The organism is Streptomyces sp. NPDC050619, assembly GCF_040654815.1.
Classification (GTDB): Bacteria; Actinomycetota; Actinomycetes; order Streptomycetales; family Streptomycetaceae; genus Streptomyces.
Window position 1 is genome coordinate 1 of sequence record NZ_JBFAIR010000045.1, and the last position, 92,316, is coordinate 92,316.

The 92,316-nt window shown below is 70.9% G+C and carries 67 protein-coding genes and 8 pseudogenes; 54 read left to right on the plus strand and 21 right to left on the minus strand.

All coding sequences use genetic code 11. The annotated features are described in order from the left end of the window. Window positions 1-286: 286 nt before the first annotated feature. From AB0I77_RS45490 to AB0I77_RS45505, 4 genes are all read left to right on the plus strand, one after another. Window positions 287-862, plus strand: coding sequence for a sigma-70 family RNA polymerase sigma factor (locus AB0I77_RS45490; RefSeq protein ID WP_363288796.1), 576 nt, complete (start codon window positions 287-289; stop codon window positions 860-862). Further along, entirely contained in the window at window positions 859-2,106 is a 1,248-nt protein-coding gene (locus tag AB0I77_RS45495; RefSeq protein ID WP_363288797.1) for a hypothetical protein, read from the plus strand. The genes AB0I77_RS45490 and AB0I77_RS45495 overlap by 4 nt, the downstream gene beginning before the upstream one ends. 79 nt (window positions 2,107-2,185) lie before the next feature. After that, window positions 2,186-6,793, plus strand: coding sequence for an FtsK/SpoIIIE domain-containing protein (locus tag AB0I77_RS45500; protein WP_363288798.1), 4,608 nt, complete (start codon window positions 2,186-2,188; stop codon window positions 6,791-6,793). 167 nt (window positions 6,794-6,960) lie between these two features. After that, complete coding sequence (locus AB0I77_RS45505; protein WP_363288799.1) at window positions 6,961-7,485, plus strand: hypothetical protein; 525 nt, start codon at window positions 6,961-6,963, stop codon at window positions 7,483-7,485. Between the two features lie 102 nt (window positions 7,486-7,587). Here the strand turns inward: AB0I77_RS45505 and AB0I77_RS45510 are convergent, their stop codons facing one another. The 3 genes and pseudogenes from AB0I77_RS45510 to AB0I77_RS45520 form a co-directional block, all read right to left on the minus strand. Next, a complete protein-coding gene (locus tag AB0I77_RS45510; protein WP_363288857.1) occupies window positions 7,588-8,184 on the minus strand; it encodes a hypothetical protein in 597 nt (198 codons plus the stop codon). Window positions 8,185-8,286: 102 nt separating this feature from the next. Further along, the gene (locus AB0I77_RS45515; protein ID WP_363288858.1) at window positions 8,287-9,090 is read right to left on the minus strand and encodes a pectate lyase; all 804 of its coding nucleotides are present in this window, start codon (window positions 9,088-9,090) and stop codon (window positions 8,287-8,289) included. Between the two features lie 144 nt (window positions 9,091-9,234). Then, window positions 9,235-9,816, minus strand: a pseudogene (locus AB0I77_RS45520) (RICIN domain-containing protein); the annotation flags it as partial. Between the two features lie 172 nt (window positions 9,817-9,988). Between AB0I77_RS45520 and AB0I77_RS45525 the strand changes: the two are divergent. Beyond that, window positions 9,989-10,963 carry an ABC transporter substrate-binding protein gene (locus tag AB0I77_RS45525; RefSeq protein WP_363288800.1) on the plus strand — a complete coding sequence of 325 codons (975 nt, stop codon included), beginning with the start codon at window positions 9,989-9,991 and terminating at the stop codon, window positions 10,961-10,963. Window positions 10,964-11,004: 41 nt separating this feature from the next. Next, window positions 11,005-12,156 (plus strand): sulfite oxidase, encoded by a 1,152-nt coding sequence (locus AB0I77_RS45530; protein ID WP_363288801.1) that lies wholly within the window; start codon window positions 11,005-11,007, stop codon window positions 12,154-12,156. A 25-nt stretch (window positions 12,157-12,181) separates the two neighbouring features. Here AB0I77_RS45530 and AB0I77_RS45535 read toward each other — a convergent pair whose 3' ends face one another. Then, entirely contained in the window at window positions 12,182-12,859 is a 678-nt protein-coding gene (locus AB0I77_RS45535) for a hypothetical protein (RefSeq protein ID WP_363288802.1), read from the minus strand. After that, complete coding sequence (locus AB0I77_RS45540; RefSeq protein WP_363288803.1) at window positions 12,856-13,875, minus strand: DMT family transporter; 1,020 nt, start codon at window positions 13,873-13,875, stop codon at window positions 12,856-12,858. Before AB0I77_RS45540 ends, AB0I77_RS45535 begins: the two co-directional genes overlap by 4 nt. Before the next feature lie 228 nt (window positions 13,876-14,103). Here AB0I77_RS45540 and AB0I77_RS45545 point away from each other — a divergent pair, with 228 nt between their 5' ends. Then, window positions 14,104-15,222 carry a substrate-binding domain-containing protein gene (locus AB0I77_RS45545; RefSeq protein ID WP_363288804.1) on the plus strand — a complete coding sequence of 373 codons (1,119 nt, stop codon included), beginning with the start codon at window positions 14,104-14,106 and terminating at the stop codon, window positions 15,220-15,222. Here the strand turns inward: AB0I77_RS45545 and AB0I77_RS45550 are convergent. Then, a complete protein-coding gene (locus AB0I77_RS45550; protein WP_363288805.1) occupies window positions 15,179-15,649 on the minus strand; it encodes a MarR family transcriptional regulator in 471 nt (156 codons plus the stop codon). The genes AB0I77_RS45545 and AB0I77_RS45550 overlap by 44 nt on opposite strands. A 368-nt stretch (window positions 15,650-16,017) precedes the next feature. Between AB0I77_RS45550 and urtA the strand changes: the two genes are divergently transcribed. The 5 genes from urtA to urtE all read left to right on the plus strand — a co-directional run bounded on the left by urtA (window position 16,018) and on the right by urtE (window position 20,832). Continuing rightward, on the plus strand, window positions 16,018-17,274 hold the full coding sequence (gene urtA / locus AB0I77_RS45555) for an urea ABC transporter substrate-binding protein (protein WP_363288806.1): 1,257 nt from the start codon (window positions 16,018-16,020) through the stop codon (window positions 17,272-17,274). An 87-nt stretch (window positions 17,275-17,361) separates the two neighbouring features. Then, window positions 17,362-18,249: an urea ABC transporter permease subunit UrtB gene (gene urtB, locus AB0I77_RS45560; RefSeq protein ID WP_363288807.1), complete on the plus strand. Its 888-nt coding sequence runs from the start codon at window positions 17,362-17,364 to the stop codon at window positions 18,247-18,249. Then, entirely contained in the window at window positions 18,246-19,358 is a 1,113-nt protein-coding gene (gene urtC / locus AB0I77_RS45565; RefSeq protein ID WP_363288808.1) for an urea ABC transporter permease subunit UrtC, read from the plus strand. Before urtB ends, urtC begins: the two co-directional genes overlap by 4 nt. Next, a complete protein-coding gene (urtD, locus tag AB0I77_RS45570; RefSeq protein WP_363288809.1) occupies window positions 19,355-20,134 on the plus strand; it encodes an urea ABC transporter ATP-binding protein UrtD in 780 nt (259 codons plus the stop codon). The genes urtC and urtD overlap by 4 nt, the downstream gene beginning before the upstream one ends. A gap of 5 nt (window positions 20,135-20,139) precedes the next feature. Next, a complete protein-coding gene (gene urtE / locus AB0I77_RS45575) occupies window positions 20,140-20,832 on the plus strand; it encodes an urea ABC transporter ATP-binding subunit UrtE (RefSeq protein ID WP_363288859.1) in 693 nt (230 codons plus the stop codon). A gap of 12 nt (window positions 20,833-20,844) precedes the next feature. Here the strand turns inward: urtE and AB0I77_RS45580 are convergent, their stop codons facing one another. Beyond that, window positions 20,845-21,291 (minus strand): ATP-binding protein, encoded by a 447-nt coding sequence (locus AB0I77_RS45580; RefSeq protein WP_363288810.1) that lies wholly within the window; start codon window positions 21,289-21,291, stop codon window positions 20,845-20,847. Window positions 21,292-21,529: 238 nt separating this feature from the next. Between AB0I77_RS45580 and AB0I77_RS45585 the strand changes: the two genes are divergently transcribed. From AB0I77_RS45585 to AB0I77_RS45600, 4 genes are all read left to right on the plus strand, one after another. Beyond that, window positions 21,530-22,402 carry a helix-turn-helix transcriptional regulator gene (locus AB0I77_RS45585; RefSeq protein ID WP_363288811.1) on the plus strand — a complete coding sequence of 291 codons (873 nt, stop codon included), beginning with the start codon at window positions 21,530-21,532 and terminating at the stop codon, window positions 22,400-22,402. Further along, a complete protein-coding gene (locus AB0I77_RS45590) occupies window positions 22,399-22,650 on the plus strand; it encodes a DUF397 domain-containing protein (protein WP_363288812.1) in 252 nt (83 codons plus the stop codon). Before AB0I77_RS45585 ends, AB0I77_RS45590 begins: the two co-directional genes overlap by 4 nt. An 82-nt stretch (window positions 22,651-22,732) precedes the next feature. Next, window positions 22,733-23,557 carry an SAM-dependent methyltransferase gene (locus tag AB0I77_RS45595; protein ID WP_363288813.1) on the plus strand — a complete coding sequence of 275 codons (825 nt, stop codon included), beginning with the start codon at window positions 22,733-22,735 and terminating at the stop codon, window positions 23,555-23,557. Window positions 23,558-23,757: 200 nt separating this feature from the next. After that, window positions 23,758-24,744, plus strand: coding sequence for a cytochrome c oxidase assembly protein (locus tag AB0I77_RS45600; RefSeq protein WP_363288814.1), 987 nt, complete (start codon window positions 23,758-23,760; stop codon window positions 24,742-24,744). Between the two features lie 91 nt (window positions 24,745-24,835). On the opposite strand, the gene AB0I77_RS45605 is transcribed toward AB0I77_RS45600, so the two are convergent. Then, window positions 24,836-25,150: a metalloregulator ArsR/SmtB family transcription factor gene (locus AB0I77_RS45605; protein ID WP_363288860.1), complete on the minus strand. Its 315-nt coding sequence runs from the start codon at window positions 25,148-25,150 to the stop codon at window positions 24,836-24,838. Between the two features lie 179 nt (window positions 25,151-25,329). Between AB0I77_RS45605 and AB0I77_RS45610 the strand changes: the two genes are divergently transcribed. The 10 genes from AB0I77_RS45610 to AB0I77_RS45655 are packed head-to-tail and all read left to right on the plus strand — an operon-like array spanning window position 25,330 to window position 46,766. Next, on the plus strand, window positions 25,330-26,025 hold the full coding sequence (locus AB0I77_RS45610) for a class I SAM-dependent methyltransferase (RefSeq protein ID WP_363288815.1): 696 nt from the start codon (window positions 25,330-25,332) through the stop codon (window positions 26,023-26,025). A 59-nt stretch (window positions 26,026-26,084) separates the two neighbouring features. After that, window positions 26,085-30,092: an amino acid adenylation domain-containing protein gene (locus AB0I77_RS45615; RefSeq protein ID WP_363288816.1), complete on the plus strand. Its 4,008-nt coding sequence runs from the start codon at window positions 26,085-26,087 to the stop codon at window positions 30,090-30,092. After that, window positions 30,089-36,934 carry an SDR family NAD(P)-dependent oxidoreductase gene (locus AB0I77_RS45620; protein ID WP_363288817.1) on the plus strand — a complete coding sequence of 2,282 codons (6,846 nt, stop codon included), beginning with the start codon at window positions 30,089-30,091 and terminating at the stop codon, window positions 36,932-36,934. The genes AB0I77_RS45615 and AB0I77_RS45620 overlap by 4 nt, the downstream gene beginning before the upstream one ends. Further along, window positions 36,931-38,475, plus strand: a complete 1,545-nt coding sequence (locus tag AB0I77_RS45625) for an ABC transporter substrate-binding protein (RefSeq protein ID WP_363288818.1) — start codon at window positions 36,931-36,933, stop codon at window positions 38,473-38,475. Before AB0I77_RS45620 ends, AB0I77_RS45625 begins: the two co-directional genes overlap by 4 nt. Continuing rightward, a complete protein-coding gene (locus tag AB0I77_RS45630; RefSeq protein WP_363288819.1) occupies window positions 38,460-39,452 on the plus strand; it encodes an ABC transporter permease in 993 nt (330 codons plus the stop codon). Before AB0I77_RS45625 ends, AB0I77_RS45630 begins: the two co-directional genes overlap by 16 nt. Beyond that, window positions 39,452-40,285, plus strand: a complete 834-nt coding sequence (locus AB0I77_RS45635; protein ID WP_363288820.1) for an ABC transporter permease subunit — start codon at window positions 39,452-39,454, stop codon at window positions 40,283-40,285. Before AB0I77_RS45630 ends, AB0I77_RS45635 begins: the two co-directional genes overlap by 1 nt. Then, on the plus strand, window positions 40,282-41,928 hold the full coding sequence (locus AB0I77_RS45640; RefSeq protein WP_363288821.1) for an ATP-binding cassette domain-containing protein: 1,647 nt from the start codon (window positions 40,282-40,284) through the stop codon (window positions 41,926-41,928). The genes AB0I77_RS45635 and AB0I77_RS45640 overlap by 4 nt, the downstream gene beginning before the upstream one ends. Continuing rightward, window positions 41,918-43,315 (plus strand): class I SAM-dependent methyltransferase, encoded by a 1,398-nt coding sequence (locus tag AB0I77_RS45645; RefSeq protein WP_363288822.1) that lies wholly within the window; start codon window positions 41,918-41,920, stop codon window positions 43,313-43,315. The genes AB0I77_RS45640 and AB0I77_RS45645 overlap by 11 nt, the downstream gene beginning before the upstream one ends. Further along, on the plus strand, window positions 43,312-44,745 hold the full coding sequence (locus AB0I77_RS45650) for a class I SAM-dependent methyltransferase (RefSeq protein WP_363288823.1): 1,434 nt from the start codon (window positions 43,312-43,314) through the stop codon (window positions 44,743-44,745). The genes AB0I77_RS45645 and AB0I77_RS45650 overlap by 4 nt, the downstream gene beginning before the upstream one ends. Continuing rightward, window positions 44,742-46,766 carry a phosphopantetheine-binding protein gene (locus AB0I77_RS45655; protein WP_363288824.1) on the plus strand — a complete coding sequence of 675 codons (2,025 nt, stop codon included), beginning with the start codon at window positions 44,742-44,744 and terminating at the stop codon, window positions 46,764-46,766. The genes AB0I77_RS45650 and AB0I77_RS45655 overlap by 4 nt, the downstream gene beginning before the upstream one ends. 179 nt (window positions 46,767-46,945) lie before the next feature. Here AB0I77_RS45655 and AB0I77_RS45660 read toward each other — a convergent pair whose 3' ends face one another. Next, window positions 46,946-47,872 (minus strand): NAD(P)/FAD-dependent oxidoreductase, encoded by a 927-nt coding sequence (locus tag AB0I77_RS45660; RefSeq protein WP_363288825.1) that lies wholly within the window; start codon window positions 47,870-47,872, stop codon window positions 46,946-46,948. Between the two features lie 142 nt (window positions 47,873-48,014). Here AB0I77_RS45660 and AB0I77_RS45665 point away from each other — a divergent pair, with 142 nt between their 5' ends. From AB0I77_RS45665 to AB0I77_RS45680, 4 genes and pseudogenes are all read left to right on the plus strand, one after another. After that, window positions 48,015-49,103, plus strand: a complete 1,089-nt coding sequence (locus AB0I77_RS45665; RefSeq protein WP_363288826.1) for a saccharopine dehydrogenase NADP-binding domain-containing protein — start codon at window positions 48,015-48,017, stop codon at window positions 49,101-49,103. Window positions 49,104-49,213: 110 nt separating this feature from the next. After that, complete coding sequence (locus tag AB0I77_RS45670; protein ID WP_363288827.1) at window positions 49,214-49,540, plus strand: metalloregulator ArsR/SmtB family transcription factor; 327 nt, start codon at window positions 49,214-49,216, stop codon at window positions 49,538-49,540. A gap of 599 nt (window positions 49,541-50,139) precedes the next feature. Then, window positions 50,140-50,316, plus strand: a complete 177-nt coding sequence (locus AB0I77_RS45675) for a hypothetical protein (RefSeq protein WP_363288861.1) — start codon at window positions 50,140-50,142, stop codon at window positions 50,314-50,316. Then, window positions 50,271-50,482, plus strand: a pseudogene (locus AB0I77_RS45680) (S-(hydroxymethyl)mycothiol dehydrogenase); the annotation flags it as partial. The gene AB0I77_RS45675 and the pseudogene AB0I77_RS45680, both read left to right, overlap by 46 nt. 90 nt (window positions 50,483-50,572) lie before the next feature. Here AB0I77_RS45680 and AB0I77_RS45685 read toward each other — a convergent pair. Continuing rightward, window positions 50,573-50,904, minus strand: a pseudogene (locus AB0I77_RS45685) (short-chain dehydrogenase/reductase); the annotation flags it as partial. Window positions 50,905-50,917: 13 nt separating this feature from the next. Between AB0I77_RS45685 and AB0I77_RS45690 the strand changes: the two are divergent. Further along, window positions 50,918-51,604 (plus strand): hypothetical protein, encoded by a 687-nt coding sequence (locus tag AB0I77_RS45690; protein WP_363288829.1) that lies wholly within the window; start codon window positions 50,918-50,920, stop codon window positions 51,602-51,604. Between the two features lie 77 nt (window positions 51,605-51,681). On the opposite strand, the gene AB0I77_RS45695 is transcribed toward AB0I77_RS45690, so the two are convergent. After that, window positions 51,682-52,092: a MerR family transcriptional regulator gene (locus AB0I77_RS45695; RefSeq protein ID WP_363288830.1), complete on the minus strand. Its 411-nt coding sequence runs from the start codon at window positions 52,090-52,092 to the stop codon at window positions 51,682-51,684. 412 nt (window positions 52,093-52,504) lie between these two features. Between AB0I77_RS45695 and AB0I77_RS45700 the strand changes: the two genes are divergently transcribed. Both AB0I77_RS45700 and AB0I77_RS45705 read left to right on the plus strand, forming a co-directional pair. Then, window positions 52,505-54,010 carry a SulP family inorganic anion transporter gene (locus AB0I77_RS45700; RefSeq protein ID WP_363288832.1) on the plus strand — a complete coding sequence of 502 codons (1,506 nt, stop codon included), beginning with the start codon at window positions 52,505-52,507 and terminating at the stop codon, window positions 54,008-54,010. Window positions 54,011-54,242: 232 nt separating this feature from the next. Beyond that, a pseudogene (locus tag AB0I77_RS45705) lies at window positions 54,243-54,404 on the plus strand (transposase); the annotation flags it as partial. An 83-nt stretch (window positions 54,405-54,487) separates the two neighbouring features. Here AB0I77_RS45705 and AB0I77_RS45710 read toward each other — a convergent pair. Beyond that, on the minus strand, window positions 54,488-54,796 hold the full coding sequence (locus AB0I77_RS45710) for a hypothetical protein (RefSeq protein ID WP_363288833.1): 309 nt from the start codon (window positions 54,794-54,796) through the stop codon (window positions 54,488-54,490). A gap of 487 nt (window positions 54,797-55,283) precedes the next feature. Between AB0I77_RS45710 and AB0I77_RS45715 the strand changes: the two genes are divergently transcribed. The 3 genes from AB0I77_RS45715 (at window position 55,284) to AB0I77_RS45725 (ending at window position 59,352) form a co-directional block, all read left to right on the plus strand. Further along, complete coding sequence (locus AB0I77_RS45715) at window positions 55,284-57,164, plus strand: ABC transporter ATP-binding protein (protein WP_363288834.1); 1,881 nt, start codon at window positions 55,284-55,286, stop codon at window positions 57,162-57,164. Window positions 57,165-57,292: 128 nt separating this feature from the next. After that, on the plus strand, window positions 57,293-59,065 hold the full coding sequence (locus AB0I77_RS45720; protein WP_363288835.1) for an ABC transporter ATP-binding protein: 1,773 nt from the start codon (window positions 57,293-57,295) through the stop codon (window positions 59,063-59,065). Between the two features lie 125 nt (window positions 59,066-59,190). Then, entirely contained in the window at window positions 59,191-59,352 is a 162-nt protein-coding gene (locus AB0I77_RS45725; protein ID WP_363288836.1) for a hypothetical protein, read from the plus strand. Between the two features lie 54 nt (window positions 59,353-59,406). Here the strand turns inward: AB0I77_RS45725 and AB0I77_RS45730 are convergent, their stop codons facing one another. Continuing rightward, entirely contained in the window at window positions 59,407-60,282 is an 876-nt protein-coding gene (locus tag AB0I77_RS45730; RefSeq protein ID WP_363288837.1) for an alpha/beta hydrolase, read from the minus strand. Between the two features lie 815 nt (window positions 60,283-61,097). Here AB0I77_RS45730 and AB0I77_RS45735 point away from each other — a divergent pair. The 3 genes and pseudogenes from AB0I77_RS45735 to AB0I77_RS45745 form a co-directional block, all read left to right on the plus strand. Continuing rightward, complete coding sequence (locus AB0I77_RS45735; protein WP_363288838.1) at window positions 61,098-61,949, plus strand: class I SAM-dependent methyltransferase; 852 nt, start codon at window positions 61,098-61,100, stop codon at window positions 61,947-61,949. A gap of 239 nt (window positions 61,950-62,188) precedes the next feature. Next, complete coding sequence (locus AB0I77_RS45740) at window positions 62,189-62,845, plus strand: ISL3 family transposase (RefSeq protein ID WP_363288862.1); 657 nt, start codon at window positions 62,189-62,191, stop codon at window positions 62,843-62,845. After that, window positions 62,806-63,147, plus strand: a pseudogene (locus AB0I77_RS45745) (hypothetical protein); the annotation flags it as partial. The gene AB0I77_RS45740 and the pseudogene AB0I77_RS45745, both read left to right, overlap by 40 nt. Before the next feature lie 283 nt (window positions 63,148-63,430). On the opposite strand, the gene AB0I77_RS45750 reads toward AB0I77_RS45745, so the two are convergent. Continuing rightward, window positions 63,431-64,216: a helix-turn-helix transcriptional regulator gene (locus AB0I77_RS45750; RefSeq protein WP_363288863.1), complete on the minus strand. Its 786-nt coding sequence runs from the start codon at window positions 64,214-64,216 to the stop codon at window positions 63,431-63,433. A 268-nt stretch (window positions 64,217-64,484) separates the two neighbouring features. On the opposite strand from AB0I77_RS45750, the gene AB0I77_RS45755 reads away from it, so the two are divergent. The 9 genes and pseudogenes from AB0I77_RS45755 (at window position 64,485) to AB0I77_RS45795 (ending at window position 68,852) form a co-directional block, all read left to right on the plus strand. Beyond that, window positions 64,485-64,763 (plus strand): hypothetical protein, encoded by a 279-nt coding sequence (locus AB0I77_RS45755; RefSeq protein ID WP_363288839.1) that lies wholly within the window; start codon window positions 64,485-64,487, stop codon window positions 64,761-64,763. A 137-nt stretch (window positions 64,764-64,900) separates the two neighbouring features. After that, window positions 64,901-65,071: pseudogene (locus AB0I77_RS45760) on the plus strand (Tn3 family transposase); the annotation flags it as partial. 132 nt (window positions 65,072-65,203) lie between these two features. Next, window positions 65,204-65,428, plus strand: a pseudogene (locus AB0I77_RS45765) (IS5/IS1182 family transposase); the annotation flags it as partial. A 363-nt stretch (window positions 65,429-65,791) separates the two neighbouring features. Then, entirely contained in the window at window positions 65,792-65,872 is an 81-nt protein-coding gene (locus AB0I77_RS45770) for a tryptorubin family RiPP precursor (protein ID WP_363288864.1), read from the plus strand. 81 nt (window positions 65,873-65,953) lie between these two features. Next, window positions 65,954-67,003, plus strand: a complete 1,050-nt coding sequence (locus AB0I77_RS45775; protein ID WP_363288840.1) for a cytochrome P450 — start codon at window positions 65,954-65,956, stop codon at window positions 67,001-67,003. Between the two features lie 30 nt (window positions 67,004-67,033). Then, window positions 67,034-67,126, plus strand: a pseudogene (locus AB0I77_RS45780) (IS5/IS1182 family transposase); the annotation flags it as partial. A gap of 41 nt (window positions 67,127-67,167) precedes the next feature. Then, the gene (locus AB0I77_RS45785) at window positions 67,168-67,353 is read left to right on the plus strand and encodes a hypothetical protein (RefSeq protein ID WP_363288841.1); all 186 of its coding nucleotides are present in this window, start codon (window positions 67,168-67,170) and stop codon (window positions 67,351-67,353) included. Window positions 67,354-67,632: 279 nt separating this feature from the next. After that, a complete protein-coding gene (locus tag AB0I77_RS45790; protein WP_363288842.1) occupies window positions 67,633-67,968 on the plus strand; it encodes a hypothetical protein in 336 nt (111 codons plus the stop codon). 404 nt (window positions 67,969-68,372) lie between these two features. Further along, window positions 68,373-68,852, plus strand: a complete 480-nt coding sequence (locus AB0I77_RS45795; RefSeq protein ID WP_363288843.1) for a hypothetical protein — start codon at window positions 68,373-68,375, stop codon at window positions 68,850-68,852. Between the two features lie 159 nt (window positions 68,853-69,011). On the opposite strand, the gene AB0I77_RS45800 is transcribed toward AB0I77_RS45795, so the two are convergent. Then, complete coding sequence (locus AB0I77_RS45800; RefSeq protein WP_363288844.1) at window positions 69,012-69,461, minus strand: spore-associated protein; 450 nt, start codon at window positions 69,459-69,461, stop codon at window positions 69,012-69,014. 369 nt (window positions 69,462-69,830) lie between these two features. Continuing rightward, window positions 69,831-71,951, minus strand: a complete 2,121-nt coding sequence (locus tag AB0I77_RS45805; RefSeq protein WP_363288845.1) for an NACHT domain-containing protein — start codon at window positions 71,949-71,951, stop codon at window positions 69,831-69,833. A gap of 645 nt (window positions 71,952-72,596) precedes the next feature. Between AB0I77_RS45805 and AB0I77_RS45810 the strand changes: the two genes are divergently transcribed. Next, the gene (locus AB0I77_RS45810; RefSeq protein WP_363288846.1) at window positions 72,597-73,331 is read left to right on the plus strand and encodes a dienelactone hydrolase family protein; all 735 of its coding nucleotides are present in this window, start codon (window positions 72,597-72,599) and stop codon (window positions 73,329-73,331) included. 78 nt (window positions 73,332-73,409) lie between these two features. Next, a complete protein-coding gene (locus AB0I77_RS45815; protein ID WP_363288847.1) occupies window positions 73,410-74,708 on the plus strand; it encodes an IS701 family transposase in 1,299 nt (432 codons plus the stop codon). Between the two features lie 99 nt (window positions 74,709-74,807). On the opposite strand, the gene AB0I77_RS45820 is transcribed toward AB0I77_RS45815, so the two are convergent. Next, complete coding sequence (locus tag AB0I77_RS45820; protein WP_363288848.1) at window positions 74,808-79,127, minus strand: FtsK/SpoIIIE domain-containing protein; 4,320 nt, start codon at window positions 79,125-79,127, stop codon at window positions 74,808-74,810. A 195-nt stretch (window positions 79,128-79,322) separates the two neighbouring features. Here AB0I77_RS45820 and AB0I77_RS45825 point away from each other — a divergent pair, with 195 nt between their 5' ends. Together AB0I77_RS45825 and AB0I77_RS45830 are read left to right on the plus strand one after the other, a co-directional pair. After that, on the plus strand, window positions 79,323-80,183 hold the full coding sequence (locus AB0I77_RS45825) for a hypothetical protein (RefSeq protein WP_363288865.1): 861 nt from the start codon (window positions 79,323-79,325) through the stop codon (window positions 80,181-80,183). After that, on the plus strand, window positions 80,180-85,438 hold the full coding sequence (locus AB0I77_RS45830) for a caspase family protein (protein ID WP_363288849.1): 5,259 nt from the start codon (window positions 80,180-80,182) through the stop codon (window positions 85,436-85,438). The genes AB0I77_RS45825 and AB0I77_RS45830 overlap by 4 nt, the downstream gene beginning before the upstream one ends. On the opposite strand, the gene AB0I77_RS45835 is transcribed toward AB0I77_RS45830, so the two are convergent. Both AB0I77_RS45835 and AB0I77_RS45840 read right to left on the minus strand, forming a co-directional pair. Next, window positions 85,414-85,746 carry a P1 family peptidase gene (locus tag AB0I77_RS45835; RefSeq protein ID WP_363288850.1) on the minus strand — a complete coding sequence of 111 codons (333 nt, stop codon included), beginning with the start codon at window positions 85,744-85,746 and terminating at the stop codon, window positions 85,414-85,416. The two genes, AB0I77_RS45830 and AB0I77_RS45835, sit on opposite strands and share 25 nt — an antisense overlap. A gap of 87 nt (window positions 85,747-85,833) precedes the next feature. After that, window positions 85,834-87,285, minus strand: a complete 1,452-nt coding sequence (locus AB0I77_RS45840; protein WP_363288851.1) for an FG-GAP and VCBS repeat-containing protein — start codon at window positions 87,283-87,285, stop codon at window positions 85,834-85,836. Window positions 87,286-87,371: 86 nt separating this feature from the next. On the opposite strand from AB0I77_RS45840, the gene AB0I77_RS45845 reads away from it, so the two are divergent. Then, window positions 87,372-87,506 (plus strand): hypothetical protein, encoded by a 135-nt coding sequence (locus AB0I77_RS45845; RefSeq protein ID WP_363288852.1) that lies wholly within the window; start codon window positions 87,372-87,374, stop codon window positions 87,504-87,506. A gap of 1,187 nt (window positions 87,507-88,693) precedes the next feature. Here AB0I77_RS45845 and AB0I77_RS45850 read toward each other — a convergent pair. Next, on the minus strand, window positions 88,694-88,963 hold the full coding sequence (locus AB0I77_RS45850; RefSeq protein WP_363288853.1) for a hypothetical protein: 270 nt from the start codon (window positions 88,961-88,963) through the stop codon (window positions 88,694-88,696). A 1,146-nt stretch (window positions 88,964-90,109) separates the two neighbouring features. Then, a complete protein-coding gene (locus AB0I77_RS45855) occupies window positions 90,110-91,612 on the minus strand; it encodes a hypothetical protein (RefSeq protein ID WP_363288854.1) in 1,503 nt (500 codons plus the stop codon). 353 nt (window positions 91,613-91,965) lie between these two features. Here AB0I77_RS45855 and AB0I77_RS45860 point away from each other — a divergent pair, with 353 nt between their 5' ends. Next, a complete protein-coding gene (locus AB0I77_RS45860) occupies window positions 91,966-92,247 on the plus strand; it encodes a hypothetical protein (protein WP_363288855.1) in 282 nt (93 codons plus the stop codon). Window positions 92,248-92,316 lie beyond the last annotated feature (69 nt).

Sequence of the window (92,316 nt, forward strand, 5' to 3'; positions counted from 1 at the left end):
CCTGAACGTCGACGACACGGTGCCCGCCGGGGTGCTGACCGAGGTCGAGGCGGAGATCGGGGCGACCTCCGCTCGCGCGGTGAACCTGGTCTGAGTTCACATCACGGCCTCTTGCAAGTCGGAGAAGCCCACATAAACTCACGCCCCAACAGGAATCGCGTGTTCCGATTGTGGACGCGCTGGTCAGCCTGGGAGTACCCGGTCCACTCTGCCCAGCCCACGCCGCACACGCGGCGCCCGACCGGACCGGCTCGCGACAGCGACGCCGGTACTGGGGAGACAATTCATGAGATCCACAACCAGCTCCGCAGAGAGCCCTCACAGACCCGATCAGGGGACGGCTCCCGCTGCTGCCACGTGCGACGGACCCGTCCGCGAGCTCTACGAACGGCACCACGGTCCGCTCCTGCGCTACGTCAGCGGACTGTTGCGCGGCGACCGGCAGCGCGCCGAGGACTTCGTCCAGGAGACGCTGCTGCGTGCCTGGCTGAACTCCGCGGACCAGCCACCGGACTGGTCGCCCTCGCGGGCCTGGCTGTTCCGGGTGGCACACAACCTGGTGGTCGACTGGACGCGACGCGAACAGGCCCGCCCCGAGATCCATCAGGAGCTCCTGGAGACCCACGCCGAACCCGTGGACCCGATCGGCCAGGCGGTGCAGCGCCGCTTCCTCGTGAACGCCCTCTCCTGCCTCTCGGCGCCTCACCGTGAGGTCCTCGTCTACGTCTACCTGCTGGGCTGGACGGGCCAGGACGCCGCGCAGGCCCTGTCCATCCCGCCGGGCACGGTGAAGTCCCGGGCCCACCACGCCCTGCGGGAGCTGCGCCGACGGCACCCCCGGCACATGCTGGTGGCGGCATGACGGCGGCCACCCGGGTCCACGGGCACCTGATCGCGCTGGCGAAGCCCGACAAGTCGTTGTGGACGATGATCCTCGTCGCCGTCGTCGTACTCCTGCTGTTCTTCCTCATGCTGCGGCACTTCGTACGCAAGCACGGCGGCTGGCGGCGGTGCCGGCGACGCGCCGCCAGGGAGCTCGCCCTGACCCGGCAGGCGTTCGGTGAGCCGTTGCGCGCGTACCGGCGCCACCGCCGAGGGGTGCGCACCCTGGCCCGTCAGCTGTGCGACCCCCGGGCCGGCCTGTTGGTACGGCGGTCGCTGGACGCGGCCGGGGCGGCACTCGCCGCCGTGCCCGGCGCCTTCCCCTACGGGCTGCGGACACAGCCGGGGTGGGTCGCCGTCCAGATAGCCGCCCGCCGGCTGCCCGGGCCGCCCGCCCCGTGGGAGACCGAGGACGGACCGGGTCCGCAGTCCTGGTGCCTGGAGGCCGGCCACCTCGACGATGCGGCGGTGCTGCCCGAGGCCCTGCCCCGCACCGGTGCCCGGGTCCGCCCGCTGCCGGTCGCCGTGGGCATGGCGGACGACGCCTGCGTCCACCTCGACCTGGCCGCCGGACCGCGGATGATCACCGTCGAAGGGGACTCCGCCGCCCGGACGCGCCTGTTCCAGGCGCTGGCCGCGCAACTCGACCGGTCCGGCAGCGGAGCCTCGGTGACCGTGACGGACGGTGTCCACCCGCACCACCGCGGGGAGCGGCTCGACACGGTGCTGCGGGAACTGGAGGACTCACCTCCCGTGGAGCCGGAGGAAGCGGTCACCGCCACCACCGAGGTCGTGGTCTGCGCCGCCCCCACGCGGGAACAGGCCCGGAGACTGGGAGCGCTCGCCGCCTCGGGCACCGTCGTCTGTCTCGTGGACGGCCCGGTGCCCGCGCACAGCTGGGCCCTCCGCGTCGACGCCCGTGGCCGGGTCACCGCCCCGGAACTCGGCCTGTACGCGGACTGCGCCCCGCTGAGCAGGGCCGTCGCCGCGGCCGTACGGGCGGACCGGCGCCGCTCGCGCCGCGCACCCGAGCGGCACCGCACGGTCGAGCAGGCCGTCGAACCGCGTGTGCGACCGGAGCAGCGGGCGCCCGAACCATCCGGACTCTCGGAGGAACCCACGCTCCCGGCTCCGGCCCGGACCGTCACCGGTTCCGATCTGCTGTCCGAACCGGCCACCGCCCGGACGCGCCCCGCCCAGGCGTCCTCCCACGGCGACGAATAGCCGTCCTCGCACCGCACGCGCCGCGCCTCGCGCCGCCACCCCACTGCCTTGTTCGCCCCACGACCATCGAAGGGGAGACGTGAAACTCCTCATCACCACCGTCGCCGACGGCGACCCCGCAAGCCGTCAGGACGTCGTGCTGAGCGCCGACGCCTCCACTCCCGTGCGGGAAGTCGCCGAGCATCTGGTCCGCATGCGGGCCGGTGAGGCGGAGTCCGCCGCGACGAAGCCGGCCGCGCCCGTCTGCTACCTGGACGGCGAACCGCTGCCCCTGGGAGCACCGCTGGCCGCCACCCAGATCATGGACGGCAGCGTCATCGGCCTCGGCGCCCCCGTTCCGCCGGCCGCCGCGGAGTACGGACCCGAGCGTTGTGTGATGCCGCAGCCGCAGCGGGTCGACCACTCACCGGTCGTCGAACTCCAGGTGGTGGGGGGAGCCGACGCCGGGCGGGTGTACGCCCTGGGCGTAGGCACCCACGGCATCGGCCCCCTGGAGGGCTCCGCCGTACCGCTGCGGGGACGCGGCGTCCCGTCCGACGGGGTACGGATCACCGTGCGCCCGGACGGATCCGCCATCGCCGAGCTGCCGGCGGACGGCACGGCACGGCTGTCCGTTCCGCAGCCGCCGGAGCACCGGGGCAAGCCCGACCTCCCCCTGCTCCCCCTCGCGGACCAGGACGAAGAAGAGGAAGAACAGGAAGAAGAGGACGAGCAGGACACCGACGCCTCCTGGCGGACAGCCGCCCTCCCCGAGGGCTGGGAACCCTGGCCCCTGGGTGCCGAACTCGCGATCGGTGAATTCCTGCTGCGGTCGGCCGAACCGACGCGCAGGGACGCCGCGGTGGTGCCCTCCGAGGGCGGCGGCGGCCTGGACTACAACCGCCCGCCGCGCATGCTGCCGCATCTCGCACCCGAGCGCTTCCGGCTGCCCGCACCCCCCGAGCCGCCCGGGCGCCGGCCGATTCCCCTCCTCATGGCGTTCGCCCCGATGGTCATGGGCATCGCCATGGTCCTCTTCTGGAACTCGTACTACTACCTGGTCTTCATGCTCATGTCGCCGCTGATCATGGCGGCGAACCACTTCAGCGGGCGACGACAGGCACGCAAGGACTACGAGGAGAAGTGCCGCGTCTACCGTCTGCGCCGCGGCTCCCTGGAGGAGGACGTCCGGTACCGGGTCGCCAAGGAGCAGCGGCTGCGGACCGAGAACGCGCCCGACCCGGCGCTGGCGGGACTGTGGGCGGCCGGCCCCGGCCACCGGCTGTGGGAGCGGCGCCGGGGCGACCCGGACCACCTCGCGCTGCGGATCGGGACCGCCGAGCAGCTGTCCCTGCTGGGCATCGACGACTCGGCGCGCGAGGACAACCACACCTCGGTCCACTGGACCATCCCGGACGCTCCCATCAGCGTCGACCTGGAGCACTGCCAAGTGGTGGGCCTGGCCGGAGAGACCGGTCCGGTCCAGGCGCTGGCACGCTGGATGACGGCCCAGGCCGCCGTGCTGCACACCCCCCGTGACCTGCGGATCGTCGTCCTCACCGACAAGACGTCCCAGGAGTCCTGGGAGTGGGCCCGCTGGCTGCCGCACTCCCGGGACGGCCTGCCCGGATCCCGCGGGGGAGCCGTCACCCTCATCGGCAACGACCCGGAGACGGTCGCCAACCGCGTGGCCGAACTCGTCTCCACCCTGCGCACCCGACAGCGGGCCGCCGAGTCGACCATGAGCAAGGCGCTGCTCAGCGAACCGGACGTGCTGGTCGTGATGGACGGAGCCCGCCGCCTGCGCGATGTCCCCGGGGTCGTCTCCATCCTGAAGGAGGGCCCGGGCGTCCGGATCTTCCCCCTCTGCCTGGATCACGAGGAACGCCTCCTCCCCGAGGAGTGCACCGCCGTCGTCCGGTACGAGAACCAGCGGCTGACCCTGCGCCGCACCGGGCAGCCCGACCTCCCCGACATCCGCCCCGACCTGGTCGAACCCGCCTGGTGCGAGCGCCTCGCCCGGGGCATCGCCCCCATCCACGACGTCACCCCGGACGCCTCGGAAGGGCTGCCGGACCGCATCGGCCTGCTCGACCTGCTGGGACTGCCGGAGCCGAGCGGCCGGCTGATCGCGACGCGCTGGACCGAGCGGCCGTCGTCGACCTCGCTGCTGCTGGGCGCGGGCTACGACGGCCCGGCCGCCTTCGACCTGGTGAAGGACGGCCCGCACGGCCTGGTGGCCGGCACCACCGGAGCCGGCAAGTCGGAACTGCTGCAGACCTTCGTGGCCTCGCTCGCCGCCGTCAACCGGCCCGACGAACTGACCTTCGTCCTCGTCGACTACAAGGGCGGCAGCGCCTTCAAGGACTGCGTCGAGCTGCCCCACACCCTGGGCATGGTCACCGACCTCGACAGTCATCTCGTACAGCGCGCCCTGACCTCGCTGTCGGCCGAACTGCTCCGCCGTGAGCACATGCTGGCCGCCGCCGGGGCCAAGGACCTGCCCGAGTACCAGGGCATGCGCCGCCGCAACCCCGAGTTCGCGCCGTTGCCCCGGCTGGTCATCGTCATCGACGAGTTCGCCACCCTGTACCGGGAGATCCCGGACTTCATCCCCGGCCTGGTCAGCATCGCCCAGCGCGGCCGCTCCCTGGGCATCCATCTGATCCTCGCCACCCAGCGTCCGGCGGGCGTGGTCAGCGCCGACATCCGCGCCAACACCAACCTGCGGATCGCCCTGCGCGTCACCGACGCCGCCGAGAGCCAGGACGTCATCGACACCAAGGACGCGGTCAGCATCTCCGCGAACACCCCCGGCCGGGCCCTGGCACGCCTCGGGCACGGCACGGTCGTCCCCTTCCAGACCGCGTACGCCGGGGCCACCCGGCCAGGGGCCGAACCGGCGCCGGAGCCGCAGCGGGCGACGGGGGCGGACGCCCCTCAGATCTGGGGGACCGAACTGTCCTGGCAGCGTCTGGGCCGCGCCGCCGGAGTGCCGGGCCCGGGCGACGAGCCCGCTCTCGCCGCCCTGGACGACGACCTGCCCACCGACCTCAACGCCCTCGTGGAAGCGGTGCGTGAGGCGGTGGAACTCGTCGGCTGTGCCCCGCAGCCCAGCCCATGGCTGCCCCCGCTCGCCCCCCACGTGCTGATCGACGACCTGCCGCAGCCCGAACCGACCGGGGCCGCCGGTCTGGCCCCGGTCCCATGGGCACTGTCGGACCTGCCCGAGGCGCAGGCGCAACTGCCGGTCCACCTGGACCTCGACACCTTCGGGCACCTGTACGTCATCGGCATCCCCCGCTCCGGCCGCTCGCAGGTGCTGCGGACCATGGCCGGGGCACTGGCCCGCGGCCACTCCGCCGCCGACGTGCACCTGTACGGCATCGACTTCGCGGGCGGCGCGCTGTCCGCCGTGGGCGTCCTGCCGCATTGCGGAGCCGTCGTGGCCCGCGGCGACACCGAACGGCTGGAGCGGCTGTTCGCCCGGCTCGACGCGGAACTGGAGCGCCGCCAGGAACAGCTGACGCAGCATCACGCCGCGAACCTGGCAGAGCTGCGCGCGATGGTTCCCACGGCCGCCCGCCCGGCGCACGTCCTGCTGCTCATCGACGGCTGGGACGCGCTCGTCGACCTCATCGGCGAGCACAACGGCGGCCGGCAGCTCGACCAGCTCAACCGTCTGCTGCGGGAGGGCTCCGCCTCGGGTCTGCACGTCGTCGCCACGTCCGAGCGTGCCCTGCTGGCCGGGCGGGCCGCCGCGCTCAACGACAACAAGCTGCTGCTGCGGCTGAACGAGCGCACCGAATACAACCTCGTGGGCAAACGCCGGCAGGAACTGCCCGACGTCATCAGGTCCGGACAGGGCTGGACCTCCGGCGGCACGGAGATCCAGGTGGCGCTGCTCGGGCCCGGGGCATCCGGTCAGGAGCAGGCGGAGGCGCTGCGCGCGATCGGCGCCGAGGCGGCCCGCCGCGACACGGGGCTGCCCGCCGCCCGCCGGCCCTTCCGCATCGGCTCGCTGCCCGCGAAGGTGGCTTTCACCGAGGCGTACGAGAAGGTGGGTGAGGACTTCCGCCGACCTCTGTGGGGCCTGCTGGGGCTGGGCGGTGACGACGTCGCACCGGTGGGAGTGGACTTCGCGGGCTCCTCACCGACGTTCGTGGTCGGCGGGCCGCCCGGCTCCGGCCGCAGCACCACGCTGGCGAGCCTCGCGGTCTCGCTGCTCTCCTCCGGTACCCGGCTCGTCGTCCTCACGCCCCGGGACTCGCCGCTGCGCGCCCTGGACGGGCATCCGGGAGTACGACTGCTCGCGTCACGGGCGCCCACACAAGAGGAGTTCACCGCCGCCCTGGGTACGGGCAGCGAACCCCGCGTGGTCCTCGTCGACGACGCCGATCTGCTGACCCTGCCGGATATCGACCCGGACCTTCGCGCCCTGGTCGAATCCGGCAAGGAGCGCGGCATCGGAGTGGCCGCCGCTGCCACGGGCGACACCCTGGCGGGTGCGATGGGCTGGCTGAGTGCCCTGAAACGGCAGCGCAGGGGCGTGTTGCTGGACCCTCAGAGCCTGATGGACGGGGACATCCTGGGCACCCGGCTGACCCACGCCCAGCTGCGCAACCGCAAGCTTGGACGGGGCCTGACCGTCGACCCGCGCACGGGGGAGCTGATCAACGTACAGATCCCCGAGACCGTTTTCGACTGAGCGAACTCCCAAGGTGGGCCCAGGACTTGGGCAACCGCTTGCCATGCGCAGGTAAGACTTTGGCGAGGTCGCCGATTCTTCACCTCGTATTTCTACCCGCATAGATGAGCGGGTGCTGTCATGCTCACACCTGCCCGGAATCCCGGGCCCATCGCGGGAGATCCCCCATGCGCGCTGCACGCCGCCTCACCGCCACCACCACGTCCCTCGCCATCGCTGTCGCCGGTCTCATCCTCGGCACGGGCACGGCCGCGCACGCCGCCAGTTGCTCGCAGTCCTACCTGCCGCTTCCGGACCCGGCCTGCCAGCCCGGGGCCTACAACCCGGACGTCACGCAGGGCACGATCGACTCCACGATCTGCGTGTCCGGCTGGACGGCCACCGTGCGCCCGTCCACCTCGTACACCAACGCCCTGAAGGTCCAGCAGATAGCCGAGTACGGCTACTCGGACACCAGCACCGCCGACTACGAAGAGGACCACATGGTCCCGCTCGAACTCGGCGGCGCCCCCAAGGCAGCCGAGAACCTGTGGCCGGAGCCGCGGTACGGGGACGAGACCGCCTCCGGCAAGGACACGGTGGAGAACAAGCTGAAGAAGGCGGTCTGTGCCGGCACCGTCACTCTTGACGACGCCCGCAGCGCCATCCTCACCGACTGGACCACCGCGCTGTCCGATCTCGGCCTCAGCTGACCACCCGCAAGGTGCCATCCGGAGGTCTGCCGACATAGGTAGGTCCGCCGGGGGACGGTCCCGCCCGGAGAGGGGCGGGACCGTCGTTTCCACAAACCCTGGTTACAGACCGTCACGAACCATGGCGGCGACGATCTGGACATGGCGATCGCCCGCCGTGCTCGAGAACTCGTTCTCGTAGTTCAGGCCGTAGGGCCAGAAATGGCCACCGCCGGTGGACAATGCGGCGCCCGAACCGTCGAACCGCTTGACGAGTGCCGTGGCCTCCGCGCCGCGCCAGGTGCCTGTGCCGGCGAGGGAGGACCAGCCCGCGCTGGTGCCCACGCCGATGGTGTGGGCGATCTCGTGCAGCGCGGTCCTCTCGGTCATGTAATCGCGGTTGCCGAAGCGGATGGTTCCGTTGATGTTGCCGTCAGCGGTGGGGACGCCCGGGTCGTAGCGGACCGTGATGCTCTTGCCGAGGTCGCTGAGGTTGTTGTACCGGGCCACCGCTGCGTTCATGGCCGCCGTGATGAGGTTGTAGGCCGTCAGCTGGTCCTGGGTGGGATTGCTCGCCCGTTCGAGGGTCCAGGTGATGTCGGCCGCCGCCACCTGTTCCTGGGCTGCCGGGGCGGGCTGCGGGACGGCCTGCGCGACGCCGGGCCCGGACAGCATGGCGGCTGCCAGCGCCGCTAAGACCGCCTTCTTGCGCCAGGGCATGGTCGTTCGCTCGGCGGGCTCCGGGGTCGGTCGTGGGCTCATGGAGAGGTCCTCCTGTGGGGGGTTGGGGACTGCTGGGAACGGGTTGCCGTGCGATCGCCGTCACTTGTAGGCGATGCCCGACGCGCTGTAGCGGCAGTACGTGCCGTCCGCGCCGCTGCCGACTTTGCTCGGCTCCGCGCCGCTGGTGTTGCCCTGGAAGCGCTCGCAGATCGTGATCTCCCGGCCGCTGTCCCCGACGATCGTGATGCCGGAGATCGTGGCGGTGTCCCCGTAGTTGGCGTTGACACCGGCCAGCACCTTCCCGGGGCTGGTCACCCTGATGTTGTTCATGACGACGTGCCGCTTGTACTGGGTCTCGCAGTTGCCGCACGAGCGGTAGAGCTTGCCGAACTCGGCGACCTGGAAGTTCCTGATCGTCAGCGTTCCGGCACCGTTGTGCTGGAAGACCTTGTCGTCCGCCTTCCGCGCACCGCCGCCGTCGACGACATACGTGGCCGAGGGCGACGTGCCCTTGAAGGTGGCCGCGTCCTCGCCGACGTCCTGCCACCACACGTTGAGCAGGGTGCAACTGCCCAGGCAGTGCACGCCGTCGGCGGCCGGCGCGCCGAGGACGACGTTTTTCAGGACGGCCCCGTCGGCGAGTTCGAAGACCGGGTCCTGGTCCTCGTCCTGGCCGGCGCCGCCCAGGGCGCCCGAGCCGTAGAAGCGCCGCAGGCCGCCGTCGTAGCTGCCGGAGATCTTGATCGTGGAGGTCACCGACTTGCTCCCGGTCGCGATGGGCCAGGAGCCGAGGGCGAAGCCGCGGGGCGGGGGAGTGGCGGAGGTCTTCGGGGACGTGGCGGCGGAAGCGGTCGCGCCCTTGCTCGCCGAAGCCGAAGCCGAAGCCGAAGCCGAAGCCGACACCGACGGGGACGGAGACGGAGAAGGCGACGACGCCGACCGTGAGGACGAAGGCGACGTCGAAGCGGGCGGCGAGGACCAGTCCTTGACGGACTTCAGCGTCCACCCCATGCTGGGCGCCTCGGCGCAGGAGTCCTGCTGCGCCCGACGGGCCTCGATGTTCAGGCACTTGCCGCTCTCGGCGTTGACCAGGTGGTACGCGTCCCCCGCCTGCTTCGCCTTCCACACCTGCGCGGCTGCGCCGTCGCAGGCCTGCTGCTGTACCGCCTGGCCCGCCGACCTCGACGCGTTCCTGACCCCGGCACACAGTCCGCTGTGCGCGGCCTTCACGGTGAACCCGCCGTCGGCCGAGGCCAGCTGCCAGGTCCGATCGGCCGCGCTGTCGCACGCCGCCTGGTTCAGCTGTACGTCGCTCGCCATGTCGGCGTTCGGTACGGCGAGGCACTGGCCGCCGGCGGCGTTCACCAGCCGGTAGGTGCCCGCGCCCGGCCCGGAGTCCGACGCCGACATCAGGATGCCGCCGGTGATCGCGCCCCCGCCCAGAGCGGTGGCCACCACGCCGATCAGAACAGTGCGACGGTTCGTTCTGCCGCGCCGTACCCGGCGGTGCAGGGCTGCTCTTGGACTCACGTGGTGACCTTCGTTCGGCGGTTCGTGGATCTCCTCACCCACCAGTCGCCGCCGCTCCCGCAAAGGTTGCCGCCCACTACGGCCGCGGTGCCGTCGCATCCCGGCGTGTCCGGAGTGCTGACAAGGCCAAAGCGGGTGTGTAGATTTCCGGCCGTCAGGAAAGTGCACAACGTGCTCAGGAAGGTGCACAACGTGCACGCTGCCGAGCGGTGACCAGCCGACTTCGCATTCCCGCGCGATCTACATGCTTGCTTTCCGTCAGGAGGAGCCCATGCGAAGACGCGTCATCGGGATCGGGGCAGTATTGATCATGACTGTCGGCATGGTCGGCTGCGGGTCGTCGGACTCGGGGTCGAGCGGTTCGGCCGCGGGTGGGAACAAGACCACCACGGTCCGGGTCGGCATTATCCCCATCATTGATGTGGCCCCCCTCTATCTGGGTCAGAAGAAGGGGTTCTTCAGCGGTCGCGGGATCAAGCTGGAGATGGTGAGCGCCCAGGGCGGTGCGGCGATCATTCCCGGTGTGGTGAGCGGTCAGTTCCAATTCGGATTCAGCAACACCACCTCGCTGATGATCGCCCAGGTCAAGGGCGTGCCGGTCAAGTCAGTGGTCAATGGCGCGGCTTCCAACGGGAAGGTGGGGGCCGACGTCACCGGGGTGGCGGTCAAGAAGGACAGCCCGGTCAGGACGGCCGCTGATCTCGCCGGGCGCACGGTCGCGGTGAACACCTTGCAGAACATCGGCGACACCACGGTGCGCGAGTCGGTCCGCAGGGCAGACGGCGATCCCTCCGAGGTCAAGTTCGTGGAGATACCGTTCGATCAGATGCCGGCCGCGTTGGACGACGGGCGGGTGGACGCCGCCTGGATGGGCGATCCCGCGATGACGACGGCCACAGCGCAGGGTGCCCGCGTTGTCGCCTCGCCGTTCGCCGAGACGGATCCGAAGCTCACCGTCGCGACGTACTTCACGTCGACCCAGATGGTGAAGACGAACCCCGACCTGGTGAAGAGATTCGTCGCAGCGATGACCGAGTCGCTGCGCTACGCCTCCGACCATCCCGACGAGGCACGCCAGGTACTCACCACGTATACCAAGATCGGCGACGACGTCCTGAAGAAACTCACACTGCCCGGCTGGCCGACAGAGGTCGACATGCCCTCCTTGGAAAAGCTGGCCTCCTTGAGTGAGCGAGACGGCCTCTTCGGCGGCGGCGAACCCGATCTCGACGCGCTTTTCTCCTGAGGTTTCTCCTGAAGCGACATCCCAGGGAGCACCATGGGGTCATGAACAGTCGCAGTCCCGTCGGGAAGGCCGGCTCACTGGCCTATGTCAGCACACCGGGGCGTGTCGCCGATCCCGAGGAGGGCATCAGCCTCGAGGAACTCGCCCTCGCCGCCCGCAACCACGGCCTCCCGCTGGAAGCCCTGCGCTACGACGTGACCCCACCCGGCCTCCACTACGTACTGGTCCACTACGACATCCCCTACGTCCCGCCCGCCGAGGCCGACATGTGGACCCTCACGGTGCGCGGCCGCGTCCGTACGCCCCTGACGCTCGACCTGACCGCCCTGCGTTCCCTCCCGTCCGTCACGCACCGCGTGACCATGGAGTGCGCGGGCAACGGCCGGGCCCGGCTCACCCCGCGCCCGGTGAGCCAGCCCTGGCTCGTCGAGGCGGTGGGCACGGCGGACTGGACCGGCGTACCCCTGCGCAGGCTGCTCGCCGAGGCCGGAGTGGAGCCGGACGCCGTCGAGGCGGTCTTCACGGGAGCCGACCACGGCGTGGAACGCGGCGTCGAACAGGACTACCAGCGCAGCCTCACGCTCGCCGACGCCATGGCCGCCGATCCGGAGGTCCTGGTGGCCTACGAGATGAACGGCGCCCCGCTGCCCCCGCAGCACGGACATCCGCTCCGGCTCGTGGCCCCCGGCTGGTACGGCATGGCCCATGTGAAGTGGCTGCGCGACATCACGCTGACCGACACTCCGTTCGCCGGTTTCCAGCAGGCGGTGGCGTACCGCTACCGCCGGACTCCCGATGAGCCGGGCGACCCGGTCACCCGTATCGAGCCCCGGGCACTGATGATCCCGCCCGGCTTCCCGGACTTCATGTCCCGCACCCGCGTCGTACATCCCGGCCCGCTGCGGCTGTCGGGCCGCGCCTGGTCGGGCCGTGCCCCGGTGACGAAGGTCGAGGTCAGTACGGACGACGGCGACTCGTGGGAGCTTGCCGAGCTCGCCCCCTCGGACGACGGCCATGCCTGGTCGTGGCGCCGCTGGCACGCGTCCTGGACGGCCGCCCCGGGCCACCACACCTTGACCGCCCGCGCGACGGACGCCGAAGGCACGGCCCAGCCCCTCACCCAGCCGTGGAACCGGGGCGGCTTCGGCAACAACCTGGTCCAGCGGATCCCGGTGATCTGCCTGGAGCCGTAGCGCTCACTGCCCGCGACGAGCCCCGTCAGTCACCCAGCCGGTTCTCCGGATGGCGGGTCGTCTCCCGATGACGGGCCGTCTTCGGCTGACGGGTCGCCAGCCATACGCCCGTGCCCGGCGCCACCCGAACTTCGCGCGGCCGGCGAAACCCCAGGGGCCGCAACTGGTCCATGTGGCGGGCGGAGATCGTGATCGCGACGGCGGTGGCGTCCTGGTCGTCGACGACGCGCACTCCCGGGGCCAGCAGTTCGGCGACCACGGCACGCTCCCAGGCTTCCGTGTCGTCCGGCGCGCAGACGGTGACCACTGTCCAGTGCGGCTCGTCGGGCCCCGCCGTCTTCAACGCCGTTGCCAGTACGTGGTGTTGGGGCAGACAGGTGGCGAGTTCACGGGAAAGGAGGCTGCTGAAGCGGGCGTCGGGAGGCCCGGTCCCCGTGCCGGGCGGCAGCCAGATACCCGCCGCGAGGAGCGCGCCGTCCGCGCGCTCGGCGACCCACACCTGGCCCTCCTCGAGAGCGTGGTGGGCCAGCATCAGCCGCATGGCGCGCTGTGTCTGCTCCCAGTCCACCGCCCAGTCGTCGTGGCCCGCGACCGACAGGCGGGGCGAGGGCGAGGGCGGGGCGAACAGACGCACCACGGCGGGTACGTCCACCAGTCCCGCCGCGCGTACGGCGACGGGAGCGCGCAGTTGAAGAGTCGTCATGTTCGTGTTCTGCCTCTCATGGCCCGGCTCGTGCCGGTGAAGTCGACGGTGACCGGGCGTAGCGGCCCGGTGGATGGCGGCCCGGCCCGCAACAGCCGGGTGGGTCGCAGGCCCGGCACGGCGACGGGCGCGTTCCGGTGCGGCACGCGCGGCCGCTCATGGCCGCCGGGCCGGCGGTCACGATCGCCAGGACGGTCGTGACTGGTCTGGGGACGGCTGAGCAGGATCACGCCCTGGACGGCCGCGGCGGCACCGGCGAGCGCGAGCAGGGTGCCCGTCCCGCCGTACTGGAAGCCTTCGCCGAGCAGGGTGATGCCTATGGCGGACGCGGCCACCGGGTTGAGGAGGGTGAGCATGGCGAGGGGACCGCCGAGGCCGCTGCGGTAGGCCTTCTGGGAGAGCAGCAGCCCGGACACGGCGAACGCGACGGTCAGGGCCGCCACCAGCGCCACGCTCCAGGAGAGCGCCGGCCCGACCGCGAGCTTCTGCGCCAGTGTGGAGCCGACCCCGGAGGCGATGCCGGAGGCCGCCGCGAAGGCGAGGCCGCCTCTGGCGGTGCCGCCCGCGGCGAAGAGGACGATCAACGCGATGACGGCGCCGGCGGCGAGCGCGACCACGAGAACCTCGGTGGCGTCCAAGGTGTCGTGCGGCGCGTGGCCCGAGGCGGTGACGGTCAGCAGCGCGGTCAGCCCGGCGAGGGTGAGGCTCATGCCGCGCCACTGGGCGCCCGAGGTGCGGCGGCGGGCGACCAGCGAGCCCAGCGGCACCGCCACCACGAGACTCAGCGCACCGAGCGGCTGCACGAGGGTCAGCGGCCCGTACCGCAGGGCGACCACGTGCAGCAACGCGCCGGTGGCGTTGAGGACCACGGACCACCACCACGAGCCGCGGGTCAGCGCGCCGCGCACACTCGCGGTGTCCGCCGCGGTCCGCTCCTGGACCACGGCGGCCGTGGCGTAACAGATCGCCGAAACCAGCGAGAGGGCGACGGCCAGGACCACCGGAGAGGCCGTCATCGCGAGGCCCGCACGGCGCTCAGGATCACGCGGGCGGTGATCCTGTTCTGCTTGCTGCTGGTGCGGCTGGGCACGACCCGGAGTCCCCTCGATACGAAACGGTTTCGTACCCGAACGCTACGGGGAGCCTGATCGAAACGCAAGCGTTTCTTTATTCGGATGTCTACGAAACGGTCTCGATCCGGGCAGCGGCTTGGGCATCAAGGGCGGTGCGGCAATCATGAGGCCATGCACCGGCCGCCGCTCCCTCTCCACCACCCCGAGTGGTTCACGGCCGACGACTCGGCCCTGAACATCGCGCTCGTGTACCCGATGCAGGGGCCCGCCGGGATCTTCGGCCCCACCTGCGAGGCATGCGCGCGGCTGGCCGCCGAGGAGGTCAACAAGGCGGGCGGCGTGCTCGGCAAGGAGCTGCGGCTGCTGGAGGTCGACGGCGGTGCGGAGCCGTGGCGAGTCGCGCGGGACGTCGAGGCACTGGTGGCCACGGGCGTCGTCCAGGGTGTCACCGGCTGGCACATCTCGTCGGTGCGGCAGGCGGTGGCGCCGCGCATCGCCCACCGGGTGCCCTATGTGTACACGGCCCTGTACGAGGGCGGCGAGCGCACCGAGGGCGTCTTCATGACGAGCGAGACCCCCGACTGGCAGCTGCTGCCGGCGATGCGGCACCTCGCCGAGTCGCGGCGGGTGCGGCGCTGGTTCGTCGTCGGCAACAACTACGTCTGGCCCAGACGGACGGCCAAGGCCGCCCGTCACTACGCCCGCGCCTGCCGGGGCCGGGTCTGCGGCGAGGCGTATCTCCCGCTGGGCACCGAGGACTTCCACGACGTGCTGCGGCGCATCGAGCACGCGGACGCCGACGGCGTGCTGATGCTGCTGGTCGGCAGCGACGCGGTCCGCTTCAACCGGGCCTTCGCCGCGTCCGGGCTCGACCAGCGGTGTCTGCGGCTGAGCACGTTGATGGACGAGAACATGCTGATGGCCAGCGGGTCGGAGGCGACCCGCGACCTGTTCAGCACGGCCGGGTTCTTCGCGTCACTGGTGAACCAGGACTCCCTGGACTTCCACGGCCAGTACGCGGCCCGTTTCGGCATCGAGGCACCCGCCCCGGGCAGCCTCGGCGAGTCCTGCTACGAAGGCGTACTGCTGCTGGCGGCGCTCATCGAGCGGGCTCGCACCCTGGACGTCTCCGCGATCGGAGAGGCCGCCGACGCGGTCTCCTACGAAGGGCCGCGCGGACTGCTGCGTCTGAAGGACCGGCATGTGCGCCAGCGCATCTACCTGGCCGAGGCGGACGGGCTCGACTTCAACGTGCTCGCCCAACTGCGCGCTCCCCACGGCCTGTTGTGACCTCGCCCACCAGGCTCGCGGCCAGCCGGTCCAGCAGGGTGTCCAGTCGCTCCCCGTCGTCGTCCGTCAGCAGCGGTTCCAACTCCGCCCAGTCGGCCCGCACTTCACGGATCAGCAATTGCCAGCGCGCCATCCCGCGCGGGGTGAGATGGGCCAGGATGCGGCGCCGGTCGGCGGGGTCGACGCGGCGGAAGACCAGGTTCTGGTCGACGAGCTGATCGATCAGCTTGGTCAGGCTCGGCGCCGGCAGGAAGGCGTGGTCGGCCAGCGCCGTCATGTTGTGGCCCTGCCCGTCCGAGAGCAGGTCCAGCACCCGCCAGGCCTCGATCGAGCAGTCGAACTCGTCCAGTACCGACTGCACTCGGCGCACGGCAAGGCGCTCGGCCAGGGTGAGCAGGTGGAGGACTTCCTCGGGCCGCCTCGCCATCGCACTCCTCCGCTCGAACCTCGGCTCCCCGCGACGGGGATGCCCGGAGCCTACCGCCGATCACCGTTCCCTTGACAAGCCGGGAAAACAGAAACTTTCCACAGGAAGTAATAATTTTCGTTCCCTGAAGTGCCGTCAAGTCTGAATCCCGGTGAGAACACTCCTCGCTTTCGCTCGTTCATTTACTTCCTCTGGAAACTACCCTTCAATTTCGCCGAAACGCCGTGGAAACAGTGCTCTCGCAAGCTGTGGTCGCACTTCAGCGACCAGGCCGGACCCCGCCCCGGAAGCTCTGAGGAGTTCTCGAAGTCCCCAAAGTCCCGAAGTTCCCCATTCTCGTATCGCCCTTCGGGGCAAGGAGGTTGTGCATGTCCGGGTTCCACATCAGCAGACGCGGTCTGCTGGCCGGCGTATCGGCCGTCGGCGCGTCCGCTGCCCTCAGCGCCTGCGGCGCCAAGACCGGCGACAGCTCCTCCACCGACAGTGCCGGCGCCAAGGCGGACACCTCCGGCGCCACGGTCAAGGTCGGCCTGCTGAACTCGCTCTCGGGCACCATGGCCATCAGCGAGGTCACCGTCCACAACGCGCTGCTGCTCGCCGTCAAGGAGATCAACGCCGCCGGCGGCGTGCTGGGCAAGAAGCTCAAGCCCATCAGCCAGGACGGCGCGTCCGACTGGCCGACCTTCGCGGAGAAGGCGGAGGCCCTGATCACGGACGACAAGGTCGCGGCCACCTTCGGCTGCTGGACCTCCGCCAGCCGCAAGGCCGTCAAGCCCGTCTTCGAGCGCTACAAGTCGCCGCTGTTCTACCCCGTGCAGTACGAGGGCCTGGAGCAGTCGCCGTACATCTTCTACATCGGCGCGACCACCAACCAGCAGATCGTGCCCGCGCTGGACTACCTCAAGAAGCAGGGCCTGACCAAGCTCTACCTGGTCGGCAGCGACTACGTCTTCCCGCGCACCGCCAACAAGATCATCAAGGCGTACGCGAAGGCCAACGGTATGCAGGTGATGGGCGAGGACTACGCGCCCCTGGGCTCCACGGAGTTCAGCACCATCGTCAACAAGGTCAAGGACTCCGGCGCGGACGCCGTGTTCAACACCCTCAACGGCGACAGCAACGTGGCCTTCTTCAAGGAGTACAAGTCCTCCGGGATGACCGCGAAGAGCATGCCGGTGCTGTCGGTCTCCATCGCGGAGGAGGAGGTCAAGAGCATCGGCACCCAGTACCTTCAGGACCAGCTGACCGCGTGGAACTACTACGAGACCACGCCCGGCGCGGCGAACACCAAGTTCGTGGCGGCGTACCAGGCCGCGTACGGCAAGGACAAGCCGACCAGCGACCCGATGGAGGCCGCCTACATCTCGGTCTACCTGTGGAAGGAGATGGTCGAGAAGGCCGGCTCCTTCGACGTCGCCAAGATCAAGGAAGCCGCCGGCGGCATCGCCTTCGACGCCCCGGAAGGCAAGGTCACGGTCGACGGCGCCACCCAGCACGTCTACAAGACGGCCCGGATCGGCAAGGTCGGCGCGGACGGTCTCATCGCCGAGGTCTGGAACTCGGGCAAGCCGATCAAGCCGGACCCGTACCTGAAGGGCTACTCCTGGGCGTCCGGCCTCTCCTGAGCCTTCGGCACCTGGTGGGACCCGGCCTCCGCGCAGGCCGGGTCCGCCCCGCGCCCGCCCTTCCGTCCCCGCACCCGGAGCCGCTTCATGACGGTCATCCTCAACCAGTCGTTCACCGGCATCAGCATCGGTGCCGTCCTTCTGCTCATCGCGCTCGGCCTGACCCTGACCTTCGGTCAGATGGGCGTGATCAACATGGCGCACGGCGAGTTCATCATGGCCGGCGCCTACACGACGTACGTCCTCCAGAAGTCCATCAGCAGCGCCGGCCTCTCGCTGCTCGTCGCCCTGCCCGTGGCCTTCGTCGTCGCCGGAGCCATGGGGGCGCTGCTCGAATGGCTGCTCATCCGGCGCCTGTACACCCGCCCACTGGACACCCTGCTGGTCACCTGGGGCGTCTCGCTGATGCTCCAGCAGCTCGCCCGGGACATCTTCGGCGCCCCGAACGTGCAGACCCATGCCCCGGACCTGCTCACCGGCAACATCTCCATAGGCGGCGGCATCACCCTCGCCAACAGCCGGCTGTTCATCCTCGGCCTCGCCCTGCTGTGCGTCCTCGCCCTCACGCTCATCCTGCGGCTCACCCCGCTCGGCCGCCGCATCCGGGCCGTCGTACAGAACCGCGACCTCGCCGAAGCGTCCGGCATCCCCACCGGCCGGGTCGACCGGATGACCTTCTTCATCGGCTCGGGTCTCGCCGGCGTCGCCGGTGTCGCGCTCACGCTGGTCGGCCCGATCGGCCCGACGATGGGCACCAACTACATCGTCGACGCCTTCCTGGTCGTGGTCGTCGGCGGCATCGGTCAGCTCAAGGGCAGCGTCATCACGGCCTTCGCGCTCGGTGTGCTCCAGTCCGTGCTGGAGTACTCGACGACGGTCAGTGTCGCCAAGGTCGTCGTGCTCGTGGCGATCGTCGCCTTCCTCCAGTGGCGGCCCCAGGGCCTGTACACACTGCGCACCCGGAGCCTGGCATGACGACAACGACGCCCCCCACCGCTGTGACCCCGCCGCCCGCGTCCCTGCTGGAGCGCTTCCGCGTGCCCGGTGGCTTCGCCCTCGGCGCGCTCCTCCTGCTCGGCATCGCCCCGCTCGTCCTGTCCGACTTCCGCCTCTCGCTGCTGGCCAAGTACCTGTGCTACGCGATCGTGGCCGTCGGCGTCAGCCTGGCCTGGGGCCGGGGCGGACTGCTCGTCCTCGGCCAGGGTGTCTTCTTCGGCCTCGGCGGCTACGCCATGGCCATGCACCTCAAGCTCGCCGACGCCGCCGCCACCGGCGAGAAGCTGCCCGACTTCATGCAGCTCTACGGCACCGGCGACGCCCTGCCCTGGTGGTGGCAGCCCTTCGCCAACCCGGCCTTCGCACTCGCCATGACCGTCCTGCTGCCCATGGCGGTCGCCGCGCTGCTCGGCTTCTTCGTCTTCCAACGCCGGGTCAAGGGCGCCTACTTCGCGATCCTCAGCCAGGCCCTGGCCGCCGCCCTCTCCATCTGGCTGATCGGCCAGCAGGCCACCACCGGCGGCACCAACGGCCTCACCGACATCCAGGGCTTCTTCGGCTACGACCTCAACGACCCCGTCAACCAGCGCATGGTGTACTTCGTCATCGCCGTCGTCCTGCTGCTGTTGATGGCCGCCGCCCGCCAGCTGTTCGTCAGCCGCTACGGCGAACTCCTCATCGCCGTACGGGACTCCGAGGAGCGGGTGCGCTTCCTCGGCTACAACCCGGCCAACGTCAAACTCGTCGCGTACGTCGTCGCCGCGGGTATGGCGGGCCTGGCCGGCGCCCTGTTCGTCCCGGCCGTGGGGATCATCTCCCCGGCGCTGATCGGGATCGTGCCGTCCATCGGCTTCGTCATCGGCGCGGCGGTCGGCGGCCGGGCGAGCCTGGTGGGCGCGGTCCTCGGCGCCATCGCGGTGGCCTGGGCGCAGAGCACGCTCTCCGACGCCTTCCCCGCCGCGTGGACCTACCTCCAGGGGCTGCTGTTCGTCGTGGCCGTCGGCTTCCTGCCCGGTGGTCTGGCCTCACTGCTGGCCGTCGCCCGCAACCGCCGTACCCGCACCACCCGTTCAGGAGGGACCGCATGAGCGGCGAGGCACTGACCATCCGCGATCTACGGGTCACCTTCGACGGCTTCACGGCCGTCGGCGGCGTCGACCTGGACGTCGAGCCCGGCGACCTGCGCTTCCTCATCGGACCGAACGGCGCCGGCAAGACCACGCTGGTCGACGCGGTCACCGGCCTGGTGAAGGCCACCGGCTCGGTCCGCTTCGGCGAGAAGGAACTCCTCGGCAAGCCCGTGCACCACATCGCCCGCATGGGCATAGGGCGCACCTTCCAGACGGCCACGGTCTTCGAGGAACTGAACGTCCTGCAGAACCTTGACATCGCGGCGGGCGCCGGGCGCGGGCCGCTCGCCCTGCTCCGCCGCCGCAAGGACATCCCGGAGCCGGTGACGAGAGCACTGGAGACCACCGGCCTGACCGACCTGCGCCACCGGCCCGCGGGCGCGCTGGCCCACGGCCAGAAGCAGTGGCTGGAGATCGGCATGCTGCTCGTCCAGGACGTGAGGCTGCTGCTGCTCGACGAACCCGTCGCGGGCATGAGCCACGACGAACGCGAGGCCACCGGCGAACTGCTGCAACGGGTGAGCGAGGACCACACGGTCGTCGTCATCGAACACGACATGGACTTCATGCGCTCCTTCGCCCGCAGCGTCAGCGTCCTGCACGCCGGCAAGGTCCTCAGCGAGGGCACGGTCGCCGAGGTCCAGGCCGACCCGCGGGTCCAGGAGGTCTATCTCGGCCGCGCCGGCGAACCCGACCCCGCCGCCGCTGCCGTTCCCGTCGCCGAGGAGGCGTGACGTCCATGCTGGAGATCAACACCGTTCGGGCGGGCTACGACCGTACGACCGTGCTGCACGGCGTGAGCGTCGAGGTCCCCGAGGACGGCGTCGCGGCCGTCCTCGGCCACAACGGCGCCGGCAAGAGTACGCTGCTGCGCGCCGCCATGGGCCTGCTCAAGCCGAAGAGCGGGACCGTCCTGCTGGACGGCGAGGACATCACCCGCCTCGCCCCGCACCAGCGGGTGGCCCGCGGCATGGCCTACGTGCCCCAGGGCCAGCAGTCCTTCCCGCACCTGACCACCGCCGAGAACCTGCGGCTCGTCGCCGACGGCCGCCCCGACGGCAAGGAGGCCATCGCCGAGGCACTGGACCTCTTCCCCGCCCTGAGCGAGCTGTCCGGCCGTCGCGCCGGACTGCTCTCCGGCGGCCAGCGCCAGCAACTCGCCATCGCCCGCGCCCTGGTCACCCGCCCAAGGCTGCTCCTGCTCGACGAGCCGACCGAAGGCATCCAGCCGTCGGTCGTCGCCGAGATCGAGGAGACGATCCTGGCCCTGGCCCGCAAGGGCGGACTGTCCGTCCTCCTGGTCGAGCAGCACGTCGGCTTCGCCATGCGCGCCGCGCAGCGCTACTACGTCCTGGAGGCGGGCCGGGTGACCTCCTGGGGCGAAGGCGGAACGGCGGCCGAACAGACGGTGAGGGCCGCGCTCAGCGTGTGAGGAACGACAGGTTCAGGCAGAGGTGATCAAGGTGGCCCACACCGCGTTGCCGCCGGTGAGCCGTGATCGGTCGACTCCCCAGGTGTGCGCGATCTCCTGGACCAGGAACAGCCCCCGGCCGCTCTCGTCGTCCGGCCCCGGCCGGCATCTGGACAGGCTGGCGCCCGCATAGTCGTGGTCGTGCACTTCCAGGCGGAGGCGGTGGTCCGTGACGAGCCCCATGCCGCACAGGATCTGCCGGCTGGGCGTGTGGCACACGGCGTTGGCGGCCAGCTCCGACATGAGGAGCTCCGCGTCCGCGGACACCTCACTGGGCAAGTGCCAGGCGGCCATGCGTGCGTTCATCGAGTGGCGGGCGACTCTGACGCTGGACCGGTGTGCGGGGAGTTCGATCCAGTGCGTTCGCTCCGGCCGCGCGAAGTCCGGGAGCTGGGGGGAGGGAGTCGTGTGGGGGGACACGCTGGTCGCCTTCCATCAGGAGGGGCGCAGTGGGGGAACGACAACTCCGCGTGATGACACGGCTGTTGACAGTGACGCTCACGGCTCGACGTGATCGCTCACGCAAGTAACTATGCTCGAAGCCCAGTTCACACTGCAACCATCTGCCTGATAATTTCAGAACGACGGATTCCGCTTGGCAGCATCAGCAAGTCGCTGCCTCGGTCGTACTGGTGACAGTTCCTCAGGAGGTGGCGCGGTGAACGAAGCTCGTGCAGGCGCGGGCACCAGCGCACCCACCGTTCTCCGCATGATCCTGGGCCGGCGGCTCCAGGAGAGGCGGCTTGGCGCGGGCGTGTCGCTGGACGCCGCGGCAAAGGCCCTGCGGGTGACGTCGCTGACCATCCGCCGCCTGGAGAAGGCGGAGGTCGGTCTCAGGCCCCTCTACGTGGAGAAGCTGCTCCAGACGTACGGGGCCGCCCAAAAGGAGATCGACGAGTTCGTCGCCCTCGCCGAGCGGGCCAACGAGCCAGGCTGGTGGCACGCCTACCGCGATGTGGTCCCGAGCTGGTTCACCGCCTACGTGAGCCTGGAGACCGGGGCCAAGACCCTGCGCACCTACGAGCCCCACTACGTCACGGGACTGCTCCAGACGTACGGGTACGCGCGCGCCGTCCTGAGCGGGGGGTTCCCCAACGACACCGAGGAGGACCTGGAGCGGCGCGTCGACCTGCGGCTGCGCCGCCAGGGCCTGCTGGTCAGACCCGACGCCCCCACGCTGTGGGTGGTGATGGAGGAAGCCGTACTGCACCGGGTGGCGGGCGGCGCCGAGATCATGCGGGAGCAGATCGACCGGCTCCTGGAGGTCTCGGAGCTGGATCACGTCAGCGTCGACATCGTGCCGTTCTCCGCCGGGGCCCACGTCGGGGCGTGCGCGCCCTTCACCTACTTCCGGTTCGAGGAGCCGGAGCTGCCGGACATCGTCTACAGCGAGATCCTGTCCGCCTCCGTGTACCTGGACCAGCGCTCCGATGTCGCGGCCCATCTCGAAGCGCACAACCGGATGTCCCTGCTGACCTCCTCCGCGGACAGCAAGGCCCTCCTGAACCGCATGCGCAAGGAGTATTCATGACCTTCTCCGACGGCAGTGTCTACAACGGGATGCCCGCCTCCGACCTGGGCGAGCAGGGCTGGGAGTGTCCGTGGAGCGGTCCCAACGGGGGGCAGTGCGTGGAAACCAAGCAACTCGCCGACGGCCGGGTGGCGGTGCGCCAGTCGACCGATCCCGCCGGTCCCGCGCTGATCTACTCCCCGCAGGAGATCGCCGCCTTCGTCCAGGGGATCAAACGAGGCCTCGCCGATCACCTGACGGCCGGCTGAACCGAACCAACGCGGGAAGGATCCGAGCCGGCCCCGGCCACGACCTGCCCGGCACACCACGTACACCACCGAAGGGGACAGGATGAGCAACACCCGCGCCGCACGGGGCATCGACACCAGCCGGCCGCACTCCGCCCGCATGTACGACTACTACCTCGGCGGCAAGGACCACTTCGACGTCGACAAGCAGGCCGCCGAGACCGTCGCCGCTGCCTACCCCGGCATCTTCGTGTGCGCCCGCGAGAACCGGGCCTTCATGCACCGCGCCACCCGCGTCCTCGCCCGGGAACACGGCATACGCCAGTGGCTCGACATCGGCACGGGTATCCCCACCGAACCCAACCTCCACCAGGTCGCCCAGAGCGTCGTCCCCGAAGCACGGGTGGTCTACGCCGACAACGACCCCCTCGTCCTCAAGTACGCCGAACGCCTCATGCGCAGCACCCCCCAGGGCCGCACCACCTACATCGAGGCGGACGTCAACGACCCGGGAGCGCTCCTCGCCGCCCCCGAACTGGCCGAGATCCTGGACCTCGACCGGCCCGTGGCCCTGTCCCTGAACGCCCTCATGCACTTCGTCACCGACGCCCAGGACCCCTACGGAATCGTCAGCCGCCTGCTCGACGCCCTCCCGTCGGGCAGCGCCCTGGCCCTCAGCCACTGCACGCCCGACTTCGACCCGCCCACCTGGCAGAAGGTCACCGACATCTACACCAATGCCGGGACCCCGGTCCGGTTCCGCTCGCAGAAGGACGTCGCGCGCTTCTTCGCCGGGCTCGACCTGCTCGACCCCGGCGTCACCGTCGGCCATCGCTGGCGGCCCGACGCGTCATCCGGGGACGAACCCGCGCAGGCTCCCACGGACGCCGAGGTCAGCCTGTGGACCGGGGTGGGCATCAAGCCCTGACCGGCGGGTCGGTGGGTGCGGGCAGCAACGGGGTGAGCCGCCCTTCGGGTATGGGCTCGGTATGAGTCCGGTGTGACGTCGGCATCTCAGGTGCCTGCGCGAACGGGTCCGGGAGCCTGCGGCGTAGGGTGCCTCAGCAGGTCCGGGTTCTCCCTCGGAGGGCAGGCCGGGTGTCCGGTACGCCATGGAGGAAGACCACGATGGGAAGTTTGCCCGAGCTCACCGTCGGACGGCTGTTCTCCTCGTGGCACCTGGATGTGCCCGCGCTGCTGCTCGTCGTCCTGCTCGGCACCTTGTACGGCTGGGGCGTGCGGCGCCTGAGGCAGCGGGGCGAGCCCTGGCCGGTCGCCCGCGTCGCCGCCTTCGCGCTGCTCGGGCTCGGGACACTCGTCGTGGCCACGATGAGCGCACTGGCCGGGTACGACCACGCGCTGTTCTGGCCGGCCGCCGTCCAGAACGTCCTCCTCGACCTGATCGCACCGCTCGGTATGGCCCTGGGCGATCCGCTGCGGCTGGCCGTCCGCGCCCTGCCCGAGCGCGCCGCCGGCCGTGTGCGGCGGGCGCTGACCGGGCGGCTGGTACGCCTGCTGACCTTCCCGCTGGTCAGCACGGCGCTCGTGCTCACGACCGAGCTGACGGTGTACTTCACCCCGTACTTCGAAACCGCCCTCCGCGACGGCTGGCTGCATGAACTCATGTATCTGCACCTGCTGCTCGCCGGCTGCCTGTTCGTCGTCCCGGTGCTCACTGGCGAGGAGACACTGCCGAGTTGGTGCACCCATCCCGTCCGGGCGGCACTGGTCTTCGTCGACGGGATCATCGACGCCGTACCGGGCATCGTGGTGATGACCCACGGCACGCTGATCGCCGGGGCCTGGTACCTGCACCACGCCCCGCCCTGGGCGCCGGACGTGGAGCACGACCAGCAACTCGGCGGCGGAGCGATGATCAGCATCGCCGAACTGGTGGCGCTGCCCTTTCTCCTCGCGATCCTGATGCAGTGGGCCCGAACCGAACGCGCCCAGACCGCCGAGCTGGACAGCCGCTTGGAGGCGGAGCTGGTACCGGCGGCGGGACCGGAACAGGCACCGGAGCAGGCTGCGGAACTCGTACGGCCGTGGTGGGAGACCGAGAACGGGGAAGTCGCCCAGCGCATCCGCCAGCAGCGGCCGGGGCGGGGACGGTAACAGTACGCTCTGAAATGCCGGTTGGCCTTGAACACTGAGCCTTCGCCCCGAAGGCGTAATCGTCCGCGTCGCCGAGGTCGGGGACGGCCGCTCAGTCGGGTCGTGCCGGGCGCGAGTCCGGCTCCGCTGCCTCGGCGACGCGTTTGATGTTCGCCAGCCGCCGGTCCCAGTCGGCCGCGAGCGCGGCCATCCACCGGGCGGTCACGTCCAGCGCCGCGGGCCGTACCGCGTAGCGCACCTCGCGTCCGACCCGGCTGCCGGAAACCAGGCCGGCGGCGTCCAGGACGGCGAGGTGCTTGACCACTGCCTGTCGCGAGACGGGAAGTGGTTCGGCGAGTGTCGTCGCGGTGGCCTCGCCCTGTGCGGCGAGCAGTTCGAGCAGCCGGCGTCGCGTCGGGTCGGCCAGCGCGGCGAGAACGCCGTCGACCGCCTCGTCGGCGTCGCGCTGTTCGTCTCCCGATCGTCTGAGGCGTGGAGCCTTGCGCCCGTGTAAGCTCTAGATGAAAATGACAATCGTATTTAACTAGGGCTGCGAGGGTTGCTGTGCTGGATCCGTATGAACGTTCGGCCGAATACCTCGACCTCTTGATCGCCGGGACATGGCAGTCCCTCGGTCCGGCACTGGCCGAAGCGCTCCAGCAGGTGAAGGCGGAGCGCGGACCGGTAGTCGAGGTCGGGGCCGGTACGGGCCGGGGGATCCGGGCCATCTGCGCCGCGCTTCCGGGCGATGATCCCGTGCTGGCCGTCGAGCCCTCTTCCGCCATGCGCGCCGTGCTGCTGGCGCGCGTCCACGACGCCCCCGAACTGCGCGAGCGGGTCACGGTGCTGGCGGAGGACGCCGTACACGCTCCACTCCCCGACGGCCTGCGCGCGATGGTCGCGGTGAACGTGCTGGGACACCTGCCGCCGGCCGAACGGCGGGCCCTGTGGGGGAGCGCCTCACTCCGACTCGCGCCCGGCGGCGCACTCGTCGTCGGTGTCACTCCGCCTTTCGTGCCCGAGCGGGTTCCGCGCACCCGGATGGCTTCGGCGGCCGTGGGCGCACTCCGCTACGAGGGGTGGGCCACCGCGGAGCCCTCGGGGGAGGACGAGATCACCTGGCACATGGACTACCACGTCCTGCGGGAGGGCCGGCTGCTGTCGGAGGTCACGGTCGACTACCGCTGGTGGGTGGCGAGCGAGAGCCGCCTGGCCGCGGAGGCCGCCGAAGCCGGTCTGGTCATGCGGCCCGCAGGAAAGCCCGACCTCGGGTTGTACCTCCTCACGCGCCCGGGTGAGTAACGCCCGGTGTCCGAAATAACCCATACCACCGTCCACATCTTCCACGGAGCGGAGGCCGGATGAGTCAGCTCGTCCTTGCCGAAGACGTCCTCGCAAGCACCATCGAATGTATCGGCGAAGTCCTCGGCATGCAGAGCGACTTGATCGCACTGGACACACCCTTGTCGGCTCTGGGGCTGGAGTCGTTCACCGCTGTGCGGCTACGGCGCCGGATCCGCGAGCGCACCGATGCCGACCTTCCCCTGACGGCCTTCCTCGACGGCGCCACCGCTCAGGACGTCGCGAACCTGCTCGCCGTCGAAGTACCGGCGGCAAAGAGCGGCACGCAGGCCGCGGCAAAGAGCGGCACGCAGGCCCCCGCCGTCACTGCGAGTCCCCATGACAGTCCCCATGACGACGGGGAACCGTTCCCCCTGACGCCCATTCAGGCGTCCTACTTCGTCGGCAGGCAGGAAGGGCTGCCCCTCGGAGGGGTGGCCACCTTCTACTACTACGAGTACGACCGCCTCGCCGAGGACCCCCTCACGGATCTGGGACGCCTGGAAGCAGCCTGGAACCGGTTGATCGAGCACCACCCGATGCTCCGTATGACCGTGGACGAGCGCGGCCGGCAGCGCATCCTCGCCGATGTCGAGCCCTACCGGATCGGCACCACCGACCTGCAAAACGCCTCCCCGGACGACGCCCACCTCGCGCTGTCCCGCCTGCGCCACGAGCGCTCCCACCAGGTGAGGCCGACCGGCACCTGGCCACTCTTCGACCTCCACGCGGCGCTGCTGCCGGACGGCACGACACGGCTCCACGTCGGCGTGGACGTGCTCATCACCGATCTCGCGGGCTGGATGCTCCTGATGCGCCAGTGGGGCCGGCTCGTCACCGACCCCACCGCACAACTCCCGGTCCCCAAAACGGACTTCGCGCGCATGCAGCGGGCCCGTACGACCGATCCGGACTGGGCCGCGCGGCGCACTCGCGACCGCGCCTACTGGTCCGAGCGCGCTCCCCGACTTCCCGATGCCCCACGACTTCCCGTCCTGCGCACGGCGGAGGACACCACGCCTCCCCGGTTCGTCCGGAGTGCCGCGGTCCTCGACGCGCCGACGTGGGCCGCCGTCCGTGCCCGCAGCGCGGAATTCGGCGTCACCCCGACCGCCACGCTCCTCGCCGCCTTCGCCGCCGTGCTGGGCCGCTGGGGAGCCGGTGACCGGATATGCCTCAACACCACCCTGTTCGACCGGCCCGAGACATCGGGTGAGGCGGCCGACGCGGTGGGCGACTTCACCACCACCGCCCTCGTCGGCACACCTCCCTTCACGCCCGGGAACGGGGAAGGATTCGCGGGCTACGCCGCGGAGGTCAACCGATGTTTCTGGGCAGACCTGGACCACCGCTCCGTCTCCGGGGTGGAGGTACTCAGGGACCTCGTCCCCGGACCGGGCTCCGACACCGCCGCCCCCGCTCCCCGCTATCCGGTCGTGTTCACCAGTGGGGTGGGCCTCGGCGGTGACGACGAGCCGCCCGCCGCCTGGATCGGCGAGGAGGTCTACGGCATCTCCCAGACCCCTCAGGTCCTCCTGGACCACATCGTGTGGGACGAAGGCGGCCGGCTCCGGCTCGCCTGGGACTCGGTCGACGGCGCGTTCCCCGCCGGCTACGTACAGGACCTGCTCGACGCCCATGTCCGGCTGCTGCGCAGGCTGGCGGACAGCGCCGCGTGGCGGGATCCCGCACTGGGCTGGGACCCGACCTTCCGTCCGGAGGAGCCGCTCGACGTCGCGCCCTTCCCCGACGCGGGCCCTCTGCTGCACTCGCCGGTGCGGGAAGCCGCCCGACGGGATCCGCAGCGGCCCGCCCTGCACGGGGCATCCGGTGCCGTGACGCACGGCCGGCTCGCGGAGAACGGCGCCGCCACGGCCGCGCTGCTGACCGCTCATCAGGCCGGGCCCGGCGATCTGGTGGCCGTGGCCTGCGAGAAGGGCGTCGCGCAGATCACCGCCGTCCTCGGGGTCAGCACCGCCGGGGCGGGCTACCTGCCCATCGAGCCCACGTGGCCCGACGCGCGGGTCGCCGCCGTCTGCGAACGGGCCGGTGTCCGGCACGCGTTGGTCGGCCGCGGGGTGAAGATCGCCTGGCCGCCGGGTGTCACCGTGCACCGGCTGACCGCCGCGGGCAGGCCCGCACGCCGTGCCGTCCGCGAAGACCTCGTGGCCTCGAAGACGCCGAGCCCGGACGACCTCGCCTACACGATCTTCACCTCCGGCTCCACGGGCAGCCCGAAGGGCGTCGAGATCCAGCACCGCGCGGCCCGCACCACCATCGACGACATCGTGGACCGGTTCGGCATCGACGCCGACGACCGCGTACTGGCCCTGTCCGCCCTCAGCTTCGACCTCTCCGTCTTCGACATCTACGGCGTCCTGGGCGCGGGCGGCTCCCTGGTCCTGCCCGACCCCGCCCGGCAGCGGGACCCGCAGCACTGGCTGGAGCAGGCGGGACGTCATGGCGTCACCGTGTGGAACACCGCCCCGGCCCTGCTGGAGATGCTGGTCGAGTACGCGGAGCTGGAACCGGAGGCAGCCGCCGAGGGCCTGCGCACCCTGCGCCTGGTGATGCTGTCCGGTGACTGGATCCCCCTGACCCTGCCCGAGCGGCTGCGCGTACTCGCCCCGCAGGCCGAGTTCATGAGCCTGGGCGGCGCCACCGAGGCGTCGATCTGGTCCATCACCTACCCCGTCGAGAACACCGACCCGAGCTGGCGCAGCATCCCCTACGGCCGGGCCCTGCGGGGCCAGTCCTTCCACGTACTGGACGAGCAGGGTGCGCCGTGTCCGGTCGGTGCGGCCGGTGAGCTGTTCATCGGCGGTGACGGGCTGGCTCGCGGCTACGCCGGCGACGCCGTACAGACCGCCGAGCGCTTCGCGATCCACCCCGTCCTCGGGCAGCGTCTCTATCGCACCGGTGACCTGGGCAGGTGGGCGGTGGACGGGACCATCGAATTCCTCGGCCGCGCCGACCGGCAGGTGAAGATCCGGGGGCATCGCATCGAGCTGGGTGAGATCGAGTCGGTGCTGGGCCGCCACCCCGGCGTGCGGCAGTGCGTCGCCTCGTCCGTGCGGGGACCCGATGGGCGGCCACGGCTTGTCGCCCATCTGTCGCCGAAAGCAACCGCCCAGGCCCCGTCTCCGGAGGAACTCGCGACGGCGCTGCGCGAGCGGCTGCCCGACTACATGATCCCCAGCCGGTTCGTCGTCCTGGACCAGTTGCCGGTCACCGCCAACGGGAAGATCGACCACGCGGGCCTGCCGAGCCCGTACGGGGACCAGGCCACCCGCGGCGAGGCCGCGGAAGCGGTGGTCGCCGCCGAGCCGCGGCCCGTGGATGACATGCCATCAGATGAGACCGGTGCCGGCTGGGCCGCCGAAGCGCTCGACGAAGCCGCCGCCCTCGGACTGGAGGCAGCGATCGTCCTCAGGCCGGGCGCGCTTGCGCCCGAGCAGGCACTGGAGGCGGCCGCGCACTGGCTGCGACGGGTACAGCGACTGGCGGGGCCGTCCCGTCTCGAACCACGGCTCGCGGCCGGGGGACTGGCCGAGATCGTCCACCGTCCGGCTTCCTCGAGTACGGCGATCCCCGGGCCCGTTCTGTCTCGGGGCGCCGTCGCCGGTCCCCAGGCCGACCCCGTGCGGGACCGGGCCGTGCTCGACGAGGTCACTGCCGTCCTCGCCGATCTCACGGGCAGCCCGGTGGCGGCCGACAGCACCTTCAGTGCCCTGGGCGCGACCTCACTCACCCTGGTCCTGGCACATCGCAGGCTCCGCCAGGGCATCGCCCCGCGCCTGGCTCTGGCCGACATGTTCGAGCACGCCGGTGTCGGCTCGCTCGCCGCGCGGATCAGTGAACTGCACCCCCGGGAACCTGGCCCACAGCCCGGCACGGACGCGCCCCTGGCCGGGGGCGGCCCGCGTCACCCGGCGCCCTCGGACCTCCGTACCGCCACCGCCATACCCCAGCCACGCCGTGCCTCGCGGGTCGCCGCGCGTGCCCTTGCCCGGGAGACCACCGGATGACCCAGTCCCCTGAACAGAGCTACCCGTCTGAACGGAGCTACCCCTCGCGGGCGGTGGACCGGGGAGACGACGAACTGATCGCCGTCACCGCCCTCGACTGCCGTTTCCCGGGTGCCCCGGACACCGAGTCCTTCTGGGACCTGCTCGCGGCGGGACGCAGTGGGCTGGCCCGGCAGACCGAGCAGGAACTCGCCGAGAGCGGCGTGCCGGCCCGGCTGCGGCGCAATCCGGCGTATGTGCCGGTGAGCGGACTGATCGACGGCCAGGACCTGTTCGACCCGGAGCCGTTCGGGCTCACCGATGCCGAGGCCGCCCTGATGGATCCTCAGCAGAGACTGTTCCTGGAGGCGTGCTGGCGGGTGCTGGAACGGGCCGGGCACGGATCGGGCGTCGGGGCAGGCGCCGTAGGAGTCTTCGCCGGCGCGGCCCACAGCGACTACCTGACCCGGCACCTCGCCCGCCGCTACACCGACTCCGCCACCGACCCGGTCGGCAGTCTCCAGGCGGCGATCTCGGGCGTCGGCGACTATCTGCCGCTGCACGTCGCCCATCGGCTGGCCCTCACCGGACCGGCGATCTCGGTCGGCACCGCCTGCTCCACCTCCCTGGTGGCCGTCCATCTGGCGGCGCAGTCCCTGCTGGCGGGGGAGTGCGACACCGCCCTGGCCGGCGGTTCCTCGCTGATCGTTCCGCAGGGCAGGGGCTACCTCCATGTCCCCGACGGCATCTTCTCGACCGACGGGCGGGTGCGTCCGTTCTCCGCGGAGGGTTCCGGAATCGTGCACAGCCAGGGCGTGGGCGTCGCCGTCCTGCGCCGCCTCGCGGACGCCCTCGCCGACGGCGACCCGGTCCTCGCCGTCCTGCACGGGTCCGCGGTGAACAACGACGGTGGGGACCGCACCGCGTTCACCGCGCCGTCCCCGCGCGGACAGGCGCGCGCGATCTCCGAGGCCCTCGCCCTCGCCGGCGTCACACCGAGGATGATCAGTTACGTCGAGGCCCACGGAACCGCCACCCGACTAGGCGACGTGGTCGAACTGGCGGCCCTGAAGAAGGTCTTCGGTGAGAGGGGCCCCGCGTGGTGCGCCCTTGGTTCCGTCAAGAGCAACATCGGGCACGCCAACTCGGCGGCCGGCATCGCCGGATTCGCCAAGGCCGTACTCGCGCTGCACCACGGAGTGCTTCCCCCTTCCCTCGGCGCCCTGCCCCTGAATCCCGACCTCGAATTCGAGAACTCCCCGTTCACCGTGCCCCTTCGGGCCGACCCATGGGCCGGGCCGCGGTACGCGGGCGTCAGTTCCTTCGGTATCGGCGGGACCAATTGCCACGTGGTGCTGGGCAGTGCGCCGCAGCGCGCCATGGCCCCCGCGGACGGCCGTCCCCAGTTGGTCCTGCTGTCCGCACATCGCGACGACGCCCTGGAACGCCTGGCCGCCGCCACGGCCACCGCCCTGGACCGGCCGGACGTCGACACGGCCGACGCCGCGTACACCCTGCACACCGGCCGCGGCGAACACTCCCACCGGACGGCCGCGGTGCTCGGTGAGACGCCCGGCGCTCTTGTCTCCGCGCCCCGGCGTGCCGTCCCGCCCACCAGGCCGAGGATCGTCTTCGCCTTCCCCGGCGGCGGCGCCCAATACCCGGGCATGGGTCGTGAACTCCTCGACGAGGAGGCGGAGTTCGCCCGCACGATCGAGGAGTGTGCCGCGCTCTTCGACGGGCGTGGCGACGGCACCGGCCCCGGTCTTGTCCCGCTCCTGGCCGCGGACCTGTCGGACGAGGCGGCCGTCAGGCTGCTGCGGGATCCCGTGCACGGACTCCCGGCGCTGTTCACCGTCTCGCTCGCCACGGCACGCACCCTGCGCTCCTGGGGCATCGAGGCGGACGCGCTCATCGGCCACAGCCTCGGCGAGTACGCGGCCGCCGTCGCGGCCGGGGCCCTTCGGCTCGAGGATGCCGTCGCCCTGGTCGAGGTGCGCTCCCGCGGTATGTCCCGCACCGCGGGCGGAGGCGCGATGCTCACCGTGGCGCTGCCCGAGGACCAGGTCGTGAAGGTGCTGGGCGACCATCCGGACCTGGACCTGGCCGCGGTGAACGCGCCACGGTCCTGCGTGGTCTCCGGACCCGTCGAGGCGGTCACCGTCCTCGAGCGCCGGCTGGCCGCCGAAAGCGTCCACACCGCACGGCTCCACCTGGACGCCGCCGCCCACTCGCGGCTGGTCGATCCGGTGCTGCCGGCGCTGCGCGCCGCCGCCGAGGCGACCGTACCCAGCGTCCCGGCCGTACCGCTCGCCACGACGCTCACCGGACAGCTGCTGCTGACCCCGCCCGGGGCCGAGCACTGGGTGCCCCATCTGCGGTCCGTCGTCAGGTTCTCCGACGCCCTGACCACCGCGCTCGGCACGGGAGGGGCGGTCGTGGTCCAAGTCGGCCCCGGCAGCGGCCTGTTGCAGCTCGTCCGCCAGCACGGCGCGGCGAACGTCGTCGCCACCCTGCCCACCGTGCCCGGGCGCGACGAGCGCCGCGGAGCACGGGCCGCCCTGCTCACGGCCGCGGGCGAACTGTGGACCCACGGCGTCCGGCTCGATCCCGACGCCCTCCACCGGCCCGGCCGACGCCGGATCGCCCTGCCGGGTGTCCCCTTCGACCGGCGGCGCCTGTGGATCGACGAGCCCGACGACCTACGGCCCGGTCACTCGCCCGTGCCGTACACGTCCGCTGCCGAGCCCGACGAGGAGGAGCCGTTCCAGGTGCCGGCGTGGCACCGGACACCGCCCGTCGACACACCCCCACGACTGGAGGGACGCTGGCTCCTCGAAGGCCACCAGGAATCCACGCTGCTGAGCAAGGTCCGTGAGGAACTGACGGCCGCCGGGGCCAGTCCCGTCACCCTCGCGCAGGCAGCCGCCGAACCGTCGCTGCCCTGTGCGGGCCTGATCCTGGTCGACACGCACGACGAGGACGCGGACGGCAGTGCGGACCCGGAGGCGTCCGCCGACCGGGTCACCGAGTCCGTCCTGCGGTACGCGCGGCTCGCCCGGGCCGCCGCCCCCTGGGCCGGCAGCGCGTGCCTGCTCCACGTCAGTGTCGGCGCACACCACGTGGAAAGCGGCGACCGTCCGGTACCGGAGGGCGCCGCATCGCTGGCCGTACCCCGCGTCCTCGCCCAGGAGTTCCCAGGACTGCGCTGGCGCACCCTCGACCTCCCCGCCGGACCGGTGCGCGGCGAGGCCGTCCGGAGGGTGTGCACGGAGGCGGGTTCTCTCGCCTCGGGCGAGCCGAGCGGCGTGGAGGCCGCCTACCGCGGCGGACACCGCTGGGTCCGCGGCGTCACCCCCTGGCGCCCCGCGGCACCCGAGGGAGCGCGGGACCGGGGAACCGCCGTCGTGATCGGCGGACTCGGCGACGTCGGCATGGCCCTCTCCGCGCATCTCGTACGCGGCGGCTGGCGGGTCGTGGTCACCGGCCGCGACGGACTGCCGTCCGACCCGACGCCGGGAACCCCGCAGGCCGAGCGGGCCGACGTCCTGCGACGGCTGCGGGAAGAAGGCGTCGAACTGGACGTTCGGGCCGTCGACGCGGCGGACCCCGACGCCACGGCCGCCCTGCTGCGGACCGTGTCACAGCGGTACGGCCGACTCGACCTGGTGGTGCACGCCGCCGGTGTCGTGGCCTCGGCCGCGGTGGCCCCGCTGCGCGCCGTGGAGCCCGAGACCGTGCGGGCGCACGCCCGGGCGAAGGTGTCGGCAGCGATGGCGCTGCGGTCCGCCATCCGCGGACTGCCGGACGACCTGCGCCCCGTCAGCGTTCTGCTGATGTCGTCGGCCACCACCTTCGTCGGCGGCTTGGGGCTGGCCCCGTACGCCGCGGCCAACCGCTTTCTCGACGCCCTGGCCGAACGGGAGGACGCCGAGCGGGAGGACGCCGAGCAGGAGGCAGTCGGCCGGCGGGACGGCACCCGCTGGATCAGTGTGGCCTGGGACGGCTGGCGGATCGGCCCCGGCGGCACCGAACGGGTCGTCGCCTCACGCCACTCCATCGGCCTGCGGGACGGTATGCGCTCCGTGGACCGGCTGCTCCGTCTCGCCGAGGAGGGCCGCGCACCCGCGTCCCTGGCGGTCTCCCCGGCGTCTTTGGCCGGCCGTACCGCCGGCGTCGCGACCGTCGCACCGGGCGGGCGGGCGCCGGGTGGCACCCCGCAGCAGGGAGGGTCCGCGCCCCGGGGCGCCGCCGAGGAACTGCTCGCCGCCCTGTGGTCCGAACTGCTCGGCTTTCCCGTGACCGACCGCGACACCGACTTCTTCGCCCTCGGCGGCCATTCCCTGCTGGCCACCCGCATGCTGGCCAGGCTGCGCGACGAACGGGGAGCCGAACTACGCCTCCAGGACCTTCTTACGCGGCCCACGGTCGCGGCACTCGCCCCCCTGATACCCGCGCCCGGCGCACCGGCGGCAGACCCCGGCGGCGACGACGAGCCGCACGTGCCGGCCGTAGCACCGGAGTCCGAAATCCCCACCGCGCCGAAGCAACCGACCGCTGCCGCGGGCGAGTTCCCGCTCACCCGGGTGCAGCACGCCTACTGGGTCGGCGGCTCGGGAGGCTACCGGCTCGGAGACGTGCCCTGCTCGTTCCACCTGGAGTACGACTGCCCCGGCCTGGACACCGTGCGCTACGAGGAGGCATGGAACCGGGTGATCGCCCGCCACCCGATGCTCCGCGCGGTCATCTCCCCCGAGGGACGCAACCGGGTACTGGACCGGGTGCCCCGCTACCGCATCCGCGTCCAGGACCTGAGCGCGCTGGGCGAGCAGGAGCGCGCGCACAAGCTCGAACAGATCCGTACCCGTCTCGTCCGCCGCGAGCCGCGTCCCGGGCGCTGGCCGCTGGTCGACATCAGGGCGGCCCGCCTGCCCGGCGACGTCGTGCGCCTGTTCGTCAACGTGGACGTCCTCGTGTGCGACACCGCCAGTTACCTGATCTGGGACCGCGAACTGTGCGCCCTGTACCGGGACCCGGAACTCCAACTGCCACCGGTACGCACCACGTTCGCCGAGTGCGTGGCCGTGCTGGAGCAGCGCGCCGAGTCCCCGGAACGCGCCCGCGCCGCGGCCTACTGGCGGGCGCGGATCGACAGCACGCCCGGTGCTCCCGCGCTGCCACTGCGCCCCCCGGCGGCCGATGCGCGCCCCCGCTTCGGGCGCCGCAGCGCACGGCTCGAACCGGACGACTGGGCGTCGCTCAAGGCCGAGGCGGCCCGGCGCGGCCTCACCCCGACCGCCGTCCTGCTCGCCGCGTACGGGGACGCTCTCGCCGACTGGTCGGGTCAGGACAGGTTCGCCCTCACGCTCACGCTGTTCGACCGGCCCTCCGATCTGCCCGGCGCCGACGAGGTCGTCGGCGACTTCACCTCCCTGATGCTCCACACGGTGGACAGGTCGCACGACACCTCCTTCGCCGATGCGGCCGCCCGCGCGCAGCGTGCGCTCTTCGAGGATCTGGACCACCGGGAGTTCTCCGCGCTGGAGTTGCTCGCCGAGAAGTCCACCCGCACCGGGCGCACCGAGTCCGTGCCCGTCGTGTTCACCAGTGCCCTGGGCCTGTCCGGGCCGCTCGGCGGCGGCCACGACCTGGACTGGGCCGGCACCCCGGTGTACGGCGTGAGCAGCACGCCGCAGACCTGGCTGGACCACCAGGTGCTCGAACAGCACGGCGCGCTGCTGCTCCAGTGGGACGTGCTGGAAAGCGAGTTGCCCGCCGACGAGGCGGACCGGGCGTTCGCCTCGTACGTCACCCGCGTACGCCATCTGGCACAGAGCCGGGCCGCGTGGGAAGCCGACGCGCGGCGGCAGCCGACCGGACCCGCTCTCCTGAACAGCCGCGATGACCGCGATGGCCGACATGACCTCGACGACCTCGACACCGCGCTGCTGCTCCGCGACGGCAACACCGACCGCCCGCTGTTCCTCGTCCACCCCTCCGGCGGCGACGTGCTCTGCTACGGCGAACTGGCCGGGCTCCTGACGGACGGGCGACCCGTCGTGGCGCTCGCCGATCCGGCCCTGACCGGAGGGACGGCCGCCGAGGACATCGCCGGTATGGCCGACCGGTATCTGGCCGCCCTGCGCCCGTACCAGGCCAACGGCCCCTACCTCCTGGGCGGTTGGTCCATGGGCGGCACCCTCGCCCATGCCATGGCCTGCGCACTGGAACAACGGGGCGAGCGCACCGATCTCCTCCTGATGATCGACTCGAACGTGCCGGACCGCATCAGGCCACTCGGCGGCGCGGGACCGGACGAGGACGGGACGATCGCGGCCGTACGGTATCTGCGGTCGCTGGAGGCGTTCCTGGACATGGACCTCGGCCTCGGAGCGGACGAGGCTCAGCGGCTGCTCCGTACGCCGTCTGCGGATGCCCGGTCCGTGGTGGCCGCACGACTGCGTGAGGCCGGTCTGATCGGCGCGCGGGAGACCGCCGAGGTACGCCTGGGCGTCTTCGAACGCCACCTCCGCGCCCTGGGCGACCACAAGGCGGGCCGGCTCACCGACCCCGACACGCGGCTGCTCCTGTTCCGCGCCACCCAGCCGTCCCCGAGCAACGCCGGAGTCGGCATGGGGGTCGACGACGCCTTCGACCTGGAGTGCCTGGGCTGGCGGCCCCATGTGTCCGGCTGGGTCGACGACGTGGCCGTCGACGGACACCACTACTCCCTGCTGACCGGACCCGCGGCAGCCCGGATCGCCGCGCTGACCGACCGTGCGCTCGCCGCCGTATCCGCCGGACCGTCGTTCCCCAACCGGTCTGACACATCTGACATGGAAAGCAGCCAGAAACAACGATGAGACTCAACATGCCGGGCCGCGCCCTCCTCACCATGGCCGCGGTCGGATCCCTGCTGCTGACCGGATGCTCGTCGTCCGACAACCCCGCCGACACGGCCGCGCCCACGGGGAAGCCCGTCGACGGCGGAACCCTCCGCTACGCCGTGGCCGGCTCGCCCGCCACGGCGAGCAACGACCCGCACGGCGGACTCGGCAACGAATCCGACGTGCTGCGCTTCGCCCTCGCCTACGACGTGCTGACCGTCCCCGGCAAGGACGGCGACCCCAAGCCACGACTGGCCGTCTCCTGGAAACCGAACAAGGCCATGAACCGCTGGACGTTCACGCTCCGAGGCGACGCGCGGTTCACCGACGGCCGCCCGGTGCGGGCCGCCGACGTGCTGTACTCCCTGCGGCGCATCGCGGACAAGTCGGCCGAGAACTACGGTCGGCTCGCCGACTTCGACATGAAGGCGTCCCGCGCCGACGGCGACCACACCGTGGTCCTGGCCACCCGCTCGCCCATGGCCCAGGCGGCCAAGGCCCTCGAATCCGTCAGCTTCATCGTGCCCGAGGGCACGAAGGACTTCTCGAAGACGGTCCCCGGCTCGGGCCCCTTCAAGGTGCGGGCCTCGGGGGCACAGACGTCCGTGCTGGTCCGCAACGACCGCTGGTGGGGCCCGCGCCCGCATCTGGACCGTATCGAGATCCAGGCCCTCGCCGACCCTCAGGCCCGCGCCAACGCCGTCACCTCGGGACAGGCCGACGTCGCCGGAAGCGTGAGCCCCGCCGCCGTCAAGAGCCTGGGAAACAGCGGCGGCCTGAAGGTCGTACGGCGCAAGGGGGTCACCGAGTATCCGTTCGTCATGCGGATGGACACCGAGCCGTTCGACGATCCGCGGGTGCGGGAGGCGTTCCGTCTGGCCACGGACCGCAAGGCCCTCGTCGACACGGTCTTCCTCGGCTACGGCCAGATCGCCAATGACCTGCCCACTCCGTACGACCCCTCGTACCCCGGCGACCTGCCGCAGCGCGGCCGCGAGGTCGCGAAGGCGAGGAAACTGCTCCAACAGGCGGGCCACGCCGACGGTATCGACATCACCCTGCACACCACGACCGCTTACCCCGGCATGGACACCGCGGCGACCCTCTACGCGCGGCAGCTGTCCGAGATCGGCGTGAAGGCGAAGGTCGAGGTCGAACCGGCCGACACCTACTGGACCGCCGTATACGCCAAGAAGGCGTTCTACACCGGCTACTACGGCGGCATCTCCTTCCCCGACCTGGTACGGGTCGGCCTGCTCTCCACCTCGCCCACCAACGAAATCGCCTGGAAGGACAAGCAGTTCGACGCCGCCTTCACACGGGCCATGGGAACGCTCGACGCCGGCCGGCGCAACACCCTGCTCGCCGGGATCCAGCGGGACCTGTGGAAGGACGGCGGCTACGTCGTGTGGGGCACCGGCGACGGGCTGGACCTCGCGGCCCGCGGAGTGGCCGGACTGCCCGACGGCCCGGGCTTCCAGCGGATGTTCATCGACCAGGTGTGGATGGCGAAGTGATCCTGCGCCCGCTTCTGCGGCCGTTTGTACGGCCGGTCCTGCTGACCGTGGCGGCGACGGCTGTCGTCTTCACCGCCACCGCGCTGCTGCCCGGCGACGCGGGCGACATCCAGCGCGCGGGACGGGCGTCCGAGCGGGAACTCGCGGACGAACGCGACCGGCTCGGCCTCGATCGGCCGGCCCCGGTCCGCTATCTCGACTGGCTCTACGGTGCGGTCCGCGGCGATCTCGGACGGTCCGTGGTGAGCGGCCGCGCGGTGGCCGGCCTGTTCGCCGAGCGGCTGCCCGCCACCGCCGCACTCGTCGCCTTCGCGCTGGCCGTCACCGCGCTGCTGACGGCGGCTGCCCTGACCGTCGCGTTCCTGCGCGGCGGCCGGGGCGGGGCCCTGGTGACCGGGCTCGCCGCCGTACCGCAGTCGGTCCACGCGGCCGTACTCGGTACGGTCTTCGCCGGGATCCTGGGCTGGCTGCCGGCCGTGTCCCTGCTGCCGCCCGGCGGTTCCCCGTTCGACGCGCCCGAGGCGCTGGTGCTGCCCGCGGTCACTCTGGCGCTGCCCTCGGCGGCGTACGCCACCGCGCTGCTGCGCGGAACGCTCGTCGACACCCTGCGCCGACCCCATGTGGGCGACGCCCGGGTACGCGGCCTCCCGCCCGCCCTCGTACTGATCCGGCATGTCCTGCCCTTCCTGCTCGTTCCGGCGATGCAGGTGACCGCGCTGGTGGCCGGCGGACTCATGGCCGGTACGGCTCTGGTGGAGACGATGTTCGGCTATCCCGGCACCGGAAGCCTGCTCGTGTCCGCCGTCGCCGTGCGCGACGTACCCGTCGTGCAGGCCGCCGCGCTGCCCCCGGTCGTCGTCCTGCTGCTGTGCATGCTCGTCGCCGACCGCCTTGCCGCACGCCACTCGGGGCGGACCGGTTCCAGTCGGCTCGGCCGGGGCCCGGTCGTCCCGGCGGCTGTCGGAGGGAGAGCCTGATGCGCTCCTTCATGACCGGCCCGGCCGCCGCTGCCCCGGCCGCCGCTGCCCCGGCCGCCGCTGCCCCGGTCACCGCGGGGGCCATCGCGCTCCTGGTACCGCTGGGGCGATACGCGGCCCCACATGACCCGCAGCAGCAGATCGGCCCGCCCTGGTCGCCGCCGGGCTCGGGCGCTCTCCTGGGGACCGACGGCCTCGGACGCGACGTGCTCTCGCGGGTGCTGCACGGGGGCACCGAGCTGCTGACCGTCTCGCTGCTCGCCGCGGTGGTGGCTGTCAGTTGCGGCACCGTGCTCGGCCTGGCCGCCGGCTGGGCGGGCGGGCGCACCGCCCGTGCGGTGTTCTGGCTGTGCGACCTGCTGCTCGCGGTTCCCGCGCTCGTCCTCGCCCTGGTGCTGGCCGTCGCGCTGCCGGGCGGAACGGCGGTGGTGGCGGCGTCCGTGCTCAGCGGCACGCCCCTCACCGCCCGGGTGGTGGCCGGCGCATCGGCCCGGCTGCGCGCCGGCGGCCATGTGCACGCGGCCCGGGAGCGGGGCGAGACGGTACCGTCCGTCCTCGCCCGCGAGGTGCTGCCCGCACTGCGCGGCCTGGTGACGGCCGACGCCGGGCTCCGGCTGGTGACCGCACTGCAGATCGCCGCGGCGCTCGCCGTGCTCGGGCTCGGGCCCCAGCCGCCGGAACCCGACTGGGCGCTGATGCTCAGCGAGAACCTTCCCGGTGCCGCGCTCAATCCGGTGGCACTCCTGGCGCCCGCCGTGCTGCTGGCCTGCTGCGCCTGGGCGCTGGCCGCCGCGGCCCACCGGGCAGGGCCGGGACGGGAGACGGTCGTATGACCACGGGGCGCACCGCACCGCTGCTCGCGGCCGACGGGCTGACGGTCCGCCGGGCCGGGCGCGGCGGTGCCCTCGTCCTGCCACCGACCGATCTGCGGGCCGAATCCGGACAGGTCGTGGTCGTCACCGGCCCTTCGGGGGCGGGCAAGACCACTTTGCTGCACGCCCTCCTCGACACCCTCCCGGCGGGGTTGCGCCGGACGGCCGGAACCGTGCGCTGGGAGGGCACGCTCCTGGAGCAGGGCCGCACCGCCCGGAAATGGCGCCGTACCCGGTGCGGCCTGCTGGGCCAGGACCCCGGTGCCGCGCTGCATCCGCTGTGGCGCGTCGGACGTCTGGTCGGCGAGGAACTCGGCGGCGACCGTAGTGTCCGAGCGGCACGGGTCGCCGAGCAGCTCGACCTCCTGGGGTTGCCGCCCGAGATCGTCGCGCGCCGCGCAGGTGAACTCTCCGGTGGCCAGGCCCAGCGGGTGGCGCTGGCCCGTGCGCTCGTCGCGGACCCGGCTCTCCTCGTCCTCGACGAGCCGACATCGGCGATGGACCCGGCGACGGCGGCCCTGGTGAGGCGGGTTGTCGCGGCCCGGCGCGGCTCTCCGGGCCGTTGCGTGGTCCTGGTGACCCACGACGAACACCTCTTCGGCGAACTGGCCGACGTCACCGTCCGGGTCGCACCGCGCGAAGTGGCCGCCGGGCGGGGTCCGCTCCGGCCTGCGGCGCGCGCGACCGGCCGGGCGCCGGACGGCGTCAGGGCGGCCGCGCCTGCCATACCCCCACCCCCGTTGGCCATCGAGCGGCCCTCGGCGCCACAAACCACCGCGGCGCCGCGGCAGATCATGTCCCTGTCCGCCCGGCGCCTGCTGCTGACCACCCCCGACGGGGTCGTGCTGCTGGAGGACTGCGACCTCGACCTGCCCGCCGGAAGCGCCACCGCCGTGGTCGGGGCCTCGGGCGCCGGCAAGACGACGTTGCTGCACGCACTCGTCGGCCGCCGTCCCGCATCCGCCGGGACACTGCTGCTGCACGGCGAACCGCTGCCGCCCGCCACCCGGGACCGCAGTCGGGACCAGCTCCGCGCCGTGCAACTCGTCGGGCAGAGCGCCGTCGACGAACTCAACCCCGCCCAGCGCGTGGGCCGGGCGGTGGCCAGACCGCTGTCGGTGCTGCACGGACTGGACCGGGCAGCTGCGCTGGCCGAGGCGCAGGCGCTGCTGGCGGCCGTCGGGCTGCCTCCCGGCAGTGCCGTACGTCGCCCGCACCTGCTCTCCGGCGGTCAGCGGCAGCGGGTCGTTCTCGCCCGGGCCCTGGCCGCGCGCCCCGACGTACTGCTGCTCGACGAACCCACCGCCGCCCTCGACCCCGAAACCGCCCGGTCCGTGCTCGACCTGCTGGACCGGATCCGCGAAACAGGGACCGCGCTCCTGGCCGTCACCCACGACCCGGCCGTGGCGGCCCGCGCGGATGAAGTGCTGGCGCTGCGGGACGGCCGCCTTCTCGCGATGCCCCCGGACTCCCTCGGACCTCCGGTCCCTTCAGCCCACCTGCCCGCCGCGCCCGCGCGACCCCGCGCAGAACGGCCCCGCGCAGAACGACCCCGCACCGAACGCCCCCGCACCGAACGAACGGAGCCTCCCGTTGTCCGATGAAGCGACCGCTGAAGCGACCACCGCTGTCGCAGGGCGGCTCACCGCCCTCGTCGCCAGTCACCCCTGGGTGGCCGACGTACGCCCCACCGTCGACGGAGTCCTGCTGGTCACCCCCCACCCGAGCGCGACAGCCGTCCTCCCCTCCCCGGGCCCGCTGGTCCGCGAGCACCTCGCGCACTGGGCGGAGGTGTACGAGTGGGTGTACGAGACGGGTGCGGACCGGCACGCCGATGACCTGGACCTGTCCGGCTGGCGCTCCTCCGACACCGGACAGCCGCTGCCGGCCGCCCACATGCGTGACTGGGTCGACCGCACGGTCGACCTCGTCCTCGCCCAGCGGCCCCGCCGACTGCTGGAACTCGGCTGCGGCACCGGCCTGTTGGCCCATCGGCTGCACACGCGGCTGGACGGCTATGTCGGCACCGACGTGACCGAGGTCGCGGTCGCCCGGCTGCACGCCGCCTCACTGCCCCGCACGGCCTTCGTGCGCGCGGCCGCCCACGAGGCACAGGCACCCGCCGTCCGGCAGGCGATGGACCAGGCGTTCGGCCCCGGCGTACGTCCCGACTGCGTTCTGCTGAACTCCGTCACCCAGTGCTTCCCCGACCTCGGGTACCTGACGGCGTTCCTGCACCACGCGCTGGCCGCGGTGGCGGACGGCGGCACGGTGATCGTCGGCGACATCCGCCACTCCGGGCTGCTCGAAGACCACTTCGGCCGGGTGGAGCGGGCCCGCGACCCGGAAGCGGCCGACGCGGACATCGCCGCGCGGGTCGCCTCGGCCGTGGCGGGGGACGAGGAACTGTCCTTCGCCCCCGAAGCCGTACGCGAGATCCTGGCCGCCCAGCCCCGGAACGTCCGGATGAGCGTCCACGCCCGCACGATGGCCGAGGACACCGAACTCACCCGGTACCGCTACGACCTCGTCCTGCATGTCGGTCCCGCCGCCGGCCTCCCGGACGCGCCCGAGGTGCGCCGGCTGCCGTGGCAGGGGCTCGCGGGGCAGGAGCTGCCGGCGGCTCTGCGCAGCGCGCTGGCACCCGGACCCGCCATCCTGCACAGCATCCCCAACGCCCTCCTCGTGGCGGCCCCGGACGCTGTCACCCCCTTCGCCCTGCGGCAGGCGCTGACCGGCCTGGACGCCGCTGTGCTGCTCGACTCCGGCGACCCCCGGATGCTCGCCGTGTCCGCGCCCGCCGACCGCGCCACCGCGGCGTCGCACGGCCCGGTCCGGGCGCCGGTCGGCAGCCTGGCCCACGAGCCGTTGCCCGCGTTCGTACGGCGTCGGCTGCCGGAAGTCCTGCGCGACCACGTCCGCCGTAGCGCCCCCGGCGAGCTGCCGCCGAGGATCGTGGTGGACGACGCGTCGGCGGGGGAGACGCGATGAGGGTGGCGGACGTGGCCGACGTCCTGTCCGCACTGCCCGAGGTCGGCGCCTGGCAGCTGGTGCGGGGCAGCGAGGGCGACACCCTGCTGGTCGCCGGTCCGGTCGACGACGAACGGGGAGACGACCGAGCCCCGGGCAGCGACTGGGACGAGCAGGCCGTGGTCGACGCCGCCGCCTCCGGTGACGCAGCCGTCACCGGTACCGACCTCGCGGAACTCCCGTCCCTGATGCGCCTCTTGGACGAGACCGCGCTGCTGACCATGGCCCGCGTGCTGGACCGCACCCGTCTCTTCCGCGACGGGAGGCCGCACACGGCCGCCGAGGTCGTGGCGGCACTGGGTACGGTGCCCCGGCACGCGTGGATCGTACGGCGCTGGCTGCGCACCCTGGCCGCGGAGGGACGGCTCGCCCAAGACCCGGCCACGGGCCGCTACCGGGACCTGACCGCGCCCGGCCGTGCGGAGTACGCCCGTGCCCGTCGCACCCTCGACGAGGCCCGCGACGGCATGGGCTACCCGGAGTCCATGACGCGTTTCTTCTTCGCCGCGGCCGACCGGCTCCCCCTCCTGCTCCAGGACCGCACGAGCCTGCACGAAGTGCTCTTCCCCGAGGGCGAGACGGACACGGCCGAAGGCAACTACCGCGACAACGTGCCGAGCCGCTGGGCCAACCACGCCGCCGCCGACCTGATCGCGGGCGAGGTCCGCCGACGAGAAGGACGGGAAAGCGGCAGCCGGCCGCTGCGTGTTCTGGAGGCGGGGGCCGGCGTGGGCGGCACGACGGAAACGGTGCTGAACGCCCTCGGCTCCACTCCGGTCGACTACCTGTTCACCGATGTGTCCCGGTTCTTCCTACAGACCTCGCGTACCCGCTTCGCCTCCCACCGCGGCCTGCGCTCGGCGCTGCTGGACATCAACCGCGACCCGCAGGCCCAGGGCTTCGCCCCCGCCTCCCACGAGGTGATCCTCGCGGCGAACGTCCTGCACAACGCGCGCCACGCCGGCCGCGCCCTCGCCGCCCTGCGCGAACTGCTGGTGCCCGACGGCCTGTTGGTGCTCGTCGAGTCCTGCCGGGAGCACTATCAGGCACTGACCTCGATGTACCTGCTGATGTCGCCGCAGGCGGACGAGGAGGGCTGGTTCACCGACCAGCGAGCCGGTCAGGACCGGGTCTTCCTCACCGAGGGGGAGTGGGTACGGCAGCTGGACGCGGCCGGATTCCGGCCCCTGCCGGTCCTTCCGCCCGAGGGCCATCCCCTGACCGCCCTCGGCCAGCACGTCGTCGCCGCCCGCACCTGGCCGGGCCAGGGCCGGCCCGACCCCGGCCGCGTCGCACGGGCGCTCGCCCATCTGCCCGAGACGGCCCGTCCCGCACGCGTCCACGCCGTGGACCGTGTCCTGCCCATCACCACGTCTGGAGCCAGCCGTTGACTTCCTCACCCCCGGTTTCCGCAACCGACGCCCTTGACGACCTCGTGCAGGCCGTGCGCGATGTCTGGGCCGACGTCCTGGAAACGGACACCGCCTCCATACCGGCCGACATCAGCTTCCTGAGCCTGGGCGGAGACTCCGTTCTCGCCGTGCGCATGGCGGCGCTGATCCGCAAGCGCCTGGGCGTGAACCTCGCCCTGTCGGACGTACGCGTCGAACACACCGCGGCGGTCCTGGCGGGGCTCCTGCACGAGCGCGGCACCGCGGGCGGCCTGTCCCGCAGCCTGTCCCTGGACCTGGAGCGGCGAAAGGATCCGGACGCGCCCTTCCCGCTTCTGCCGCTCCAGCAGGGCTACTTCGTCGGCCAGCAGGATGCCTGGGAGCTGTCCTACCGCTCCGCCCACCACTATGTGGACATCGGTCTGGAGGACATCGACAGCGACGAGATCGCCGAGGCGCTTCAGGACGCGCTGGAGCGGCTGGCGGAACACCAGTCGGTGCTGCGGGCCCGCATCCTGCCCGACGGCAGGCAGCGGATCCTCCCTCTCGACGACCCCGAGGCCGTGCCGCGGCTGCGCGTGACCGACCTCAGCACTGCTGGGGAGGAGGAGATCGCCACCGCCCTCTCGGCGATCCGGCGGGAGATGAGCACCGAGGGCCCCGATCCGGCCGCGGGCTGCGGACTCGACATGCGGCTCACCCTGCTTCCCGGGCACCGCGCCCGGCTGCACTCCTCCACCAGCCTGCTGATCATCGACGGCTGGTCGTCCGGCGTCTTCTACCGCGATCTGTTCGCCCTCGTCTCCGACTACAACGCCGTACTCGCCCCGCTGGAGGTCGACTTCGGAGACTACGTCGCGAGCCTGCGCGACCTGCCCGACACCGAGGAGTGGCGCCAGGACCGGGACTGGTGGTGGAACCGCCTCGACGACTTCCCGCTGCCCCCCGCGCTGCCTCTGGTGGCCGATCCGGCCGATGTGCGGCCGAGGTTGATGGGCACACGGCAGGCCGTGCTCGACGCCGAGCGGTGGGCCGCGCTGCGCGCTCACTGCGCCGAGCACGGTGTCACCCCCTCCGCCGCCATGTTCGCCGTATTCGCCGCCGCCGTGTCCCGCGCCTGCGGACACCGGCGCTTCCTGCTCAACACCCTTCAGCTGAACCGGCTGCCCCTGCACCCGGACGTGCCGCGGCTGGTGGGAGCCTTCTCGTCCACCATGCTCATGCCGGTCGAGCTGCCCGAGAACCCCGTTTTCGCCGATCTGGCGATCAGCGCCCAGCAGTCCGTCTCGGACGCGCTCGCCCACCACCTGGTCTCCGGGGTCGAAGTCTCCCGGGAGCTGGGCCGCCGCCGGGGCACCCGGCGTCCGGTCGCCCCCGTGGTCTTCCAGAGCACCCTCGGCGTGGATGCGGCGCTGGGCAGCGAGGTCCCCCATGAGGCCGGTCCGCTCGGCCGGATCGACCTGCTCAGCCACCACCAGCAGCTGAGGACCCCCCAGGTCGCCCTGGAACTCAGGCTGTTCGAACTGCGCGGCGAACTCGTCGTCGTCTTCTCGCTGGTGGAGGAGCTCTTCGCCACCGAGGACGTGGACCGCATGTTCCAGGACGTGGTCAGCACCGTCGCATCCCTGGTGGACAAGGAGGGCTGGTCGGCCCCGGTCACACTGCCCACCGAATGGGACACACCGCGGTCGGACGCCGTCGGCACGGCACCCGGCGGACGGCTGTCCGTCCCGTCGGCCCCGGACGGGTCCGGCGAGGAGCACGGGCCTCCCCGCGACGATCTGGAGCGGGCCGTCGCGGCGGACTGGGCCGAGTTGCTCGGGTGCCCGGTGACCGACCGGGCGGCGGACTTCTTCGCACTGGGCGGTGATTCCCTGCTGGCGGTACGGATGCTCGGCGTACTGGCCCGCAAGGGTGTCGGGCGGGTGACACCGCGCCGTTTCCTGGAACGCCCCACGGTGGCGGGTCTCGCCGATGCGGTACGCGAGGGCGGCCTCGGCGGACCGGTCGCCGCGGGGTGAGGGTGTGCGGTGGGGGTGGCTGTGGGGTGAACGTGTGTGGTGGGGGTCGCTGCGGGGTGAGGGTGTGTGGTGGGGGTCGCTGCGGGGTGACCGCTCGCGGTGAGGTCGCTCGCGGTGAGGCCGGCCGCCGGACGACCGCCCGCGGCGGGAGCGGTGTGGCGCTCCCGCCGCGGGGTGGGTCAGCCGCCGAGCCCCGCGTCCTCGCGGAACAGCTCCTGGTCCAGCCAGACCGCGGCGCGCGCTCCGTCCGCGGCCCCCGTGATCACAAAGGTGAGCGCGTCCGGCAGTACCTCCAGGCGGGCGGCGTCACCGGCCGCGTAGACGCCGGGCACGCTCGTACGCTGAAACTCGTCCACGCGGATGCAGCCGTCGGGCAGCATCTCGCAGCCGAGGTGCTCGGCGAGTGCGGAGTGCTGCCTGGTGGGCGCCCGGTGGTAGACGGCCTGGCGTTCCAGCACCCGTCCGTCCGCCAGTACCAGCCGCACCTCGCCCTCCTTGCCCTCGATCCGGGAGACCGGGGTCTCGTCGACGGCGATCCCGGCGGCGGCGAGCCTGCCCGCCGCCTGCTCGGGCACCGGATGCCCGTCGGTGCACACCACCACGTCGTCGCTGAACCGGTCGGCGATGTACAGCGCCTGCATGATCTGCGGCAGCTCGCGGCCCAGAACGGCGATGCTCATGCCCCGGGTCTCCCAGCCGTGGCAGAAGGGACAGTGATAGACGCCCCGGCCGAAGAGTTCGCCGACGCCCTCCACCTGGTCGAGGACATCGACCTGTCCGGTGGCGAGGATCAGTTTGCGGCCCGCCACTTCGCTGCCGTCGGCGAGCGTCAGCGTGAACCCGCCCCGCTCCTCCGCCGCGACCGTGACCACCAACGCCTCCCGGATCTCCACACCCGGGTAGGCCGCGAGCTGCTCACGGCCTATGCGGCGCAGCTCGGCCGGGGACGCACCGTCCCGGCTGAGGAACATGTGCATCTCGGCGGCCGGCGCGTTGCGTGGTTCACCGCTGTCCAGGAGCAGCACCTTCCGGCGCTGACGGCCCGACACCAGCGCCGCGTTGAGACCGGCAGGCCCCCCACCGACCACCACTACGTCGTACGACATCGTTCTCCTCTGCCCAGATCGATCAAGGTCCACTGTCGAGGACCTTAATGATAATAGTTTTCATTTGTATGTGATGGAGCGTAACTTTCCACGAGCACAACGCACGACCCACGACGCACGACGCACGACGAAGGGTGAACTCATGGATTCCACCGGGGCCATCGGCATCCTCGGCGGCTACGGAGCCGTCGGGACCGCGGTAGTACGCCGGCTGCACCACGCGGGCATCGGCCCGCTCCTGGTGGCAGGCCGGGATGCGGCTCGGGCAGAAGCCTGTGTCGAATCGCTGGGCGCGGGCTCAACAGCCCTAAGTGCGCAGGCGGTTGACCTCTGGGACGCGTCACTGGACTCGTTCCTCGCCCGCTGCCGGCTCGTCGTCAACTGCGCGGGCCCGTCCTACCGGGTGCTGGACACGGTGGCGCGGGCCGCACTGCGCCACGGCGTGGACTATGTGGACGCGGCGGGCGACGACCCCCTCCATGCCCGGCTGAGCGCACAGGCCGGCGGCGTCGACGAGTGGGCGACCGCACACCGCACCGCCGTCCTCTCCGCAGGAGCGCTGCCGGGACTGTCCGGGCTCCTTCCGCGCGTCCTGCTGGACCAGGTGGCACGGCCGGTCCGGCTGGAGGGATACCTCGGCGGCGTGGCCGCCCTCACCCCCGCCGCCGCGGGAGACGTGCTGCTCGCCCGAGGGCCCGAACACGGCATCCCCTCCGCGGCCTGGGAAGACGGACAGACCCGCGACCGTGCCCTTGAACCACGGCGCGGCCTGACGCTCCCCGCCTTCCCCCGGCCGGTCACCGCCTTCCCCTTCCTGTCCACCGAGGCCGTCCGCCTCGCGCAGGCCGCCGGGATCCGATGGGTGCGCTGGTACACCGTCTTCGGCGGTGAGCGCCTCGCCGAGGAACTGGCCATGTCATGGGCCCTGGACGACACGGAAACGGCGGGCCTGGTCCGGGCCGCGGACGCGGACGTACGCCGCCACGGCTCCTGGTACGGGCAGCAGTTCCACCTCTGGACCGGAACGGACGACGGCCCGCCCGCCCGCACTCTCACCCTCCGCGCCGAGGACTCCTACGAACTCAGCGGCTTTCTCGCCGCAACCGTCGCCCAGCACGTCCTCGCCGGTCATGTGAAGCCCGGAGTCCACTTCGCTGCGGACGTGCTCGATCCGTCCTCGACTGCCGAGAGCTTGGCGAGGGATCCGGTGGCCGAGCTGGAGATGAACTGATCACCGGTCGGCTTCTCGAGCCGCCGACGCGCCCCTCCGGCGACTGACCATGCCCCCGCCTTCCATCAGCTCCTGGCCCTGCACCGCGAAGACATGGAAATCATTGCCAGTTGCGAATATATGCATGCGACGACGACTTCCCCGCCTCGGCGGACGAGCCACTGCATACTCTGCAGGCCGCCAGTGACCTGCTGCGCGCTCTGGCCTCCCCTGTGCGACTGGGCATCGTGCGGGAACTGGCTGACGGTGGGAAGTACCTGCATGAACGGGTGACCGCACTCGGCGTGAGCCAGCCACTCGTCTCCCAGCACCTGAGAGTCCTGCGCACGTCTCGCATCGTCGCAGCCCGACGCCAGGCTCGCGAGACGCGGTACAGCCTGACCGACGAGCACGTGGCCCACATCGTGCTGGATGCCACTCGGCACGCGCAGGAGTAGGCGTCACAGGCACGACGTTGGTTGGCGCCGCCATTGCCTGCCTGCGCACGGGGCAGCACGTGGCCACCGCGTCGAGGCTGGTGGCCGAGCTGGTCTCGTGCGGGTTCCTGACCCGGGACGCCGACCGCCGGGTCCGCGTCGGCATGCGCATGTGGGCTCTCACATCGATCTGGTCCTGCCGGACGGGCGACGCGGCAGTACTCCCTGTTCGGCGACCGATGGGACGCGCACACCTGCCATGTCTCCGCCCGTAGTTGGTGGTGAGACACCATGACCGAAGTGACCAAGAGCGCCGACATGGTCGGCAGCGTCAGCCGTTACGAGCAGATCGTGGCCGAGCTGCGCAAGGTGGAGAACCATTCCCGGGGCCAGTTCACGATCGGTGACTACGCCCTGGAGATCGAGCCGATGCGCGAGGCCGGCGGACAGGAGCGGGGCGAGGAACTGTTCACCGTCCAGGATTCGATGTTCCGCCTGGCCGAGGACATCGGACTGTCGTCCTCGACGGGTGAAGGAGGCCAGGTGGACGTCCTCGCGCTGGCCGGAGGGACATCGGCAGGCCGGAGGGGCCCTTCACGGCGCACAAGATCCTGGCGTGTATCGCCGACGAACAGGAACGGTTCGCCGCGATCGCCACCCCGCCAGAGGACAGGGCCCGCAGGCCGGCGAACCGAGGCCCGATGCCGGGTCGGCCGACAGGTCGAACATCCGATCACGCCGCAGGAGAAGGTCGGTCGGCGTTGGTGTCACGGACGTGGCGCCCGGCGACTTCGTGATCCTCAACTGGCGTGCCCTGTACGGCCGGCGCCGGGCCTGCCTGCGCGGGCGACCCTCGCACCTGCTTCAACACCACAACGCCCGGCAGAAGATGACCCTGACCGACGGCACCGAGCTGTCCCCGGCTGACCCGGCCGCGTCACCGGCCGCCGCGGCCTGCTGGGCTGAGGTCTGATGGCGGGCATCGGTTCAGCGTGGCCGACCACTCCGCGACCGTCGGCCGAGAGCACGGGCACTGGTGCCCAGGGGACGGCGTCAGCCGGGCAGCCGGTTGAGTTTGCGGATCTGCTTGTCGAAGACGCGGGCGGGGGCCAGGCGGCGCGCCGTGCTGACGCGTGAGGCGAGAGGGCCGGCGGTGTAGCGCAGTTTCGGCTTCTTGTCGGTGGCCCCGTGACGATCACCTCGGCGACGACGGCGGGGTCGTCGCTCTTCTTCATCGCCGCTGCGATGACCTCGTCGAAGACGCGCCGCCGCTCCGCGTACAGAGGCAGCGGGGTGTCGGGCTGCGCGGCGTTGGCATCGAAGCCGGTCTTGGTGTAGGCGGGCTGGACGAGGAGGACCCGGATGCCGTGCTCGCGGACCTCGTACGCGGTGCTGGCGATGACCGACCCCGAACTGGCCGCGCAGCCCTTCGTCGAAGGGCCCGACCGCCTGGAGGGGCAGCTGACGGCCGTACTGGAGCAGGCCCAGCGGGAGGGCGCCTTGGACAGGCGGCGCGATGCGGCGGCCGAGGCCGCTCACCTGCTCTCCCTCAGTCACGGCCTGGGCACCAGCGTCCTGGTCGGCCGGCGCGGTGCGGAGGTCGCCATGGGCCGGCCATCTCGCGGTAGAAGTGCCGGGCCCGGTCTGGGTCATCGCAGGCCAGGACCATGCGGTGCGGGGCGTACGCGGTATGCGGCGGGAATTTTCCCCCCCGCTGAACCGGTGGGGCTGCCACAGCGAGAAGGCCGCACCGACCGGATCGATCAACGTCGCCATGCGGCCCTGATCACCTGCCTCGAAAGGAGGGAGCACGAGGCGCGCGCCGTTTGCTGCCGCAGCTTCGGTGCGGCGGTCGACGTCGTCGACCGAAAGGTAGTAGGCGATGTGCGCGGGAGTACCCGGTGGGTAGACCGGATTCGCGAGGTCGCTCACACCGCCGATCCGGCAACCGTTGACGGCGATTCTTGTCGCCCGGCGCCAGTCGTCTTCATCCACCGCGAAGCGCCAGCCCGGTACCGTCGAGAAGAGGGCCGCGGTGCCCGGTATGTCGCGGGTTTTGAGGTCCATCCAGCAGAACCTGCTTAAGGTGGCTCCTTGTCGTCCGGATATGGGGGTATCGGGAGAGCCGTCCGGATACGGGGTATCGGGAGACCGGACGGCGTTCAGGTCGTGGCGACCTGGTCCCGGGCCAGACGCTCGCGCAGCGTGGCGGCGAACTCCTCGGCCCGCGCCAGCTGGGTGCGGAGCTTCTCCACCTGCTCGGCAGCGCCCTGCTCGTATCCGCGGACGCGCTCCAGCAGCGCCTCCTGTTCGTCCGCCGTCAGCTCCTCGCCGGAGTCGAGGCGGTCGGTGACCTCCAGCAGATCGCGCATCTCGTCCAGGGTGAAGCCGAGCGGCTTCATACGCCGGATGACCATCAGGCGGGCGACGTCGGACTCGGTGTAGAGGCGGAAGCCCCCCTGAGAGCGGGCGGAGGGGATGACCAGGCCGGTCTCCTCATAGTGCCGGATGGTCCGCAGTGACAGCTCCGTCCGTGCGGCGACCTCTCCGATCTGCATGTGCTCGCTGCTCACGCGGGCGCCCTTCCTCATCTGTCGCAAAGCCCACAGGCGGCCGACGTCGATCTCTACCGTAACGTTAGGGTAGAGTAACTGATCGTCGCAGTCGGCTGCGCGCAGTCTCCGCTCCCATGGTGCGGGATTGATCGGTCCCGTGACCGTCAGCCGTGTCGGGGCCGACGATGCCCCCGGCGAAGACCGAAGCCCGCAGGAGAGAGCGTGCGCATGCCCATGACGTCCAGCGCCGCCGTCGGCCCGCCGTGATCCTTCGCCCCTGAGCAGCCCCGCGGATTCCAGCTCGCGCCTCGCTGCCGCCTTCTGACCTCAGCCCGCCGTACGTGGGCTTCGCGGATGGCCGCCCGGCCTTCCTGCGCCTCCCGCACGCCCGGGGTGATGCCGGCGTGCCCGAGTACGACAGGTACCTTTCTTGTCCACGTCCGCACTGTCCCCGGCCGCTCGGTTGCGCGGTCTGCGCCCCGACTGGCTGTCCGACCCGAAGGTCTGGCGCACCGAGGTGCTGGCCGGCCTCGTCGTCGCGCTCGCGCTGATCCCCGAGACGATCTCGTTCTCGATCATCGCCGGAGTCGACCCGGCGATCGGCCTGTTCGCCTCCTTCACCATGGCCGTGACCATCTCCGTCGTCGGCGGACGCCGCGCGATGATCTCCGCCGCCACCGGTGCCGTCGCCCTGGTCATCGCCCCGCTCAACCGCGAGCACGGCCTGGGCTACCTGGTCGCCGCGGTCATCCTGGCCGGTGTCATCCAGATCGTCCTCGGCGCGCTCGGCGTCGCCAGACTGATGCGGTTCGTGCCCCGCAGCGTGATGGTCGGCTTCGTCAACTCCCTCGCCCTCCTGATCTTCATGGCCCAGGTCCCGGAGATGCGCGACGTGCCCTGGGCCGTCTACCCGCTGATCATCGCCGGCCTGGCGCTCATGGTGTTCTTCCCGAAGGTCACCAAGGTGATCCCGGCGCCGCTCGTGTCGATCGTCATCCTCACCGTGATCACGGTCGCCGCCGGCATCGCGGTACCGACCGTGGGGGACAAGGGCGACCTGCCCTCCTCCCTCCCCGTGCCCGGCCTGCCGGACGTGCCGTTCACGATGGACACGCTGACCACCATCGCCCCCTACGCGCTCGCGATGGCACTGGTCGGCCTGATGGAGTCGCTGATGACGGCCAAGCTGGTCGACGACATCACCGACACCCACTCCTCCAAGACCCGCGAGTCCATCGGCCAGGGCATCGCGAACATCGTCACCGGCCTCTTCGGCGGCATGGGCGGCTGCGCGATGATCGGCCAGACGATGATCAACGTGAAGGTGTCCGGAGCCCGGACCCGCCTGTCCACGTTCCTGGCGGGCTCGTTCCTGATGGTGCTGTGCATCGTGTTCGGGCCGGTCGTCTCCGACATCCCCATGGCGGCCCTGGTCGCGGTGATGGTGATGGTGTCGTTCGCGACGTTCGACTGGCACTCCATCGCCCCGAAGACGCTGAAGCGGATGCCCACCGGCGAGATCGCCGTCATGGTCATCACCGTGGCCTGCGTGGTCACCACGCACAACCTCGCCATCGGTGTCGTCGTCGGCTCCGTCACCGCCATGGTCATCTTCGCCAAGCGGGTCGCCCACCTGGCGAACGTCACGGCGGTCACCGACCCGGACGGCAGCAGCGTGGTCTACTCCGTGACCGGCGAACTGTTCTTCGCCTCCTCCAACGACCTCGTCGGCCAGTTCCACTACGCCACCGACCCCGACAGGGTCGTCATCGACCTGTCCGCCGCCCACATCTGGGACGCCTCCTCCGTCGCCGCCCTCGACGCCATCGAGACCAAGTACGCCCAGCGCGGCAAGAGCGTCGAGATCATCGGCCTGAACCAGCCGAGCGCCCGGATCCACGAAAAGCTCAGCGGCGAACTCACCGGCGGCCACTGACATCTGGCACGCCCACGAGGGCCGCCGCTCAGGACCCACCAGCGTCCGCAGCGGCGCTCGTCGTGGCTGCTACGGAGGTGCGAACAGAACGCCCAAGCACCACTCGAAAGGGCAGGTGACATCGGGAGGCCCAGCCGACGGCGAACTTGATCTGCGCGTCCCGCAGGGCACTGTCCACCCGGGAAGGAGCAGGGCTGTCCTCGTGGTGGCCGGGGCAGGCTCGCCTGGGCCGCACTCCCCACTGGAACGGCTGAACCGGCAAATCAAACGCCGGGCCGACGTCGTCCACGTCTTCCCCAACCCCGCGGCCCTCGACCGGCCGGCCGCCGCGGTCCTGGCCGAACTCCCCGACGAACGGCAGGCCTTCGACCGCCGATACCCCTCCGAAAGCTGATGGACGAACTCCTCACGACGCAACCCATCGCGGACGATCGCCGGCTTCCACCAACGCCGAAAACGAATCAGCTCGACCAGTGACTAAACCACTCGACCGGACACCATCTCGTCGGCGGTTCCACGGAGTTGGCATGCGGCCTGGACGGGGTCGAGGACGCAGGCCATCCGGCCACTGCCGGCGCTCGCGTACGAACTCCCCGACCGGCTCGGCCCGCACCGGGCCCGGGCCCGCGCCGTCGCGCCGCGTGCGGAGGAGAGCTGACCGCCGCGGAACTGGCCGCGCACCAGCTCAGCTTCGACCCGGCGGACAAGCAGGCCCCGCCGCGCGGAGGCCGCCCAGACCAGCGTGATGCTGGGCTCGACCAGGCCACCTTCCCGAATGGCCGTCAAAAAACTGATGGGATGATCTCCGTGTTCCGGTGTACGTTGCTCACCGCCGCTGAACGATCGGTCTCACTGGAGTGAAGGGGGTGTTGTCGATGGCCACCGTCCCTGTGCCTCGCATGTACGTGTGCGTGCGGCCAGCCGTCCATTTCACCCCGCTCACCGGTTGATCTGTCTCTTCGCGCACCGGTGGGCGCCCTCCCTCAGGAGACCACCGTGCACGAGCAAGAGGATTTCGTCCCCCTTTGCACCCGCGGAAATCAGACCACGCACCCACGAGTCGGCGCCGACGGTGAGCGCATGCTCGACGCGGCGTTCCGCGCGTACACAGAGCGGAATCGCACCACCGCCGAAGACCGCATCCACCCCGCGCGGCCCCCGCAAGGCGGCCGATGGACGGGCGTAGAGCCGTTCAGTCGCGCTGCCCGGCGACCGGAGCGCATCGCGCCGCGCGACGTCACCCCTCTTCGACCCCATCGGCACGCCACAGCGCATGACTGAGCGGACACGCACGCACGTCCCCCCTGCTGTCGGAAGTTCGACGGCGCGGTCCCTGAAGCGACTACGGCCGTACTTGCGGCCGCACCACTGGAAGCTGCGGACAGCAACGGCGCTGGCTGCGCTGGCCGCCATCCTGGCGCTGGCGATGCCTCAAGTCCTGAAGTGGATCGTCGACGGACCGGTGGCGCAGCGCAAACCGGCAGAGGTGGTCCTCGGAGGTCTGGCACTGCTGCTCCTGGGAGCCGCCGAGGCGTTGATCTTCGGCATCCGGCGGTGGCTGATGGCCGCGCCCCTGGCCGACATCGAAGCGGCGATGCGTGCCGACTTCCATCGGCACGCGCAGCGGCTGCCGATCGCTGCCCACGACGCCTGGACCAGCGGGCAGCTGTTGTCGCGGGGAACTTCGGATCCGCAGGTCATCCGCATGTTCATCGCCGGGCCGCTGACGTTCCTGCCGGTTCACGCGTCCACGCTCGTCATCGGTGCGGCGATTCTGGTCTCCCAGCAGTGGCTGCTCGCCATCATCGTGCTGTCGCCGATTCCCCTGCTGATTGTCTTGTCCTATCGGTTCGAATCCAGGTACGCGGACGCGACCCGCCGGGCACAGGATCTGTCGGGTGACCTGACGACGGCGGTTTTGGAGTCCGTGACGGGCATCCGCGTGATGAAGGGCTTCCGCCGGAGCGAACACCGGACAACCCGGTTCCGTGACCAGGTCCGGGAGGTGCGCGAGGCCGAGTTGGACAAGGCGCGGCTGCTCGGCGGCATCTCGATGGTCATCACCGCGCTGCCGGGACTCGCGACGGCAGGCGCGTTGGTGACGGGTGCGGTCCAGACAGCGCACGGGCAACTGTCTACGGGGACGCTGTTGGCGTTCTTGGCGACGGTGGCCGCACTGCGAGGGGCGATCGAGCAGACAGGGGGGTTGCTGGCCGTATGCCATGACGGGGCAGCGGCCGCGAACAGATACTTCGAGGTGCTCAATCAACCAGCCGTTGCTGACCCAGGGATTGCGGCCGGCCAGGCGGACACGGTGGTCGCCGAGAACGGATCCGGCACTGACAGGACCACCGTCACCAGCCCTGAGGCACCCCGCCATCTGCGGCCTCAGCGCCCGGCCGAACTCGTGTTTGCTGGAGTCGGCTTCCGCTACCCTGACGCCCCCGCCGACGATCCGCCGGCCCTGCATGACGTCAGTGTGCGTATCGCGCCCGGTGAGACGCTGGCAGTGGTCGGGGCTACCGGAAGCGGCAAGACCACGCTCGCTTCCCTGGTCCCACGGCTGTACGACCCCGTCGAAGGCCGCATCACGCTCGACGGCGTCGACATCGCCCGTACCCCCCTTGCCGAGCTGCGGTCCGCGGTGGCCGTCGCCTTCGACGAACCGGTCCTGTTCTCCGGGACCATCATGGACAACGTCCTCATGGGCGCGGAAGCCGACGCCGGTGAACTCGACAGGGCCCTGCGCTCCACCTGCGCCGACGGGTTCGTGCACCGGCTGGCCGAAAGCGGCCGAACTCGCGTCGGGGAGAACGGAATGTCGCTGTCCGGCGGCCAGCGGCAACGGATCGCACTCGCGCGGGTCATGGTCCGCCGCCCCCGGGTCGTCGTACTCGATGATCCGCTGTCGGCTTTGGATACGCACACTGAGGCCCAGATCCAAGACGCACTGCGGGAGGTACTGGCCTCGACGACGGCTCTGGTGCTGGCGCATCGGCCGTCAACCGTGCTGCTGGCCGACCGGGTCGCGGTGATGGCCGGCGGCCGGATTGTCGCCGTCGGCACTCACGAGGAGCTGCTGCGCACCAGCTCGGCGTATGCGGCACTGATGACACCGATCGAGGCGGCGGTCAACCCGGAGGAAGGGGCCTGATGCGCCGATCGACACGCACATCGACACCCGAGGCGGCGCGGCCCGGGCCCGACGACGCCGCAGCCGGCGCCGACGGTCTCCACGGCCGCGCGGCGGCCGCCGACACCGCCGACCGGACGGTCGACCTGATGGAGGCGACGCCGTCGAAGGGAGCAGCGGGGCGCCTGCTGCGCTCAGTGCTGGGGCCGAATATCCGGCGTCTGCGGTTGGCTGTGGTGGTCGTCCTGCTCCAGCAGGCGGCCGCACTGGCCGGGCCGGTGTTCGTCGCCGTCACTATCGACTGGGCGATCCCGGCGCTGCGCGCCGACGATGCGAAACCCCTCATCGTCCTCGCCGTCGCCTACGGGTGCTGCGTAACAGCTGCCGGCCTGTTGCAGAACATGTTCATTCGGTTGTCCGTCAGCGTCGGGCAGGGTGTGGTCACCGAACTCCGTGTGCGCCTGTTCTCCCACATCCAGACGCAGAGCGTGGAATTCCACGACGAGCACGCCGCCGGCAAGCTGGCCTCCCGGGCCTCCAGCGACGTCGATGCCGTCCGCGAGCTCTTCGAGAGCGGGATCGATCAGATCATCACCGCGGCGGTGTCCCTGGTCTACATCTCGTCGGTTCTACTGGTGCTCGACCGGCAGCTTGGTGGCGCCGCGCTGGCCGCGATGGCGCCGATCTACTGGACCATGCGGTCATTCCGCAGACGCTCGCTCCAGGTGTATCACCGGCGTTCGACGGCGGCCGGAGCGGCATCCGGCGACATGAGCGAGACCTTCACCGGCATCCGCACTGTCCAGGCCTTCTGCCGCGAACGCTCCAACGAGCACCGGTTCGCACGGCTCAACCACCGGCACCGGAAGGAGAACCGACAGGCCGATGTGGAAATGGCGCGCTACGTGACCTCGTCACGTCTCGTCGCCAACATCGCCGTCGCGGGGCTGGTGCTGTGGGGCGGATATCGCGTTGCGTCGGCCACGCTGGAGTTGGGCACCTATGCCGGCGTCGTGCTGTATCTGCGGGATCTGTACGACAAACCGCTCAGACTCGGCGGCGTCCTCGACGCCTGTCAGTCAGCGGCGGCATCGCTGGGCAAGATCGCTGTGCTGCTGGCGATCGAGCCGACCGTCGTCGAACCCGCTCGCCCCGCTTTCCTGCCCGCGCTTCCCGGACGCTTCGCCGGACGCCGGCTGAGCTGCGAGGACGTCTCCTTTGCCTATCGCGACGGGCGTGAGGTGCTCCGCGGCTTCGAACTCGACATCCCGGCCGGCCAGACAGTCGGCCTGATCGGACCCTCTGGCGGTGGAAAGTCCACGCTGGCCAAGCTGCTGGCGCGGTTGCACGATCCGACCGGCGGCCGCGTGCTCCTCGACGGGGTCGATCTCCGATCCATCTCGACGACCGATCTGCGCAACGGCGTGGTCATGGTCACCCAGGAAAACTTCCTCTTCTCCGGCACCGTCGCCGAGAACATCGCGTTGGCGCGTCCCGACGCCACGCTCGAAGAGATCCGGTGCGCCGCCAAGGCGACCGGGGCCCATCGGTTCATCTCGGCGCTCCAAGACGGCTACCAGACCCACGTAGGTGACCGTGGTGGACGTTTCTCGTCCGGTCAGCGGCAACTGATCGCCTTGGCCCGCGTCTTCCTGGTGAACCCCTCCGTCATCGTGCTGGACGAGGCCACCTCAGTCATCGACATCCCGAGCGAGCGCGCGGTGCAGAACGCGATGCGCGCAGTGTTCCGGGGACGTACGGCACTCGTCATCGCTCACCGACTGTCGACGATCCAGATCGCCGACCGTGTGCTGGTGCTGGCCAACGGCCGCGTAATCGAGGACTCTGCGCCAGCCGACCTCACCGGGAAGCATGGCCCGTCGCCACAGGCCCGCCGGCTCTGGCTGAGCAGCGACGGCTGAGCGGTATTGACGTGACCTCCCCTCGGGATTCCACCCGCGCCAGCCCGTACGAAGAAGAAGTGGCCGGTGAAGTCCACGACATCGTGGAAAGCCGCTGAGCCAGCCACTTCGCCGCAGGAGAGTACGTGGTGATCGTTCCCCGGCTCGGGCTTGGCGGGCAGAACGTGGACGTCCGCCGCAAACTGCTGTACGCGTTGGCGGTCGCGCTCGGCGACGTCACCCCGACCGAGCCACGGAACAGCCAGGTCGTCTGGACGAGCTCTCTCAAGCGGCTTGACACGGCATAGCGGTCTCGGGGGAGCGAGGCAGGCCCCCCGAGACCGCTCAGGGCGCGGTCCCTATCAGGGCTCCCGGGCAAGGAGCCGCTCCAGCGCCGCGGTGACGTCGGCCGGGCACTGGTCCATCACCCAGTGACCTGCGTCATCGAGCATCGTCAATTCGGCGTGCGGAATACGCTTGCCGAGCTCGACAGCGATCGCGGAGCGTAGGTAGGTGTCCTTCCGGCCCCACACGATCGCGGTCGGGCACCGGATGTCGCCGAGCCGCCGGCGCAGCTCGGGCCGGACCATGACGCGATAGTCGCTGAAGAAGTGTTGGACCAGCCAGCGGCGGCCCTCCGGCGTGTCCATCCAGCCGACGTAGCTGTCCAGGACCTGGTCGTCGAGGAGGTCGTCGCGTACCAGCGCCCTGAACACCCGGCGGTGCGCTCCGGCGACGGGGAGCCGTGCTGTGAGCGTACGGAGGACGGGCGTGCGCCCGGCCAGCGTGAGCAGGCCGAAGGCGACGTACCAGCGGGGCACGAAGGAGGACTGGGCGCGACTGTTGAGGATCGCCAGCCGGCGTACACGGTCGGGGTGGGTCTGGGTGAAGCCGAGCGCGAGGAAACCGCCGTAGTCGTGCCCGAACAGGTTCACGGCGTCGATGTCCAGGGCGTCGAGCAGTCGGCCGATCCGTGCGACCTCGGTGTCGTAGTCGAAGCGCAGGTGCAGCGGTCGCTCGGACTGCCCCCAGCCGAGGAGGTCCGGGGCGATCACCCGGTTCTCGCGCGCGAGCGCCGGGATCTGGTGGCGCCAGCAGTGGTGGTTCGCCGGGTAGCCGTGCAGGAGCAGAACCGGCTCGCCGTCACTGGGCCCTGATTCCCAGCACGCCATGCTGGCACCGTCCACCACGACCGGCCGAGCCCGGGTCATCTCCGCACCGGGGCCCATTGTGCTCATCGTCTCTCCTCGCCGGTCGTCCCGCCGCCCATGCGTCCGCGACCACGCCGTGGGCACGGACCGGACCCGATCCAGTAGAGCGGATGAGCGCCCACGTATCCAACTCGCTGAAAGGCGGCGGCCGGAACACGGACGGAACATGCCGCCGCGGCGGATGCGCAGTTCTCTGCGTGGTGGTGGTCGATGAGGCGTAGCGCCTTCCAGGGGGGTGCGGTGGGGGATGGGAATGCCGGAGGTGGTGATGGCCTGTGGTGTAGCTGACGCGTTTGTCTATTGATTTTTGGTTGCGGCCTGCTGTTGTTCAGTTGTACTGATCGGTATGCCTGTTCCGCGGGGGAGGCGTACGCGGGGTCGGGGCGCTGGGGGCGGGTGGTAGGTGGGTGAACTGGCTGTTTGTGTTGCGCAATGGGCTGAGTGTGGTGGCGGTTTTTGCGCAGGGTGGTTGGCGTGCCTATAGGTAGGGGGAGTTGCTGGCTGTTTTCGGCAGGGTCGGGGCGTGGGTTGGTTCAGGGGTGTGTAGGCGTTGCCAGAGAAGGTCGTGGTCGGCGGGTGCGAGGCGGGCAGTTGGAGGCGACTGGCTAGGTGGTGGAGGAAGGCGGTGTGCTGCGCGCGTGCCAGGGAGTGCGGGGGCAGGCGGTCGAGGGCCGAGGCGAGGGTGAGGGTTTCGGGGTAGGTGATCAGTTCCCGGCAGGTCAGGGCGGGGGAGGCCGGGCCTGGGGGGATGTGGGGATTGGCGGCGGTGAAGCAGTTGGGGCCGCGCATGAAACTGGTTCCCCTCATCAGGCCCCTTGGAATCGATCTTCTAGGCTGGCGCGGTGACTGATGAGCAGGAGTGGGTGCAGCCGTCGGGAGTGTGGGCCACGGCGGTGGGGGTGGCCAGGGTGCGGGCGCTGGAGACCGAGCGGGAGAACGCGCTGTTCCGCGACCCACTGGCACAGGCCTTCGCCACCGCCGGCGGCCTGTGGCCCTCCTCGCCGCCGCTGCCCGATGACGAGGCCGCACGCCGCCGCTGGCTGGCCGTGTCGTTCTCCATCGTCATCAGGACGAAGTTCCTCGACGACCTGTTGCAGCAGGCCTCCGCGTCCGGGGTCCGGCAGGTCGTGCTGCTCGGCGCCGGCATGGACAGCCGGGCCTTCCGGATGGACTGGCCCGAGGGCACCCGGCTGTTCGAGGTCGACACCGCCGCGCCACTGGACTTCAAGGCTTCGGTGCTGCGCCAGGAGCGGGCCGTCGCACGCTGCGAGCGGATCACCGTCGCGGTGGATCTGCGTGCGGACTGGCCAGGCGCGCTGGCCGCCGCAGGGCACGACCCGGCCGTGCCGACCGCGTGGATCGCCGAGGGACTGCTGATCTATCTGCCCGAGGATGCGGTGGAGCTACTGCTGGCCCGGATCAGCGCGCAGTCGGCGGCAGGCAGTCGGATGGGGCTGACATTGGGCTCGCGCGGCGTGATCGAGCGCTTCGGCGCGGATGCCGTGCCGGGATCGGCGGCGTCGATGTGGGTCTCGGAGATGCCCGACGACCCGGTGGGCTGGCTGGCCGGGCACGGCTGGGAGGCCGACAGCGACACCCTGCGCGAGCGCGCTGCCGCCTACGGCCGCCCGATCAGCACCCCTCCGCAGCGTGAGGAGCGGCCCGGCGGACTGATCTCGGCGGTCCGCCGGTAGAGCGCCTCCCGGTTCCCTAGATGATCGATTCCAAGGGGAACTGATGAGTGGAGCCAGGTTCATGCGCGGCCAGCCAGTCATGCACGCACTGACCGCCTACGACCACTAAAGTTCGCCCGAAAATCGCCTGGCTGGACGGTGGTGTGGTCGACAGTCCTTCGCCGTGAACGAAGTGCTCCCGCCGTTGAAACAAGCTGCTGTTTTCCTCGGTCGAGGGCGTGTTGGTGGAATCGGTCGAGGTGACCGACACGGTCGTCCGGGTCGATGCCCGTACGACCGCAGGGCGGGCGGCCTGTCCGGGGTGCGGGTGCTGGTCGGGGCGAATACACGGCTCCTACCTGCGATTTCTTCGCGATCTGCCGACGGCGGGCAAGTTCGTCGTGGTGTCGTTGCGGGTGCGGAGGTTCGTCTGCGAGGAGGAATCCTGCGAGCGCATGACCTTCGCCGAGCAAGTACCCGGTCTCACCCGCAGGTTCGGGCGACGGACCGAGCGGCTGCGGTCGACGCTGGTGGCGGTGGGTCTTGCGCTCGCGGGCCGGGCCGGCGCCCGGATGACGGATGCCTTCAAGGTTCCGGTCAGCCGGAACACCCTGTTGAGGCTGATCACCTCGCTTCCGGACCCCGCCACCGCAGTACCCCGTGTGGTCGGCGTGGACGAGTACGCCCAGCGCAAGGGCCGTGTCTACGGAACCGTGCTCGTCGACGTCGAGACACGTCGCCCGGTCGACCTCCTTCCCGATCGGGAGGCGGACACGCTCGCGGCCTGGCTCGCCGAGCGGCCCGGCATCGAGATCGTCTGCCGTGACCGGGCGCCCTTCTTCGCCGAAGGCGCCACCCGCGGCGCCCCGCAGGCCCTATGTACTACCTCCGCAAACCGGCGCGGGCCCCCTTCCTGACGCCCGCGCTCAAGCTCGTCTTCAGCGCGCAGGCCCTGGGTGAGGTGCGGGAGGAGGTCCGGATCTGGGACCACAAGATCCACCAGCCGCGCCCGGTCCTGTTTCCGCACGAGAAGGGCATCAGGGCACTGCGCCGCTGGTACGCCCAGTTCTATCCCTCCGGCCTTCCGGCCGCGCCGTCCAGTGATGTCGCCGCCCCCGCCGAGGCCGAGACCGGCGACCGGACGGAGAGCGACGGGGATGCCGTGCCGCCATCGCGGGACGCACAGCTGCGCCGCCGGGAACCGAACGTCCATCACTGAAGGAGTCCTGCTGCGGGATGCCGACGGCGCCGATCCGGTGAGCCGGTTTGCGCGACACCAGTACCTACTGGTGCGCGCCTGACGCCCGCGAGCCGGTCGCGCAGAGCGCAGAGCCGGTTGGCGGCCACGACGCTCCGGGAAGGCCGGGCGCGAGTCGCGGCAGCGGTGCCTGTCAGCGGGCGGCGACCTGCTCGTCGTGCCTGCCGGGCTTTGCGAGGGGGTCTGCCTCCGCTCTCGGGCCGGTTCCGCACCGTGCCGGCGGGCGGCCTGGGGCGCTGCTCCGTCATGTCGGGCACCTGGGCAGTACGGTGCTCAACTGGACCAGCCTGTCGAGATCGACGCGGATCCCAGGGAGCCATAGGCGCTGCCCTTTCCGGGCGACCTGGATCCAGATGCTGCTGTGATTGTGTTCCTCGTCGGTGACGGTGACGCCGTCGGCGATCCGGCAACGCGCGTGCAGCAGGTCCTGGTGCCAGACACGGTCGGCAGAGTTGGCCGTCGTGTAGGGACGGTAGGGGTCCCAGGCCAGATGCAGCGCGCATTCGTGTGTACGGGGTTTCTGACATTTCTCTTCGACGTTGTGGACAAGCACGCCGGCATCGCCATAGCCGGTCTTCGCGTCCTTCGCTTCAGTGACGCCCTGTGCAGGGGGCGCGGTGGGTGAGTGCTGGAGGCCGAACAGCGTCAGCCCGGCCGCAAGGCCGATGGCGGTGCCGGCCGCGGCGAAGCCCCATGGACCGGACAGGCGCTTGCGTAGACGGTGGCGCCAGGTGGGGGAGGGTTTTGGTGGCGGGGCGGCAGGGGCTGGTTCCTCGGGCCGGCTGCGGTCGGTGGCCTCCCACAAAGCCCGGTACACGCTGGGGTCTGCTCCCAGCGCCCGGCACAGGTCTCGGACGACGGGCCATGGAGGCACGGTTTCGCCGCGGAAGTAGCGGGAGAGGGACGAGTCGCTGATGCGGACCTGGGTTTCCAGGGCGCGAAGCGTGCGGCCGGAGCTTCGCTGCAGCTCCCGCAGCGCCTCGCCCAGCCTCCGTGCTGCCGCTGCGTCCTGCGGACGTTGGCCACTCATCGACAAGGGTCTCCCTGCAGGTGCCGCAGCCGTGTCCCGTCGGCTGTTTCATGTCCCGGGACGGATACGTCCCAGCAGGTCAGGAATGTATTGATCCCGACATCAGTGAAGCAAACGGGACCTGCTGGCGAAGAGCGATCTACCACCGCAAACTTGGCGTACCGGCTGTGCAGATCACCCCCAAGGGTGAGCGGGCCGGTGGTCATGCCCGTGCCGGCACAAGCCGCACGAGCCGCCTGTGAACCCCCCACCGAAAGGAAGCTTCACCATGCGTGTACGCACCATGTTCTGCGCCCTTGCAGCGATCGCCGTGACTGGGCTCGGCATGAGCGCAGCGGCGCCCGCAGTCGCGGCGCCTGCCGCAGTCTCCTCGCACGTGAGTGCTGTCCAGGCGGCCGACGGCCTCAACGTCCACCGGGGCAAGTACTTCACCCTGAGCGGCTGCCAGACGGCCGGCCAGCAGGGCATCGATCGCGGACACTGGGACGCCTACCAGTGCGCCGATGGCACCTGGCCGTTGCGCTGGAACCTGTGGACCAACCGCTGAGAATGTAGAGCCGTCGGCGGCCCTCTGAACACAGGGAGGCCGCCGGCGGCCGCGGACCGCCCGACTGCTGACGGTCCGGCAATACCCGCCCGCTGCGTCTTCCTCTCCCGCTTGCCCGTCGTCAGCTGCCCCTGCGGGTGGCCGTCTCCGTACGCGAGGGCGCCATCTCCTTGACGACGCTGCTCAAGCGGCTGCGATCCGGGTCTCACAAGAACGCCACGTACGGCGCCTTCCGCGAGGTCGGCCGCGTCATCCGCACCGTGCAACTCCTGCGGTACCTCACGGACGCACCGCTGCGCCGACGGGTGACCGCCGCGACCGGGGCCGTCACCTTCGCCCGTGCCCGGCTCATCCAGGCAGCCGCCTTCCTCACCTGGCTCGCCGAGCGGGGCCGCGTCATCAGCGAGTGCACCCAGGCTGACCTCGACGGCTGGTTCGCACAGGGCTTCGTGGTCCTGCCACGTCGTTGGGTGGTGGAGAGGTCGCTTTCGTGGATCATGCGGGCCCGTCGGCACTGCCGGGACCACGAGAGGCTGCCTCAGGTCAGTGAGTCGCTCATCACCTGGGCGTCCTTCACGCTGACGACCCGACGGCTCACCCGCAAACCCGCACGACGGTCCAGGCGAGCACCGCTCGCCCCGGCCGCGATGCCGACCGCCGCCTGATCCCGGCCAACATCAATCTACTCGTCGTCATGTCGGCGCCCGGCTACTCGTCCGCGCCGTCGCCCTGGCCGAACTGCCCACGCCGGCGCAGGAACTCGAGGGTCTGCCACCGCACCCCGAGTTCCATCTGCTTCGGGGACAGCCCGGTCTCCCGGGTCGGGTCCTCTTCATCGATCCCATTCGGGTGCTGCCGCCTCGGCCAAGATCGATTCGGAGATCACAGTGGCGGTCCGTGGCTGAGAGGTCTTGACCATTTTATGGATCAGCCGTTGATGGGTGTCTGTCACAGGTGGGAAGGATGATCCCGAGCCGTGGGCATGGCTCTTCTTTTTCCGTCCCGATACACGGAGAGGAGGTGCAGTGATGAAGTTGCTGTTTGCTGTACGCAACCGCGTCTTGGCCCGTCAGAGCCTGAAGACGAAGGCCTGGTACATCTGGTACTGATGCAGGCGCCCTTGCCGTGACATCGTTGTCCGGATGGCATGGCAAGGGCGCACCCACCCGGAAGCGTCTTGGGAGGTAGTTGTGCCCGTGTCGTCCGTGCCGCGGACTCGCACCACCGTGCTGCACCCGCGTCTGGCTGCCCTTCTGAAGGATCATTTGGGCCAGGACGTCTTCCGGCTCGAACCGGACACCGTCGCAGTCGCCGGACCCGAGGTGCTGGACCGTGTCCTGGCCGCCCGGCGCGCCACCGAGACCGAACGCCCGACGTTCAAGCCGCTGCACGGGCGTTCCATTTCGCGTTCCGAGGCCTCGGCCATCACGCGGACCGTCGGTGCCGACGTCCGCGCGGCGCTGGAGCGTCGCGTGCCTGGGCGTGTGGACTTGTCCGGCTCCTGGCCTGTCACCGGGCACATGTTCCTGCGAGACCTCATTCTCGGCCAGGACCCGTACCGCCTACGCATACTGATGAGCCGTTACCTCGAACTGACCCCGAAGCTCACCGGGTCGGTGATCGCTGTGGGCGCCGCTCTGCCCGGCTGGCCGAGGCCCGGTGACAGCGGACTGACGGGCCTGGCCGCACGGGCCGCCGAGGCCGTCGGTTACCACGACCGCCGTTACGCCATGGGCATGTACCGCAGGGCGGCTGCCCCGGTCTGTTTCACAGTCTCGACGCTCGTTGCGAACGCTGTCTGGCTGGGCGCGCCCTTCGACGACGACACCCCGAACCGTCACATCATCCATGAGGCACTGAGGCTTCTGCCGCCGTCGTGGAACCTGCTGCGCACCGCCTCGCCGGAGTACCCGCAGATCGACGCACGGATCGGTGCCACCGACGACGTGCTGCTCCTGCCGCTGCTCTCCCACCGCGACCCGGCCCTGTGGGAGGCACCCGACGAGTTCCGTCCTGAACGCTGGAACGACCTCGACCCCGACACGGCCCCCGGCTACTTGCCCTTCGGCCACTCCTCCGAACGCTGCTGGGGCCGGCACATGGTCGTGCCACTCGCCGGACTCCTCCTCGACCTGATCCGCGCCTCGGGCCTGCTGGTCGACCCTCGTCAGAGCGTGGGCAGGGTGCCGCTGCTCGGTCTGCTCGGGGTGGAGGAGGTACGCCTGACGCGACCGAAGTGACCGCGGGCCGACCGGAGTCTGGCGATAGGTCTCCCAGCCCGCTCCGAAGCCATGATCCATCTCGCCATGGCCGACCTGATGGCCCGCCGCCTCACCGGCGAAGCCACCATCTCCTGGCACGACCCGTCACCACAAGATCAAACCGCAATGACGGCCACGGGCGGTTGGAGTATGACGGCGTCGCGATCAGGACCGGCAGCAGCCCCGCGCAGGTCAGGTTTGTCGTGATCGTTCAGTACACGCGCAAGACCAAGGATGGACGGTACGACGCCGGCCGGGGACAGAAGATCGGCGTCATCAACGCCTTCTGCCGCAACCAGCCGAACAGCAAGTGCCCCCCCATGGAATGAACCAGTGATCAATTCCGAACACCGAGAGCAGCAGGCGGCTGTCAGCCGCCTGCTGCTGTACTACCTCAACGCCCCCATCGCCGAGGGCTGCCGCCTGCGCGGAGTCGTGCCCGCCCCAGGCGCCGTCCGGATCGCTGTCCATGCTGGAGACGACGAGGACGGCGCTACGTTCCTGTACGAGATCCCCACGACACCGTCGCCCCGTACTACTTTCCGGGCATTCTGCGCACTGTCCTGGCCGGCACCCAGCTCTACGGCAGCAGCGATATCAGCGAAGCCATGGGGATGACCGTCATCCGCCTCCGTCCCGAGGAGATCACCCCGAACCCAGAACCCGAACGGGGCCAGGCACTCACCGTTCTGCGCGCCTTGTCGGACCCCGGCGACGAGGAGAACCCCTTCCTGATCGGTTTCCTGCTGCTGGGGCACAGCCTGTTGCGCCTGTACGTGCAGCGCCCTGACCACCCAGGCGCCATCGGCGTAGACATTCGTCTCACCGGTACGCCTACCGCTCTGATCGCATCCATTCCCAGCCTCATCGAGGAAGAGCAGTATCAGAAGCCGTCTCTCGGTGACCCGCACTGCGATCTCATCGTGGACCTGACCGACTGGTAGGCGGGCGGGTCACGCGGCTGGCGACGGCCTCCGGTACAGACAGATGATGACCATGCGTTCGTCTCGCTTGCTGCCCAGGCGCGGAAAGCGGCTTCGGCAAGTCGTCCGGCATCCGGAGACGCTGCTGTAGCTTTCCCCGGCACTGCCAGTCGCGGCCGCACCATGCCGGGGGAAGACCTCCACCGCATTCGACTGTGGAACGTCGCGGGGGCCGGCCGCATCCCGCCCACGCGGCAGGATTGCGGGGAAGTCTGACGGTAGCGGCGGGTCTGAGGACCGGGTAGCGCGTCCAGGACCTGGCCGCGCTGGAGGGTGACGAGGCCATCGCGGCCGGCTTCACCGCGGCGTGCTCCTGGCGCCGGTTCATTTACCGCGAGCAGGCCACGGACACGGTGCTGGAGTACGTGCAGCACCTGAGCCCGTGGGAGTTCTGCCAGTTCCTCGGGGACCTGGTCGTGGCCGGCGCGAGGGCGGGTAAGGCGCAGGACCGGTACTTCTGCGAGCCGGCGACGCATATCGACACGGCGGCCCGCGCCGCCGCATCGGTGAGCACCGACTGTGTCGAGCCGGAGCCCGGGCCGGAGAAGGTCATCGCCCCGGACGCCTACGAGAAGGCCCTCACGAAGGCGGAGAAGTTCGGATACAAGAACGTCGAAGACGCCGGGCTGATGGCCGGCTTCTGCGAGACGCCCTGCAGATCGCGGTGGGCGCGGTGTCGCCGCAGCCGGTGCGGGAGGGCGCAGCGGCGCGGCATGACCGCGAAGGAGCTGTGCCGTCTGGCCGGCAAGGACCCGCTGGGCGTCTCCGAACTGTGGTGCACGCCGGCAGCAACGACGGCCCGCGTGATCGATGAGTCTGATCGCGGACCGTTGCCCAGTCAGTAGTCGGCCCGAACCCCCGGCCGCGCGCCGGGGGTTCGCCGCACAGCAACCCAACTCGCCTCTGATGAAGGAGACTTCAACATGGAGCATCCGTCAGGGCGAGCAGAATCGCTGCGGGTTCCTGTGCGGCGTGCCGCAAGGACTCTGTCGGAACAGGGCGGGTCAGCGGATGGTGGTGACCCGGTGTTCCGTCAGGGCGGCGCAGTTGGATCCGGTCACGTACACGTACACGTTGTCGATGTGACCGCCCCAGTCGACGCAGTGTGCCTTGCCGTAGACGTATGCCGGACCGGCGTACGACGTGAACTGCCCGTAGTCCTGGGCGTACTCGTCGGTGTCGGGGACGTAGACCCACGCGCCCATGTCCCGCGCGGTTCCCGGGTTGGTGCGGATGGTCGCGACGCAGTTCTTGCCGTTGGCCGAGTTGTAGGTCAGGTAGACGGTGCCCTGCGAGCCGATGGGAGCCGAGTTGACGGTCTGGTAGCTGCTCCCGCAGACCTTCTGCGGCGTGGTGTTCGGCGCGGCGGAGGCGGGCGCCGCCAGGGCGGTCGTGCCCCCGACCGCCAGAGCCGCGACCGCGGCACCGGATAAGGCATAACGCGTGAATCCCATATTTCCCCCTTTTAATCTTGGAAGCTTCTCACTCCTGATAGATCTGACTCACACCTCTTTCGGATGGTTGTACCCCCGCAAGAGCGCGGTTGTAGGAGATGGCCGCCCATCCCAGGAAGGCCGTGCGGGCCGCCACAGGTCGTGCACTGAACGGTCCGGGCCCGGGACTGGATCCGTCGACGACCACGGTCTCCGGGTAGGTGGACGCCGACCGTCCCATGTCTTGTCCATGCACCACCTGCGGACGGGATGCGCTCGCGCGTCCCGGAGCTTCGAGCTCGCCGCCCGCGTCGTCGACGTCACCTTCAGCCTGCACGAGGCCGCCGACCGAGTCGGCCCAGGCGCGACACGTCAGTTGCCCCTGCCGGGCTACGGACCCGGATGTCTGGCGAGCCAGTCCTGGAACTCGCGGTGCCGGAACTGGTAGGCCACACCGGAGATCCGCAGGAGACCCGCTTCGTAGGCCCAGTTGAGAAATCCGCCGAGCCGCAGGGGGAGCCGGCCCCGGGAACAGACCAGGAACACCAGGTAGCGGCGGCCGGCTCCGGCCAGTATGCACAGGCCCGTCGACGCCCCGATCGCCAGCCCGCTGGTCACTCCGATCCACAGTGCCGTCGTCGTTCCGGCCGTCAGGCCGAACGCCCGGCCGCCGGTGAGTCCGCCGTTCAACGCGACGATGAGCGCGCACGTCAGCGCGAGCAGCGCGCCGAACAGAAGGTCGTCGCGGACCAGGTGCCGGGGATCGGTGGGCTGCACGAGGTCGCGCGCGCCGGCCGGTGCCGGGTCGGTCGTGGCACTGCCCAGCAGCGCGAACGCCAGTGCACCGGCCAGCGCGCCCACGAAGGCGCCGGCCGGTACCGCGACGAGCGCGCCGACCGGTCCGAGAGACAATGCGGCCCCCAGCCCGCCCGACAGCCCCAGGGCGAGGGCGCCGGTCAGCGCGCCCGTCAAGGCCCGGGCGCGGCGATGGCGCCGGGCCGGACCACGCGATCGCCACAACCGGACCGTTCTCGGGGCGGGCACCGAAGCGCGGGAGGACCGCCAGATCGCCAGGATCCCGGCGAGCGCGGGTACCACGCCGGCCATCAGCTGACGGGTGGGCAGGCCGGCGGCCTGAATCACCAGCACGGTGGCGAAGACGACACTGATGAGGGTGGAGGACAGGGTGTCCACGACCCGGACGCGTCCGGTGCCCGCCATCGGCCACAACCGGTGGAGTATCAGGTCGGTGCCGACACCCGCGGTGGCGGTGCCCGCGGCCGCCGCAGTGGGCGGCGCGGACTCGAGGTGGACGGCGAGTGCGGCCAGCCACCGGTGCGTCTGTTCGGCGGTGTAGCGCTCGGCGTGGTGGGGGTGCTGACTGACGGCGGCGGGCAGGTAGCGGACCAGGAGATGGTCGCGGACGGCGCCCGGATCTGGGAGAACGCACAGTTCGGCGGGGTCGTACAGATGGGCGAGGGTGTCGGGGTGGCGTTGCTCGTGGACGGTGACGGCCAGGTTGAGCCGCCACGGCGTGTCCAGGGCGCGAGCCAGTGCGCAGTCGGGGGCCGCGGCCAGGGCGGCACGGACGGGTTCCCAGCGCCCGGGGTCGGTGACACGGGCGGTGAAGTACTCATCGATCTGGCCGTGTTCAAGGGGATCGATCCGGATACGGGCGGCCTCCCGCATCCGTACGTCCACTTCGGCCAGTTTCGCGTACTGGGCGGTGCGGCAGGTCAGGACTACCGGTGCGCTGCGCATGGCGTCCTGGTAGGCGTTGAGCTGGTCGAGGGCACGGGTGGCACGGCGGCGGGCGACTGGGACGCTGTCGAGGTCCATCTCGTCCAGGCCGTCCAGGACGGGCAGGATCCGCTGCCGGTCGACCAGGGCACGGGCGTCCGCGGCGGTGATGCCACGGTCCCGGAAGCGCTCCCCGATCTGCTCGGCGATCCACTCGTGCAGCGGCCGTACGGTGTTCCAGGCCGAGAGCGAAAGGCGGACCGGGACGGGATCGGCGTCGGTGCGGTCCGGGTCGGTCAGGACGGCGAGCAGGAAGTGCAGGGCCAGGACGGTCTTGCCGGCCCCGGGCCCGCCCGTGATGACCAGCCGGGTGGGCTCCAGTCGCCGGTAGTAGCGCACGACAGCGCCGAGACTGCCTCGAGGCTCGGCGCCGACCGCGTTGTTGCCCGGTTCGGGGAAGTGACGGAAGGTCAGGTTGATGCGGTGGCCGCCCGGGCCGAGCAACTGCTTGACCTGTCCCGTCTCGGCGGCGAGGACGACCGCCGCCAGAGTCCGGGCCTTCGCGTCCAGGTCCGCGGCCGCCTCGGTGCGGTCGCCGCGGTAGGCGAGCCAGGCCAGGACGAGGCCGGGCGCCCCAAGAAGCACGCTCACCAGGGTGGCGGCCAGGGACGCCACGTGGAACCGTCGGGACAGCCACAGGGCCACCGCCAGGCTCAGGGCCAGTATGGCGAGCAGGGCGACGTCCGTGCGACGCGTGCGTAATCCAACCATGGGGTCATCTTCGGGCGGCGGTCCCGGCCGGGCGGATCATCACTCCGTCCCCCACCGGATCGTCACGCGCCCCGCACAGGTTTCCGCTCCGTGCGACGAGGCAAGCCGCCGGGCCGTCAGGTCACCGTCGCCGCCCGCGTCGCACTCCCACGCAAAAGGCTGCTATTGGCGTGACCGACCGTCACCGCACCACACGAAGTGGACCAGAGCCGCGACTCACCAACAGAGCCAGAGCAGCAGTGCCGGCGCGTGAGTGCCTGTTTTCGATCCTTGGCGATGTTTGCCCGGCTCAGAATTCAAACAGGCCCTTCGAAGTGTGGTGAGGACCGTGTAGAAGCAAGATCGGTACCGCTGTCACGGGCACGGCGCCGACCGGGTTCAGGATCAGAGGTGCTGACCGAGATCCGCGAACAGCACTGTGGACTTGAGTGGCTGGCATCCATCCTGTCCGGTGGGCTACGTTGTGCGGCGATGACTACCGGGACGGCATTGCGCCACACACGGATTGGTGACCCGGCGCTCCTCTGAGCGCCGTACGGGCCGGTGCTGGCCCGCTGTTGGGTCGAGGATCTGGCGCTGCTGCGCGGGCTCCGCCTCCTGTCGTGTTGATCACAGCTCGACACGTCAACCACGACAGGAGAACTCATGCCCATCAATACGCTGCACATTCCCACCGCGGACGGCCAGGCTGACGCTTTCGCCGCCTTCCCCGACGGTGGTGAGCGGCACCCAGGGGTGCTGATGTACGCGGACGGCTTCGGCATCCGGCCCGTGCTGCGGGAGATGGCCCGCGAACTGGCCGGGCACGGGTACTACGTGCTCGTCCCCAACCTCTTCTACCGGCACGGCCCGGCACCGGTGATTGAACTTCCCGAGCACATCGGAGAAGAGGTCCGGCCCGCGGTCTTCGCCCAGCTGATGCCCTTGATCGAGGCGCACACCGCCGAACGTGCTCTGAGCGACGCCGACGCCTACCTCAGCTTCCTCGCCACCCAGCCCGAGGTCGGCGCCGGACCGGTCGCGGTGACCGGCTACTGCATAGGCGGCCTCCTGGCGATGCGCACCGCCGCGGCCCACCCCGGCCAGGTGGCCGCCCTCGCCGCATTCCACGGCCCCGTGGGCGTCGACGGACCTGACCTCTTCGCCAAGCTCACCGCTCAGGTCCACCTCGGCCACGCCGAAGGTGACATGACGCCCGAGGCCCTCGGTGAGCTCAACCAGGCCCTGGACGCCGCGGGGGTCGGCTACACCTCCGAGATCTACCCCGGCACCATCCACGGCTTCACCATGTCCGACACCGACGCCTTCAACCCCTTGGCGCTGCAGCGCCACTGGGACCGCCTGCTCCCCCTCCTCGACCGCACCCTGGCCAACAGCTGAGGCTCCGGCTCGGAAGTAAAACCTAGTAGGACTCCGTTACGTCTGTCTCGCGGTGCTGTTTGGGGGCATGTTGGGGGTGTGGACGCACATGAAGTGAACCGTGCTCGGGCGAAGTTGGGGTTATTCGTCGCTGATGTGTTCGCGTCGGTGCCGCGCAAGGATCAGCGGGCGAAGGGTGACTGCTATCTGCGGGGGCTGATGCTGGACGGCCGCCGCAAGTCCGTCCAGGCCATGGCTGAGCGGCTGCCGGACGGCAACGAGCAGAACCTGCAGCAGTTCGTGAACCAGTCGACGTGGGATCCGGTGCCGGTGCGGCGGCGGATCGCGGAGCGGATGGTGCCGCAGATCGGCTCGGATGCCTGGGCGGTCGACGATGTGTCGTTCCCCAAGGACGGGAAGATGTCGGTGGCGGTCGCTCCCCAGTACTGCGGAGCCTTGGGCAAGCAGGCCAACTGCCAGGTCGCGGTGAGCGTGCACGCGGTCTCCGATGCCGCGTCCTGTCCGCTGCAGTGGCGCCTGTTCGTGCCCCAGGAGTGGGCGCACGATCCGGTCCGCCGACGCAAGACGGGGGTCCCTGACGAGATCGGGCACCGGGAGAAGTGGCGCCTGGCCCTGGACGTCCTGGACGTCCTGGACGTCCTGGACGTCCTGGACGAGCTGGCCGGTTGGGGTCTCATCCCGCCGGTGGTGGTGGCCGACGCCGGCTACGGGCAGAACGCCGACTTCCGCGACGGGCTGGAACGTCGGGGCATCGGCTACGTGGTGGCGATCCGCTCGGACGTGACCGCCCACCCGCACGATGCGGTGCCCACTGCCCCGCCCTGGTCCGGCAACGGCCGCAAGCCTCAGCCCCGCTACCGCGACAAGCCGTCCCCGGTGGCCGCGCTCGCGGCGGGCCAAGGGCGGCAGGCCTTCACCGAGGTGAGCTGGCGGGAAGGCTCCCGCGGGCCGATGCGTTCGCATTTCCTGTCCCTGCGGGTGCGGCCGGCCGGGGTCAAGTCCCGCCGCCTCGCCCAGGCCGCCACAGACGAAAACTGCTGGGACGGCGTCCTGCCCGACGTCACACTGCTGGTCGAATGGCCCGCCGGCGCCGAGGCGCCCACCGGCTACTGGCTGTCCAACCTGCCCGCCGACACGGCGCTGGCCACCCTCGTGCGCACCGCGAAACTGCGCTGGCGCATCGAGCACGACTACCGCGAGATGAAACAGGCACTGGGCCTGACCCACTTCGAAGGCCGCACCTGGAGAGGCTGGCACCACCACGTCACCCTGGTCACCGCCGCCCACGCCTTCCTCACCGAACAGCGACTGGCCCCAACAGCCGATACACCGGACTCACCCTCTACCAGATCCTCGACACCATCCAGGACCTGCTGAACTGCTGGACCGGCACCTGCACCACCTGCCACCGCCCCCTGCCCAGAACATCCACCACCAGCCCAAACCCAAGAGCCAGAGCAACCTAACGGAGTCCTACTAGTGCTCGGTGACCGCCTGGACCGGAGTGAATCTGTCGGCCTGGATCAGCAGGCCGCGGCCGATCGGAGCCTCCTGCCTGTTGTTCGGGAGGCGGATTCCGAACAAGTCGCCTGCGAGCCTGCTGACTTGTGGGGAGAGAAGCAAGCCGTTGTGGGAGCGGCGGGCCGCTACCAGGAAACCCCGGTACTGGGAGTTCATGGTGTCCACTGTGCCGGCGGCGAGGACAGCTCGTTCGCCGTCGTGAGGGCCGCGGAGGATGTCTTCCAGCGCCGTGTCCAGTGCCGTGTCGTAGAGCAGGTCCGCGTCGTCGACCAGGACGGTGCAGCCACCGCGGCCCGCGCGAGCGAGCAGTTCCAGCAGTCGCTGTCCCGAAGCGTCGGCGCCGAGGACGCCCAGCACCCCTGGTACGCCTTCGAGTTCACGCAGCGGCGACCGCTTCGGAGTGATCAGGACGAGAGGTACGTCGCCCCGCAGCAGCGAGTGCGCCGCGACCAGCAGCGTGGTCGAGCGACCGGAACCGCCCGGGCCGGCTACGACGAAGCCGGGACCGGACGCGGCGAGGTCCACGCCGATGGGGGCGAGTTCGTCGCCGCCGACACCGAGCAGCGCCCACATGCGTGAGGGCGGTACGAAATCAGGGGCGAGGGCGTACGCCTCGCGCACGGTGGCCCGGAGCGGGAGCGCGTCGACCCGCATGGGCGCCAGATCGCGTGGCGGTGGTCCATGGGTCCGCTCCGCCTCACGGCCCAGGCTGCGCATGGCCTCGGCCTGGACCTGGCCGGAGGGATCGGGGGCGAGAAGCGCGATCTGGCTCTCCAGCGCACCGTCGTCGGTTGCCCACAGGGCGCGGCCGGGCGGCATGTGCGCGGGTACGTCGCGGAACCCGGCCAGCGCGAAATCGTCGGGGTCGGCCGTGCGCAGGATGAGCCGGTCCTCGAACAAGGCGGTGACTCTGCCGACCAGGCCGGCCCGGCCCGCCGTCATCACGACCTTCAACCCGGCCGACGAGCCTTCGCGCAGGAGCCACATCATGTCGTCGATGAGCTTGCCGTAGTGGTACGGGCCGAAGGCTTCGTAGAACCCGTCCCAGCTGTCCAGCAGCAGCACCATCCACGGCAGCCGTTCCCGCGGTGACGGCGCGGAAGCACGCTGTTCGGCGACGCTGGACGCGCCCTTCACCGCGAGGAGCCGCTGGCGCCGGGACACCTCGGCCCGCAGCCGGTCGAGCAGGCGGGCGGCTCGGTCGGCCTCGTCCCGGGTGACGACGGCACCGCAGTGCGGAAGGGACTCCAGGTGCGCCAGCGTCTTCGACCCGCAGTCCACTGCGTAGAGGTGCAGGTCGGCCGGGGACGCGGTGGACGCGAGGGCACCGGCGATCGTCCGCAGGGCCGTGGAGCGGCCGGACCGTGGACCGCCGAGGAACAGCAGATGCCTGCCGTCGCCCGGGTCGAGGGTGAGCGGGAGGTGTGCCTGTTGCCTCGGCGCGTCGGTGACGCCGTAGACCGCGGGCGGCACGTCCTGGTGCCGTACCGGATCGGCGGCGGGCAGTTCATCGATCGTCACCAGGTCGGTCAGGGCCGGCAGCCAGGGGCTGTGCTGCTCGCCGAACCCCTCCGCCGCGGCAGCCTCGGTGACCGCGTCGACGAGCACCGCGAGATCTGTCCGGTCGTCGTCGGCATACGTCGACGGCGGGTGGCGTTCGGGGGCGGGCCGGCCGAGGGCTTCCCAGGTCAGCGGAGCAGCCCAGGGAGTAGCGGGGTCGGTGGCGGCCACGCCTGGACGCCTGCCACCGACACGTCCCGCCTGGAACGGCAGCAGACTTGAGGCACCGAGCCGCGCGTAGGCCCGCCCCGGGGTGCGTTTGGAGATATAGCCAGCGTCGACCTCGTCGATCACGTCCTGGCTCTCGCCGGCGTCGGTGACCCGCAGCGCGATCCGCAGGTTGGTGTTGGCGCGGATCTCCGGCGACACCACGCCGCTCGGGCGCTGCGTCGCCAGGATGAGGTGGATGCCCAGGGACCGGCCGCGCTGGGCGATGTTGATCAGGCCGGTGACGAAGTCGGGCAGCTCCCGCGCCATCGCGGCGAACTCGTCGACGACGAGGAGCAGACGCGGCAACGGCGGCAGCGAACGATCCCTGCGTGCCAGGTCCTCGTACTCCGCGAAGTCCTTGGTGTCGACGCTGCTCAGGAGCGACTCGCGCCGCCGCAGCTCGGCGCCGAGCGAGGCCAGCACTCGCTCGGTCAGGTGCGGATCCAGATCGGTCACCATGCCGACGGTGTGCGGCAGTCGCAGACAGTCCTTGAATGCCGCTCCGCCCTTGTAGTCCACGAGGACGAAGTTCATCGCGTCGGGGCGATTGGTCACCGCGAGCGAGGCCACGATGGTTTGCAGCAGTTCCGACTTGCCGGATCCCGTGGTGCCCGCGATCAGACCGTGCGGGCCGTCGCGTACCAGGTCGATCGTGAACGGGCCGTCGAACGTCTCGCCGACCACGGCGACGGCGGAGTGGCCGCCCGCGCGCCACCGGGCGGTGATCGCCGCGGCGGACGGCGGCTCCAGCCCCATCACGTCCAGCAGGCGGCAGGCGTCCGGCAGCCCGCCGCTCTCCTTCTCGCTCGCGTCGCGAACCGGGGCCATCGCACGGGCGAGCCGCTCGCACCAATCGGCCGTGACACAGTCGGGACGTACTGAGAGGATCGGCTGCCCGCCCAGCTGCGAGACCTGGAGCAGGCCCTGTCCGTCTTCCTCCACGAGCGCGCGGCACTCGCCGGGGAGCAGTCTGCGGTCCATGTCCAGACAGATCAGGTGGACGCCCACCTGTGGCCCTTCGCGCAGGATGTGGACCAGTCCGGGCATACGGCGCAACCGGCGTGAGCCGTCGAGCACGACGAGGATCGAGGAGCCGTTCCAAGCGCCTTCGGCGGCGAGGCTCGCGGCCCGCGACGCCTCCTGGCGCGCGATGACGGTATCGAGCAGCTCGTTGATCCGGCGGGCCACACTGTCCGCGTCCGAGCCGAGCAGCGCGACCGCGCTCTGGCCCGCCCGGGCCCGGGCGTGGGGCAGCCAGCGCACCCACTCCCAGCACTCCCGTCCCGAGGGGTCGGTGAGCACGCAGACAGACAGGTTGCTCGGCCTGTGCAGCACCGCCGCCTGGGCGACGAGCCAGCGCCCGACGGCTCGGGGCAGCTCGCCGCGGCCCGCGACGCCGAGGACGCCGTGTTTGCGCAGCAGGAGGGAGACGGGGACGTCCTTGAGCCTGTCGGGCTCGGCCCGCGTGTGCCCTTCCTGGCCCTCGTGCGGGTCCTGTCTCGGGTCGTGGTCCGGGTCGGTGATCTCCACCTCGGACAGGAGGTCGCCGGTGCCGACCCGGAGGAGTCCGTGGTCGCCGTCGGTGAGACGGCGCTCCCACAGCCGCTGCCCGAAACCCGTGGCGGCGAGGAGCAGTTCGGCCGGATCCGGGCCGCCGTGGCGGCGCGCCGCGGTCTCCTCGGCCATCGCCGTCCGCGCCTGCTGTTCGATGTCCGCCTTCTGCCGCCGGTATTCGTCGAGGGCCCGGCGCGGCGACGTGGCGCCGGGCCTGTGGTCCCGCAGGTAGGTGCCGATCAGCCCGAAAGGACCGGCCGCGGCCGCCTGTCGCGGCTCTGCGGGCAGCTGGAACCGGGTCCGGTACGGCGCGGGGGTGACGCGTGGCGGCCGGTCGTAGTCGAGTCCCATGCCGTCCGTGGAGGGCCTGAGACCGGTGTTGGGGAGGCCGGGGTCACGCAGCTCCAGCAGGGAGTGGCCTACGGCGATCAGGCCGCCGCGGCGCCATTCGGTGCCGTCGCGCGGTGGCTCGCCGTCCAGCGTGACGGCACTGCCGGGAACCGCGCGGACGGTGACGCCGCCGTCGGCGGCGACATCGATCCGTACGGCGGCAGCGGGCAACGCGCTGTCCGCGAGCCGGACGCAGGCATCAGGGCCGCTGCCGACGACGGCCGCTCCGGGACCGAGCCGGTGTATACCGCCCGCGTCGGGCCCGCCGGCGACGCGTACCTCGACGATGCCCTGGGGCGCTGGGCGGGCGGACACGGTGTGCGCCGCGGTGGAAACGATCACGCCGTTACGGATGGGGGAGCCGTGGAGCGGCGACGCGGGATCGAGCCGGACCCCGTCGACGTACAGCGTGGCCGGCTCACGCGCGTCCGCGGGCAGGCCGAGCAGCCGCGTCAGCTCCGTCGCCAGCGCGCCCACCGACGTGTGGGGGTCGGTGTCGACGAGCACGTCCGCACGGAGGTCACGTGTGGCGTCGAGGACGACGCTGAGCTGCAGATCCAACTGCCTTCCCCCTGGCTGACGATGCGCCTGGGGCCCATTGTCACAGAGGACCCCCCGGAGACGGCAGGGTACGAGAGCCGCCACGGAAGACCGGGCCCCGAGGCCCGAGTTGTACGATGCGGGCTGTCCTGACGGCAGCGGGGAACCCCCGCGTACCACATGTCCGGAGCGGGGGCTGGGGTTCGGGTGGCACGGGTGTTGTGTGTGCACGGTATCGGCCAGCAGTTCAAGGGCGAGCGGGTGCTGCACGGCGAGTGGTGCCCGGCGCTCCGGGACGGCGTGGGACGGGCGGGCGGCACGCTCGGGGCCGACGATGTCCGGTGCCTCTTCTACGGCGATGTGTTCCGCCCGCCGGGCAGACCGCTGTCGGTGGGTGTACCGCCGTACACGGCCGCCGATGTGGACGACGACTTTGAGCGCGAGCTGCTGCTGGCCTGGTGGGCGGAGGCCGCCCGGACCGATCCCGGGGTGGTGGACCCGGACTCCCGGACCCTGGCACGCGTTCCGCGCGGTGCGCAGGCCGCGCTGCGCGCGCTGAGCACGTCGCGGTTCTTCTCCGGCCTTGCCGTGCGGATGCTGGTCTTCGATCTGAAGCAGGTCCGCCGCTACCTCATGGACGAGGACGTGCGAGCGGAGATCCAGGACCGGCTGGCGACCGCCGTGGACGCGGACACCCGTGTGGTCGTGGGCCATTCACTGGGCTCCGTGGTCGCCTACGAGGCGCTGGCCGCCCACCGGACCTGGCCGGTGCGGAGTCTGGTGACCCTCGGTTCGCCGCTCGGTGTGTCCTTCGTCCAGGACTTCGTTCAGGGTTTCGTCCACGACCGGCTGCCGAGCGGGCAGCCGGGTCGTTGGCCGGGGTCTGTCGAACAGTGGACGAACATCGCCGACTCCGGTGACGTCGTCGCCCTGCGCAAGGACCTTGGCGGACTGTTCGGCGGCGACGATAGGCGCGTACGCGATGTGGAAGTGCACAACGGCGCGCATGCGCACAACGTCCAGCCCTACCTGACCGCCGTGGAGACGGGGCGGGCGATCCTGTCCGGGCTCCGATGAACGAGGGACGGACGGGGCGGACGGGCCAGACGGGCGGAGGGCGCCGGCTGCTGCTGACGACAGCCGTGACCCGGTACGTCCACAACCCTCAGTGGGACCGTCCCGAACTGGCCGACGACCAGCAGCGGATGGTGGACCTGTTCACCGAGGACTTCGGCTACCGGCACGTACCGGTGCTGGGGCTCAGTCCCACGGCCGATCAGCTCCGCGACGCCCTGCGTGACTTCTCCACCTCCCCCGACCGGCGCCCGGACGACTACGTGGCGCTGTACATCGCGGGCCACGGCGATTTCCTCGACGACCGGGAGTCCCGCAAGGAGCACGTCCTGCTCACCGCGGACGCCGATCCCCGGGACCTGCGGCACCGCGCGGTGAAGACGGCTCACCTCGCCGAGTGGCTGCTGGCGGGCACCCCGGTACGACGGCTGCTGCTCATGCTGGACACCTGTTACTCGGGCGGCGGTGGCGGCGACGCCGCCCGTGAGGCCCTGTGGTCACTGTCCGACGTGGGCGGTGGTGCCAGGGCGGACGTCGAGCGGACCGGCGTGATCCTGGTGACCGCGACCCGCCCGAACCAGATGGCGCAGCCAGGGGTGTTCACCACCGCCTTCGCACGGGCCGCGCGCCATCTGGCGAGCGGCGGCTACTCCCAGCCGCAGCTGCGTGTCGACTCCGTCCTCAACGTGCTCAGGGAGGACAAGGCGACACCGAGGGAGCAGACCGCCACCTGCCACCTGCTCGGGCTGGAGGGTGAGCAGCCGGCGTTTCTGCCGAACCCGCGTTACCAGCGGGAACTGATCGACCTGGATCTGATGGTGCAGGACCAGCTGCGGCAGGCCGCCCTGCGCGCCGAGGAGTTGCGCACCCGGTTCGTCCCGGCGACGCAGTGGTTCACCGGACGGCACCGGGCCCTGACCGAGCTGACGCGGTGGCTCGACCGGCCCGGCGACGACAGCCGCGCGCGCGTGGTGACCGGCAACCCGGGATCGGGCAAGACCGCGCTCCTCGGACTGCTCGCCGCCCTCAGCGACACCGAACGCCGGCCGACCGTGCCGCGCGGCGGCCTCCCGGACATGGTCCCTGACGAAGGGGCGATCGACGCGGCGGTCTACGCGGGGAACCTGTCCACCAGCGAGGTCCTGGCGGGGATCGCGGCCGTCGCGGACGTCAAAGCCACCACCGTGGGCGATCTGCTCGACGGCCTGGAGGGCAGGGACCGTCCGCTGACCGTCCTGGTCGACGCCCTCGACGAGGCCAGTGACCCGCAGGGACTGATCACTTCCCTGCTCCAGCCGCTCCTGACCCGCGGCCAGGACAGGATCAGGCTGCTGCTGGGCACCCGTCCCCACCTCCTCCCCGCCTTCCGCGCGCGCGGGCGGATCGTGACACTCGACCTCGACGAGGAGACCTACGCCGATCCGGACAGCCTGCGTCTTTACACGCGGCGGGTGCTCACCGAGTCGTGGCCGGACAGTCCGTACCGGAGCGCGGACGGCGCGGCGGTGTCCGCGGTGGCCGCCGCGATCGCCGAGGCCGCCCAGACGTCGTTCCTCGTCGCCCGGATCGCCGCGCAGACCCACGCCTCGCTGCCCTCGCTGCCCGATCCGGCCGACCACACCTGGCGAGACCGGCTCCCCCGCCTGGCCGGCGAAGCGATGCGCGCGGACCTGGTACTGCGCCTGGGAGAGAGGCAGCAGCAGGTCAGGGACCTGCTGCTGCCCCTCGCCTACGCGCAGGGCGCGGGGCTGCCGTGGGAGGACATCTGGCCCCGCCTGGCCACCGCCCTGGCCGGCGCTGCGACGTACACCAACGAGGATCTGCTGTGGCTGCGCCGGGTGGCCGGCTCCTACGTCGTGGAGACCGGTGCCGGAGGCGAGTCGGCCTACCGCCTTTACCACCAGGCGCTCGGCGATCACCTGCGCAAGGGGCGCGACCGGGCCGACGACCAGCGGACCATCGCCGAAGCGCTCCGCGAGCACGTCCCCGCCGCGGGCGGCGCCGGGCGCGACTGGGAGCGGGCGCACCGCTACATCCGTACGCATCTGATCACCCATGCCGCCCAGGGGCAGCGGATCGACGACCTGCTGACCGATCCGCGCTTCCTGCTCGCCGCCGAGCGCCCCCAGTTGCTGGCGGCGCTGCCGGGCGCGCGCGCCGGGGACGCCCACTCCGCCGCGACCGCCTACCGGCAGGCGGTACATCACCTGCGCGGGCGGCCGCCCGAGGAACACGCCGCCTACCTGGAGACGGCCGCGCACTGCACGGGCGCCCGCACGCTGGCCGCCGCGGTGGCCGGGAGCGGTCTGCCCCGCCCCTGGTCGATCCGCTGGGCCTCCTGGCGGCCGGAGCCGCCGCACCGCACTCTCACCGGGCACACGACGAACGTGGTGTCGGTCGCCATGGGGCAGGCGGGCGGGCGTCCGAGGGTGGCCAGCGGGGGCACCGACGGCCTCGTGCGGGTCTGGGACCTGACCAGGCCCGCGGAGAACGCGAAGCTCGTCGGCCACCATCGGGGCCAGGTCTGCGTCGCCCTGGGCGAGGTGGCGGGACGTGCCGTCGTCGTCAGCGGAGGCTACGACCGCACCGTGCGGGTGTGGGACCTGGAATCCGGCCGGTCCGTGTCCGGCCCGCTCACCGGGCATAGCGGTTATGTCTCGGCCGTGGCGCTGGGCGAGCCGCTCGGGCGGCCCATCGCCGTCAGCGGCAGCTTCGACTTCACCTTGCGGGTGTGGAACCTTGAGAACCTGGAGAGCCTGGAAAACCCGGACCATTCAGACATTCTGGCCCCCGTGGGCGAGCCGCTCCACGGACACGAGAGCTATGTCTCGGCCGTGGCACTGGGAGAGTCGCGGGGGCGGCCCGTCGCCGTCAGCGGCAGCTATGACGGCACCTTGCGGGTGTGGAACCTGAACACCGGACGCACCGTCAGAGTCCTGCGCGGTCACACCAGTTATGTCTCCTCCGTCGCACTCGGAGAGCTGGACGGGCGCACCGTCGTCGTCAGCGGCGGCGACGACCGGACGCTGCGGGTCTGGGATCTGGAGACCGGCACGGCGGTGGGAGAACCGTTCACCGGGCACACCGGCCGGGTCGAGTCCGTGGCACTGGCCGAGATCGACGGCCGGCCGCTCGTGGTCAGCGGCAGCTACGACGACACCGTGCGGGTCTGGGACCTGCGCACCGGACACCCCTGGGGCAAGCCGTTCGGCGGCCATAGCGGGCGGGTCCAGTCCGTGGCCGTCGGCGAGCTGGACGGCAGGCCCGTGGTGGTCAGCGGCGGCGACGACCACTCCGTACGCGTCTGGGACCTGACCGCCGCGCAGGTCACGGGCAAGCCCTTCACCGGGCACACCAACCGCGTGCAGTCCGTGGCGCTGGGCGACCTCGAAGGCCGGCCCGTTGTGGTCAGCGGCAGCGCCGACCGCACCGTCCGGGTGTGGGACCTGGCCAGCGGGCAGCCCACGGGCACACCGCTCACCGGTCACGAGGGCTGGGTCCTCGCGGTCGCCTCCGGCACGGTCGACGACACACCCGTCGCGGTGAGTTGCGGAGAGGACCGCACCGTCCGGGTGTGGAACCTCCTGACCGGACAGCCCATGGGCGTCCCGCTCACGGAACCCTTCGGTTACGTCTCCTGCGTGGCCCTGGGCAGGTGGAAGGGACGGCCCATCGTGGCCGCGGGCACCAGACTGACGGTGCGCCTGTGGGATCCGGTCACCGCAGAGACGGTCAGCAAACCGTTCATGCGCCACGACGGCTACGTCTCCTCGGTGGCGGTCGGCGAGCGGGAAGGTCGCTGCATCGTGGTCAGCGGCAGCTACGACCGTTCGGTACGGGTGTGGGATCTCGACGCGGGGCGAGCGATCGGCGAGCCGTTCACCGGCCACGAGGGTCTGGTGGAGTCGGTGGCCCTGGGCGAACTGAACGGACGTCAGATCGTGGTCAGCGGAAGCGCGGACTACACCGTACGGGTCTGGGACCTGGCCACGGGCAGGCCCGTCGGGAGCCCGCTCACGGGCCACAACGGCCGCGTCCGGGCTGTGGCGCTCGGCGAACTGGACGGCGCGCCCGTCGTGGTGAGCGGCGGTTCGGACGACGTCGTCCGGGTCTGGGACCTCGCCACGGGCAAGCCGGTGGGCGAGCCCCTCGTCGAGAACACGGGGCACGTGCTGTCCGTGGCGGTCGGGGTGCTGCACGGGCGGCCCGTCGTGGTCAGCGGCAACGCCGACCACGGCATCCGCGTACGGGAGCTGTCCGTCTCACCCGCCATCAGCCCACGGTTCGCGGGGGAACCGGCCAAAGGAACCGTCGGACACACCGACGTCGTTTCGTCGGTCGCCGCCTCGGCCCGCCACGAGGGTGGCCTGGCCGTCAGCGGCAGCCACGACTGCACCCTGCGCGTCTGGGACCTCGCCACGGGGGCTCCGGTGGGTGAGGCACTCGCCGGACACACCGACTGGATCATGGCCGTGGTGGTCGGCCGGCTGGACGGCGTCCCCATCGCCGTGAGCGCGGGCGACCGCACGGTCCGGATCTGGGACCTCAGCAAGGGGGCGGCGAGGGGCGCACCGCTCACGGGGCACACCAGCTACGTCTCCGCACTCGCGTTGGCCGACTCGGACACCGGCACGCCGCCCCTGCTGCTCAGCGGCAGCTACGACAACACCATCCGCCGGTGGGACCTCGCCACGGGCAGCGCCGTGGGTGAGTTTCTCACCGGCCACACCGACTGGGTCATGGCGCTGGCGGCGGGCCGGCCGGGCGGGGTGCCCATCGCGGTCAGCGGCAGCGCGGACGGCACCGCGCGGGTCTGGGACCCGGCCACGGGCCGGGCGATGTGCGAGCCGCTCACCGGGCACGACGGCTATGTGACCGCCGTCGCGGTGGCGGAGTCGGGCCGGGGCCCCACCGCCGTCACCGGCGGCGAGGACGGCATCGTCCGGGCGTGGGACCTGCGGCACCACCTCACCGGCGGACCGGCCGACCCGGATGTCCCGCTGTCGCGTGTCCTGCTGTCGCGCGACGCCCCGGTCACGGCGCTGGCCTTCTCCCCGGAGGGAGACATCCTCGCCATGGGCACCGGTTCAGAGGTCGTGATCACCCGGATCAGCGACGCCCATCAGCGTGAGATCGAACTCGACGCCCGCGTCCTCGGCCTCGCCTTCGCCCCTCACCGCGTCCTTGTCGTCGCCACGGAACAGGGCCTCTTGGCCGTCGGGCTCGACACAGGTCATGAGCTCATGAGGTCGGTGTAGCAGGGGAAGGTGCCCGTTGGTGTGGTGACACCGGATGCCGAGCGCACGCCGTCGAGGACGGCCAGGGCCATGACCTCGGCGGCGGCCTGGATCCGCATCAGGGCCGTGACCCGGCTGTCGGGGTCGTCCCCCGGGATCCGTGTGCGTCCGGTGGCCGGCCCGAAGACGGTGTCTCCGTCGACGAGGGTGTGGACGGGGTTTAGGGACCGGGCGAAACCGTCGTGGGCGCAGGCCGCCGTGCGGCTGGTCTCGACGACGTCGACGTGGGGCGGGAGGGGGCGAGGGGGAATCGGACGCCTCTCTGTCACTCGCGCGCGGCCCCGGGCAGACCACGCGGCAGGAGGGGGCTGTGGATCGCTCCTCAGCGGTCGCCGCAGGCTCAGCGGTCAGTGGGCTTAGCGTGCGAACGGCCCGCCCAATCGCGTATACGACAGCTTCAGCGACGTCACGGAGTACGACTTCGAGCCCGTCGTCGTGATGCCCGAGCCGGAGCCCTTCAGCAGGTGGACAAGGCCCCAGCGGTCCTCGTAACCCAGCTGTTCGTTAGTGTCGATCACGAGGTCGGCCCGGCCGTCGCGGGTGTAGTCGGTGAGCTTGAGGTGGGCGCCGAACTGGTCCTCGGTCTCGGCGGTGCCGGTGATGCCGGAGGTGTCCTGGCTGTAGGACTTGGCGCCGGTGCCGGACAGGCCGCCCGCGCGGCCGAGGAGGACGGTGACGGTGCCGGCATTGCGCGTGGTGGCGAGGTCCTCGCCGCGGGCGCCGACGGCGAGGTCCGCGTAGCCGTCGCCGTTGACGTCACCGGCGGCGATGGCGGAGCCGAAGAAGTCCTCGGTCTCGGAGGATCCGGGCACACCGGTGGTGTTCTGAGTAAACTTGACCGGCTTGCGGGCGGTGTTGGGGCCGTTCGAGCCGCCGTACTGGACGGTGACGTAACCGCGTTCGCCGTCGCCCTGCTCGTAGCCGCGGCCGATGGCGAGGTCGCCGTAGCCGTCCTTGTCGAAGTCGCCGGTGGAGAGGATGTCGCCGCTCTGGTGGCCCCCGTCGTCGGGCACCCGCAGCTCGGCCGCGCGCTGGGTGAAGGTGCTGCCGCCGCGGTGGAAGAAGGCCCGCATGTCCGCGTCGCTGGAGGCCTGGAGGTCGGAGCCGAGGATGTACAGGTCGGTCGCGGCGTCGGCGGTGACGCGGCCCGCGACCAGGTTGGGGGCCCACAGGTAGCCGTAGGAGCCGCCCAGGGAGTCCCAGCCGCTCTTCCCGCCGGTGCGGGTGAAGGGGCCCCTGAGGAGGACCACCGCGGTGCGGCTGTTGCTGGTGACGGCCAGGTCCTGGTCGCCGTCGCCGTCGAAGTCGCCGGACACCATCTCCTCGCCGAAGTGGTCACCCTGGCCCTCGTACTCCTGCGGGACCGGCGAGTTGAAGACCGTGCCCGAGCCGAGGCCCTTGGCGCTGCCCCAGACGACGGTCAGCCCGCCACGGGACTGGATGGTCCCGGCGTCCTCGCCGGGCGAGGAGACGACCAGGTCGGCGTAGCCGTCGCGGTCGAGGTCGGACGTGGCGGCGGCGGATCCCCACCCGTCCTCCGCCTCCACCGCGCCCGGGATGCCCGCCGAGTCCTGGTGGACGGTCTGGACGCGGGTGCCGGGACCGGACGACGTGCCGTAGACGACGGTGACCCGGCCGTCCTTGCCATGCGAGCCCCCCAGCATGACGAAGTCGCGGTAGCCGTCGCCGTTGAAGTCGTCGGACAGCTTGGCGGGGGCCGCCGACACCGCGGGGGCCGTCAGGAGCGGTGTGCAGAGCGCTGCCGCGAGGGCCACGGCAGCGGCGAGGGCGGTACGTCTGGCGTGCATGGGTCTCCGTTGTCGAGAGCGTGCTGTGAGCGACCTGCTTTTGATCTGATCGACTGCGCTCTACGACGTACGCGGCGGCCGAATGGTTGTACGTACGCTCTAGGACAGCTTCGAACGCTCAGATACGCGTCGGCCTGCCCGCCCACCTGCGGTTCTCCCGCGACCTGGTCGCCGACCTCATCACCCAGAAACTCGCCCTGGAGGGCGTGACGTTCTCCTAGCACCCCCGGGGGCTCCACGGCAACACGAACTCGTGTGCCGCCTCCTGTAGGCCGAGCCTTCCTGACGACGGGGCCCGTATGACGTTCCTGTCGCCAGAGTACGGCCCACAGCAGGGGAGAGGTGAATTGCGTGGGCCCGAAGTCGGTCCGCCGAACGATGCGAAGTCCACCATTCTCGCTGGATACCGAAATTCAGTGTGCGTGAATCTCCACGTGTCCGCGAAGGTTGCTCTCTAAAAGGACGCTTCCGAGGACTTGGCACCTGCGAATGAGGCGGTGCTCGCAAAATGTCTGGCTTTGAATCGGCCGTAGTCACTGGTATTACTCCGTCGAATTCTGCCGGGCCGTTGAAGGTGACCTCGGCGAAATCGGCTTCTCCATCGAACCTGGATCCGTCGAATCAGGCACGGCCGATGGCGGGAAGGCCCCTGGTCTGACACGGCGGCGGTAGTGCCGGTGTCGCCGCTGGTCAAGGGTGTCGTGGGGCGGGTGCGGGCACGGGTACGGCCACCGTGATCATGAACGTTTGTGACGACGTAGGCCAGGTGCACCCCTGACGGCGAGAAAAGGCTGGGCAGTGACCACATGTTCCTGGGTTTCGGGACGGGTCCCGAGACTGACTGCCTATTGTGCGGTGTGTACATCAGGCCACGATGGGAGTGCGGGAGTTGCGCAGGATCAGCGAGTTCCCTTCCGTGACGCTGGGCCATGTGCTGAGCAGAGACCACCAGCCCGGCATGACCGTCATCCGATACAAGCCGTGGGGGACCCACATTCGTCGGCCCGGCCAATGCTTCAGCTTCATCGAAGTACAGTGTGGTGCGTGTGACTCACCGGTTCGTCTGCGCGTTGACTCTGTCGATCGCGTCAAGAAGCTCCGGCGTCGTGGCCTCTTTGCGGTTGGGCTGGGACTGTTGCTGGCCACAGGACTCACATTCGCAGCATTTGTGTGGACTTCGGCGATAACTCAGTCGCATACCCTGTCCTTTTGGTGTGTGACTGCGGGATTCATCAGCCTCATAGTCATCTTCTTCGGTTCCGGCTTTTGGCTGCCGGAGCATGGCATCACTTCGATTGATGAGCCCGGCGAAGTTCCTCACACGTATCAGCACTTCCTGGTGGAGCCGTCGACTTGGCGGAGCGACGCCTGAGCACTTGAGCATCTGCCACGGCAGATGTAGCTCCGGTCAGGGTTGGTCGTGAAGGCGGTGTCGTCGCTGGTGGCATGCCTGGGCGGTGGCTTGATGGTGTCGACGCCAAGCGGTCCAGTGCAGGACGTGTTCGCGGTCGCGGGCGGGTGGTGGCAGAACGAGGCTGCGCAGGAGGCGTACGAGTTCCGGGCAGGCCAGCGGGACGAGCCGGGCGGGCCTCGCGCTGACGGTGGTGCTGGGCGTCATGGCGTGCAGGGTCAGCGCGAGGACGGCGGCGGCGACCAGAGAGAACAGCGACCAGCGCATCCAGGAGTTCCAGCAGGTGACCTGGCCTTGGTCCAGGCCGGTGAAGCCCTTCGCGAGCAGCCCTGACTGACGCCCTCGCCCACAACCACCTCCTGGTCGGCACGATCGCCGCCTACCTCCAGCGCCAGGACCTCGACCCCGAACTCCTGCGCCGCTACCTGCAGTCACCCAACGCCGACCGCTACATCACCCGCCACGCGGTCGAACACCTCGACGGCCTGACCAATGCCACACCCGAGGAACGCGGCGAGCCGACATGGACCTACGTCGGCCGGAGCATCGCCCGTGCCACCGAGTGATGAGGCTGGCAACTGACGGCTGTTCACTGCGCGGCCGGGACGAGGCCCTCATCGGCGTGGGCCCCGTTCTGGGTGAGCGCGCCCGTCGTGTTGCGTTCGCCACCGGCGGGCAGGTAGGGGCGTTCCCGGTGTCGGTTATTCGCGCAGTTGAGACATGTTCATCGCTGTGACCTGCAACATCTCAACTGCACTCACAGAAACTGAGGCTGAGCTCTCTGCCCAGGTGACCTGCTCTGATGAGATGCAAGGGCTCTTGCGGCCCACGGTGGCAAGCCTGTGACCTGGGGTGCCGCATCACTAAGAATGTCTCAACTGTATGGATAGTTTCTTGACATTGGGGCCATGAGGATGCAAAGAAGTTGATCTTGACGTGAGGGGGTGGGGCGCCGCTCCATGAGGGGGCGGGGGTGAGGAGCAAGTCCAGCGTTCGTTGGAGTGCTCCGTAGCGGGGGTGGCTCCTGTCGCCCCGAAGCCGACGAGGGCGGCGTTCCAGAAGTGGGGGCGGCTGGCCATGGCTACGATCTCATGAAGGCGACGGGGCTGCAGAGCGGAACGCTCTATCCGCTGATGGCACGCCTGAAGGGCGACGGACTTGTCGGCTCCCGGTGAGAACCCCGCAGGAGAACGGTCAACGACCCAGCGTCTACTGCCAGTTGGCTGCGGAAGACGTCAGTCGGCGCGCTTGGAGCTCGCCCAGCTCTCCCTGAGCCGGGCAGACATCCGTGCGGCCGCCCGCCCTGTGCCCGGGAGCGCGGTACGAGCCGTTCCTCCGGGCCGCAGCGTGTGGCCGGGTCCCCTGCGCCGAGCCTGCCGCAGACTGCGCGAAGAACAAAGCCTGGTATAAGCCTTACACCAGGTCGACAGGCGAAGGGCCGGGCCCGGCGAGGCTGAAACGACTGGGTGCCCAAGGCGTGACGGGCGGCAGGGGAGGGGTGCCGCCGTCGGCACCGAACGCCTCGCGCGGGGCGACGATGTGCTCCTGGTGCAGGCGGTGGGAGAGCAGGGCGTCGTCAAGGAGATTGGCCAGGCCGTCCCGGCCGCCATGACGGCCCGACAGGCGCGTGCACTGCACCGCCTGGACCACCCACTGGACCAGCACCCGGCGCACCACGGAGCGCAAGGCCTGCAGATCCGACGCCTTGTCCTTGTCTCCATGTGCGTACGCCGAGCGGGCCGCGTAGCCGGTCCCCACCGTGGTGCGGACCTGCAAACGGTCATCGTCGTCCGCGCCGACGAGCACCGCGGCACGCTGCTGGACTTTGCGGCTCAGATCGGTGCGCCCGCCGTCCCCGCCGGCCAGCAGGCACTCCAGTGCCGCGGTGAGCCGGAAGGCGGCTTCGCTCAGGTGCAAGGACGACACCGCAGTCTCGCCACCGGAATCGCCGATGACGTGGCAGTTGACGAAGAGGAAGTGATCGGCGGCCCGCGTTAGTTGATCGCGGCGCTTGGCATCGAGCCCAGCGACGCCGGTCAGGAAGGCGCGGCAGAACGTGGCAACATCCGCCTCGTGCTGGCGACTGACCACGTAGGACGGCCACTGGCGGTGTGGAGCAAGGGCGTAACCCCAGCGGGACACTTCCGACGGAAGAGGCCAGCCCAGGTACGGGTCAAGGACATGGCGCCCTGGTTCCACCAGGTAGCGCGGCCCGGCCACGACCGGCACCGCCAGGGCGAGATTGAGCGCGAGCACAGGCCACACGAGCACCCGCGGCCGGTCGTCGTCCACGGGGACCGGATCACTCCCCAACGGGCGGCGGAGCAGACCGAAGCCGTGCATCTCATGCAGGGCGCGCGGTGCCAGCAGATCACCCGCTATTCCGGGAGCCCCCGTCAGCGGCAGCAGCGGATCGCCGGCGTAGTCGAACGAAGCGAGCTGCCACCCACCGAGGTCGACGGACGGAGCGCTCTCGAGGGTGACGTTGACACAGATGTACTCCCAGTCCGCAAGCTGCGGACCGCACATGTAGCCGACCGCCCGTTCCACGGCCTCCGGGACACTGAACCGGTCACTGCTGGCCAAGACCTTCAGGGCGGCGTGTGCGGTCTGCAGTGCCAGGCCTCTGTCGCCTGCCTGCGAGTTCGGCAGGCGTGGCCGCCACGGGGTCCTGTCCTCATAGCCGGCCACCACGGCGACTGATGCCGCGGCATCAGGCAACTCGGCTTCCAGCAGATGCTCCAGCACACGACCACGTGCCCGGGTGTCGATGAGCCAGTTGGAACGTCGTGTCCGTGTGCCGCCCGACAACTGGCGTGACAACACCTTGATGTCCTGTGCCGTCATGCCGTGAAACCGCCGCACAACCCGCTCCAACGCATCCTGCAGTTCCTGCTGCGCAGTTGTCGTCGTCATGGCCCACGGTAGGCACACCACGCGCCACTACGCCTGGCATTTTCCTCGCCAGCAACCTCGACGCCTGTCTGCACCGGACCACGCGCGCGTGACGCCAGGTGTCCATGTCCCTCTTGGCGCCAGGCAGCCACCGCCAAGCCTCCCCCCGGCCCTCACCGTGAGCGGCCTGCGCATGCCCCGCTTTCAGGCCGGAACACAGCTCAACAGGACGGGTGTGACCATGGGGTTGGGGTCCTGTCGCGTACCGCTGCCGGACCGTGGGAAGCCAACAGCACCCTGCGGGTTCTCCCTGCCCCGCGCTGCTGGATCACCTCCCGTACAGTGTCCGCGGGGAGGTATGAGACACAAGGGGGGTGCTGTCGGCGCTGCCCGTCGACTACTTCGACGTACTGGTGACACCGTTTATCGAAGAGGTCTCGCAGCACCGGCCGCTGTCGGCGCCGGCCTGGCTGCGGGCGGCCGTGGTCGTCGCGGTGCGCAACAGCCGTCTGGAGGACTTCCATGCCTTGGGCGGACCGCTGCGCGCAGCCGACATTACAGCCGTCACGGAGGCCGCGACCGATCCGCTGGCCCTGCTGCTGAAAGAACCCGGCACACCGGTCAGGAATAAGACGCTGTTGTCTTTTCGATCTTGAGGGATGCGCGTCGAACGGGAGTCCCGATCGGGTGGTCGCGGGGTGTTGGGCGCATACGGACAGGGCCTC

Coding starts and splice junctions, on each gene's coding strand:
- AB0I77_RS45490 (WP_363288796.1), top strand. CDS start 287: ATGAGATCCACAACCAGCTCCGCAGAGAGCCCTCACAGACCCGATCAG.
- AB0I77_RS45495 (WP_363288797.1), top strand. CDS start 859: ATGACGGCGGCCACCCGGGTCCACGGGCACCTGATCGCGCTGGCGAAG.
- AB0I77_RS45505 (WP_363288799.1), top strand. CDS start 6,961: ATGCGCGCTGCACGCCGCCTCACCGCCACCACCACGTCCCTCGCCATC.
- AB0I77_RS45510 (WP_363288857.1), bottom strand. CDS start 8,184: ATGCCCTGGCGCAAGAAGGCGGTCTTAGCGGCGCTGGCAGCCGCCATG.
- AB0I77_RS45525 (WP_363288800.1), top strand. CDS start 9,989: ATGCGAAGACGCGTCATCGGGATCGGGGCAGTATTGATCATGACTGTC.
- AB0I77_RS45530 (WP_363288801.1), top strand. CDS start 11,005: ATGAACAGTCGCAGTCCCGTCGGGAAGGCCGGCTCACTGGCCTATGTC.
- AB0I77_RS45535 (WP_363288802.1), bottom strand. CDS start 12,859: ATGACGACTCTTCAACTGCGCGCTCCCGTCGCCGTACGCGCGGCGGGA.
- AB0I77_RS45540 (WP_363288803.1), bottom strand. CDS start 13,875: ATGACGGCCTCTCCGGTGGTCCTGGCCGTCGCCCTCTCGCTGGTTTCG.
- AB0I77_RS45545 (WP_363288804.1), top strand. CDS start 14,104: ATGCACCGGCCGCCGCTCCCTCTCCACCACCCCGAGTGGTTCACGGCC.
- AB0I77_RS45550 (WP_363288805.1), bottom strand. CDS start 15,649: ATGGCGAGGCGGCCCGAGGAAGTCCTCCACCTGCTCACCCTGGCCGAG.
- urtA (WP_363288806.1), top strand. CDS start 16,018: ATGTCCGGGTTCCACATCAGCAGACGCGGTCTGCTGGCCGGCGTATCG.
- urtB (WP_363288807.1), top strand. CDS start 17,362: ATGACGGTCATCCTCAACCAGTCGTTCACCGGCATCAGCATCGGTGCC.
- urtC (WP_363288808.1), top strand. CDS start 18,246: ATGACGACAACGACGCCCCCCACCGCTGTGACCCCGCCGCCCGCGTCC.
- urtD (WP_363288809.1), top strand. CDS start 19,355: ATGAGCGGCGAGGCACTGACCATCCGCGATCTACGGGTCACCTTCGAC.
- urtE (WP_363288859.1), top strand. CDS start 20,140: ATGCTGGAGATCAACACCGTTCGGGCGGGCTACGACCGTACGACCGTG.
- AB0I77_RS45590 (WP_363288812.1), top strand. CDS start 22,399: ATGACCTTCTCCGACGGCAGTGTCTACAACGGGATGCCCGCCTCCGAC.
- AB0I77_RS45595 (WP_363288813.1), top strand. CDS start 22,733: ATGAGCAACACCCGCGCCGCACGGGGCATCGACACCAGCCGGCCGCAC.
- AB0I77_RS45600 (WP_363288814.1), top strand. CDS start 23,758: ATGGGAAGTTTGCCCGAGCTCACCGTCGGACGGCTGTTCTCCTCGTGG.
- AB0I77_RS45615 (WP_363288816.1), top strand. CDS start 26,085: ATGAGTCAGCTCGTCCTTGCCGAAGACGTCCTCGCAAGCACCATCGAA.
- AB0I77_RS45620 (WP_363288817.1), top strand. CDS start 30,089: ATGACCCAGTCCCCTGAACAGAGCTACCCGTCTGAACGGAGCTACCCC.
- AB0I77_RS45625 (WP_363288818.1), top strand. CDS start 36,931: ATGAGACTCAACATGCCGGGCCGCGCCCTCCTCACCATGGCCGCGGTC.
- AB0I77_RS45635 (WP_363288820.1), top strand. CDS start 39,452: ATGCGCTCCTTCATGACCGGCCCGGCCGCCGCTGCCCCGGCCGCCGCT.
- AB0I77_RS45640 (WP_363288821.1), top strand. CDS start 40,282: ATGACCACGGGGCGCACCGCACCGCTGCTCGCGGCCGACGGGCTGACG.
- AB0I77_RS45650 (WP_363288823.1), top strand. CDS start 43,312: ATGAGGGTGGCGGACGTGGCCGACGTCCTGTCCGCACTGCCCGAGGTC.
- AB0I77_RS45660 (WP_363288825.1), bottom strand. CDS start 47,872: ATGTCGTACGACGTAGTGGTGGTCGGTGGGGGGCCTGCCGGTCTCAAC.
- AB0I77_RS45665 (WP_363288826.1), top strand. CDS start 48,015: ATGGATTCCACCGGGGCCATCGGCATCCTCGGCGGCTACGGAGCCGTC.
- AB0I77_RS45690 (WP_363288829.1), top strand. CDS start 50,918: ATGACCGACCCCGAACTGGCCGCGCAGCCCTTCGTCGAAGGGCCCGAC.
- AB0I77_RS45715 (WP_363288834.1), top strand. CDS start 55,284: ATGACTGAGCGGACACGCACGCACGTCCCCCCTGCTGTCGGAAGTTCG.
- AB0I77_RS45720 (WP_363288835.1), top strand. CDS start 57,293: ATGGAGGCGACGCCGTCGAAGGGAGCAGCGGGGCGCCTGCTGCGCTCA.
- AB0I77_RS45730 (WP_363288837.1), bottom strand. CDS start 60,282: ATGAGCACAATGGGCCCCGGTGCGGAGATGACCCGGGCTCGGCCGGTC.
- AB0I77_RS45750 (WP_363288863.1), bottom strand. CDS start 64,216: ATGAGTGGCCAACGTCCGCAGGACGCAGCGGCAGCACGGAGGCTGGGC.
- AB0I77_RS45755 (WP_363288839.1), top strand. CDS start 64,485: ATGCGTGTACGCACCATGTTCTGCGCCCTTGCAGCGATCGCCGTGACT.
- AB0I77_RS45770 (WP_363288864.1), top strand. CDS start 65,792: ATGAAGTTGCTGTTTGCTGTACGCAACCGCGTCTTGGCCCGTCAGAGC.
- AB0I77_RS45790 (WP_363288842.1), top strand. CDS start 67,633: ATGGGGATGACCGTCATCCGCCTCCGTCCCGAGGAGATCACCCCGAAC.
- AB0I77_RS45800 (WP_363288844.1), bottom strand. CDS start 69,461: ATGGGATTCACGCGTTATGCCTTATCCGGTGCCGCGGTCGCGGCTCTG.
- AB0I77_RS45805 (WP_363288845.1), bottom strand. CDS start 71,951: ATGGTTGGATTACGCACGCGTCGCACGGACGTCGCCCTGCTCGCCATA.
- AB0I77_RS45810 (WP_363288846.1), top strand. CDS start 72,597: ATGCCCATCAATACGCTGCACATTCCCACCGCGGACGGCCAGGCTGAC.
- AB0I77_RS45830 (WP_363288849.1), top strand. CDS start 80,180: ATGAACGAGGGACGGACGGGGCGGACGGGCCAGACGGGCGGAGGGCGC.
- AB0I77_RS45840 (WP_363288851.1), bottom strand. CDS start 87,285: ATGCACGCCAGACGTACCGCCCTCGCCGCTGCCGTGGCCCTCGCGGCA.
- AB0I77_RS45850 (WP_363288853.1), bottom strand. CDS start 88,963: ATGCGCTGGTCGCTGTTCTCTCTGGTCGCCGCCGCCGTCCTCGCGCTG.
- AB0I77_RS45855 (WP_363288854.1), bottom strand. CDS start 91,612: ATGACGACGACAACTGCGCAGCAGGAACTGCAGGATGCGTTGGAGCGG.